Annotated in this window: 109 protein-coding genes, 3 tRNA genes and 1 other RNA gene (2 of these 113 only partly in view); 42 read left to right on the top strand and 71 right to left on the bottom strand. The window is 65.7% G+C overall.

Going from position 1 to position 111,614, the window contains the following annotated elements; genetic code table 11:
- The 3 genes from BSY238_RS04890 to pqqA form a co-directional block, all read right to left on the bottom strand.
- Window positions 1-1,658, bottom strand: the 5' portion of a protein-coding gene (locus BSY238_RS04890; RefSeq protein WP_069038151.1) for a SulP family inorganic anion transporter. Its footprint begins 109 nt before the window's first position; the window shows 1,658 of its 1,767 coding nt (coding positions 1-1,658); its start codon is at window positions 1,656-1,658; its stop codon lies off the left edge, out of view.
- Complete coding sequence (locus tag BSY238_RS04885) at window positions 1,655-2,524, bottom strand: MBL fold metallo-hydrolase (RefSeq protein ID WP_069038150.1); 870 nt, start codon at window positions 2,522-2,524, stop codon at window positions 1,655-1,657. The genes BSY238_RS04890 and BSY238_RS04885 overlap by 4 nt, the downstream gene beginning before the upstream one ends.
- A gap of 145 nt (window positions 2,525-2,669) precedes the next feature.
- Complete coding sequence (pqqA, locus tag BSY238_RS18955) at window positions 2,670-2,744, bottom strand: pyrroloquinoline quinone precursor peptide PqqA (protein ID WP_083224124.1); 75 nt, start codon at window positions 2,742-2,744, stop codon at window positions 2,670-2,672.
- 211 nt (window positions 2,745-2,955) lie between these two features.
- On the opposite strand from pqqA, the gene BSY238_RS04875 reads away from it, so the two are divergent.
- On the top strand, window positions 2,956-4,491 hold the full coding sequence (locus BSY238_RS04875) for a malonate--CoA ligase (RefSeq protein ID WP_069038149.1): 1,536 nt from the start codon (window positions 2,956-2,958) through the stop codon (window positions 4,489-4,491).
- Window positions 4,488-4,709 (top strand): cysteine-rich CWC family protein, encoded by a 222-nt coding sequence (locus BSY238_RS04870; protein WP_069038148.1) that lies wholly within the window; start codon window positions 4,488-4,490, stop codon window positions 4,707-4,709. Before BSY238_RS04875 ends, BSY238_RS04870 begins: the two co-directional genes overlap by 4 nt.
- Window positions 4,710-4,718: 9 nt before the next feature.
- On the opposite strand, the gene lptA is transcribed toward BSY238_RS04870, so the two are convergent.
- Genes lptA through BSY238_RS04850 form a run of 4 tightly spaced genes read right to left on the bottom strand, consistent with a single transcriptional unit; the run spans window position 4,719 to window position 7,403 of the window.
- Window positions 4,719-5,312, bottom strand: coding sequence for a lipopolysaccharide transport periplasmic protein LptA (gene lptA / locus BSY238_RS04865; RefSeq protein WP_069038147.1), 594 nt, complete (start codon window positions 5,310-5,312; stop codon window positions 4,719-4,721).
- The gene (gene lptC, locus BSY238_RS04860) at window positions 5,309-5,884 is read right to left on the bottom strand and encodes an LPS export ABC transporter periplasmic protein LptC (RefSeq protein WP_069038146.1); all 576 of its coding nucleotides are present in this window, start codon (window positions 5,882-5,884) and stop codon (window positions 5,309-5,311) included. The genes lptA and lptC overlap by 4 nt, the downstream gene beginning before the upstream one ends.
- Window positions 5,881-6,411 (bottom strand): KdsC family phosphatase, encoded by a 531-nt coding sequence (locus BSY238_RS04855; protein ID WP_069038145.1) that lies wholly within the window; start codon window positions 6,409-6,411, stop codon window positions 5,881-5,883. The genes lptC and BSY238_RS04855 overlap by 4 nt, the downstream gene beginning before the upstream one ends.
- Window positions 6,412-6,413: 2 nt before the next feature.
- Window positions 6,414-7,403, bottom strand: a complete 990-nt coding sequence (locus tag BSY238_RS04850; protein WP_069038144.1) for a KpsF/GutQ family sugar-phosphate isomerase — start codon at window positions 7,401-7,403, stop codon at window positions 6,414-6,416.
- 152 nt (window positions 7,404-7,555) lie between these two features.
- Here BSY238_RS04850 and BSY238_RS04845 point away from each other — a divergent pair, with 152 nt between their 5' ends.
- A complete protein-coding gene (locus tag BSY238_RS04845) occupies window positions 7,556-9,526 on the top strand; it encodes a monovalent cation:proton antiporter family protein (RefSeq protein ID WP_069038143.1) in 1,971 nt (656 codons plus the stop codon).
- A 24-nt stretch (window positions 9,527-9,550) separates the two neighbouring features.
- Here BSY238_RS04845 and BSY238_RS04840 read toward each other — a convergent pair whose 3' ends face one another.
- Complete coding sequence (locus BSY238_RS04840; protein ID WP_069038142.1) at window positions 9,551-10,243, bottom strand: prepilin-type N-terminal cleavage/methylation domain-containing protein; 693 nt, start codon at window positions 10,241-10,243, stop codon at window positions 9,551-9,553.
- Between the two features lie 245 nt (window positions 10,244-10,488).
- On the opposite strand from BSY238_RS04840, the gene BSY238_RS04835 reads away from it, so the two are divergent.
- The gene (locus BSY238_RS04835) at window positions 10,489-12,225 is read left to right on the top strand and encodes an ATP-binding protein (RefSeq protein WP_069038141.1); all 1,737 of its coding nucleotides are present in this window, start codon (window positions 10,489-10,491) and stop codon (window positions 12,223-12,225) included.
- Window positions 12,226-12,390: 165 nt separating this feature from the next.
- Here the strand turns inward: BSY238_RS04835 and BSY238_RS19005 are convergent, their stop codons facing one another.
- From BSY238_RS19005 to BSY238_RS04805, 6 genes are all read right to left on the bottom strand, one after another.
- On the bottom strand, window positions 12,391-13,413 hold the full coding sequence (locus BSY238_RS19005) for a DUF1499 domain-containing protein (RefSeq protein ID WP_083223924.1): 1,023 nt from the start codon (window positions 13,411-13,413) through the stop codon (window positions 12,391-12,393).
- The gene (locus tag BSY238_RS04825) at window positions 13,414-13,824 is read right to left on the bottom strand and encodes a DsrE family protein (RefSeq protein ID WP_069038140.1); all 411 of its coding nucleotides are present in this window, start codon (window positions 13,822-13,824) and stop codon (window positions 13,414-13,416) included.
- A gap of 243 nt (window positions 13,825-14,067) precedes the next feature.
- Window positions 14,068-14,664 (bottom strand): bacteriochlorophyll 4-vinyl reductase, encoded by a 597-nt coding sequence (bchJ, locus tag BSY238_RS04820; RefSeq protein WP_069038139.1) that lies wholly within the window; start codon window positions 14,662-14,664, stop codon window positions 14,068-14,070.
- Window positions 14,665-14,677: 13 nt separating this feature from the next.
- Window positions 14,678-16,384, bottom strand: coding sequence for a magnesium-protoporphyrin IX monomethyl ester anaerobic oxidative cyclase (gene bchE, locus BSY238_RS04815; protein WP_083223923.1), 1,707 nt, complete (start codon window positions 16,382-16,384; stop codon window positions 14,678-14,680).
- Between the two features lie 392 nt (window positions 16,385-16,776).
- Window positions 16,777-17,070, bottom strand: a complete 294-nt coding sequence (locus BSY238_RS04810; RefSeq protein ID WP_069038138.1) for a type II toxin-antitoxin system RelE/ParE family toxin — start codon at window positions 17,068-17,070, stop codon at window positions 16,777-16,779.
- Window position 17,071: 1 nt separating this feature from the next.
- A complete protein-coding gene (locus BSY238_RS04805; protein WP_069038137.1) occupies window positions 17,072-17,356 on the bottom strand; it encodes a ribbon-helix-helix protein, CopG family in 285 nt (94 codons plus the stop codon).
- An 824-nt stretch (window positions 17,357-18,180) separates the two neighbouring features.
- Here BSY238_RS04805 and BSY238_RS04795 point away from each other — a divergent pair.
- Window positions 18,181-18,930, top strand: coding sequence for an OST-HTH/LOTUS domain-containing protein (locus BSY238_RS04795; RefSeq protein WP_069040458.1), 750 nt, complete (start codon window positions 18,181-18,183; stop codon window positions 18,928-18,930).
- A gap of 227 nt (window positions 18,931-19,157) precedes the next feature.
- On the opposite strand, the gene BSY238_RS04790 is transcribed toward BSY238_RS04795, so the two are convergent.
- From BSY238_RS04790 to BSY238_RS04760, 8 genes are all read right to left on the bottom strand, one after another.
- Complete coding sequence (locus BSY238_RS04790) at window positions 19,158-20,174, bottom strand: hypothetical protein (RefSeq protein WP_069038135.1); 1,017 nt, start codon at window positions 20,172-20,174, stop codon at window positions 19,158-19,160.
- 84 nt (window positions 20,175-20,258) lie between these two features.
- Window positions 20,259-23,576, bottom strand: coding sequence for a DEAD/DEAH box helicase (locus BSY238_RS04785; RefSeq protein WP_069038134.1), 3,318 nt, complete (start codon window positions 23,574-23,576; stop codon window positions 20,259-20,261).
- A 91-nt stretch (window positions 23,577-23,667) separates the two neighbouring features.
- The gene (locus BSY238_RS17970) at window positions 23,668-23,892 is read right to left on the bottom strand and encodes a zf-HC2 domain-containing protein (RefSeq protein ID WP_223300269.1); all 225 of its coding nucleotides are present in this window, start codon (window positions 23,890-23,892) and stop codon (window positions 23,668-23,670) included.
- The gene (locus BSY238_RS17965) at window positions 23,889-24,206 is read right to left on the bottom strand and encodes a sigma factor-like helix-turn-helix DNA-binding protein (protein WP_190295054.1); all 318 of its coding nucleotides are present in this window, start codon (window positions 24,204-24,206) and stop codon (window positions 23,889-23,891) included. Before BSY238_RS17965 ends, BSY238_RS17970 begins: the two co-directional genes overlap by 4 nt.
- Window positions 24,184-24,459 (bottom strand): sigma-70 family RNA polymerase sigma factor, encoded by a 276-nt coding sequence (locus tag BSY238_RS17960; protein WP_083223922.1) that lies wholly within the window; start codon window positions 24,457-24,459, stop codon window positions 24,184-24,186. Before BSY238_RS17960 ends, BSY238_RS17965 begins: the two co-directional genes overlap by 23 nt.
- 89 nt (window positions 24,460-24,548) lie before the next feature.
- Entirely contained in the window at window positions 24,549-25,532 is a 984-nt protein-coding gene (locus BSY238_RS04770) for a catalase (RefSeq protein ID WP_069038132.1), read from the bottom strand.
- A 77-nt stretch (window positions 25,533-25,609) separates the two neighbouring features.
- Entirely contained in the window at window positions 25,610-26,359 is a 750-nt protein-coding gene (locus BSY238_RS04765) for a DUF3379 family protein (protein WP_069038131.1), read from the bottom strand.
- Window positions 26,356-26,874 carry a sigma-70 family RNA polymerase sigma factor gene (locus tag BSY238_RS04760; protein ID WP_069038130.1) on the bottom strand — a complete coding sequence of 173 codons (519 nt, stop codon included), beginning with the start codon at window positions 26,872-26,874 and terminating at the stop codon, window positions 26,356-26,358. The genes BSY238_RS04765 and BSY238_RS04760 overlap by 4 nt, the downstream gene beginning before the upstream one ends.
- Window positions 26,875-27,305: 431 nt before the next feature.
- Here BSY238_RS04760 and crcB point away from each other — a divergent pair, with 431 nt between their 5' ends.
- The 3 genes from crcB to BSY238_RS04745 all read left to right on the top strand — a co-directional run bounded on the left by crcB (window position 27,306) and on the right by BSY238_RS04745 (window position 32,668).
- Window positions 27,306-27,683, top strand: a complete 378-nt coding sequence (crcB, locus tag BSY238_RS04755) for a fluoride efflux transporter CrcB (protein WP_069038129.1) — start codon at window positions 27,306-27,308, stop codon at window positions 27,681-27,683.
- A gap of 216 nt (window positions 27,684-27,899) precedes the next feature.
- Window positions 27,900-32,030, top strand: coding sequence for an ATP-dependent RNA helicase HrpA (hrpA, locus tag BSY238_RS04750; RefSeq protein WP_069038128.1), 4,131 nt, complete (start codon window positions 27,900-27,902; stop codon window positions 32,028-32,030).
- 200 nt (window positions 32,031-32,230) lie between these two features.
- On the top strand, window positions 32,231-32,668 hold the full coding sequence (locus BSY238_RS04745) for a nuclear transport factor 2 family protein (RefSeq protein ID WP_069038127.1): 438 nt from the start codon (window positions 32,231-32,233) through the stop codon (window positions 32,666-32,668).
- Between the two features lie 29 nt (window positions 32,669-32,697).
- On the opposite strand, the gene BSY238_RS04740 is transcribed toward BSY238_RS04745, so the two are convergent.
- From BSY238_RS04740 to BSY238_RS04725, 4 genes are all read right to left on the bottom strand, one after another.
- Window positions 32,698-33,348 (bottom strand): BON domain-containing protein, encoded by a 651-nt coding sequence (locus BSY238_RS04740; protein ID WP_069040457.1) that lies wholly within the window; start codon window positions 33,346-33,348, stop codon window positions 32,698-32,700.
- On the bottom strand, window positions 33,348-33,938 hold the full coding sequence (locus tag BSY238_RS04735; RefSeq protein ID WP_069038126.1) for a phosphoheptose isomerase: 591 nt from the start codon (window positions 33,936-33,938) through the stop codon (window positions 33,348-33,350). Before BSY238_RS04735 ends, BSY238_RS04740 begins: the two co-directional genes overlap by 1 nt.
- 86 nt (window positions 33,939-34,024) lie before the next feature.
- Complete coding sequence (locus tag BSY238_RS04730; RefSeq protein WP_069038125.1) at window positions 34,025-34,411, bottom strand: HIRAN domain-containing protein; 387 nt, start codon at window positions 34,409-34,411, stop codon at window positions 34,025-34,027.
- Window positions 34,395-34,757 (bottom strand): YraN family protein, encoded by a 363-nt coding sequence (locus BSY238_RS04725; RefSeq protein WP_069038124.1) that lies wholly within the window; start codon window positions 34,755-34,757, stop codon window positions 34,395-34,397. Before BSY238_RS04725 ends, BSY238_RS04730 begins: the two co-directional genes overlap by 17 nt.
- Window positions 34,758-34,876: 119 nt before the next feature.
- Between BSY238_RS04725 and rsmI the strand changes: the two genes are divergently transcribed.
- From rsmI to BSY238_RS04705, 4 genes are all read left to right on the top strand, one after another.
- A complete protein-coding gene (gene rsmI, locus BSY238_RS04720) occupies window positions 34,877-35,722 on the top strand; it encodes a 16S rRNA (cytidine(1402)-2'-O)-methyltransferase (protein ID WP_069040456.1) in 846 nt (281 codons plus the stop codon).
- A 361-nt stretch (window positions 35,723-36,083) separates the two neighbouring features.
- Window positions 36,084-37,139, top strand: a complete 1,056-nt coding sequence (gene pyrC, locus BSY238_RS04715) for a dihydroorotase (RefSeq protein ID WP_069038123.1) — start codon at window positions 36,084-36,086, stop codon at window positions 37,137-37,139.
- 12 nt (window positions 37,140-37,151) lie between these two features.
- On the top strand, window positions 37,152-37,577 hold the full coding sequence (locus BSY238_RS04710) for a hypothetical protein (protein WP_069040455.1): 426 nt from the start codon (window positions 37,152-37,154) through the stop codon (window positions 37,575-37,577).
- Window positions 37,578-37,618: 41 nt separating this feature from the next.
- On the top strand, window positions 37,619-38,377 hold the full coding sequence (locus BSY238_RS04705) for a DUF3025 domain-containing protein (RefSeq protein ID WP_223300268.1): 759 nt from the start codon (window positions 37,619-37,621) through the stop codon (window positions 38,375-38,377).
- 48 nt (window positions 38,378-38,425) lie between these two features.
- Here BSY238_RS04705 and secA read toward each other — a convergent pair whose 3' ends face one another.
- Complete coding sequence (gene secA / locus BSY238_RS04700) at window positions 38,426-41,164, bottom strand: preprotein translocase subunit SecA (RefSeq protein ID WP_069038122.1); 2,739 nt, start codon at window positions 41,162-41,164, stop codon at window positions 38,426-38,428.
- Window positions 41,165-41,293: 129 nt separating this feature from the next.
- Entirely contained in the window at window positions 41,294-42,262 is a 969-nt protein-coding gene (locus tag BSY238_RS04695; protein ID WP_069038121.1) for a M23 family metallopeptidase, read from the bottom strand.
- 22 nt (window positions 42,263-42,284) lie between these two features.
- On the opposite strand from BSY238_RS04695, the gene BSY238_RS04690 reads away from it, so the two are divergent.
- Entirely contained in the window at window positions 42,285-42,713 is a 429-nt protein-coding gene (locus BSY238_RS04690; RefSeq protein WP_069038120.1) for a DciA family protein, read from the top strand.
- Window positions 42,714-42,734: 21 nt separating this feature from the next.
- Here BSY238_RS04690 and BSY238_RS04685 read toward each other — a convergent pair whose 3' ends face one another.
- From BSY238_RS04685 to rnpB, 18 genes are all read right to left on the bottom strand, one after another.
- A complete protein-coding gene (locus BSY238_RS04685; protein WP_069038119.1) occupies window positions 42,735-42,917 on the bottom strand; it encodes a hypothetical protein in 183 nt (60 codons plus the stop codon).
- A 9-nt stretch (window positions 42,918-42,926) separates the two neighbouring features.
- Entirely contained in the window at window positions 42,927-43,871 is a 945-nt protein-coding gene (gene lpxC / locus BSY238_RS04680) for a UDP-3-O-acyl-N-acetylglucosamine deacetylase (protein ID WP_069038118.1), read from the bottom strand.
- Window positions 43,872-43,986: 115 nt separating this feature from the next.
- Window positions 43,987-45,147, bottom strand: a complete 1,161-nt coding sequence (ftsZ, locus tag BSY238_RS04675) for a cell division protein FtsZ (protein WP_069038117.1) — start codon at window positions 45,145-45,147, stop codon at window positions 43,987-43,989.
- Window positions 45,148-45,305: 158 nt separating this feature from the next.
- Complete coding sequence (gene ftsA / locus BSY238_RS04670) at window positions 45,306-46,535, bottom strand: cell division protein FtsA (protein ID WP_069038116.1); 1,230 nt, start codon at window positions 46,533-46,535, stop codon at window positions 45,306-45,308.
- Window positions 46,532-47,332: a cell division protein FtsQ/DivIB gene (locus BSY238_RS04665; protein ID WP_069038115.1), complete on the bottom strand. Its 801-nt coding sequence runs from the start codon at window positions 47,330-47,332 to the stop codon at window positions 46,532-46,534. Before BSY238_RS04665 ends, ftsA begins: the two co-directional genes overlap by 4 nt.
- Window positions 47,325-48,251, bottom strand: a complete 927-nt coding sequence (locus BSY238_RS04660) for a D-alanine--D-alanine ligase (protein ID WP_069038114.1) — start codon at window positions 48,249-48,251, stop codon at window positions 47,325-47,327. The genes BSY238_RS04665 and BSY238_RS04660 overlap by 8 nt, the downstream gene beginning before the upstream one ends.
- Window positions 48,248-49,648, bottom strand: a complete 1,401-nt coding sequence (gene murC, locus BSY238_RS04655) for a UDP-N-acetylmuramate--L-alanine ligase (RefSeq protein ID WP_069038113.1) — start codon at window positions 49,646-49,648, stop codon at window positions 48,248-48,250. Before murC ends, BSY238_RS04660 begins: the two co-directional genes overlap by 4 nt.
- Window positions 49,645-50,718 carry an undecaprenyldiphospho-muramoylpentapeptide beta-N-acetylglucosaminyltransferase gene (gene murG, locus BSY238_RS04650; RefSeq protein ID WP_069038112.1) on the bottom strand — a complete coding sequence of 358 codons (1,074 nt, stop codon included), beginning with the start codon at window positions 50,716-50,718 and terminating at the stop codon, window positions 49,645-49,647. Before murG ends, murC begins: the two co-directional genes overlap by 4 nt.
- Entirely contained in the window at window positions 50,715-51,878 is a 1,164-nt protein-coding gene (ftsW, locus tag BSY238_RS04645; protein ID WP_069038111.1) for a putative lipid II flippase FtsW, read from the bottom strand. The genes murG and ftsW overlap by 4 nt, the downstream gene beginning before the upstream one ends.
- Window positions 51,875-53,269: a UDP-N-acetylmuramoyl-L-alanine--D-glutamate ligase gene (gene murD, locus BSY238_RS04640; RefSeq protein ID WP_069038110.1), complete on the bottom strand. Its 1,395-nt coding sequence runs from the start codon at window positions 53,267-53,269 to the stop codon at window positions 51,875-51,877. Before murD ends, ftsW begins: the two co-directional genes overlap by 4 nt.
- Entirely contained in the window at window positions 53,269-54,357 is a 1,089-nt protein-coding gene (mraY, locus tag BSY238_RS04635; protein WP_069038109.1) for a phospho-N-acetylmuramoyl-pentapeptide-transferase, read from the bottom strand. Before mraY ends, murD begins: the two co-directional genes overlap by 1 nt.
- Window positions 54,347-55,741, bottom strand: coding sequence for a UDP-N-acetylmuramoyl-tripeptide--D-alanyl-D-alanine ligase (locus BSY238_RS04630; RefSeq protein ID WP_069038108.1), 1,395 nt, complete (start codon window positions 55,739-55,741; stop codon window positions 54,347-54,349). Before BSY238_RS04630 ends, mraY begins: the two co-directional genes overlap by 11 nt.
- The gene (locus tag BSY238_RS04625; protein WP_223300267.1) at window positions 55,738-57,222 is read right to left on the bottom strand and encodes a UDP-N-acetylmuramoyl-L-alanyl-D-glutamate--2,6-diaminopimelate ligase; all 1,485 of its coding nucleotides are present in this window, start codon (window positions 57,220-57,222) and stop codon (window positions 55,738-55,740) included. The genes BSY238_RS04630 and BSY238_RS04625 overlap by 4 nt, the downstream gene beginning before the upstream one ends.
- Before the next feature lie 8 nt (window positions 57,223-57,230).
- Complete coding sequence (locus tag BSY238_RS04620) at window positions 57,231-59,003, bottom strand: peptidoglycan D,D-transpeptidase FtsI family protein (RefSeq protein ID WP_069038106.1); 1,773 nt, start codon at window positions 59,001-59,003, stop codon at window positions 57,231-57,233.
- On the bottom strand, window positions 59,000-59,275 hold the full coding sequence (ftsL, locus tag BSY238_RS04615) for a cell division protein FtsL (protein ID WP_069038105.1): 276 nt from the start codon (window positions 59,273-59,275) through the stop codon (window positions 59,000-59,002). Before ftsL ends, BSY238_RS04620 begins: the two co-directional genes overlap by 4 nt.
- Window position 59,276: 1 nt before the next feature.
- On the bottom strand, window positions 59,277-60,191 hold the full coding sequence (gene rsmH, locus BSY238_RS04610; RefSeq protein WP_069038104.1) for a 16S rRNA (cytosine(1402)-N(4))-methyltransferase RsmH: 915 nt from the start codon (window positions 60,189-60,191) through the stop codon (window positions 59,277-59,279).
- 1 nt (window position 60,192) lies between these two features.
- On the bottom strand, window positions 60,193-60,645 hold the full coding sequence (mraZ, locus tag BSY238_RS04605; RefSeq protein WP_069038103.1) for a division/cell wall cluster transcriptional repressor MraZ: 453 nt from the start codon (window positions 60,643-60,645) through the stop codon (window positions 60,193-60,195).
- Window positions 60,646-61,102: 457 nt separating this feature from the next.
- Window positions 61,103-61,505: RNase P RNA component class A (gene rnpB / locus BSY238_RS04600), an RNA gene on the bottom strand.
- Window positions 61,506-61,628: 123 nt separating this feature from the next.
- Between rnpB and BSY238_RS04595 the strand changes: the two genes are divergently transcribed.
- The 3 genes from BSY238_RS04595 to BSY238_RS04585 all read left to right on the top strand — a co-directional run bounded on the left by BSY238_RS04595 (window position 61,629) and on the right by BSY238_RS04585 (window position 66,829).
- Window positions 61,629-63,947 (top strand): sensor histidine kinase, encoded by a 2,319-nt coding sequence (locus tag BSY238_RS04595; RefSeq protein WP_069038102.1) that lies wholly within the window; start codon window positions 61,629-61,631, stop codon window positions 63,945-63,947.
- A 90-nt stretch (window positions 63,948-64,037) separates the two neighbouring features.
- A complete protein-coding gene (locus tag BSY238_RS04590) occupies window positions 64,038-65,042 on the top strand; it encodes an SPFH domain-containing protein (RefSeq protein ID WP_069038101.1) in 1,005 nt (334 codons plus the stop codon).
- A gap of 140 nt (window positions 65,043-65,182) precedes the next feature.
- The gene (locus BSY238_RS04585; RefSeq protein WP_069038100.1) at window positions 65,183-66,829 is read left to right on the top strand and encodes an NAD(P)/FAD-dependent oxidoreductase; all 1,647 of its coding nucleotides are present in this window, start codon (window positions 65,183-65,185) and stop codon (window positions 66,827-66,829) included.
- Between the two features lie 34 nt (window positions 66,830-66,863).
- Here the strand turns inward: BSY238_RS04585 and BSY238_RS04580 are convergent, their stop codons facing one another.
- Genes BSY238_RS04580 through BSY238_RS04565 form a run of 4 tightly spaced genes read right to left on the bottom strand, consistent with a single transcriptional unit; the run spans window position 66,864 to window position 69,456 of the window.
- On the bottom strand, window positions 66,864-67,823 hold the full coding sequence (locus BSY238_RS04580) for a hydrolase (protein WP_069038099.1): 960 nt from the start codon (window positions 67,821-67,823) through the stop codon (window positions 66,864-66,866).
- Window positions 67,824-67,861: 38 nt separating this feature from the next.
- Complete coding sequence (locus tag BSY238_RS04575) at window positions 67,862-68,293, bottom strand: nuclear transport factor 2 family protein (protein ID WP_069038098.1); 432 nt, start codon at window positions 68,291-68,293, stop codon at window positions 67,862-67,864.
- Window positions 68,294-68,304: 11 nt separating this feature from the next.
- The gene (locus BSY238_RS04570; protein ID WP_069038097.1) at window positions 68,305-68,517 is read right to left on the bottom strand and encodes a zinc-finger domain-containing protein; all 213 of its coding nucleotides are present in this window, start codon (window positions 68,515-68,517) and stop codon (window positions 68,305-68,307) included.
- A gap of 18 nt (window positions 68,518-68,535) precedes the next feature.
- Complete coding sequence (locus BSY238_RS04565; protein WP_069038096.1) at window positions 68,536-69,456, bottom strand: branched-chain amino acid transaminase; 921 nt, start codon at window positions 69,454-69,456, stop codon at window positions 68,536-68,538.
- A gap of 96 nt (window positions 69,457-69,552) precedes the next feature.
- Here BSY238_RS04565 and BSY238_RS04560 point away from each other — a divergent pair, with 96 nt between their 5' ends.
- The 3 genes from BSY238_RS04560 to mnmA are packed head-to-tail and all read left to right on the top strand — an operon-like array spanning window position 69,553 to window position 71,709.
- Window positions 69,553-70,008: an NUDIX hydrolase gene (locus tag BSY238_RS04560; RefSeq protein WP_069038095.1), complete on the top strand. Its 456-nt coding sequence runs from the start codon at window positions 69,553-69,555 to the stop codon at window positions 70,006-70,008.
- Window positions 70,008-70,586 carry a hypothetical protein gene (locus BSY238_RS04555; RefSeq protein WP_069038094.1) on the top strand — a complete coding sequence of 193 codons (579 nt, stop codon included), beginning with the start codon at window positions 70,008-70,010 and terminating at the stop codon, window positions 70,584-70,586. Before BSY238_RS04560 ends, BSY238_RS04555 begins: the two co-directional genes overlap by 1 nt.
- A complete protein-coding gene (mnmA, locus tag BSY238_RS04550) occupies window positions 70,573-71,709 on the top strand; it encodes a tRNA 2-thiouridine(34) synthase MnmA (protein WP_069038093.1) in 1,137 nt (378 codons plus the stop codon). The genes BSY238_RS04555 and mnmA overlap by 14 nt, the downstream gene beginning before the upstream one ends.
- A 16-nt stretch (window positions 71,710-71,725) precedes the next feature.
- Here the strand turns inward: mnmA and BSY238_RS04545 are convergent, their stop codons facing one another.
- Window positions 71,726-72,334 carry a glutathione S-transferase gene (locus BSY238_RS04545; RefSeq protein WP_069040453.1) on the bottom strand — a complete coding sequence of 203 codons (609 nt, stop codon included), beginning with the start codon at window positions 72,332-72,334 and terminating at the stop codon, window positions 71,726-71,728.
- A gap of 150 nt (window positions 72,335-72,484) precedes the next feature.
- Here BSY238_RS04545 and purB point away from each other — a divergent pair, with 150 nt between their 5' ends.
- Both purB and BSY238_RS04535 read left to right on the top strand, forming a co-directional pair.
- Window positions 72,485-73,852, top strand: coding sequence for an adenylosuccinate lyase (gene purB / locus BSY238_RS04540; RefSeq protein ID WP_069038092.1), 1,368 nt, complete (start codon window positions 72,485-72,487; stop codon window positions 73,850-73,852).
- A gap of 9 nt (window positions 73,853-73,861) precedes the next feature.
- Window positions 73,862-74,182, top strand: a complete 321-nt coding sequence (locus BSY238_RS04535; protein WP_069038091.1) for a DUF2322 family protein — start codon at window positions 73,862-73,864, stop codon at window positions 74,180-74,182.
- Between the two features lie 252 nt (window positions 74,183-74,434).
- On the opposite strand, the gene secF is transcribed toward BSY238_RS04535, so the two are convergent.
- The 5 genes from secF to queA all read right to left on the bottom strand — a co-directional run bounded on the left by secF (window position 74,435) and on the right by queA (window position 79,881).
- Window positions 74,435-75,373, bottom strand: coding sequence for a protein translocase subunit SecF (gene secF / locus BSY238_RS04530; protein WP_069038090.1), 939 nt, complete (start codon window positions 75,371-75,373; stop codon window positions 74,435-74,437).
- A gap of 27 nt (window positions 75,374-75,400) precedes the next feature.
- Window positions 75,401-77,251 carry a protein translocase subunit SecD gene (gene secD / locus BSY238_RS04525; RefSeq protein WP_069038089.1) on the bottom strand — a complete coding sequence of 617 codons (1,851 nt, stop codon included), beginning with the start codon at window positions 77,249-77,251 and terminating at the stop codon, window positions 75,401-75,403.
- Between the two features lie 72 nt (window positions 77,252-77,323).
- Window positions 77,324-77,650: a preprotein translocase subunit YajC gene (yajC, locus tag BSY238_RS04520; protein ID WP_069038088.1), complete on the bottom strand. Its 327-nt coding sequence runs from the start codon at window positions 77,648-77,650 to the stop codon at window positions 77,324-77,326.
- Window positions 77,651-77,729: 79 nt separating this feature from the next.
- Window positions 77,730-78,839: a tRNA guanosine(34) transglycosylase Tgt gene (gene tgt / locus BSY238_RS04515; protein ID WP_069038087.1), complete on the bottom strand. Its 1,110-nt coding sequence runs from the start codon at window positions 78,837-78,839 to the stop codon at window positions 77,730-77,732.
- The gene (queA, locus tag BSY238_RS04510; RefSeq protein ID WP_069040452.1) at window positions 78,829-79,881 is read right to left on the bottom strand and encodes a tRNA preQ1(34) S-adenosylmethionine ribosyltransferase-isomerase QueA; all 1,053 of its coding nucleotides are present in this window, start codon (window positions 79,879-79,881) and stop codon (window positions 78,829-78,831) included. Before queA ends, tgt begins: the two co-directional genes overlap by 11 nt.
- A 104-nt stretch (window positions 79,882-79,985) precedes the next feature.
- Here queA and BSY238_RS04505 point away from each other — a divergent pair.
- The 8 genes from BSY238_RS04505 to BSY238_RS04470 all read left to right on the top strand — a co-directional run bounded on the left by BSY238_RS04505 (window position 79,986) and on the right by BSY238_RS04470 (window position 86,413).
- Window positions 79,986-80,070, top strand: a tRNA-Leu gene (locus BSY238_RS04505).
- 48 nt (window positions 80,071-80,118) lie between these two features.
- Window positions 80,119-81,051: a bifunctional riboflavin kinase/FAD synthetase gene (locus tag BSY238_RS04500; protein ID WP_069038086.1), complete on the top strand. Its 933-nt coding sequence runs from the start codon at window positions 80,119-80,121 to the stop codon at window positions 81,049-81,051.
- Between the two features lie 9 nt (window positions 81,052-81,060).
- Window positions 81,061-83,898, top strand: coding sequence for an isoleucine--tRNA ligase (ileS, locus tag BSY238_RS04495; protein WP_069038085.1), 2,838 nt, complete (start codon window positions 81,061-81,063; stop codon window positions 83,896-83,898).
- Window positions 83,899-83,903: 5 nt separating this feature from the next.
- On the top strand, window positions 83,904-84,398 hold the full coding sequence (lspA, locus tag BSY238_RS04490; protein WP_069038084.1) for a signal peptidase II: 495 nt from the start codon (window positions 83,904-83,906) through the stop codon (window positions 84,396-84,398).
- Entirely contained in the window at window positions 84,395-84,835 is a 441-nt protein-coding gene (locus tag BSY238_RS04485) for an FKBP-type peptidyl-prolyl cis-trans isomerase (RefSeq protein ID WP_069038083.1), read from the top strand. The genes lspA and BSY238_RS04485 overlap by 4 nt, the downstream gene beginning before the upstream one ends.
- 10 nt (window positions 84,836-84,845) lie before the next feature.
- On the top strand, window positions 84,846-85,772 hold the full coding sequence (gene ispH, locus BSY238_RS04480; protein WP_069038082.1) for a 4-hydroxy-3-methylbut-2-enyl diphosphate reductase: 927 nt from the start codon (window positions 84,846-84,848) through the stop codon (window positions 85,770-85,772).
- Window positions 85,773-85,821: 49 nt separating this feature from the next.
- Window positions 85,822-86,247 (top strand): Fur family transcriptional regulator, encoded by a 426-nt coding sequence (locus BSY238_RS04475; RefSeq protein WP_069038081.1) that lies wholly within the window; start codon window positions 85,822-85,824, stop codon window positions 86,245-86,247.
- A gap of 90 nt (window positions 86,248-86,337) precedes the next feature.
- Window positions 86,338-86,413, top strand: a tRNA-Thr gene (locus tag BSY238_RS04470).
- 208 nt (window positions 86,414-86,621) lie between these two features.
- Here the strand turns inward: BSY238_RS04470 and BSY238_RS04465 are convergent.
- The gene (locus tag BSY238_RS04465; RefSeq protein WP_223300266.1) at window positions 86,622-87,059 is read right to left on the bottom strand and encodes a hypothetical protein; all 438 of its coding nucleotides are present in this window, start codon (window positions 87,057-87,059) and stop codon (window positions 86,622-86,624) included.
- 405 nt (window positions 87,060-87,464) lie between these two features.
- Here BSY238_RS04465 and pepN point away from each other — a divergent pair, with 405 nt between their 5' ends.
- On the top strand, window positions 87,465-90,113 hold the full coding sequence (pepN, locus tag BSY238_RS04460; protein ID WP_069038079.1) for an aminopeptidase N: 2,649 nt from the start codon (window positions 87,465-87,467) through the stop codon (window positions 90,111-90,113).
- 84 nt (window positions 90,114-90,197) lie between these two features.
- Here the strand turns inward: pepN and BSY238_RS04455 are convergent, their stop codons facing one another.
- From BSY238_RS04455 to pcnB, 7 genes are all read right to left on the bottom strand, one after another.
- A complete protein-coding gene (locus BSY238_RS04455; RefSeq protein WP_069038078.1) occupies window positions 90,198-91,076 on the bottom strand; it encodes a LysR family transcriptional regulator in 879 nt (292 codons plus the stop codon).
- Window positions 91,077-91,178: 102 nt separating this feature from the next.
- Window positions 91,179-91,562: an aspartate 1-decarboxylase gene (gene panD / locus BSY238_RS04450; RefSeq protein ID WP_069040451.1), complete on the bottom strand. Its 384-nt coding sequence runs from the start codon at window positions 91,560-91,562 to the stop codon at window positions 91,179-91,181.
- A gap of 103 nt (window positions 91,563-91,665) precedes the next feature.
- Complete coding sequence (panC, locus tag BSY238_RS04445) at window positions 91,666-92,505, bottom strand: pantoate--beta-alanine ligase (protein WP_069038077.1); 840 nt, start codon at window positions 92,503-92,505, stop codon at window positions 91,666-91,668.
- A 31-nt stretch (window positions 92,506-92,536) separates the two neighbouring features.
- Entirely contained in the window at window positions 92,537-93,373 is an 837-nt protein-coding gene (gene panB, locus BSY238_RS04440) for a 3-methyl-2-oxobutanoate hydroxymethyltransferase (protein ID WP_069038076.1), read from the bottom strand.
- On the bottom strand, window positions 93,370-94,008 hold the full coding sequence (locus tag BSY238_RS04435) for a deoxynucleoside kinase (protein WP_069038075.1): 639 nt from the start codon (window positions 94,006-94,008) through the stop codon (window positions 93,370-93,372). The genes panB and BSY238_RS04435 overlap by 4 nt, the downstream gene beginning before the upstream one ends.
- A 29-nt stretch (window positions 94,009-94,037) precedes the next feature.
- Window positions 94,038-94,391, bottom strand: coding sequence for a DMT family protein (locus BSY238_RS04430; protein ID WP_190295053.1), 354 nt, complete (start codon window positions 94,389-94,391; stop codon window positions 94,038-94,040).
- The gene (gene pcnB / locus BSY238_RS04425) at window positions 94,388-95,731 is read right to left on the bottom strand and encodes a polynucleotide adenylyltransferase PcnB (RefSeq protein ID WP_069038074.1); all 1,344 of its coding nucleotides are present in this window, start codon (window positions 95,729-95,731) and stop codon (window positions 94,388-94,390) included. Before pcnB ends, BSY238_RS04430 begins: the two co-directional genes overlap by 4 nt.
- A gap of 131 nt (window positions 95,732-95,862) precedes the next feature.
- Between pcnB and BSY238_RS04420 the strand changes: the two genes are divergently transcribed.
- The 7 genes from BSY238_RS04420 (at window position 95,863) to BSY238_RS04390 (ending at window position 103,133) form a co-directional block, all read left to right on the top strand.
- On the top strand, window positions 95,863-96,225 hold the full coding sequence (locus BSY238_RS04420; RefSeq protein ID WP_069038073.1) for a DUF2946 family protein: 363 nt from the start codon (window positions 95,863-95,865) through the stop codon (window positions 96,223-96,225).
- A gap of 102 nt (window positions 96,226-96,327) precedes the next feature.
- Entirely contained in the window at window positions 96,328-98,427 is a 2,100-nt protein-coding gene (locus tag BSY238_RS04415; RefSeq protein ID WP_150123881.1) for a TonB-dependent receptor family protein, read from the top strand.
- Between the two features lies 1 nt (window position 98,428).
- Window positions 98,429-98,953 carry a YcnI family copper-binding membrane protein gene (locus tag BSY238_RS04410; RefSeq protein WP_069038072.1) on the top strand — a complete coding sequence of 175 codons (525 nt, stop codon included), beginning with the start codon at window positions 98,429-98,431 and terminating at the stop codon, window positions 98,951-98,953.
- A gap of 4 nt (window positions 98,954-98,957) precedes the next feature.
- The gene (locus BSY238_RS04405; protein WP_069038071.1) at window positions 98,958-99,332 is read left to right on the top strand and encodes a DUF2946 family protein; all 375 of its coding nucleotides are present in this window, start codon (window positions 98,958-98,960) and stop codon (window positions 99,330-99,332) included.
- A gap of 122 nt (window positions 99,333-99,454) precedes the next feature.
- Window positions 99,455-100,312 (top strand): FxDxF family PEP-CTERM protein, encoded by an 858-nt coding sequence (locus BSY238_RS04400; protein WP_069038070.1) that lies wholly within the window; start codon window positions 99,455-99,457, stop codon window positions 100,310-100,312.
- An 81-nt stretch (window positions 100,313-100,393) separates the two neighbouring features.
- Window positions 100,394-101,062: a PEP-CTERM sorting domain-containing protein gene (locus tag BSY238_RS04395; protein ID WP_069038069.1), complete on the top strand. Its 669-nt coding sequence runs from the start codon at window positions 100,394-100,396 to the stop codon at window positions 101,060-101,062.
- 55 nt (window positions 101,063-101,117) lie between these two features.
- On the top strand, window positions 101,118-103,133 hold the full coding sequence (locus tag BSY238_RS04390) for a TonB-dependent receptor domain-containing protein (protein WP_069038068.1): 2,016 nt from the start codon (window positions 101,118-101,120) through the stop codon (window positions 103,131-103,133).
- Between the two features lie 7 nt (window positions 103,134-103,140).
- Here the strand turns inward: BSY238_RS04390 and BSY238_RS04385 are convergent, their stop codons facing one another.
- The 3 genes from BSY238_RS04385 to BSY238_RS17955 form a co-directional block, all read right to left on the bottom strand.
- Window positions 103,141-103,542 (bottom strand): response regulator, encoded by a 402-nt coding sequence (locus BSY238_RS04385; protein WP_223300265.1) that lies wholly within the window; start codon window positions 103,540-103,542, stop codon window positions 103,141-103,143.
- Window positions 103,543-103,633: 91 nt separating this feature from the next.
- Window positions 103,634-104,272, bottom strand: a complete 639-nt coding sequence (locus BSY238_RS04380; RefSeq protein ID WP_069038066.1) for a response regulator — start codon at window positions 104,270-104,272, stop codon at window positions 103,634-103,636.
- A 39-nt stretch (window positions 104,273-104,311) separates the two neighbouring features.
- The gene (locus BSY238_RS17955) at window positions 104,312-104,473 is read right to left on the bottom strand and encodes a DUF1328 domain-containing protein (protein WP_083223920.1); all 162 of its coding nucleotides are present in this window, start codon (window positions 104,471-104,473) and stop codon (window positions 104,312-104,314) included.
- Window positions 104,474-104,595: 122 nt separating this feature from the next.
- Between BSY238_RS17955 and BSY238_RS04375 the strand changes: the two genes are divergently transcribed.
- Window positions 104,596-106,065 (top strand): sensor histidine kinase, encoded by a 1,470-nt coding sequence (locus tag BSY238_RS04375; protein WP_069038065.1) that lies wholly within the window; start codon window positions 104,596-104,598, stop codon window positions 106,063-106,065.
- Between the two features lie 12 nt (window positions 106,066-106,077).
- Here BSY238_RS04375 and proB read toward each other — a convergent pair whose 3' ends face one another.
- The 4 genes from proB to rplU form a co-directional block, all read right to left on the bottom strand.
- Window positions 106,078-107,193 (bottom strand): glutamate 5-kinase, encoded by a 1,116-nt coding sequence (gene proB / locus BSY238_RS04370; RefSeq protein ID WP_069038064.1) that lies wholly within the window; start codon window positions 107,191-107,193, stop codon window positions 106,078-106,080.
- Window positions 107,177-108,268, bottom strand: coding sequence for an Obg family GTPase CgtA (gene cgtA, locus BSY238_RS04365; protein WP_069038063.1), 1,092 nt, complete (start codon window positions 108,266-108,268; stop codon window positions 107,177-107,179). The genes proB and cgtA overlap by 17 nt, the downstream gene beginning before the upstream one ends.
- A 132-nt stretch (window positions 108,269-108,400) precedes the next feature.
- On the bottom strand, window positions 108,401-108,664 hold the full coding sequence (gene rpmA, locus BSY238_RS04360; RefSeq protein WP_069038062.1) for a 50S ribosomal protein L27: 264 nt from the start codon (window positions 108,662-108,664) through the stop codon (window positions 108,401-108,403).
- A gap of 50 nt (window positions 108,665-108,714) precedes the next feature.
- Complete coding sequence (gene rplU, locus BSY238_RS04355; protein WP_069038061.1) at window positions 108,715-109,026, bottom strand: 50S ribosomal protein L21; 312 nt, start codon at window positions 109,024-109,026, stop codon at window positions 108,715-108,717.
- A 181-nt stretch (window positions 109,027-109,207) separates the two neighbouring features.
- Between rplU and BSY238_RS04350 the strand changes: the two genes are divergently transcribed.
- From BSY238_RS04350 to BSY238_RS04335, 4 genes are all read left to right on the top strand, one after another.
- Window positions 109,208-110,137, top strand: a complete 930-nt coding sequence (locus tag BSY238_RS04350) for a polyprenyl synthetase family protein (RefSeq protein WP_069040448.1) — start codon at window positions 109,208-109,210, stop codon at window positions 110,135-110,137.
- Window positions 110,138-110,206: 69 nt separating this feature from the next.
- Window positions 110,207-110,283: transfer RNA gene (locus tag BSY238_RS04345), tRNA-Pro, on the top strand.
- A gap of 238 nt (window positions 110,284-110,521) precedes the next feature.
- A complete protein-coding gene (locus BSY238_RS04340; protein WP_069038060.1) occupies window positions 110,522-110,764 on the top strand; it encodes a PP0621 family protein in 243 nt (80 codons plus the stop codon).
- Window positions 110,736-111,614 carry the 5' portion of a sensor histidine kinase gene (locus BSY238_RS04335; protein WP_223300264.1) on the top strand. It continues 753 nt past the right edge of the window, so 879 of the gene's 1,632 nt are visible here — the first part of the coding sequence; it begins with the start codon at window positions 110,736-110,738; its stop codon lies beyond the right edge, outside the window. Before BSY238_RS04340 ends, BSY238_RS04335 begins: the two co-directional genes overlap by 29 nt.

The following is a 111,614-nucleotide window of genomic DNA, read 5'->3' as shown; positions in this document are numbered from 1 at the left end:
TTGTCCATCACCGGACCCTTCACCTCCGACAGGTGCAGCAGCACGCCCATGTCGCGCAGCCGGTGCGCCACGCTTTCCAGCATTTCGAGCGCGCTGGCGTCGATGTCATTCACCGCCGAACACTGAAGCACCACGTGCTGCGCGGCAGGCTGGGCAGCGACCAGCGCGAGCATGCGGTCCTCGACCTGGCGCGCATTCATGAAATTGAGACCTTCGTCCACCCGCAGTCCGATCAGCGCAGGATCGGTTTCGACCCGATGACGATCGACATTCCGGTAGTGCTCGGTACCCGGCACGCGCCCGACCACCGCCATGTGCGGCCGGCTGGCGTGCCACAGCAGTGTGAGCAGTGTCAGCAGCACGCCGGCGCCGACTCCGGTTTCGACGCCAGCGAGCAGGGTGACACCCAGCGTGGTCACCACCGCCGCGAAATCGGTGCGCGAACTGCGCCAGGTGCGGCGCAGCGTGTCGGTGTCGACGAGCGTCATGATGGCCACTACGATGGTCGCCGCCAGCGTGGCCTGCGGCAGATAGTGCAGCAGTGGCGTCAGCGCCAGCGCGGCAAGCGCGATGCCGATTGCGGTGAAGGCGCCGGCGGCCGGGGTCGCGGCGCCGGCGTCGAAATTCACCACCGAGCGCGAAAAGCCGCCGGTCACCGGGTAGCCGCCGGTGAAGGCGGCTGCGAGGTTGGACGCGCCGAGACCGACCAGTTCCTGATCCGGTTCGATGCGCAGCCGGCGTTTGGCGGCGAAGGTCTGCGCCACCGATACCGATTCCACGAAGCCGATGATGCTGATCAGCAGTGCCGGCAGCAGCAGTTGCGACAGCAGCGCGGGGTCGAAGGAGGGCAGGGTCAGCGGCGGCAGTCCGGCCGGAATGTCGCCCACCTTGCGCACGCCGATCTGGTCGAGGCGCAAGGCCCACACCAGCGCGGTGCTGCCGAGCACGGCAACCACCGGCCCGGCCTTGGCGCAGGTGTCGGCCGCACGCGCGGACAGGCCGAGCCGGATCAGCAGCAGCGGCTTGAGCCGGCTGCGCGTCCAGTAGAGGAAGATCAGCACGCCGGCGCCCAGTGCTGCGGTGGGCAGGTGGGTGTCGGGCAGGTTGGCGATCAGGCCGGGCAGCAGATCGGGCAGCGTGTCGCCGCTGGCCTGTATGCCGAGCAGGTGCTTGAGCTGGCTCAGCGCGATCAGCAGCGACGACGCGGTGACGAAGCCGGATACGACCGGGTGACTGAGGAAGCTGGCCAGAAAGCCCAGCCGGAGCGCGCCCATCACGGTGAGCATGACACCGGACACGAAGGCCAGCGTCAGCGCAGCCTGCAGTCGTGCCGCCTCATCCACCAGGCCGAGCGAACCGACCGCAGCGGCGGTCATCAGCGACACGACGGCCACCGGTCCGACCGACAGCGCGTGGCTGCTGCCGAACAGTGCGTAGGCGAACAGCGGCGCAATGCTGGCATACAGCCCGACCTGTGGCGGCAGCCCGGCCAGCTGGGCGTAGGCCAGGCTCTGCGGAATCAGCATCAGCGTGACGATGAGCGCGGCAAGCAGGTCGGCGCCAAAGGTCGGACGGTCATAGCGCGGTGCCCAGCCGAGCACCGGCAGCCAGCGCGCCCACGCGCCGGCAGTCGTGACCGGGTGCGTCGCGCGGCTCACAGCGCGTTGAGCGGAATCTTCAGGTAACGCATGCCGTTGTCTTCCGGCTCGGGCAGGTGGCCGGCCCGCATGTTGACCTGCACCGATGGCAGGATCAGCACCGGCATGTCGAGCGTGGCGTCGCGCGCGGTGCGCATGGCGACGAAATCGTCTTCGGCGATGCCGTCATGCACGTGGATGTTGTGCACGCGCTGCTCCTCGACCGTACTTTCCCACGCGGGGGCGCGGCCGCCCGGCGGGTAGTCGTGGCACATGAACAGGCGCGTCTGCGGTGGCAGCGACAGCAAGCGGCGCACCGAGCGGTACAGCGTGCGCGCGTCGCCGCCCGGGAAGTCGCAGCGCGCGGTGCCGTAGTCGGGCATGAACAGCGTATCGCCGACGAACACCGCGTCCTCGATCACATAGCTCATGCAGGCGGGCGTGTGACCCGGCGTGTGCAGCGCGCGCGCGGTCAGCGAGCCGATCGTGAAGCTGTCGCCGTCCGCGAACAGCCGGTCGAACTGGCGGCCGTCGCGCGCGAAATCGTCGCCTGCGTTGAACAGGCTGCCGAACACCTTCTGCACGGTGACGATGTGGGAACCGATGCCCAGCTGTCCGCCGAGCTGTGCGCGCAGATGCGGCGCTGCCGACAGATGGTCGGCATGCACATGGGTTTCCAGTATCCAGTCGAGCCGCGCGCCAAGTTCGCGCACCCGCGCGATCAGCCGGTCGGCCGACTGTGTCGAGGTGCGGCCGGCCTTGGGATCGTAGTCGAGCACGCTGTCGACGATGGCGCACGCCTGTGTGCTGCGGTCGAGCACGATGTAGCTCACCGTGCTGGTTGCCTCATCGAAGAAGGCTTCGATCTGCATCGAACTGCTGGACATGAATGCTCCCGTGAATCGGATGGGAGCACCTTATATCGCTTGCTACGCCGCGTCAGTAACTGCAGTCACCTTCGTATGCGGCGTCACCCATGAAAAACGGCGGGAGTGCCCGCCGTTTTTTTCCCTGCCTGTACTGCCGCGCCATTCAGCGGTTGGCGATGTACATCGTGATTTCAAAGCCAAAACGCAGGTCGGTCGCCTTCGGGGTTTGCCAGTTCATTTCAGTCTCCTTGGTGTGTACTGCGTACTGCATCAGGTCTTTCGCGCTGCAGCGGCGTCTGCCGTGCATGGATTGAATGATGGACGCAGCCGCCTCGGCGCACCTGAGGATGCGCACGAAAGAAGGCCCATGATTTTCATGATCGCGGCCGATTGACGCTGCCACCGGCCGGCCGCCATACTCCGCGCGCAAAATAACGGACAACCCGAACATGACGCAGGAAAACCTGTTCTGCGCGCTGCGCGCAGCCTTTCCGGACGATGTCGATGCAGTCGCCATCGAAACCGCCGACACGCCCGATACGCTGTACTACACTTGGCGCGATCTTGAACGCGGCACGGCCATGCTGGCCAACCTGATCGATTCGCTCGCGCTGCCGCCGGAAAGCCGCATCGCGGTGCAGACGGAAAAGAGCGTCGAGGCGCTGATGCTCTACCTCGCCGTGCTGCGCGCCGGCCACATCTACCTGCCGCTGAACACCGCCTATCAGGCGGGCGAGGTCGAATATTTCATCGGCAACGCGGAGCCGGCGGTCGTCGTATGCACCGAGAAGAATGTCAGATGGGTGAGCGATCTCGCCGCGCGTCTGGGTACGCCATATGTGTTCACGCTGGAAGACGACCGCAGCGGCAGCCTGCTCGACGCCGCCGCACCGCACAGCGACCGCCACACGCCGGCGCTGCGCGCTGCCGACGATCTGGCGGCGATCCTGTACACCAGCGGCACGACCGGCCGCAGCAAGGGCGCCATGCTGACGCACGGCAACCTGCTGTCGAACGCTCAGGTGCTGAAAGACGTGTGGGGCTGGCAGCCGGGCGATGTGCTGCTGCACGCGCTGCCGATCTTCCACGTGCATGGGCTGTTCGTCGCCTCGCACGGCGCGCTGCTCAATGGCAGCCGCATGATCTGGTTCAGCCGTTTCGATCCGCGCGCGGTGGCGGCGCGCCTGCCCGAAGCCACGGTCTTCATGGGCGTGCCGACGCTGTACGTGCGCCTGCTGGCCGAACCGGGCTTCACGAAGGACACCTGCCGCAGCATGCGGCTGTTCATCAGCGGTTCGGCGCCACTGCTGATCGAAACCTTCCGCGAATTCCGGCAGCGCACCGGCCACACGATACTGGAGCGTTACGGCATGAGCGAAACCGCGATGCTCACGTCCAACCCCTACCGGCCGGAAGATCAGCGCCGCGGCGGTACGGTCGGGCCGGCGCTCCCGGGCGTCAGCCTGCGGGTGCGCGACGACCGCGGGCAATCGCTGCCGACGGGCGACATCGGTGGCATCGAAGTGCGCGGGCCGAATGTGTTCAAGGGCTACTGGCGCATGCCGGAAAAGACCGCCGCCGAATTCACCGCCGACGGCTGGTTCATGACCGGGGACGTCGGCCATCTGAGTGCCGATGGCTACGTGACCATCGTCGGCCGCAGCAAGGACCTGATCATCAGCGGTGGCTACAACGTGTATCCGGCCGAAATCGAGAGCGTCATCAACGACATGCCGGGCGTGGCCGAATCGGCGGTGGTCGGTGTGCCGCACGCGGATTTCGGCGAGGCGGTGGTCGCCATCGTGGTCGCCAAGCCGGGTATGGCGCTCGACGCGGCCGCGATGACGGCACGGCTGAAGGCGCAGATCGCCAACTTCAAGGTGCCCAAGCGGCTGTTCATCGTGTCGGAGCTGCCGCGCAACACGATGGGCAAGGTGCAGAAGAACCTGCTGCGCGACGCGCACCGCGCGCTGTTCGCCGCATGAACGCGCCGGTCGCCGATCCACCCGACCGCTGCCCGCGCTGTGGTGGCCGCTTCACCTGCGGCGCAGCCGGGCCGGTGCCCTGCGACTGCTTCACCCTGAAGATCGACGCCGACATGCTGGCGGATCTGCGCGAACGCAATGTTGGTTGCCTGTGTCTGGCCTGTCTGCGCGAGTTGACGGAAACACGGACGAACACGCAGACGTCCGGGCCCGCCTGACGCACGGCCTCAGGGCTTGGGTGCCGCCTCGGGCGTCGCGGCCGGTGCCCCCGCCGGTGCGCTCTTGGGCTGGATGATGGCGCGCACCCGCTTCGACTGGTCGCCGCCTGACGGTACCGCCTTGGCGTCGGCCGAGTTGGTGACCGTGTAGTTTTCGCTGATCGAGTTGTATTCGATGTACTGGCCGCGCACCTCGTCGCCGCCGCTCTTCACGTGGGCGCGCACGTAGAAGCGGGTGATTTCGGTCTTGGCGTCATGCTCGATGCGCTCCGCCTCGCCTTCCATCCACAGGTCCTGACCGTCGCGCTTCTGCCGGAAGCGCGCCAGACCGTTTTCGCCGCCGGTGGCCACGCCCTTCTGGTAGCCGGTGGCATCCTGCGTCACCACGACCTTGTTGGCCTTGATGGTCAGCGTGCCCTGCGTAAACACCACATTGCCTTCGAAATTGTGGGTTTTCGTGCGGTCATCCACCGTCACCTTGTCGGCTTCCAGATTGACCGGCTTGTCGCGGTCGGCACGTTCGGCGCGAGCGGTGGCGGGCAGGCCGGCTGCCAGCAGCAGGGCCAGGGTGGTCAATGCGGCAGTGATCTGACGCGAAATCATGGGCGGCGGGCTCTTTCTATGGTGGCTTTGACGCGCGATTCGAGTACGTAGTTTTCCTTGATGCGGTCAGCGACCATGCCAACGCCGGTCGCCACCGACTTGCCCTGCGTCATGCGCACCGGCTGATCGGTGCGCGCGATTTCCTCTTCCGGATAGACATACAGCAGGCTGGTCGCCAGCGTCATTTCGGCCCGGCCCGGACTGGCTTCCCGCAGCACGCGCACATTGTCGCGCAGGATGGCTTCCTTGCCATCCTTGGTCAGCAGCGCGCGTTCGGAGCTGATGTGGGTCGGCGCCAGCTTGCCTTCGTAGCGCAGCGTCGGGTGGTCGAGTTCGGCCGAGTCGTCGTCCGGGTAGTGACGCATCTGCCGGGCGGTCAGGGTGTGCTGGATCGCACCGGTTTCGTCGTAGCGGTACAGCGTGAAATTGTCGATGATCACATCGGGGTCGTGGCGCAGGCTGCCGCTCGACGGCTTGTCTTCGATGCGCGTCGTGCGCTCCAGCCAGATCGTCATGCCGGCGAGCGCGATCAGGATGAGCAGCGGCAGCGCCTGCTGGATGCGTCGGTTCAACGCAGACAGTCCTGCAGCAGCGCGTCGAGCGCGCCGCGTGCGTCGAGCAGGTATTCGCACACCTCGCGCACCGCGCCGCGGCCGCCGTCGGCCTCGGCGATCCAGCGCGCGTGCTGGAGCACGAAGAAGTGGGCGTTGGCCGGCGCCGCCGAAAAACCGCAGGCGCGCATCACCGGCAGGTCGACGATGTCGTCGCCCATGTAGCCGCAGTGCTCCAGCGCAATGCCGCGCTCGGCCGCCAGTTCGCGCATCGCGTCGCGCTTGTTCTCGACGCCGAGCAGTGCGGTGGTGATGCCGAGATTGGCCGCGCGGTGCCGCACCGCCGCCGACGAACGGCCGGAAATGATGACGATTTCGACGCCGGCGCCAGCCAGCATCTTCAGGCCGTGTCCGTCCAGCGTGTTGAAGCCCTTCATCAGGTCGCCGTCCGGGCCGAACCAGATCGTGCCGTCGGTCATGACGCCATCGACGTCGAAACCCATCAGGCGGATCTGGCCCGCCAACGTGCGAACTGCAGTGCTGTCCATGTTCAGATCACCTTGGCCTGCATCAGGTCGTGCATGCTCAGCGCGCCGGCCAGTGCGCCATGTTCGTCGGTCACCAGCAGCTGGTTGACCCGGTTGCGTTCCATCACCTCGGCCGCTTCGGCGGCCAGCTTCGCCTCGCTGATCGAGCGCGGCTGACGACTCATCACGTCGGCCACCGGTACCGTGCGCACGTCGCCCAGGCGGTCGATCGCGCGTCGCAGGTCGCCGTCGGTGAACACTCCGGCCACGCCACCGGCTTCGTCCAGCACCACTGTCATGCCCATGCCGCCACGCGTCACCTGCAGCAGCGCTTCGGTCACCGTGCTGTCGACCCCCACCGTCGGTACGTCGGCGCGCGCGCGCATCACGTCGCGCACATGGGTCAGCAGGCGGCGGCCAAGTGCACCGCCCGGGTGGCTGCGTGCGAAGTCGTCCTCGCGGAAGCCGCGCGCGTCGAGCAGCGCGACCGCCAGCGCGTCGCCGAGCGCCAGCGCGCAGGTGGTGCTGGCGGTCGGGGCAAGATTCAGCGAACAGGCTTCGGTCGCAACGCCGGCGTCCAGATGCACGTCAGCCAGCCGTGCCAGCGTCGAATCCGGCTTGCCGGTCATTGCAATCGTGCGGCCACCCTGCCGGCGCACCAGTGGCACCACCGCCAGCAGCTCGGCGGTTTCGCCGGAATTGGACAGCGCGATCAGCACATCGTCGCGATGGATCATGCCCAGGTCGCCGTGCAGTGCTTCGGCGGCATGGACGAAATAGGCCGGCGTGCCGGTGCTGGCCATCGTCGCGGCGATCTTGCGCGCGATGTGGCCGGACTTGCCCAGACCGCTGACGATGACGCGGCCGGTGCTGTCGAGCACCAGCCGAACCGCGGCGGCGAAGTCGTCGCCCAGGCGATCGGACAGCGCGTCGATTGCACGGGCCTCGATGTCGAGCACGCGACGGGCTGCGGCGACGATGTGTTCGGTGACGGGCGGGGGACTGTGTGTCATGCGTCTGGCGGGGGAAGGCCCGGTTGATCCGGCAGGTGCCCGCAGCGCGGGCGTTCGGGTGGATCGGTTATGATCGAAGCGGATTATAACAACCTGCCCACGGCAGGCGGCCGGCCATCCGCTCATGGCCCTGCCGCCCCTTCTTGCCCACCATGTCCGCACTCGAGCTGGTCCTGCTGTTGCTCGCCGCTTCGGTGCTGGTGGTCGGTCTTTTCCGCAGCGTCGGCCTGCCGCCCATTCTCGGTTACCTGCTGGTCGGTGCGCTGGCCGGCCCGCACGCGCTGGCGTTCATTCCCGATACCGACGAGGCGCGACAGTTCGCCGAGTACGGCATCGTGTTCCTGATGTTTTCGATCGGGCTCGAATTCTCGCTGCCCAAGCTGTTTTCGATGAAGCGCGTGGTGTTCGGCCTGGGCGGCATGCAGGTCGCGCTGTCGGTGTTGGGCGTCATCACGTTCGCCTGGCTGTTCGGGCTGAGCATCAAGGGTGCGGTCGCCGTCGGCGCGGCGATCGCGATGTCGTCCACCGCGGTGCTGATCAAGCTGCTGGTCGAGCGGCTGGAACTTGATTCCGCGCACGGCCGGCAGGTGATCGGCGTGCTGCTGTTCCAGGATCTGGCTGTCGTGCCTTTCCTGGTGGTGATTCCTGTGCTGTCGCTTGGCGCCGAGGAAAGCATGGAAGCGCTGGCGCTGGCCGGCGTGAAGGCGGCGGTGGCGCTGACCCTCATCCTCTACCTGGGGCCACGCCTGATGCAGCGCTGGTTCTTCGTCGTGGCGCAGCGCAAGTCACCTGAACTGTTCATGCTCAATGTGCTGCTGGTGACGCTGGGCATGGCGTTCGCGACCGAGCACGCCGGGCTGTCGCTGGCGCTTGGCGCCTTCCTGGCCGGCATGCTGATTTCGGAAACCCAGTACCGCTATCAGGTGGAAGAGGACATCAAGCCGTTCCGCGACGTGCTGCTCGGCCTGTTCTTCGTCACCATCGGCATGAAGCTCAACCTCGCATTGGTGCTGTCCGAGCTGTTCTTCGTGCTGGTGACGGTGCTGTTCATCCTGATCGGAAAGTTCGTGGTGGCCGCGTCGGCGTCGCGCTTTTTCGGCTCGTCGCCCGGCACCGCGCTGCGCGTCGGGCTGTGGCTGTGCGCCGGCGGCGAATTCGGCTTCGTGCTGATGGCGCTGGCCGATTCGGCGAATCTGCTGCCCGACCGCATCCTGCAGATCGTGCTTGCCTCGCTGCTGCTGAGCCTGCTGACCGCGCCTTTTCTCGCGCACTACGCCGACCGCATCGTGCTGCGGCTGGTGCCGTCGGAATGGCTGATGCGCTCGATGCAGCTCACGTCGATCGCGGCGCAGTCGCTGGCCACGGACGGTCACGCCATCGTCTGCGGCTACGGCCGCAACGGTCAGTATCTGGGGCGCTTCCTGGAGAACGAGGGCATTTCATTCATCGCGCTCGACCTCGATCCGGAGCGGGTGCGCGAAGCCGCGGCGGCCGGCGAAACGGTGGTGTTCGGCGACGCCGGCAAGCGCGAAACGCTGATTGCGGCCGGGCTGACGCGGGCGTCCATCGTCGTCATCACGTTTGTCGACACCGAGGCGGCGCTGCGCGTGATCCACCTGGTCAATGAGCTGCATGCCGAAGTGCCGGTTGTCGTGCGCACCTTCGACGAGCGCGACTACGACAAGCTGTCGGCCGCCGGAGCCACCGAAGTGGTGCCGGAGTCGCTCGAATCGTCACTGATGCTGGCCACCCACGCGCTGGTGCTGCTGGGAATTCCGCTGCACCGCGTGCTCAAGCGCATCCGCCAGTTCCGCGGCGACCGCTACCACCTGTTGCGCGGGCTGTACCGTGGTGCCGAACATCTGGCGGAAGAGGCGGCGACCGATCAGCAGCACACGCGCCTGCATTCGGTGCCGCTGGCACCGGGCGCCTGGGCCATCGGACACCGCATCGATGAATTCCACTTCAACGACATCCGCGTCGAGGTGAGTGCGATCCGCCGGCGCGGTATCCGGGCGCTGGAGCCCAGTTCCGACCTGGCGTTCGAAAGCGGCGATGTGGTGGTGCTGCTGGGCGCGCCGGCCGAACTGGCTCAGGCCGAATCGCGCCTGCTCAAGGGCTGAGCGGCCATTCCTGCGAACCCGACGTCAGAACGCCACGCACACCGTGTAGCGATCGGCTGCGGTTTCGGCCGCGGCGTCGATGTTGGACGCGGTCGACGTCGCCGACGGCGTGCCATTGACGTCGATCATCGCGCGCACGTTGCCGGTGTTGGTGACGCCATCGTCCATGGTCGAATCGACTTGACGCGCGAGGCGGGCGGTGATGCCGGACGAACAGATGAAGAAGGCGCCGGTCATCGGCCGCGAATCCGGACCGCTGCCGGTGGCCGGCGTGATCGGCGAGGTGCTGGTGATGCCGATGGTGCCGTTGTCCGCGTTGCGCGGCAGGTAGGCCGGGTCGCTTTCGACGGTCGGGCCGGTCAGCAGGTTGGCCAGGCGCAGGTGCTGCCACACCAGACGCGATTCATCGGTCGCGGTGGTCGAGTTCCAGTTGCCGCCGATGCGGCCATTGCCCTGGGTTTCTGGCGAGCCCGGCGTGGTGGCCAGCGTGCCCGCGACGTGCTGCACCACGGCCGGATCGTCGCCCGGCATGAAGCGGAAGCGGTCCTGGTAGGCGTACACGGCGGTCGACATCGTGCGGAAGTCATTCACCAGGCTTTTTGCCTTGGCGCTGTTGATCAGTTCCTGCCCCTTGAGCACGCCGCCCAGCAGCAGACCGATAATGACGAGCACGATGGCGATTTCGACCAGCGTGAACCCTTGTTGATTGGCTTTCATGTGAATCCTCCGTATGCGTCCCGACGATGCAGATTCCGTGCCCGATCGGACGATACCGGGAGTGTTTCCTTGATTGTGCTGATTTGGAAACGATTTTTTTCATTGGCAACGGTGAACGACCGTTCACAACCCGGTTGTTCCGGTGCAAACGGCGTGCAACCTGACCGAATCCGGTCAGTCCTGTCACGATTCGGTCACCTTTCGCGGCGGCGCGCCACGACCGATGAAAGCAGGGCGACACCGTGATGCGACGTCCTGCCGTGCCGCGCCGCATGCGCGTAATGTGGCTGACGCGGGCCCAGCCTTGGCTGCTGCTCGGCGTGCTGACCAGCCTGCATCTGCTGCTGTGGCTGGATGACGACCTGCTGTTCGGCCGTGCGCTGCTGCTGCCCCACCTCGGCCTGCTGCTGCTGTGGCAACCCCTGCTGCGCGCGCAGTCCCGCATCGAATGGCCGGTGCTGGCGGCGCTGTGCGCGCTGGTCGGCGTGTTCCTGTGGTTCTACGGGCCGCTGGCGCTCAGCCTGTGGCTGCTGCTGCTGGCCGGTCTGGTCGGCGGCAAGGTGTTCTTTTCGCGTTCGCGCGGGCCGCGCATCTACTACCTCGGCGCACTGGCCTACCTGATCACGGCGCTGCTGACCATCGCACTGCCGCGGGCGCTGCCGCCCGGCCTGCCGGTGCCGTCCGGCATCGATGCGCTCGGGCTGTGGCTGGCGCCGCTGGCCTTGACCGTCATGCTGCTGGTGCCCGGTCGCGAGCGGGCCGACCGCGATCGCGAAGTACTTGACTTCGTGTCTGGCACCTTCGTGCTGTTGCTGCTCGCGGTACTCGTGCTGGGCACGCTGGCGGCGATGCAGCTGGCCGGTGTCGATTACCTGCGCGCGCTGCTCGCCACGCTGGGCGTGCTGGCCACCGCATTGATGGTGATGGGCTGGGCGTGGAATCCGCGCGCCGGCTTCGGCGGCGTCAGCGTCGCCTTCACCCGCTACGTGCTGTCGCTGGCGCTGCCCTATGAGCGCTGGCTGGAAAGTCTGGCGTCGTTGTCGCAGGAAGAAAGCCGGCCGGAGGAATTCGTCGCCCGCGCGGCCAACCGACTGCTCGCGCTGCCGCTGATCAGCGGCGGAGAGTGGCGCACCCGCAGCGGTGCGAACACGATGCCACCGCGCCGCTTCGGCGAGGTCGCCGCGCACCGGCAGGACTTCGAACACCCGCTGCTCGACCTGACGCTGTACACCGCGCGCCCGCTGTCCGGTGGTCTGCTGTGGCACTTCAACCTGCTGGTGCAGCTGCTCGGCCAGTTCTACCAGGCCCAATTGCGTACCGAAGAACTGCGCCGTCTGTCTTACCTTTCGGCCATCCACGACACCGGCGCTCGGCTGACGCACGACGTGAAGAATCTGCTGCAGTCGCTCAACACCCTGTGTTTCGCCGCCCGCGAAGCCACTGACCCGGACAGTGCCGCCCGCGCCAACGCGCTGCTGGCGCGCCAGCTGCCGGTCATCAGCGCACGCCTCGAAGCCACGCTCGACAAGCTGCGCCGCCCGCAGCCGGTGGATGGCGAATGGACGCCGGCCCCCGAATGGCTGCAGGCCACCGCGGCGCACTTCGTCGGGCAGGGCGTGACGGTCGAAGGCATGACCGAACCCGACCAGCTGTTGCCCGGTGCGCTGTACACGACGGTGGCCGAAAATCTGGTCGGCAACGCGCTGCAGAAGCGGCTGGCCGAACCCGACATCACCATCGTGCTCCGCCTCGGCGGTGACCGGCTGTCGGTCGAAGACAGCGGCAGCGCCATCGCCGACGATCTGGCCGACACCCTGCTGCAGGCGCCGGTCGGCTCCGCCAGCGGTCTGGGTGTCGGTCTGTACCAGTCGGCACTGCTCGCCCGCGCCAGCGGCTTCCGCCTGCAGCTCGATCACAACCGCGAAGGCTGCGTCCGCTTCGTGCTGGCGCCGGAAGCGGAAAGCAAGTCCGCCGCGGCCTGAAGGGCGGGGCTGCGGGAGCGGCGATGGTTTTGTGGGAGCGGCGGCCTCGCCGCGATCGGCGCGTTGATCAACGATCATCGCGGCATTAATCGCGGCGAGGCCGCCGCTCCCACAGGCCGCCGCTCCCACAGCGACAGTTCCCTCGGGGACAGCTCCCGAGGGCGCCTACTTCGCGTCGGCGAAGTCCTTCGCCAACGCTTCCATGCGCGAGCGGTTCACGCCGAAATCGGAGTACCCCGTGCGCGCACCGGAGCGGTAGTGAATGACCGATGCACCGGCGTCGATGGCGAACTCTGCGGCATCGACGAAGCGGAAAATGCGCGAGCGGAATTCGGCGGCGATGAAGCCGGGCTCTTCGCGGGTGATGGTGGCGCGAGGCTGGGCGAGGATGACCTGCTTCAGGCGCGCCTGCGCGGCGGCGGCGTCGCCGCTGAAGGGAATCGGCGCCATCTTCGCCGCGCTGTCCGACTGGGTCGACACGCAGTTCGGCGAGTCGGGGCAGGGGGTCAGCATGCGCGGGGCGGCATCGGCGGCGAGGGCGGTGGCGGCGCAGGCAGCGAGGGCCAGCGCGGTGTCGCGGGTTTTCATGGTGTGCTCCTTGAGCCACGCCAGTACGTCGGCGGCATTGCGATCGGGCGGAAACACCGGGTAGAACACCTTGAGGATGCGTGCGTCGTCGGTGATCAGCGTGAGCCGCCGGTACAGCTCCAGACCGGCCGCGGTGAAGGTGGGCAGGCGCAGCGCTGCCTTCAGCTGCAGGCCGTCGTCGCTCAGCAGCGGAAAGGGCAGCAGCAGGCGCGCCGCAGCTTCCTGCTGGTAGTGGCCGCTCTGGCTGCTCAGCCCGAACACGCCGGCGCCCAGCGCAGCCAGCTCGGCATGGTGGTCGCGGAAGGCGCACGACTGCGGCGTGCAGCCGCGTGCGCCGGGTATCGCGTCCCAGCCGTCGGGCAGCGGCGAATCCGGCCGGCCGGTCATCGGATACACATAGATCACGTGCAGGCCGCGCAGCGCCGCGAGATCGGTCGTGCCGCCGTCGGTGCGCGGCAGCGTCAGCGCGGGCAGACGCATCCCTTCGAGATGGGCGGCCGCACCGTCGTCGAGCGGCACCGGCAGGTCGTCGGGCAGGGTGGTCAGCGATGTCGCCGTATATATATGCAGTGCATGCTTCGCGTGCTTGCCCTGCAGCACCTACCAGGTCAGCGTGCGCGTGTTGTCGCGGAACAGCGCTTCGCCGACCCGCTCGGGGTCGTCGAGCTGCATGCCCTGCATCAGACTGGCTTCGGTCACGCCGTAGTGGCGCATGCACACGCGGCACACCAGTACCACGGCGCCTTTGCCCATCAGTTCGCGCAGCAGCTTCTGCTGATTGACGAAATTGCGCAGGTTGGTGCTGCTGCCCATGCGCACGGCCTGATCGTTCAGCAGCACGGTCAGTGCGTGGCCGCGCTCCAGCTGGTTCTTCGCGAAGATGAGCCCGGTTTCCGAGCGCTGCGAATTGTCGGTGGTCAGGTTCAGGAACAGCGACGGGCGATCCGCCGCCTGCGCCGCGGCGCAGACGATGAGTGCGAAAAAGGCGGTCAGGGCGGACCTGAGTGACATGCGGGTTTCCTTCCGGGACGTTGCAGAAAAGGGAAATGGTGACGGCGGCGACATGATGGCACGTCGGTGCGCCGTGCCTGAAGACACGCATCTTTGCACAGGAGGCATATCTGTTTCGAACGTCCCGGGCGCCGGGCGTTCAGTGCCGCTACCCGATCCGACCCTTGATCAACCCGGCTCGTGCCCCGTCCCGAACGTGATTCGGAGCCCACTTTCGCCGACGCATGCGGCGCGCGGACGCGTCTACCAGTCGATCTCGAACACGCAGGCGGCGGCGCCCATCGCTTCGCAGGCGGTTTCGCGCACCCGCGCGCGCGGATGCACCAGCACCCGGAAAAGGTGCTCGAAGGTGGCGGCGTAGTAGTCGCAGGCGGGCCCGTCAAGCACCACGCCGCGGCAAAGCGGGTTGTCCTGCAGCGTCAGCACAACCGGCCGGCCGGCGCGCGCGCTGAAGTGGCCGCTGCCGGCGAAGGTCCAGGCGTGGCGCCGGATCGCCGCCAGCAACACGCGCGCAGCGAGCGCCGCCGGCAGCCGGTGCAGCAGCGCCTGCACCGGGCGCGGAATGCGCCGGGCCAGCAGGTAGTCGGCGGTGCGCCGACCGGCATCGCGCGCCACCGCACGCGCGTCGGCCGGGCCGACACTGTCGCGCAGCACGCGGTGCAGGCGCATCACTTCGGCTTCGTCCACCATCGATTGCGGCGGCTGCCCCAGATAGCGCAGCAGGCCGGCCCGGCCGAAGATCAGCGCCGTGAATGCCTCGCCGTTGCGCTGCTGCAGGGCTTCGGCCACGCGGGTGATGGCGTTCGGACCGATACGGGTCGATGCATGTGTCGCACTCATGGTCGACGGCCGCTCAGACGGTGCTGGCTTGGGCCGCTTCGATCGCCGCCGCGGTGCGGGCCGCGTGGGCGGCCAGCGCGCGATCGGCTTCTTCGTCGCTCAGCTGGTCGTGCCCGCCGCCGCACGCGGCGATGGCGGCTGCGGCCAGTTCCTCGCCCTTCTTGCGGCGCATTTCGATCTTCGGGCCGTGCATGGTGACCCAGCCTTCGTCGGCGGCGGCAATCGCTGCGCCGTCCGGTCGCGCATGCACGCGCTCGTCGGCGAAGGCGAAGTCCACCTTCTTCTTGCTCTGCGGGCCCCAGTAGCCGACCCGGCCGAGATCGTAGAACTTGCGTTCGAAGCCGCTCTTCAGGAAGGCCTTCAGGCAGCCCAGCAGGTATTTGCGCCGCTGCTTGTCCTTTTCCCACGGGTACTGGAAGAAGGTCTTGTTCATGAAGAAGCGACGGTAGTTGTTCATCACCCGGTCGAGCAGCTCGGCGCGGTCCATGGCGTCAGGCTTCATGATCGGGGTGACGAAGTTGTACTTTTCGTAGTCGAACACCTCGACCTTGTCGCCCAGCTCCTGGAACAGATCCGAGAACGGCCACGGCGTGTACATCGCCCAGTTGGCCATGTCGGGGTTCCAGTCGCGCGCCATGCGGTAGGTTTCTTCCAGCGTTTCGGCGGTTTCGTTTTCCAGGCCGACGATGAACTGCGCCTCGGTCACGATGCCGGCTTCGCGCAGCAGCGCGATCGCCTTCTTGTTCTGCGCGATCGTCGTTTCCTTGTTGAAGCGGTCGAGCTTCAGCTGTGCCGCCGCCTCGGTGCCCAGGCTCACGTGCACCAGACCGGCCCGGCGGAACAGCGGCAGCAGCTTCTCATCGCGCAGGATGTCGGTCACGCGCGTGTTGATGCCCCACAGCACGCCCAGGTCGCGTTCGATCAGTTCTTCGCAGAACTGGATGAATTTCTTGCGGTGGATCGTCGGTTCCTCGTCCGCCAGGATGAAGAAGCCGATGCCGTGGTTCTTCACCAGGTCCTCGATCTCGTCGACCACCTTCTTCGGATCGCGGATGCGGTAGTCACGCCAGAACTTCCACTGGCTGCAGAAACTGCACGTGAAGGGGCAGCCGCGCGCGAAGTTCGGGATCGCCACGCGCACGCCCATCGGAATGTAGATGTATTTGTCCCACTCAAGAATGCCCCAGTCCGGCGTGATGCGGTCCAGGTCCTGGATCGGCGGCTCGGCCGGCGTGGCCACCACCTGCGCATCGGCGTCGAGAAACGCCACGCCGCGCACGCTCACCGGGTCGCGCGCCCACTGGCCGTCATCGACCGCGCGCACCAGGTTCAGGAACACCTGCTCGCCTTCGCCGCGCACCACGCAATCGATCCACGGCGCTTCCTTCAGCACCTGCGGATACATGAAGGTGCCGTGAATGCCGCCCAGCACCGTCACCACCGACGGCTTGAGGTCCTTGGCCAGCTTCAGCAGTTCTTCCGCCTTGTAGATCGACGGCGTGATCGCCGTGCAGCCGACGATGTCCGGATCCAGCTCGATCAGCCGCGCCTGCACCTGATCGTCCGTCAGGTGATGCGTCATCGCGTCGATGAAGGTCACGTCATCGTAGCCGCCGGCCTTCAGGTAGCCGGTGAGGTAGGCGACCCAGGCCGGCGGCCAGTTGCCCGCAATTTCGGCGCCGCCGGAGTGGTAGTTTGGGTGGATCAGGACGATGCGCATGACGGGTGCCCTCGTGACGTAAAGTGTCACGCAAAGCGTACAACTCAGATGTCCGTAAAAATTGACACAAGACAAGCTTTGCTCGGACAACCTACCGGCGCAGCAGCGCCCGGGGCTGGACGCCAGCCGCCAGCGCCCGGAGATGCGCCCACGCCGCCCCCTGCGCGTCGCTCAGCGGCGCAACGGCGATGCCCGCGTATTTCGCGTTAAGCTCCGCGCCGTCGCCGCCTCCGACCGCCGCTTGTGCGGCGAGGATTCGATGTAGAGCAGGTGGGGAATGTGAGGGAATCTCCGGTGGAAGCCCCGGTGCATCTGGCATCAACCGGGCAGGCCGGCAACGCCGTCGATGTGCGTCCGAGGCGCGCTGCTGCTGGCGGCCGGTCTGGAAGGCGTCATTCCCGATAGCCGGCCTCGCGCTGGCTTCGGATGGCCAGCACAAAAACGGTATCGATCTCCTGCACGTAACGGTAAAGCGCCACATAGCCCCGGGCGTCCCGACCGATCACGAGTTCGCGCAGGTCGCCTGCTGTCGGGCGACCTATCATCGGATTGCTTTCGAGTACATCGAGGCCGGCGACGATTTCAAGAAGTCGCGTGTCAGGCGATCGAACCTCGAACGCGGCAAGGTGGGCAAGAATGCGCGAAAAATCCTGCACAAGCTCGGGCGCCAGCTCTATGGCAGACATTTCAGCGCGCCATCTTGCGCGGCGTCGGCAGGGGAATGGGTTCGTCGGCGATGTGGGCCATCAGAAAGCCGCGCATGTCCTGCCACGGAATCGTTTCACCGGAGGCAACGATGCGTGCGTAGCGCGCCTGCGCCTCGTGGGCGAAGTCGGCGCGCTGTTCCTCACGGGCGGTCTTCTCGGCAATCGCGTCGAGAATGAAAGCGTGGGTCGTGCTGCCTGCCCGTTCAGCGGCCGCCGCAACGCGACCTTTCAGTTCTTCCGGCAGACGAATGGTTGTGGTGGACACGGCACGTGCCTCGAAGCGGGAAAAGCGAAATGTAGCACGCGAGTGCTACAGGCCGGAGGCGGGGAAAGTCGCATCTGGAAGACCCGGGGCAGCCGTACCTGGAAAAGTACGCAAGGACACGGGTCCACCCGCGATCTTTCGCAATGATCAGGTCGGTAATGTTGCCGCTCACCGCCCCCCGCAAGCGAACAACTTGCCGACACACTTGATGCGCCAGAGGATCAGGGCGACTAGCGCGACGGACACCCCGACCGAAAGCGCGAGCGGTGAGAGCGCAGCTCCGCGCCATAGGTAGGGGAAGCAGAAATGGATGGCCCGAGTAATCGGAAGCGCCCCCACGATGCCGGAGCGGGCCAGTTGTTCCACACGGAAGAATATGGAGCTGACCCTCTTCAATGTGTTTCCGGCGTCAGCATCACACCGGGTGAGTTGCCTTCTCGCTCTGGCCGCATTGCCTGCTCGGAGATCTACAGGTTGGAGAATCACCGATGAAGTTCCCGGTCAGCGGGGGACTTTTTGACTTTCCCTTGGAAGCGGATTCGCCAGCGCGACCGCTGGGCTATTTTTTCCGGTAAGAGAAAGTTCGCACAAAACGAAACTAAAGGTTGTGCTAATAGACGCTCGGATGTCAAAGTTTTATTCGTCGTCCATACCCAATTACAATTATTCCTATTACTTCCGAACGGGCAATTGCCGGTACGGTGAAACCCGCGTTGACAGGCTTGCCGATTCAACCCATAGATGAAGAGCTGCAGACGTTGCAACATGACGTACAGCGAATGCTGGGCCGTTGCCTCTTGCGTTTGCAGCAGTACGAACAACTCATGAAGGCCGTCGTCGCCCACCATGAGATCTCCGCGTCAGGATCACCCCTCGAATCGAATCAGGCGCGGCGCATTGCGGATGCCGCAAGCAAGACCTTGGGCAACTTGGTTGGCACACTACTCGGAACGTATGTCACCCGCAGCGAGCACGAAGAGGCCGTCGAACCGGATGCGCCGGACAACATCATCTCGCTCAAGATAAAGATGAGTCTGCAAATGTCGGCGGAGGATTACGACCGGACGCAGAACGATCTGAAGGAATTGGTACGGCTGCGGAACAACTTGGTGCACCATTTCATCGACCAGCACGACCTGTGGAATCTGGCCGGATGCCGTGGTGCGCAAGAGTCCTTGGCGGCGGCATACAGTCGTATCGATCAATACTTTGAGCAACTGCGAGGCTGGGCGGAGCACATGGATCAGACCCGTCGCCTTGCGGCGGAGTTTGCTCAGTCTGATGCCGTCATCAATCTGATGCTCAAAGGCATAGCGCCCGATGGTCTGGTGGATTGGCCCACTGCAGGAATTGTTTGCGCATTGCGTGAGGCTGCTGACGAGTTGGCTGTCGAAGAGTGGACGCCCGTCGCCACCGCTGGACGATGGATCGCAGAAAGGTATCCCGAGCAACTGCCAGCCAAATATGGGTGCAGCAGCTGGCGGCAGGTCATACACGAATCCCGCCTTTTCGATCTTCGTTACCGTGAAACGAATGGCCAGCGCGCCGCTTGGTACCGAGTCAAAAAAATATAGCGCCAAAACCGCGCACGCCCGCTAATGAATAGCCCAAGGCTTGCCAGACGTTCCCGAGCCTCTGAAGTACTGCTTTTCAAACTCTACCGGCAAAGCTCATTGCTGGAACCATGCCGACTTCACATTGAAGAACATGTCGTTGTAGTCGAATACGTCGGCACATAAAATTGAAGTGTGACCCCTATTCGCTTCCCCGGAGATGCGCCCACGCCGCCCCTGCGCGTCGCTCAAAAATTGGGGTCTGATCCCTTTTCTTTTCTCTCGCCCGATATTCCTCTCTTCGTGACAGGCTGACCCGACATGGCGTCTTCGATCCAGACGGCCGAGCTGTCCTTCTCGAGGTTGCCCTTCACGATGTACACCTTGTCGGCCTCGGGCGTGAAGTCGAGTTCTGCCTCGACTGACCGGAAATTACCTGACATCCGCGAAGCGATTTCGTGAATGGGGGCGCCGGTTGCGTGCGTACCGACAACGACCACCTTTAGCGGCTTCACCGGAACCAGTCGGGACGGGAACTGGGGTGAAAGGCGGAATCCTTGCCCCGAACTTGCTCGTCGAGACTCGCCAGCCGCTGTGTTGGACACGCGGTTGCCATCAACCGAAGCCAGGTAGAAGAGCCGGCCCTTGCTGGCGTCTTCGATTTCGCCTGAATCGATGACCGTCGCCATCGCGACATTACTGAGCGTTAGCTGCAGTTCGCCCAATCGGCTGCCCGGAATGGATGCCGAGTGCCCGGGGTCGCCGTGAACGATGAGGGGGCCTGGCACTTCCTCGGTACCGTGAACAATCACGTAACGTGATCGTTCCGGTACAGCCACACGCCCCTCGAACTTTGCACGTCGGTTCTCCATGCGGCCCGAGGCGCGAGTTTCGATGATGTTGCGGTCAGCATCCAGAAAGGTAAAGACCGGCACCAGTACCTTCAACTGGTAGATCATGATGCTGCCGTGTGGTGTCGATACGTAGTCGAGATAGCGCCTCGACGGATCATCGGGCAGCGAGAATGATGAAAATCTTCGAGGACTCCCGTCGACCAGATAGGTCGGCGATGCGGCATCGATCCGGACTGTCGCGGTGTTGCCGATCACAAGGTCGGTGAAATGCATCGCGTCCCTTGTTACGGTTTGCAGATCGGTCCGTGCCTCGCGGTCATTTTCTTCAATGACAGTGGTTGCACAACCTGCCAGCAACAAGAGTGATATCAATCCCCCTGCGAGCGTCCGCAGACGCATGGCCATCTTCATTCTTCGAGCTCCACGACTGATGATCTAAATTGGAACGGGGTTTTATGAAAATTGGGGTCTGACCCCTTTTTTTACTCCCTTTTTTTACTCCGCCAGCGGCTCAAACAGCGCCGCCAGATCCGTCTCCCCGAATTTCTCCAGCGCCGCCTCGTCGTTGCCGAGGATGCCTTCGGCCAGGGCGGCCTTCTTTTCCTGCAGGGCGACGATGCGTTCTTCTATGCTGCCGGCGACGATGAGCTTGTAGACGAACACCGGCTTGTCCTGGCCGATGCGGTGGGCGCGGTCGCTGGCCTGGTTTTCGGCGGCGGGGTTCCACCAGGGGTCGTAGTGGATGACGGTGTCGGCGTGGGTGAGGTTGAGGCCGACGCCGCCGGCCTTCAGGCTGATCAGGAATACCGGCACCGTGCCTTCCTGGAAGCGGCGCACGACGGCTTCGCGGTGGGTGGTGTCGCCGGTCAGCATGACCGAGCCGATGCCGGCGTCGTCCAGTTCGGTCTTGATCAGGTCGAGCATGGCGGTGAATTGCGAAAACACCAGCACCTTGCGGCCTTCGGCCAGCAGGTTTTCCAGCATGTCCATCAGGAGGTCGAGCTTGGCGCGTTCCTTCACGCGCAGCGCGGCGTCGGTCTTCAGCAGGCGCGGGTCGCAGCACACCTGACGCAGCTTGAGCAGGGCGTCGAGGATGACGATGCGGCTGCGCGCGAAGCCGCGGCTGGCGACTTCTTCGCGCACCCGCTTGTCCATCGCCACGCGCACGGTTTCGTACAGGTCGCGCTGGCGGCCGGTCAGTTCGACCGTGCGCAGCACTTCGGTCTTGGGCGGCAGTTCCTTCGCGACGTCGTCCTTGCGCCGGCGCAGGATGAAGGGCGCGACGCGCCGCGCCAGCAGTTCGCGTCGGATGAGGTCGCCGTGCTTTTCGATCGGCGTGCGCCAGCTGCGCGTGAAATCCTTCGATTCGCCGAGAAAGCCGGGCAGCAGGAAGTCGAACTGCGCCCACAGCTCACCCAGATGGTTTTCCATCGGCGTGCCGGTGAGGCACAGCCGGTGGCGCGCGCGCAGCAGGCGCACCGCCCTGGCGGCCTGGCTGCCGGTGTTCTTCACCGTCTGCGCCTCGTCGAGGATGAGCAGGTGGTAATCGTGCGCGGCCAGCTTTTCATGGTCGCGCCACAGCAGCGGGTAGGTGGTGAGGCACACGTCGTACTGCGGGATCCGGTCGAACAGCGTGCTGCGGTCGGCGCCGTGCAGCTTGAGCACACTCAGCTGCGGTGCGAAGCGCTCGGCTTCGCGCTGCCAGTTGAACACCAGCGAAGTCGGCAGCACGACCAGCGCCGGGCGGTCGAGCCGGCCGGCGAGCTTTTCGGTCAGCAGGTGGGCCAGTGCCTGGGCGGTCTTGCCCAGCCCCATGTCGTCGGCCAGGATGCCGCCCAGATCGTGCGCCCGCAGATGCTGCAGCCAGGCCAGCCCTTCGCGCTGGTAGGGGCGAAGTTCGATGCCGAAACCCGCCGGCTCGGCGACCGGCGCGATGCCCTTCATGCCGCGCAGCCGCTCGACCCACTGCTCCAGCGACTGGAAGCCGGCGCGCGTCCACTTCGCATCGAGCGCCTCGGTCAGGCGCGGGGCGTCCATGCGCGACACGCGCAGCGCGCCGTCGGTCGGGCTGTCGAACAGATCGACCAGGGTGCGCGCCAGCGGCTTGATGCGCCCGGCCGGCACCACGATGCGCTCGCCTTCCGGCGTACTGAGTTCGGTCGCGTCTTCGTCGCGCATGCGGTCGAGCGCGACCGGGTCCAGCCAGCGGCCGTCGCGCTTGAACAGCGCGTACAGCAGCGGCGCCAGATCGAGCCGGCGGCCGCCGACGTCGATGCCGAGCGACAGTTCGAGCCAGCCGTTTTCGTTTTCGTCGAGTTCGGCGTACCAGTCATCGACCACCAGCACGCGGTGGCGGAAGTCGGGCGGGCAGTCGATCTGCCAGCCGGCGCGGGTCAGCACACCGGCTTCGGCGGAGAAGAAACGCGCCCAGGCGGCTTCGCTTTCCAGCCCGAGTGAACCGACCGGCAGCGGGTCGAACATCTGCAGCCAGCGCGCCTGCAGCGGCGCGAAACCGACCTCGCTCAGCAGCGCGAGTGCGCGGCCTTCGGCCGCGAGGTCGCGCCTGACGCGCACCGCGCGCCCGCTGGGCAGGGTCGCGAGATCGGACGAATCGGTGGCGGCGAAGCGCGCCTGCCCGTAGTGCAGCGAAACGGTGGCGAGGTCGTACAGCGTGTGGCCGAGCGCCTTGTCGTAGCGGCGATGCGGCTTCACATGCCACACGGCGAGGCTCTGCAGCTGCAGCACCGGGCGCAGTGGCTCGGTCAGCAGCGGCAGGTTGGCGGCGTCGCGACCGAGCGGCGACGGCAGCGCGGGCGCCACTTCGGCCAGCGCACCGGCGATCAGCGGCAGTTCGGCCGGCGACAGCAGCGGCAGTTCCAGCACCGCCATCAGCGCGGCGCGGTCCGGGTGCAGCACCTCGCCGGCCTGACCTCGGGCGGCGTCGACATACCAGGGCGGTTCGGTCGGCAGCACCGTGTCGGCCGGCGGCGTGCAGGCGAGCAGGGCGCGCACGCCGAGCTTTTCGGTCTGCCATTCGAGCTGGCCGGGGCGCGGCTCGCCGGCCGCCAGCAGATGGGCGGTGCCCTCGGCGCCACTGTCCAGCACATAGGTGCGGCCGGTTTCGAGCGCGCTGCGCAGCACGCCCAGGCCGTCGCTGCCACGCAGTTCGAACGGAACGAAGGTGCTGCTGTGGCGCTTGCGGATGGCGTCGCGCAGCACGCGGAACACCGGCAGATCGCTTTCGTGCACGAAAGAGGGCGGCTTGAGCAGCGCCTGTTCGTAGTTGAACCAGGGCTGGCCGTCGCCGCTGAAGGCGCCGTCGCGCGTCAGGCGTGCCTTGAGCAGCCGGAACTCGGGCGCCTGCGCGCCGCGCAGCGCAACCAGAAAGATGATGGCGTCGCGCACCGGGTTGCTGCGCTTCTTCGTTTCGCTGCTGTTGTCCCGGGCCAGGCGCTGGCCGAGGGTTTGCGCCCAGCGCAGGATTTCGGCGCGCGGCTTTTCGATCAGTTCGCCCTGCTGTTTGGCGGCCAGCAGCAGGCCGACCGCATGCTTGCAGCGGTTGCCGACCGGGCAACTGCAGCGCGACGCCACTTCAAGCGTGCGTTCGCCGAAGTATTCGCGCCGTTCCAGTCGCACCGACACCTGATACGGCTGCGGCCGCGAGCCGCGCACCAGCGCGCGCAGCGTCGGGCCATTGACCTCGATGTCGCCCACCCGCGACACATAGCCCGCACCGCGCACGATGGTCTCTTCCGAGAACAGCTCGCCGAGCATGCGGTCGTCGAGCTGCGAAAGCAGGCGGGTCAGTTCCATTGCGAAGCGCGGTGCAGGACAAAAGGGACGCGGGATTGTAAACCCTGCGTCTGTCACTGCCGTGACGACACGCGAGCCGCCGCGCCGGCTGCTAGCGGCGGTCGCCCTGCGGGTTGCGCGCAAGCAGCAGATCGACGCGGGCGAACAGATCGGCGAACTGCTGCGCGGCGATGCGACAGTGCGGGCACTGCGCGACATGCGTTTCGAGCTGCGCCGTTTCCGTGCCGTCGAGCGGCCGGTCACGCATCTGCGACACGAGGCGGGTGCTGTCGCGGCAGCTTATGCCGCCGGCCGGTGCACTGGCAGCGCTGCTCACGGACAGCTCCAGCCGCGGCTGACGCAATCGCGCAGGCGCATTCGGGCTCGATAGAGCAGCACCCGCAAGTGACCTTCGGTCAGCCCGAGCTGTGTCGCGATCTCGCCGAAGTCGAGATCCAGGAATTCGCGCATCAGGAATACGCGGGCGGTGTTGGCAGGCAACCGCTGCATGCACAGTTCGATCAGTTCGAGCAGTTCGCGGTGCGCCAGCGACGCTTCCGGGCAACTGTCATTGAGCACGGCGGGTTGCCAGCAGCCATCCGTCGTGAAGTGGTCATCGAACTCGGCCTCAATCGTCAGGCAGCACGTCATCGGGATCGAGACGGACGTAGCGCACGCGCCGGCGGATGGCATCGACGATCTTGTGCCGCAGGATGCCGACCAGCCAGGCGCGCAAAGGCACCTCGCCGGAGAAACCGTTCAAGCCGGTGAGTGCCGCTGCGAAGGTATCCTGAACCACATCGTCGGCATCTTCGCGCGACCCCAGCTGCAGTGCGGCAAGGTTGAGCAGGAAGCGTCGGTGTTCCGCCAGCGTGTCGGCGAGCGGCTGGGACAGCGCGTTCATGGGCTGGCAGTATGCATGATCCGTGCTGTCCTGCCGGCAAGCGGCGCCGGCAGGACAGCCGGACGCTGCGCCCGGCACGGCTGCTGCGATCAAGGCTGCGCCCGGCGGGTGCTGGACACCCCGTAGGCCGCGGCACGTACGCGAAGAATCGGGTCGTTGGACGGCTCGATTCCCGTCGGGAGACGGGTTGGTACGTACACGTTATCGTTGCAGTCCTGACCGCTGTAGCGATCGATCGACAGCCGGCCGAGACGCACCTTGGCCGGCCCGTTCGACCATGTCACCGTTGAATCGGTGAGCGAATCGCCGCTGCCGGCTGGTTGCGCGTAAAGGTCCAGATCGACGCTGCCGCTGCCGAGACGGCTGCGGAATTCCATTTCTAGAAAATCGTCCGGCAGCGATTTCTCTTCGGCCTCGCTCAGATGGCGGGTGCCCGATACCGGTTCGAACTGCAGCCGCGCCCAGGTCGAGCGGCCGTCGGCCGCCACGAACCTGAAGGCATGATTGGAAAAGTAGGGCGTGCTGGCATACGAGGCGGGCGCTGCGTGCGCCGCCAGCAGCGACGGCTGCCTTGTGCCTTCCGGATACTGTTCGTTGTGGGCCTTGATGCGGGCAGGGTCCGGTTTCTTCGTGGCCGGATCCGCCACGCGCGCCTTCAGGAAGCTCACGAAGGAAGCCGGTGTAGCGGCGAAGAACACGGGTTCGGAAATGAAAACCATGTCCCAGCCTTCATCGGGCCCCGACAGCCTTACCGCGATGCCTCGTGCCGAGCGACTTTTGTCGGAAATGCGCGGATTGCCACCGCCGATAGAGAAGCGAACTTCGGCCGGCACCTGCATCGCGGACAGCAGCCGGGTGTTTGCAAAACCCTCTGCAGCCGGTGCGGGCGTGAAGGTGCCCCGTGCGCAGAAGCCTTTCGCGTGCGAGCCCCGTGCACCGGCATGCTTGCCGAAGACGCCGTTGAGCGCATCGACCATGTCGACCGGGGCTGGCTCGGCTGCCAGCAGTGGCGTTGCGGCGAAGCAGGCGAGGAACAGCCCGGCGACGGAAAAGGGCAGGCGTTTTTGTTTCATGGCGACTCCGTTCGAATGAGGAAGGGGATGCGAAGGCACGGAGCCCTCGTCATCAAGTCGCGCGAAACGTCGTTTCGTTACAGTCTTTTCGGATCGTCCTGATTACCGCCGTGCGCGGTGATCACCTGCCAGCTCACGTGCCGGTGCAGCATGCCGGCCGCGGCGCGGGCCTGTTCCTCGTCGCCGGCCACCACGGCAAACATGCCCTGGCCGCCCGGCTCGACATGCACGCCCATGCCGCCGTAAGAGGCGGTCAGCACGCGCGCCTTCTTTGCCGTGTTCTGCGGCAGCAGCAGCAGGGTGGCCGGGCCCTTGTCGGTGTCGAACACGATGTGCCAGCCGGTGCCGCCGGGCACCGGGCACAGCTTCACGTAGCGCACCGACGACAGCGGCACCCGCACTTCGGCGCCGAAGCTTTCGAACACCTGTGCCACCTTTTCCGGTTCGATCAGCCGCGTGCTCATCAGCGCCTGCGGCTCGTGCATCACGTGATCGACCGCCAGCGCGATGCGGTCGCGGTCGGGCGCGGCGTGCCAGTACTGCGCGCCCATGCCCACGCTCAGCACCAGACTGGCCGCCAGCGCCCACAACTTGAACGGCGTGCGCGTCTGGCTGCGGCCGGCCACGATGATGCGTTCGGCCAGACCGTCGGGCACGTCGATGCTCACTGCCTGCTGCAGCGCGCGCTCCTGCGCATTGACCCGGCGCGAAAAGCTCTGGCAGCCGGCGCAGGCGATCAGGTGTTCTTCCGCAGCTTCGGTCAGACGGCGCGGATCGGCCATCTTTTCGCGCCGGAAGTCGATGCAGTTGAAGCCGTCGGCGCTCATGATTCGGCCCTCCGGCTGGCGGTGCCCGGTTGGGCGGTGAGCGTGCTGCGCAGCGCCTGCCGGGCGCGGGTCAGGCGGGTCATGATGGCGCCTTCGGTGGTATCGAGCATGGTGGCGATCTCGGCACATGAAAATCCGCCCAGTGCCTGCAGCACCAGCGGTTCGCGCAAGGTCAGCGGCAGGCTGCCCAGCAGGTTTTCCATTTCAAACAGTTCCATCGGTTCGTGATCGGCGGCGATCTGCAGGTCTTCCAGCTCGACATCGACGTAATCGAACTGCTTCCGTTCGTACAGCCGCGCGTGCTCGCGCCGCACGATGGTGATCAGCCAGCTTTTCGTGGAGTTGGAATCCTTGATGTCGTCCCACGCCTTCCAGGCGCGGACAAAGGTTTCCTGCACCAGGTCTTCGGCTACGAACTTGTCGCGGCACAGCCACCAGGCGAACCGGTAAAGGTCAGGACTGAAGGCGCGCACCGCCTGTTCGAAGCTCTTGCGTTTGCTGAATCCGAGTATCACGACGTCGTCCGGGGATGAGCTGACAAACCTACAGACCTTTGCAAGGTGTGCAACCTTACATCGCGTTTCAGGCGGCGTGGCTATCCCTGGAGCGCCCGGGTCGGGGGGCGGCCCCTCTGGGAACGGCCCCGGTGGGAGCAGGACATTCGGGGAGCATGCCCTGTGAGAGCAGTATCTATGGGAGCGGCGGCCTGTGGGACAGGCACCCTGTGGGAGCGGCGGCCTCGCCGCGATACGCACGCTGCAAGGCGACCATCGCTGCGCTATCGCGGCGAGGCCGCCGCTCCCACAAAACCGGCGCCGCTCGCACACAGGTCGGCACTGCTCGCAGCCCGCAAGGCCGGCAGGCCATGCAGGGCCAGCCGTCGATGGCTCCTGCAGGGACTTGCCTGTCTCTACAATGGTGCCTTTGTTGATTCCGGCTGCGCGACATGCAGAACTTTCTTGCCGTAGGCGGTGGTGCGGCGCTCGGTGCCTGGCTGCGCTGGGGGCTGGGCCTGACGCTGAATCCGCTGTTCGCCGGTTTTCCGCTCGGCACCTGGGTGGCCAACATGGTCGGCGGGTTGCTGATGGGCGTGGCGCTGGCGGTGTTCCAGGCGGTGCCGGATGTGCCGCAGCACGTGAAACTTCTTTGTACAACGGGGTTTCTCGGCGGGCTGACCACCTTTTCGAGCTTTTCCGGCGAGGTGTTTTCGCTGTTCCAGCGCGGCGACACGATGTGGGCCTTCGTCGCCGTGGCGGCGCACGTGATCGGTTCTCTGGCCATGACTGCGCTCGGCTGGTGGATGTGGAAGAACGTGGTGGGGTAGCCGCGCTGCGGGTGGTCGTAGGGGATGGGCATGTAGAGGGTGGCAGGCCGCTGTTGGGCATCGCTGCGCTCACCCCAACATCCGCCCCCAGCCGCCGCCCCGTTCGTTGAAGTCAGCGCAGCGATTCCCAACCCCACCGATCCGGACCGCCCGCCCGGTGCGCCTTTCAACGACAATGTCGCCCTTTCCGCCGCAGGCGGATCGCCGTCCCGCTTCATGACTTTGCTGCGCCCCGATCTGAACGCCCTCCTCGAAAGCTGCATGAGCCGCGATGCGGCGGCGATCGGCCGCGCGCTGCGCGATCTGCCGCCGGGGCAGCGTGCGCCGGACAAGTGGCCGGCGAAGCTGGCCGAGCGCGTTGCGGCTTCGCAGGCGAAGGTCGCTGCGCGCCGGGCGTCGGCGCCGAAGATCGAGTACCCGGAAGAGCTGCCGGTGTCGGCGCGGCGTGACGAGATCGCAGCCGCGCTCGCTGCGCATCAGGTCATCATCGTGTGCGGCGAGACCGGCTCCGGCAAGACGACCCAGCTGCCCAAGCTGTGCCTCGAACTGGGCCGTGGCGCGCGGGGGCTGATCGGCCATACGCAGCCGCGCCGCATCGCGGCGCGCGCCACCGCCGACCGCGTGGCGAAGGAGCTGAACGTGTCGCTCGGGCGCGAAGTGGGTTTCGCGATCCGCTTCACCGACCGTACGTCGGAAGACAGCCGTATCAAGCTGATGACCGACGGCATCCTGCTCGCCGAGACGCAGCGCGACCGTTGGCTGGCCGCCTACGACACGCTGATCATCGACGAGGCGCACGAGCGCAGCCTGAACATCGACTTCCTGCTCGGCTATCTGCGCGAGGTGCTGCCGCGCCGGCCCGATCTGAAGGTGATCGTCACCTCGGCCACGCTGGACGCCGAACGCTTCGCCAACCACTTCGCGCAGGGCGACACGCCGGCGCCGGTGATCGAGGTCAGCGGCCGGCTGTACCCGATCGAAATGCGCTGGCGGCCGTTCGAGGCGCAGAAGGATCGCGACCTGTATGACGCGGTATGCGACGCTGTCGACGAAGCCTTTTCGACCGGCCCGGGCGACGTGCTGGTGTTCATGCCGGGCGAGCGGGAAATCCGCGAAGGCACCGAGGCGCTGCGCAAGCACCACACGCGGCTGGCCGGCGTAAAGCCGGAAGTGCTGGCGCTGTATGCGCGCCAGTCGGCGCAGGAACAGGCGCGCGTGTTCCAGGGCTCGAACGGCCGGCGCGTCATTCTCGCCACCAATGTGGCGGAAACCTCGCTCACCGTGCCGGGCATCCGCTACGTCATCGACACCGGTCTGGCGCGCGTGAAGCGCTACAGCTACCGCAACAAGGTCGAACAGCTGCAGGTCGAGCCGATCGCGCAGTCGGCGGCCAAGCAGCGCGCCGGACGCTGCGGCCGGGTGTCCAGCGGCATCTGCTTCCGGCTGTACGACGAAGAGGACTTCAATCAGCGGCCGGCGCACACCGACCCGGAAATCCTGCGCTCGTCGCTGGCCGGCGTCATCCTGCGCATGAAGTCGCTCAGTCTGGCTGACGTCGAGGAATTCCCGTTCATCGACCGCCCGGCGCCGCGCGCCATCGCCGACGGCTATCAGCTGCTGCAGGAGCTGGGCGCGGTGGACGAAGCGCGCGACCTGACGCCACTCGGCCGCGAGCTGGCCAAGCTGCCGGTCGACCCGCGCGTGGCGCGGATGATTCTGGCGGCGCGCGATCACGGTGCCCTGAAGGAAGTGCTGGTCATCACGGCCGGCCTGTCGGTGCAGGACCCGCGCGACCGGCCGGAAGAACGGGCCGGCGCCGCCGATCAGGCGCATGCGAAGTTCGCCGACGAACGCAGCGAATTCCTGTGGTACCTGAAGGCCTGGGCAGCCTTCGACGAGGTGTGGCATCACCAGTCGCAGGCCAAGCAGCGCGAGTGGTGCCGCGCCAATTTCCTGAACTGGATGCGCATGCGCGAGTGGCGCGATGTGCACACCCAGCTGCACACGCTGTGTGCCGAACACGACTGGAAGGAGAACGAACGGCCGGCCGAATTCGACGCGCTGCACCGCGCGCTGCTGACCGGCCTGCTCGGCAACCTCGGGCTGCGCATAGAGGACGCGCGCGCCGGCGAGCCGCCATATCTGGGCGCACGCGGCATCAAGTTCTGGCCGCATCCGGGCTCGGCGCTGGCCAAGAAGGGCGGCAAGTGGATCATGACGGCCGAACTGGTCGAAACGACGCGGCTGTTCGCGCGCTGCATCGCGCGCATCGAACCGGAGTGGGTGGAGGAGGTGGGCGCCCATCTGCTGCGCCGCTCGACCTATGAGCCGCACTGGTCGAAAAGCCGCGGCGAGACGGTGGCGTGGGAGCGCGGCGTCATCCACGGCATCACGCTGTATGCCAAACGGGCGGTGCAGTACGGCAAGACCGACCCGGTGCTGGCGCGCGAACTGCTGATCCGCGAAGGGCTGGTCAATGGCGATGTGACCGATATCGCGCTTAAGCAGATGAAATTCCTGCAGCACAACCTCGACCTGATCGCGCAGATCGAGCGGCTGGAAGAGAAGCAGCGGCGGCAGGACCTGCTGGTGGACGAATCGTTGATCCACGCCTTCTACGATTCCATCGTGCCGGCCGACGTGATCGATCTGCGCGGTTTCGAACGCTGGCGGCGCGACGCCGAACGCGAAAGCCCGAAGCTGCTGTATCTGACGCGCGAACAGCTGATGCGCCATGAAGCGGCCGGTGTCAGCAGCGAGCGCTTCCCGGCGAAGATGGATCTGCTGGGTCAGCGCCTGAAGCTCGAGTACCGGCACGAGCCGAATGCCGCCGACGACGGCGTCACACTGACCGTGCCGCTGACGCTGCTGAACCAGATTCCGGCGGCCAGGCTCGACTGGCTGGTGCCCGGCCTGATCGAAGAGAAGGTGCTGCAGCTGGCCAAGACCATTCCGCCGAAGCTGCGCCACCGGCTGCAGCCGGTGGCCGGTTTCGTCGCCGACTTCATCGCGCAGGAACACGACTTGGCCGAACCGCTGGTGAAGGCGCTGGCGCGCGCGATCGAACTGAAGGTGAGCCTGAAGCTGCCGTCCGATGCCATCCGCGCGGAAAACCTGCCGGCGCATCTGATGATGAATGTGCGCGTGGTCGACGAGCACGGCCGGGTGCTCGGCCAGTCGCGCAATCTGGCCGAACTGCGCACCCGGCTGAAGGACGAGGTGGCACGTCGCTTCGAGTCGGCACGCATCGCGCTGCCGCCGGCCGCGCCTGTGACGGAGGCGGCGCGAGCGCCGGCCAGCGCGTCTGCCGTAGCGCACGACGAAGCGGTGGCCGCGAAGGGCGCGACGGCGCGCGGCAGCATGGCCGACGCGCTGTCTGCTCTGGGCGCGCGCGACGTGGTGGCGAAGGCGCCGGTGCCGCAGCCGACGAGAAAGGGGCGACCGGCAGCCGAACCGGCCGCCCCGGCGGTCGCCGAGCAGACTGCCGGCGACGAACGCTACCGCGCGTGGACCTTCGGGCCGCTGCCCGAACTGATGGAAGTCGAAGTGGCCGGTCGCCGGGTGATCGGTTTTCCGGCACTGCAGGACGAAGGCGAGTCGGTCAGCCTGCGCGTGCTCGACACGCCGGAGGCTGCGCTCGAAGTACATCGACGCGGTCTGCGTCGCCTGTTTGCGCTCGAGCTGCGCGATCAGGTGAAGTACATCGAAAAGAGTCTGCCCGGCCTGCGCGACATGGCGATGCAGTTCATGAACCTGGGCAGCGAGCCGGAACTGCGCGCCCAGCTGGTGGCCGCGACGATGGACCGCTGCTGCATGATGGAACCGTGGCCGCAGGATGCTGCGAGCTTTGCCGCGCGCCGCGACGAAGCCCGGCCGCGCATTTCGCTGGTGGCGCAGGAAATCGGCCGCCTCGCAGGCAGCGTGCTGACCGAATATGCCGCGCTGAGCAAGAAGCTGGTCGCGCTGAAGGCGCATCCGGATGCCGGCGCCGACATGCGCGCCCAGCTCGACGCACTGGTCGGCAAGTTCTTCATCGAACGCACGCCTTTCGAGCGGCTGACCCACTACCCGCGATATCTGAAGGCGATCGCCCTGCGCATCGACAAGCTGCGCACCGACCCGGAGCGCGATGCCCGTGCGCTGGCCGACTGGCAGTCACTGGCCACGCTGTGGGACCGCGAGCGCATTGCGCGCGCCCGTGCCGGCGTGGCCGATCCGTTCATCGATGAATTCCGCTGGCTGCTCGAAGAGCTGCGTGTGAACCTGTTCGCCCAGGAACTGCGTACCCCGGTGCCCGTCTCGGTCAAGCGGCTGCAGAAGATATGGGAGTCGCGTGCACGGGCGTGATGGCTTGCCGAGCGGCGGCTGTGGGAGCGGCGGCCTCGCCGCGATCGTGCAGCGACCGTCGTTGTGCGGAGAGCCTATCGCGGCGAGGCCGCCGCTCCCGCAGCCGCCCCTTCCTAGAACGCCGCCCACCCCCACAAATGCACCCCATGGTCACTCTCTGCAAGAATGGCTGATGGGAAAGATTCCGGAGATGACGCGACATGTCCGCTGACACCGACCTGCGCCTGCGCGCGCTGATCACGGCGTTCGAATCCTTGACGCCCGACACCGTGGCCGTGCTCGCAGCGCTGTATGCGGCCGATGCGACCTTCCGCGATCCGTTCAACGACGTGCGCGGGCGGGCCGCGGTGGCACGCATTTTCAGCCACATGTTCGAGCAGGTCGGCTCGCCGCGCTTCGAGGTGCACTCGGCGATGAGCGAAGGCGATGCGGCCTGGCTGGACTGGACGATGCACTTCACGATGCGCGGGCAGGCGCTGCAGATCGTGGGTGCGACGCGGCTGCGCTTCGACGACGCAGGGTGCGTCGTCGAACATCGCGATTACTGGGATGCCGCGCAGGAGCTGTATGAAAAACTGCCGGTGATCGGCGGCGCGATGCGCTGGCTGCGCCGCAGGCTCGCGGTACCGGGCCTCTGACGACGCCCGGCGACCGCTACTGCTGCACCTTACTTGCGGGCGCCTGCCTGATCCAGCCGGCGTGCTTCTTCCGGGCTGACGATTTCGAAGATCGCGACCACCTTTGCGACACCACCAGTGGCGGCGGCGACCTGCTTGGCGGCGTTCGCTTCGGCTTCGGTCAGCAGGCCCATCAGATAGACCTTGCTGCCTTCAGTCACCACCTTGACGTGGTTGGCCGACACGCGCTGCGAATCGAGAATGCGCGCTTTCACCTTCGAGGTGATGACCGCGTCGCTCGAACGCTGGGTCAGCGACGACACGCCGGCGATTTCGGTCTCGTTGCTGATGCCGCGCACATTCGGCACGCCACCCGCGATGGCTTCGGCTTCGGCGCGCGTGGCGTCGTCGGCCACCTGGCCGGTCAGCAGCACATTGCGGTTGTAGCTGGTGACGCTGACGTTGGCGCGGCTGCCGAGCTTTTCGCGCAGGCGCGAGCTGGTGCGCAGTTCGATGCCTTCGTCCTCGACCTGGGTGCCGCTGGTGCGTCGGTCGAGCGCCGACAGCACGGCGCCGCCGGCACCGGCCGCGACGAACGGGAAACAGCCCTGGAGCATCGGTACGCAGGCCGCGACAAGTGCGGCAATCAGCAGCGGCCGCACAAGCGTCGCGCGGGGGGTCTTGATCGGTGTGTGGGTCATCATTCGGTTCCTAGAAGCATGCAGTCGATGCCATCGCACAGGCAATGCAGGGTGAGCAGGTGAACTTCCTGGATGCGCGCCGTGCGTTCGGCCGGCACGCAGAGGTGGATGTCGCGTTCGGTGAGCATTTCGGCGATGCGTCCGCCACCGCGGCCGGTCAGTGCCACGACGTGCATTTCGCGCTCGTGCGCGGCGCGGATGGCCTCGATCACGTTGCCCGAATTGCCCGAGGTGGACAGTGCCAGCAGCACGTCATTCGGCTGGCCCAGCGCACGTACCTGTTTGGCGAACACCTGCTCGTAGCCGTAGTCGTTGGCGATGGCGGTCAGGATGGAGGTGTCGACAGTAAGCGCGATCGCGGCCAGCTCGGGTCGTTCGCGTTCATAGCGGCCAACCAGTTCGGCCGCGAAATGCTGCGCGTCGGCCGCCGACCCGCCGTTGCCGCAGGCCAGAATCTTGCCGGTGGCCATCAGGCTGGACACCATCAGTTCAATGGCATCGCCAATCGGTGCCGCCAGCAATTCGACCGACGAAAGCTTGGTTTGCGCGCTGTCGAAGAAATGCTCGGAAATGCGTGAAACCAGGTTCATGAGGACACGGGGCAGGGTGAAGCGCCGAGTTTACCAACATCCCCCGTGTTACCCCGTTTTCTTACAGCCCGAAACGAAGCCGCTCTTCATTGCGCGGGTGCGAGTTCGACATAGACGTCGATGCGCACACGCCGCCACGGGTCCGGGTCGTCGGTCAGCCGGCCGATGCGCGCACTCAGCCGCTGTCCGGCATCCATTTCGGCGGCCGCCTCGAAATTGGCGGCGCGCGGCAGATAGCCCAGCATGTGGCCGCGCCACAACACGCGGATGGCGCGCCGGTCATGGCGGTTGCCGGGTTCGCGTTCCAGCGTCAGCGTATCGCCTTCGCGCAGACCCGGACGCACCGCGTGCAGCTGGTGGAACTGTGCGCCGGCCAGTGGCGAGCGCTGCGCCAGCAGGCGCAGGCTCTGGGCGCATGACACGTCTGCGGCGAGCGCGGCGAGCAGCGCCAGTGCGCTACAGGCCGAACGCATCGCGTATCCATTCGATCTGCCTGCCGTCCAGCCCCGACAGCGCCACCACATCGAAGCGTGCCGGTCGCTGGCGCGCACGCCGGCCCTGTTCGGCCAGATAGTGCTGCGCGGCGCGGATCAGCCGCGCCTGCTTGGTCGGGCCGACGCTGGCGGCTGCGCCGCCGAAGCGCGCATCGCGACGCAGGCGCACTTCGACGAACACGAGGCTGTCGCCGTGTTCGCAGACCAGATCGAGTTCGCCATCCGGCCAGCGCAGGTTGCGGCCGATCACCCGCAGGCCGTGCGCTTCGAGGTGGCGCGCAGCCAGCGCCTCGGCCGCTGCGCCGTGCGCGGCGCGCAGCGTCATGCCGGCTTGTGGCGGACCGCTGCCACGCTCAGAATGGCGGCCCGCCTGCAGGAAAGCACCCGATGACCGATGCCGTGACGCCCCATGATGACCTTGCGCGAGAATTTACGACATCGGCATTGTATGTCGTCGGCACGCCGATCGGCCATCTGGGCGAGCTGTCGGCGCGCGCCATCGCGGCCCTGCGTGCGGCCGACCTGATCGCCTGCGAGGACACGCGGGAAACGTCGCGCCTCGCCCGACATCTCGGGCTGACCGCGCAGCTGGTGGCGGTGCATGAACACAACGAGCGCAGCGGCGCCGAGCGCCTGATTGCCGCGCTGCGCGATGGCCGTCGCGTGGCGCTGGTGTCCGATGCCGGCACGCCGGCGGTGTCCGACCCCGGCGCGCGGGTGGTGCGCGCGGTGCAGGACGCCGGCTTTCGCGTGGTACCGATCAGCGGACCGAGTGCCGCCGTGGTGGCGCTGTCGGCCAGCGGTCTGCTCGACGCACAGTTCCGCTTCGTCGGTTTCCTGCCGGTCAAGTCGGCGGCGCGCCGCAAGGTGCTGGAATCGCTGCGCGAACAGGACTGCGTGCTGGTGTTCTACGAAGCGCCTCATCGCATCGTCGAATGCGTAGACGATATCGCCGCGGTGATCCAGCCGGAACGCGAACTGGTGATCGCCCGCGAGCTGACCAAGCTGTTCGAGCAGATCGTGCGCCTGCCGGTCTCGGAAGCGGTCGCGTGGCTCGCGGCAGATCCGAACCGTCAGCGCGGCGAATTCGTGCTGCTGCTCGCGGCAGCGCAGCTGGAAGAAGGGCTGGACGCCGCGGCGCGTCGCACGCTCGAGCTGCTGCTCGACGAACTGCCACCGAGTCGCGCCGTGAAGGTGGCGCAGGCCATCACCGGCGCATCGCGCAAGCTGCTGTACGACCACGCGATGGCGCACGCTACGGATGCGCCGCAGGACGAGGATGCGGGATAATCGCGCGATCAATCCGTGGTCCGACCTGTGGGGGCAGCGGCCTGTGGGGGCAGCGCCCTGTGGGAGCGGCGGCCCCGCCGCGATCGTGCCGCGACCGTCGTTGTGCGGAGTGCGTATCGCGGCGAGGCCGCCGCTCCCACAGGTGAATGACCCACAGGTGAATGACCCACAGGTGAATGACCCACAGGTGAATGACCCACAGGTGAATGACCCACAGGTGAATGACCCACAGGTGAATGACCCACAGGTGAATGACCCACAGGTGAATGACCCGCCGATTTTGCTTCCGCGGGCACGGCAAGCCGGCACGACATACTGACCGCGTAGCGCGACCCGCATCGCAGAAAGAACAGGAACGCTCTTGAACAGACTGACGCTCACCCGCCCCGACGACTGGCATCTGCACCTGCGCGACGGTGCCGCGCTCGCTGCGGTACTGCCCGATACTGCGCGCCGTTTCGGGCGCGCCATCGTCATGCCCAACCTGCGTCCGCCGGTCACCACGGTGGCGCTGGCGGCGGCCTACCGCGACCGCATCATGGCGGCGCACGCTGCCACGCCCGGTCTGCCGCCGTTCGAGCCGCTGATGGTGCTGTACCTGACCGACAACACGCCGGCCGACGAAATCGATCGCGCCTGCGACAGCGGCTTCGTCAAGGCGGTGAAGCTCTACCCGGCGGGTGCCACCACCAATTCCGATTCCGGCGTGACCGACGTGGCGCGCTGCGACGCCGCGCTGGCGCGCATGGCCGAGCGCGGCCTGCCGCTGTTGATCCATGGCGAGGTGACCGACGCCGAGGTGGACGTGTTCGATCGCGAGGCGGTGTTCATCGAGCGCGTGCTGCGCCCGCTGCTGGCCCGCCACCCGACGCTGCGCGTGGTGTTCGAACACATCACGACGAAGGACGCGGCGGAGTTCGTGGCCGCGGCCGGCGACAACATGGCCGCCACCATCACGGCTCATCATCTGCTGATGAATCGAAATGCGATCTTTGCCGGCGGCGTGCGGCCGCATCACTACTGCCTGCCGGTATTGAAGCGCGAGGTGCATCGCGTTGCGCTGGTCGCCGCCGCGACATCCGGCAACCGGCGCTTCTTTCTCGGCACCGATTCGGCGCCGCACGCGAAAGGCACGAAGGAGACGGCGTGTGGCTGCGCCGGCTGCTACACGTCGCACGCCGGCATCGAACTGTATGCCGAGGCGTTCGATTCGGTCGGGGCGCTGGACCGGCTGGAGGCCTTTGCCAGCTTCAACGGCCCGGACTGGTACGGTCTGCCGCGCAATACCTCGCGCATCACGCTGCTGCGCGAGTCGTGGCAGGTCAAGGTGGAGCAGGAATTTGCCGATGGTGATGTGCTGGTGCCGTTGCGCGCGGGAGAGCGCGTCGCCTGGCGCATCGAACCTGATAAAGGTTGAATGAGTGACCCCATGACACGACTGACCTTGCTGATGCTGCCGCTCGCCGCCCTGCTGGCAGGATGCGATATCGAGAACGCCGCCTTCATGATCGAGAACAAGGATCACGCCCTGACGCTCAATCGTGAGAAGCCCTATTTCTGGAGTGGCGAATACAAGCTGGCCATCATCGTGTCGCGCATGCCGACCTGCCAGCGCCGTTACGTGATGAAACCGGCGCGATTGACCGCCGCCAATGTCAGCGTGTTCGACGGTGGCGAGCCGAATCGCTACCTGCTGCGACAGGGCAGCCGCTGGTATGCCGTGAACACCACCGACTGCGCGTTCGCAGTGGTCGAAAAGCCGGCTGCAGTACCGGAGGCGATCGGCGTGTTCCGCCGCAAGGATGACGTGCTCACCTTCGTCAAGAGCACGACGGCCGAGGCGGAGCAGCGCTGAGCCTTCCTGCTGGGTGGCCGGGCGGTCCGCTGCATGCCGGCGTGCGACCACTGCTGGATGCGCTGCTGCCCGATCTGACGGCACCCGCCGCCGCCTGGCTGGACGCGCAGGCAGAACGCGTCGGCCGCCCGCGAACAGGCACCGGACATGCGCTGACGTTCTGCGCATCGCCACCCGACGATCAGCCCTACGAATCGAGAATCGCCGGCAGCGGCTGCGTGTCGACGCGCGATCACAACTGGCATGACACCTTCAACGCGCTGGTGTGGCTGACTTTTCCGCTGACGAAGGCGGCGATGAACCAGTGCCATGCCGGGCATCTCCTGCATGCGGCAGACCGGGCAGGGACGCGCGGACCGGTGCGCGATGCGCTGACCCAGTTCGATGAGGACGGGCTGGTGCTGGTGTCGGACGACTGCAGCCTGCTCGACGCCATCCGTCATCACCGCTGGCGCGAGGCGATGTTCGAGCGCCGGGGCGCTCTGGAGGCTGCCCGCTTGTTCGTGATCGGTCATGCGCTGCTGGACAAGGCGCGTGCGCCGCACGTCGGGCTGTGCGCCCGCGCGTATCTGGTGAGCAGCAGGCAGCTGGGTGCGGTGGCAGCCGACGTGTCCGCTGCACGGGTCGATGCCTGGCTGGCCCGCCAGATCGATGAGGGCTCGTGGCCCCGTTCGCCGCGCGACCTGCAGCCGCTGCCGGTGCTCGGTCTGCCGGGCATGACGGCGGACAACACCTGCGCCGCGTACTTCGACGATACGCGCCAGTTCAGGCCCGCACCACGCGGGCGGGCTGCACCATGAAAAAGGGCGACCCGTCGGGTCGCCCTGTTGATTTCCGCTCGTCGTCGTTCAGACCAGCTTGCCGTGGCACTGCTTGTACTTCTTGCCCGATCCGCAGTGGCAGGGGTCGTTGCGACCGATCTTCGGACCGGCTGTCGCCGGCGTCGCCGCTGCGTTGCCACCGGCTGGCGGCGCCATCGGATCGACACCTTCGCCGGCCAGCGACGGATCGAACTCGGCATGCGTATAGCGCACGTTCTCGAGATCGGGTGCCACCGGTTCGCTTTCCTGGATCTGCTCCGGTGAGCGGATCTCGACATTCATCAGTACGCGCGTCACGTCGGCGCGCACCGAATCGAGCAGGCCTTCGAACAGCTCGAATGCTTCGCGCTTGTATTCCTGCTTCGGGTTCTTCTGTGCATAGCCGCGCAGATGGATGCCCTGACGCAGGTGGTCGAGTGCGGCGAGGTGTTCGCGCCAGTGACTGTCCAGGCTTTGCAGCATCACGTTGTGCTCGAACTGGCCGAACGATTCCGCGCCGACCAGCGCGACCTTCACCGCGTACAGGTCGTCCGACATTGCGGTGATGCGCTTGAGCAGGTCGTCATCGGCCAGATTCGGTTCGGCAGCCAGCCAGTCGGCCAGCGGCGCGTCGATGCGGTACTCGGACAGGAAGGCCGACGTGGCACCCGGCAGGTCCCATTGCTCTTCGACCGTCTCCGCCGGCAGGTACTGGCGGAAAGTGGCTTCGAGCACGCTGTGGCGCATGGCGGTGATCGTTTCGGCGATGTTGCCGGTTTCCAGCAGCGCGTTGCGCTGTTCGTAGATGACGCGGCGCTGGTCATTGGCCACGTCGTCGTACTCGAGCAGCTGCTTGCGGATGTCGAAGTTGCGCTGTTCGACCTTGCGCTGTGCGGACTCCAGCGAGCGGTTGACCATGGCATGTTCGATCGCCTCGCCTTCCGGCATCTTCAACCGGATCATGATGGCGTTCAGGCGCTCGCCGCCGAAGATGCGCATCAGCGAATCTTCCAGCGACAGGTAGAAGCGTGACGAACCCGGGTCGCCCTGGCGACCGGATCGGCCGCGCAGCTGGTTGTCGATGCGGCGCGACTCGTGGCGCTCGGTGCCGATGATGTGCAGGCCGCCGGCCGAAATGACCTTCTGGTGCAGCGCAGTCCATTCGGTGCGCAGCTTTTCGATGCGCGCCGCACGGTCGGCCTCGTCGATGCTGCTGTCCGCCCGCAGCGCCTGGATCGATTTCTCGACGTTGCCGCCGAGCACGATGTCGGTACCGCGACCCGCCATGTTGGTCGCGATCGTGATCACGCCCGGACTGCCGGCCTGCGCAATGATTTCCGCTTCGCGTTCGTGCTGTTTCGCGTTCAGCACCTGGTGCGGCAGATTGTCCTTCTTCAGCAGGCCGGACAGCAGTTCCGAACTTTCGATCGAGGTCGTACCGACCAGCACCGGCTGGCCACGCTCGTGGCAATCCTTGATGTCGGCGATCACGGCTGCATACTTCTCCGGCGCCGTGCGATACACCAGATCGTTCATGTCCTTGCGGATCATCGGACGATGGGTCGGAATCACGACCGTTTCCAGGCCGTAGATCTGATGGAATTCGTAGGCTTCGGTGTCTGCCGTTCCGGTCATGCCGGCCAGCTTGCCGTACATGCGGAAGTAGTTCTGGAAAGTGATCGACGCCAGTGTCTGGTTCTCGGACTGGATCTGTACGCCTTCCTTCGCTTCGACCGCCTGGTGCAGACCGTCCGACCAGCGGCGGCCCGGCATCAGGCGGCCGGTGAATTCGTCGACGATGATGATTTCGCCGTTCTGCACCACGTACTGCTGATCCCGGAAGTACAGGTTGTGCGCGCGCAGGCTGGCGTACAGGAAGTGCACCAGCGTGATGTTGGCCGGCTCGTACAGGCTCCTGCCGGCTTCGAGCAGGCCCTCGCTGCTGAGGATTTCCTCGGCATGCTCGTGACCGGCTTCGGTCAGCAGCACCGTATGGGCCTTTTCGTCGACCCAGTAGTCGCCCGGACCATCTTCCTTTTCGCAACGTGTGAGCCGCGGTGCCACGACATTGAGGCGCAGGTATAGGTCGGTATGGTCGTCGGCCTGTCCGGAAATGATCAGCGGTGTGCGCGCCTCGTCGATCAGGATGGAGTCGACCTCGTCGACGATGGCGTAGTTGAGGCCGCGCTGGACGCGTTCATCCAACGAATACACCATGTTGTCGCGCAGGTAGTCGAAACCGAATTCGTTGTTCGTGCCGTAGGTGATGTCGGACGCGTAGGCAACACGCTTCTTGTCGGTCTGCATGCGCGACAGGTTCACGCCTGTAGTCATGCCCAGAAAACCGTACAGGCGTCCCATCATTTCGGCGTCGCGGCTGGCGAGGTAATCATTCACCGTCACGACATGCACGCCCTTGCCGGATAGCGCATTCAGATATACCGCCAGCGTCGCGGTCAGCGTCTTGCCTTCACCGGTTCGCATTTCCGCGATGCGGCCACTGTGCAGCATGATGCCGCCCAGCAACTGGACGTCGAAATGGCGCAGGCCCAGCACGCGCTTGCTCGCCTCGCGCACGACTGCAAAAGCTTCCGGCAGGATGTCGTCGAGCGTCTTGCCGTCGGCGAGCTGCTGCCTGAGGCTGGCGGTCTTGCCCGCCAGTGCTTCGTCGCTCAAGGCCGACAATTCGGATTCGAGTGCATTGATCCGATTGACGACCGAGCGGAACTTGCGCAGCAACCGATCGTTGCGGCTGCCGAAAATCTTGGTGAACAGGGAAGCAATCATCGAAGACTGGGGCCCGTTTCGGGCAAACCGAAGGCGGAAAAGGGTGCGATTCTAGCATGCGGCCGCGCGGCCTCCAGCCGGGGCTGCTGTACGTGCACACGCGGGGGAGGCGGGCGCCGGAGGGCGCGCTCAGTGCTTGTGGCTGCCTGCTTTAGCCTGCTGCAGACCGGCTGGCTGGGCTTTGCGCGCCAGCTCCAGGAAGCGGTTAGGGTTCTGTGCCACATCCTTCACCCGGACCTCGAAATGCAGGTGCGGACCGGTGGAGCGCCCGGTGCTGCCGACTTCCGCGATCTTCTGCCCGCGCTTGACGATCATGCCGGCGCTGACCGTGAGCTTGCTCGCATGTGCGTAGCGCGTGCTCAGGTCGCGTCCATGGTCGATTTCGACCATGTTGCCGTACTGCGGATGATAGGACGCGGAAGTGACCACGCCGGCCGCGGCGGCGATGATGGGCGTACCCACGTCCGCAACGAAATCGACACCTTCATGCATGGCGCGCGAACCATTGAAGGGATCGATGCGCCAGCCGAAGCCCGACGCGTTCCAGGCACCGCCGATCACCGGCAGCGTGGAAGGCACGAGGGACAGGCTGGCCTGGTCGAGCAGCAGTTCGGACTCGATCACCCCGAGGTAGTCGTCCTGCTGCGACAGCAGGTCGGCAAAGTGCTTCATCTGTGCTTCGAGTTCGATCGCGGACAGCGCATTTTCATTCACCAGCGGACCGCCCTGGCCTGGGGGGGGCGAAGTGCGCACCGGCTCCGGCGCCTTGACGCCGGCGAACTTCGCAAGTCGCGAACCTAGCGTATCGAGCTGGATCAGCTGGGCCTGCATCTGTCCCAGCTTGACTGCCATGGTGTTCAGGTTTTCGCGCACGAACTGTTCGCTGCGCTGGATTTCCTCGTTGCGGGCGGTCGCGATCATGTCGTCGATCAGCGGCAGCTTCCATTCGCTGGCGTGCTTCAGGGTGATGAAGGAGAAGGCCGACGCGAGGGAAAACACCAGCACCGTGAAGGCAACAAGCGCGCTGGCGAGGTGCCAGGGCTGGACCGTAATGGCCTTTGCTGTTGTCAGGCGACTGGAAACAAGAATAATCTGCACGCTCGCTCCCGAGTTCTTGTCTATGTCAGCCCGCCGTCTGCACGATCACCTTACAACGCAGGACAGCCTGGCTCAACTTGCCCTGCACGCCAGAACCATCGGCCGCGTGCAACGGGCTTATGAAAAATTCCTGCCACCGGAACTGGCGAACATCAGCCGTGTGTTGAACGTGAAGCAGGGAGTGGTGGTGGTCAGCGCGCCCTCGGGTGCCGTCGCCAATCGACTCAGGCAAGTGTTACCGAGCGTACTGACAGCCGTCCGGGAAAGTTGCAGCGAGGTTACCGAAGTCAGGGTCAAGGTGCAAGCCCATGAAGGACAACAGCTTCCGGCATGCGCACCCCGTCGCGAGGTCAGCCTGCAGGCGCGCGCAAGGCTTGCCGAAGGCAGTGCCGGACTCGCAGCGGACAGCGAGTTGCGCCGCGCATTGCAGAAGCTGATCGATCGCAGCTGATGCTGCGGGCGATCGCATCCGCTAGATGACCAGAACGCGTTCCAGCACGAACAGCGCACCGATCAGCAGCGCCGCGATGATCGAGTACTTCAGCAGCAGCCCGGCCAGTGTCAGATAGCGCCTGTTGCGCGTGATGACATAGGTGATGAAGCAGGCGGCGACCGAAATGATCAGCAGGATGCCGATCAGGCGCAGGATGAGCACCGGCGGGCCTCAGGCGAAGGCCGGCAGGGACGGCCCGTTGTCCGGCAGCGGCATGAACTGGTTCGACACTGCAGCGGGGGCAGGGCGCGAGGCAGCGAAATCCGCCCATTCCCAGGCGTCCTGACGCGCCAGCAGTGCATGCAGCAACTGGTTGTTCAACGCATGGCCCGACTTGTGTGCGCTGAAGGCCGCCAGCAGCGGATGGCCGATGATGTACAGGTCGCCGATCGCGTCGAGTACCTTGTGCTTGACGAACTCGTCCGCATAGCGCAGGCCGTCGCTGTTCAATACACGGTACTCGTCCATCACGATGGCATTGTCGAGACTGCCGCCCTGTGCGAGCCCGTTCTGGCGCAGGTATTCGACTTCGTGCATGAAGCCGAAGGTGCGCGCGCGCGCCACGTCGTTGACATACGACTGATGGGCGAAGTCGATCTTGACCTTCGTGCCGGTACGTTCGATCGCCGGATGCCGGAACTCGATCGAAAATTCGAGGCTGAACCCTTCATAGGGTTCGAGCTTCGCCCACTTGTCGCCATCCTTGACTTCGATGGTGTCGAGCACGCGGATGAATTTCTTCGGTGCGGCCTGCTCGACCACGCCGGCCTGCTGGATCAGATAGACGAAGGTGGATGCCGAACCATCCATGATGGGCAACTCGGATGCGTCGACATCGACGAACACATTGTCTACGCCGAGCCCGGCGAGCGCCGACATCAGGTGCTCCACGGTCGATATCGTCGCGCCGCCGCTGCTCAGGCAGGACGCGAGGCGTGTGTCACCCACGGCGCGTGCATCGGCGCGTATTTCAACCGGCGGTTCGAGGTCGGTGCGGCGAAAGACGATGCCCGTGTCGACGGGCGCCGGACGCAGGTCGAGATTCACCTTCAATCCCGAATGCAGACCTACGCCTGTCGCGTGGCTGATTGAACGGATCGTGCGTTGCCTGATCATGGCGGGTGGGGAAGACCGGTTCGAAAACCGGATTTTATCCCAGCTCGGTGTAATAACCGTGTAACACGACGTTTCCGGGCTGCAGCAAGGCTGCGCCCGGGCTGAAGTCGTCGGATCAGTCTGCCTGCTTGCGCAGGAAGGCCGGAATGTCGAGCGTTTCGACACCATTGGCGCGCATCGCCTCGACGGCGCTGGATGCCGTGCGGCCGCCGCGTCCGCGCATCACTGCCGGGATGTCGAGATGCGAGTAGTCGGTGCCGTTGCCGGACGCCATGGCCATGTCGTCGGTGCCGGTGCGGATGATGGTCATCGGCGGCTTGCTGCTGATCGCGCGCGGTGCGCCGAGCCCGGTCGCCACGACGGTGACGCGCAGGCGGTCATCCATCGTTTCGTCGAACACGGTACCGAAGATCACGTGGGCACCCTCGGCCGCGAAGGCGCGCACGGTTTCCATCGCGTCCTTCACTTCCTTCATCTTCAGCGAACGGCTGGCGGTGATGTTGACCAGAACGCCGCGCGCTCCCGACAACTCGACGCCTTCGAGCAGCGGGCTGGCGACGGCCTGTTCGGCCGCGATGCGTGCGCGGTCCATGCCGGCCGCTTCGGCCGAACCCATCATGGCGCGACCCATTTCACCCATCACGGTGCGCACGTCCTGGAAGTCGACGTTCACCAGGCCTGGTATGTTGATGATTTCGGCGATGCCGCCAACCGCGTTGCGCAGCACGTTGTCGGCCGCCTTGAAGCCGTCTTCGAGGCTGGCATCTTCGCCGAGCACTTCCATCAGCTTTTCGTTCAGTACGACTATCAGCGAATCGACGCTCTTCGCCAGTTCTTCGATGCCGGTTTCGGCCGCACGCATGCGGTTCTCGTAATCGAAGGGCTTGGTCACGACGGCGACCGTCAGGATGCCCATTTCCTTGGCGACTTCGGCCACGATGGGTGCCGCGCCGGTGCCCGTGCCGCCGCCCATGCCGGCCGTGATGAAGACCATTTCGGCGCCACGCAACTGGTCGGCGATGTATTCGCGGTATTCGTCGGCCGCGCTGCGGCCCACTTCCGGCTTGGCACCCGCGCCACGGCCGTTCTTTCCGAGCTGAATCTTGATCGGGGCGAGGCTGCGGTTCAGCGCCATGCCGTCGGTGTTGGCGGCAATGAATTCAACACCATTCACACCTTCGCGGATCATGTGATCGACCGCATTGCCGCCAGCTCCGCCGACGCCGATGACCTTGATCACTGCCCCCACGGGTTCCTTGTCGAGAATCTCGAACATACCGCCTCCTGTCTATACAAAGATGCCTCTAAGCCCGAGGGCTCGCGAGCAGCGAAAAGCCGAATACCTGTGGTGAACCACTACATTTAGTGATTTTTCGCAAGTATACGACTAAACTTAGTGCAACGCATGACGTAGATGCCGTTTGAGTCGCATTTTCAGAAATTTCTTTCGAACCATGAGCGCATGTTCGCCAGCACCTGGCGGACGTTGCGGCCGTCGCGTGCAACCTGCCCGCGGCGGCGCTGTGCAGCCCCTTCCATGACCAGCCCGATCGCCGTCGCGTAGCGCGGATGGCGCACCACGTCGGCGAGGTTTCCGCTGTACTCGGGCACCCCGATGCGAGCCGGCAGGTGGAACACGTCTTCGGCCAGATCCGCCATGCCGCGCATGGTCGCGCTGCCGCCGGTCAGCACGATGCCGGATGACAGCAATTCCTCGTAGCCGCTGCGCCGCAGCTCGGCCTGCACCAGTTCGAACAGCTCGGATACGCGCGGCTCGATCACGTCGGCCAGCGCCTGGCGCGACATGCGGCGCGGGCCGCGGTCGCCGATGCCCGGCACTTCGATCATGTCTTCCGCGTCGGCCAGTGCAGACATCGCAACGCCGAAGTGCAGCTTGATGTCTTCGGCTTCGGCCGTCGGCGTGCGCATTGCCATCGCGATGTCATTGGTGATCTGGTCGCCGGCGATCGGAATCACCGCCGTGTGGCGGATCGCGCCCTGCGTGAAGATGGCGATGTCGGTGGTGCCGCCGCCGATGTCGACCAGGCACACGCCCAGATCCTTTTCGTCGTCCGACAGCGTGGCCTGGCTCGAAGCCAGCGGCTGCAGCACCAAGTCCACCACTTCAAGGCCGCAGCGGCGCACGCACTTGATGATGTTCTGCGCCGCCGACACCGCGCCGGTGACGATGTGCACGCGCACTTCGAGCCGCTTGCCGCTCATGCCGATCGGCTCGCGCACGCCGTCCTGGCCGTCGATGATGAATTCCTGCGTCAGCGTGTGCAGGATTTCCTGATCGGCCGGTATCGGCATCGCGCGCGCGGTTTCGACCACCCGCTCCAGGTCCAGCCGGGTCACTTCCTTGTCCTTGATCGCCACGACGCCATTCGAATTGAAGCTGCGGATGTGGCTGCCTGCGATGCCGGTGAACACCTCGCGCACCTTGCATTCGGCCATCAGCTCGACTTCCTGGATGACGCGCGAAATCGAATCCACGGTGGCTTCGATATTGACCACGACACCCTTCTTCAGGCCCTGCGATTCCTGTGAGGCAAGGCCGAGTATGTCGAGTCGGCCATCGGCGCCCAGCTGGGCGATGACGGCCGTGATCTTCGACGTGCCGATGTCGAGTCCGACGATGAGGTCCTTGCTGTCTCGTGTCATGGTCTTTCCTGGGTGGCTGTGCTGCCGGTACGTATCGCGTAGCCGTTGGGGTAACGCAGGTCGGCGTATAGGATTTTCTGGGCGCCTTCGCGCGACACGGCCGGCTGGGTCGTGACATAGCGCGTCAGGCGCGCGGAGATCGGCGTCTTGTCGTCGTCGCGACCCAGTTCGATGCGCGAGCCGTCGTCGAGCAGCAGCTGCCAGGCTTCGCGGCGGGTCAGGGCCATCTTGTCGATCCGGCGCTGCAGCGGCGACAGCGTTGCGCTCCATTCGAGGTGCCGCTGCAGCATCTTCGATGCCTGTTCGTCCGGGCCAATGAACAGTGGCAGCGTGCGGTCGTGATCTGCGGCGAACAGCTCGCCCTGCGTATTCACCATGCGTGCCGGCGCGTTGTCCGGCACCCACCAGCGCGCGACCGCCCGGTGCTCTTCGAGCTCGACCTCGATGAAGCCGGGCCATATGCGCCGCACCGCAGCGTTGCGCACCCAGGGCAGCTGTTCGAAAACCTCGCGCGCGCGCTCGATGTCGGTGGTCAGGAAATTGCCATTCACTGCGCGCCGCGCAGCGTCCTCGATCTGGGCGGTCGTCAGGTGATCGGGCGCACGGTCCAGCATGACGGCCTGCAGCGGCAGCAGCGGCAGGCGCGTGACGCCCAGCACCAGCGCGTAGATCAGTGCCGCACCGGCCAGCAGCAGGATGCAGTCGGCAATCATTGTGAGCGCGCGCGGACTTTCCCACAGCCCGCCCTCATCGGCCGGACCGCCGGGTTTGCGGCGTGCGGGAGCTTTGCTAGCCAAGGCGTGCCGACTCCAGGATGCGCAGGCACAGTTCGCCGAATTCGATGCCGACCGCCCGCGCAGCCATCGGCACCAGCGAATGCGAGGTCATGCCGGGCGAGGTGTTGATTTCGAGCAGCCAGGGCTTGCCGTCCTGTCCCAGCATCAGATCCGCACGACCCCAGCCGCGGCAGTCGATCAGCCGCGCGGCGCGCATCACCAGTGCCTGTATCTCGTGTTCGACGTCCTCGCTCAGTCCGCTCGGGCAGTGGTACTTCACTTCATCGGTGAAGTATTTGTTCTGGTAGTCGTAGTTGCCGCGCGGCGCCTCGATGCGGATCAGTGGCAGCGCCATTTCGCCGAGGAAGGGTGCGGTCAGTTCCTGGCCCGAGATGAACTGTTCGGCCAGTACCAGCGGATCGCAGCGGGCGGCGGTTTCGTAGGCGGCGGGCAGATCTTCGACCGTGTTCACGCGGGTCGCGCCGACGCTCGAACCTTCGCGCGCCGGCTTGACGAACAGCGGCAATCCCAACTCCGATGCCACGGCCGCAAAGTCGCTGCCGGCGTGCAATAACTTGTAGCGCGGCGTGGGCAGGCCGGCCGACAGCCACACCATCTTGGTGCGCCACTTGTCCATGCCGATGGCCGATGCCATCACGCCGCTGCCGGTGTAGGGAATGCCGAGGCATTCGAGCGCGCCCTGGATGGTGCCGTCCTCGCCGCCACGGCCGTGCAGCGCGATGAATGCGCGTTCGAAGCCATCGCGCTTCAGTTCCCACAGATCGCGTTCGGCCGGGTCGAAGGCGTGCGCATCCACGCCCTGCTCGCACAGTGCCGCGAGCACCGCGCTGCCGGACATGATGGAAATCTCGCGTTCGGCGGAGCGTCCGCCGAACAGCACGGCGACCTTGCCGAAAGACTGTGGAGTGGGGGTACTCATGTGCGGTCCTGATCCTGTGCAAATTTCGAGGGCAGCTGCCCGATTGAGCCGGCGCCCATGCCGACCACGACATCGCCGTCGCGCACCGTATCGAGCAGCGTCTGCGGCAGTTCGGCGATGTCCTCGACGAACACCGGCTCGACCTTGCCGGCGACGCGCAGTGCGCGCGCCAGTGCGCGGCCGTCGGCAGCGACGATGGGGGCTTCACCTGCGGCGTACACCTCGGTCAGGACCACCGCGTCGGCACCCGACAACACGCGCACGAAGTCCTCGAAGCAGTCGCGGGTGCGTGTGTAGCGGTGCGGCTGGAAGGCCAGCACGATGCGCCGGCCGGGGTAGGCGCCGCGCGCCGCGTCCAGTGTTGCGGCCATTTCGACCGGGTGATGGCCGTAGTCATCGACCAGCGTGAAGTGGCCGCCGGCCGGCAGTGCGATTTCACCGTGCCGCGTGAAGCGCCGGCCCACGCCCTTGAACTCCGACAACGCGCGTGCGATGGCGTCATCCGGCACGCCGACTTCGTTCGCCACGGCGATTGCCGCGAGGGCGTTGCGCACGTTGTGCAGGCCGGGCAGGTTCAGTTCGACCGGGATGCGCGTCGTCGTGCCATTGACACGCACCGCGTCGAACAGCATCCGCGTGCCGTCTGCGCGCACGTTCTCCGCGCGTACCTGGGCGGCCGGATCGAGGCCGTAGCGGATGATCTGCTTGGGCACCTGCGGCATGATTTCGCGCACGTTCGCGTCGTCCATGCACAGCACCGCCACGCCATAGAAGGGCAGCCGGTTCAGAAAATCGACGAAGGCCTGTTTCAGTTTCGAGAAGTCGTGGCCATAGGTGTCCATGTGATCGGCATCGATGTTGGTGACCACCGACACCACCGGGGACAGGAACAGGAAGGACGCATCCGACTCGTCGGCTTCGGCGACCAGGAATTCGCCGGTGCCCAGCCGGGCGTTGGCGCCGGCCGAATTGAGGCGGCCGCCGATGACGAAGGTCGGATCGAGTCCGCCTTCTGCCAGACAGCTCGCGATCAGCGATGTGGTGGTGGTCTTGCCGTGCGTGCCGGCGACCGCAACGCCCTGCTTGATGCGCATCAGCTCGGCCAGCATCTGCGCGCGCGGCACCACCGGAATATGCCGTTCGCGCGCGCTGACCACCTCGGGGTTGTCGGCGCTGACCGCGGTCGAGGTGACCACCGCGTCCGCGCCGGCGATGTTGTGCGCCGCATGGCCCTGCACCACCCGGGCACCCAGACTGGCCAGCCGGCGCGTCACCGCGTTGTCGGCCAGATCCGAGCCGCTGACGACATAGCCCTGGTTGAGCAGCACTTCGGCGATGCCGCTCATGCCGGAGCCGCCGATGCCGATGAAATGGATGTGATTGATCTTGTGTTTCATGTGAGGTCCTTGCGCGCGATGGCGGCGCAGATGTCGGCGACTTCGGCTGCGGCGCCGGGGCGCGCCAGCGCTCGGGCGCGTTGCGCCATGTCGAGCAGTCGCGCGCGATCAAGCGAGCCGAGCAGGGCGGCCAGCGATGTCGCGTCGAGTTCGGGCTGCGGCAGCAGCAGCGCAGCGCCTGCGTCGGCGAGGAAGCGGGCGTTGCCGGTCTGGTGGTCATCCACCGCGTGCGGGAAGGGCACGAGCACCGACGCGACGCCGGCGGCAGCGAGTTCGGCCACGGTCAATGCGCCGGCCCGACAGATGACCAGGTCGGCGTTGGCGTAGGCGGCGGCCATGTCCTGAATGAAGGGCGCGAGCGTACCGGTCACGCCCGCCTTTTCGTACGCGGCTTCGAGCGCAGGCATGTTCTTTTCGCCCGCCTGATGCACGACCTGCGGTCGCGCAGCTTCGGGCAACAGCGCCAGCGCCTGCGGCACGGCGTCGTTCAGCGCCTGTGCCCCCAGACTGCCGCCGACGACCAGCAGGTTCAGCGGACCGTGGCGCCTGGCGAACCTCACGGCCGGGTCGGGCAGGGCGGCGATGTCCGCACGCACCGGATTTCCGGTCCATTCGGCGCCGGACAGCGCCTTCGGAAAACCTGCGAGCACGCGGTCGGCCACTTTCGCGAGTACGCGATTGGCCAGCCCGGCGACTGAATTCTGTTCGTGCAGCACGAGCGGCGTACCGCGCAGCGCGGCCATCATGCCGCCGGGGAAGGTGACGTACCCGCCGAGGCCCAGCACGACCTGCGGCCTGACCCGCCCGAGCACGCCGAGCGCCTGCCAGAAGCCGCGCAGCAGATTGAGCGGCAGCAAAAGCTTGCGCAGCACGCCCTTGCCGCGCAGTGCGCTGAAGCGGATCGACTGCAGTTCGTAGCCGCGCGGCGGCACGATGCGGCCTTCCATGCCGTCTGCGTTGCCCAGCCACACGACGTGCCAGCCGCGGCTGCGCAATTCGTCCGCCACCGCCAGACCGGGGTAGATGTGACCGCCGGTACCGCCCGCCATGATGAGCGCCGTGCTGCTCATCGCCGGTTCTCCCAGTCGATGCGCAACAGGATGGCCAGCGCGATGCAATTGACCAGGATGCCCGAGCCGCCGTAGCTCATCAGCGGCAACGTGAGGCCCTTGGTCGGCAGGATGCCGACGTTCACGCCCATGTTGATGAAGGCCTGCACACCGAACCAGATGCCCACGCCCTGGGCGACCAGTCCCGCGTAGGCGCGTTCGAGCAGCAGCGCCCGCCGGCCGATGGCGAACGCGCGATGCACCACCAGGGCGAACAGCGCGATCACCGTGGCCACGCCGACGAGCCCCAGTTCCTCGCCGATCACCGCCAGCAGGAAGTCGGTGTGCGCCTCGGGCAGGTAGAACAGTTTCTCGACGCTGCCGCCCAGCCCGACGCCGAACCACTCGCCGCGGCCGAAGGCGATCAGCGAGTGCGTCAGCTGATAACCCTTGCCCAGCGGGTCGTTGTTGAACGGATCGAGGAAGGCGATGAAGCGCCCCCAGCGCAGTTCGTTGAAGCGGATCAGCGTCGCGAAGCCGATGATCGCCACCAGTCCGAGCGAAAAGAACAGCTTGCCGTTGATGCCGCCGAGGAAAAGCATGCCGAAGGCGATCAGCACGATGACCACGAAGGCGCCGTAGTCGGGCTCGGCGACCAGCAGCGCGCCGACCAGCAGGATGACCAGCGCCATCGGCACGAAGGCGCGCCGGAACGAGCCCATCTCGGGCAGCCGGCGCACGATGTAGCTGGCGGCATACAGCACGGTGAACAGCTTCACCAGCTCGGACGGCTGGATATTCACCGGGCCGAGATTGATCCAGCGGCGCGAGTTGTTCACCACACTGCCGATGCCGGGGATCAGTACCAGCACCAGCAGCACGATGCCGCCGAGAAACAGCCACATGGACCACGCCTGCCAGGTGCGCACCGGTACCTGAAAGGCCATCAGTGCTGCCACGCCGCCGATGGCGAGGAACACCGCCTGGCGGATCAGGAAGAAGTCCGACCGGTTGCCGGTGAAGCGGCTGCTGTCGGCGACCGCGATCGACGCCGAATACACCATGACGAGACCGATCAGCAGCAGCGCGACCGCCGGCCACAGCAGCCAGGGGTCGAGTTCGGCCGGCCGCGGGCCGCTGCCCGGCAGACGGGGCCCATCGAGGCGCATGCTGCCGCTCATGAGTGCACTCCCTGCTGTGTGGCGAGGCGGCGCGCTTCGGCGATGAACACCTCGGCGCGGTGCGCGTAGTGGCGGAACATGTCGAGGCTGGCGCAGGCCGGCGACAGCAGCACCGCATCGCCCGGCTGAGCGGCCTCGAAGGCGGCGCGGGTGGCCTCCTCCAGCGAGCCGAAAGTGCAGTGCGCCACGCCATGTGCGGCCAGCACCGACGAGATGGCCGCCGCGTCGCGGCCGATCAGCGCGCAGAACCTTGCGTGACGCGCGCATGCCGGCCCGAGCGGCGCGAAGTCCTGACCCTTGCCGTCGCCGCCGAGAATGATGTTCAGCGGCCGGCCCAGTCCTTCGATCGCAGCGACCGTGGCGCCGACATTGGTGCCCTTGGAATCGTCGATGAAGTGGATGCCGTCGATGTCCAGCACGGTCTCGACGCGGTGCGGCAGTCCGGCGAAAGCCTTCAGCGCCGCGATGCAGCAGTCTTGCGGGAGGCCGATCGCCTCGCACAGCGCAAGCGCGGCCAGTGCGTTGTGAGCGTTGTGGCGACCGGCAAGCTTCATGTCTTCAAGCGCCAGCAGTGACTGCGTGCCGCGCACCAGCCAAAGCCCACCGTCGACTTCGGTCAGTCCGTAGTCGCTGCCCGACGGCACGCCATCGCCGAAGCGGAGCGACTGCACGCCCGTGCGTTGCATCGCGCCGACATGACTGTCATCGCGGTTCAGCACCTGCACCGTGTGCGCGCCGAAAATGCGTGCCTTGGCCGCTGCGTAGGCCGCCATACCACCCGGGTGACGATCGAGGTGGTCCTGCGTAACGTTCAGTACGGTGGCCGCGTCGGCATCCAGCGTGTCGGTGGTTTCGAGCTGGAAGCTCGACAGCTCGAGCACCCACGCGTCGGGCATGACGCCCTCGTCCAGCACGCGCATCAGTGCGTCGAGCGCCGCCGGGGAAATGTTGCCGGCCACCTCCGTGCGCAGGCCGCAGGCGCGGCACAGCGCGCCGGTCAGCGCGGTGGTGGTCGTCTTGCCATTGGTGCCGGTGATTGCGATCACCTTGGTGCGTTCGCGCCAGCCCAGCTCGCGCAGCGCGCGCGCGAACAGCTCGATCTCGCCCACCACCTCGATGCCGCGGCGCTTTGCTTCCACTACCAGCGGTTCGTGCGGTGCCAGTCCGGGGGACAGCGCGAGCAGCGCGATGCCATCGAGCAGGCTGTCATCGAACGGACCGCAGCGCAGTTCCGCGCCCGGGAGGTCGCGTGCCAGCGCATCCATGCCCGGTGGCGCCGCACGGTTGTCGGCCACGCGCAGCACGGCGCCCTGACGCCCGCACCAGCGCGCCATGGCCAGCCCGGATTCACCGAGGCCGAGCACGAGGACGTGGGTTCCCGAAAGTTTCATCAGCGCAGCTTCAGCGTCGACAGACCGAACAGCACGAGCATCAATGTGATGATCCAGAAGCGCACGACCACCTGCGTTTCCTTCCATCCGCCCAGTTCGTAATGGTGGTGCAGCGGCGCCATGCGAAAGATGCGCTTGCCGCCCGACCACTTGAAGTACAGCACCTGGATCATCACCGACAGCGTTTCGGCGACGAACAGGCCGCCCATGATGAACAGCACGATTTCCTGCCGCACGACCACGGCCACGGTGCCGAGTGCGGCACCCAGCGCCAGTGCGCCGACGTCGCCCATGAACACTTCCGCCGGATAGGCGTTGAACCACAGGAAGCCGAGACCGGCGCCGCACAGCGCGCCGCAGAAGATCGCCAGTTCGCCCGCGCCCGGGATGAAGGGCACGCCGAGGTAGCGCGAAAACACCGCGTTGCCGGCGACGTAGGCGAAGATGGCCAGCGCGCCGCTGACCATGACGGCCGGCATCGTGGCCAGCCCGTCGAGGCCGTCGGTCAGATTCACCGCGTGGCTCGTGCCGACGATGACGAAATAGGTCAGCACCATGAAGCCGAAGGCGCCCAGCGGATAGGCGACCGACTTGAAGAACGGCACGATCAGGTCGAGTTGGGCCGGTACCTGCGGCGTCAGCCCGAGGTAGACCGCGGCACCGGCGGCGAAGATGGACGACCAGAAGAACTTGGCGCGCGCCGACAGCCCCTTGGGATTGCGATGCACCACCTTGCGCCAGTCATCCACCCAGCCCACGGCGCCGAAGCCCAGCGTGACGATGAGCACCACCCAGATGTAGCGGTTCGACAGGTCGGCCCACAGCAGCGTCGTCAGGCCGAGCGAAATCAGGATGAGTGCGCCGCCCATGGTGGGCGTGCCGGCCTTGGTCAGGTGCGATTTCGGCCCGTCGTCGCGTACCGACTGACCGATCTTGTATTCGGTCAGCTTGCGGATGAGCAGCGGACCGAAAGTCCAGCAGATCGCCAGCGAGGTCATCATGGCCAGCACCGCGCGCAACGTGATGTAGTTGAACACGTTGAAGGCGCGGATGTCCTGGGCCAGCCAGCGGGTCAGTTCAAGCAGCATGGGGATCCTGTCCGGAAGTGTCGGCGAGCGCTTCGGCGATGCGCTCCATGCGCATGAAGCGCGAGCCTTTCACCAGCACCGTCGTGGTGGCATCGAGTTGCGGGCGCAGCGCCGCAGCGATGGCGGCGTGATCGGTGTAGTGCAGGGCGCCCGGACCGAAGGCGGCGACGGCGTCGATACTGGCTTCACCCAGCGCATGCAGCGCATGGATGCCGTGCTCGCGCGCGTAGGCGCCCGCTTCGCGATGGAAAGCCGGACCCTGGTTGCCGACTTCACCCATGTCGCCCAGCACGAGGACGCGCCGGCCGGTGGCCGTGGCGAGCACGTCGATGGCGGCGCGCACCGAATCCGGATTCGCGTTGTAGCTGTCGTCGATGACGGTGCTGCCGGACGCACCCGCCTTGACCTGCTGGCGGCCCTTGACGCCTTCGAAGTGGTTCAGCGCCCACACCACGGCCGCCATGTCGGCGCCGGCGGCGAGGCTGGCGGTGGCGGCGCACAGCGCGTTGCGCGCGTTGTGCAGGCCGGGCACGCGCAGCATGATCTGCGCCGTGCCGAATACGCCATGCAGGTCGAGCCGGTAACCAAGTCCGGCGGGCGTCGCAGTGGCGCCGACGTCGGCGTCCGGCGAAAGACCGAATCGCAGCGTGTGACGCCCTGTATTGCGGCCAGCCCAGTAATCGGCGAATTCGTCATCGGCGTTGATGACGGCGACGCCATCGGCGCCGAGCGCGTCGAACACGTCGCCGTTTTCGCTTGCCACTTCGGCGACGCTGTTCATGAATTCGAGGTGTTCGCGCTGGGCATTGTTCACCAGTGCGACAGTCGGCTTCGCGATGCCGGCCAGCCAGGCGATTTCGCCCGGGTGGTTCATGCCCATTTCGATCACGGCCAGCCGGTGCGTGTCGCGCAGGCCGAACAGCATCAGCGGGACGCCGATGTCGTTGTTCAGGTTGCCGCGCGTCGCCAGCACCGAGCCGGTCGGCCAGCCGACGCTCAGCGCGTGCGCGCGCAGGATGGCAGCAATCATTTCCTTCACCGTCGTCTTGCCGTTGCTGCCTGTGACGCCGATCAGCGGCAGCTTGAAGCGGCTGCGCCAGGCGCGCGCGATGTCGCCCAGCGCGACGCGCGTGTCGCTCACTTGGATCAGCGTGCCGCCCTCATGCGGGCAGTCGTTCGCGATCACGACTGCGGCAGCGCCTGCCGTCTGCACGTCGGCGATGAAATCATGCGCGTCGAAGCGCTCGCCGCGCAGCGCGACGAACAGGTCTCCCGTGGCCACGCTGCGGCTGTCGGTCGAAAAGCCGCCCAGTGCGACGTCCGGCCCGATCAGCGTACCGGCACAGGCTCGAGCCACGTCCGATGCGGTCCATAACGCAATCATGCGGACACTCCCCAGGTTGCGAGCGCGGCATGTGCCTGTTCGATGTCCGACCATGGCGTGCGCCGGCCGTTGCGTTCCTGGTAGCTTTCATGACCTTTTCCGGCCAGCAGCACGACATCGGCCGCGACTGCTTCGGCGACGGCCTGCCGGATCGCTTGTGCGCGGTCGGCGATGCGATGGACGCGCCGGCCTTCAACCGTGCCGCGGGCAATGTCATCGAGGATGGCGTCCGGATCTTCGCCGCGCGGATTGTCCGAGGTCAGCCACACCTGATGCGCCTGTTCGCACGCCACGGTACCCATCAGCGGTCGCTTGCCGGCATCACGCTCGCCGCCACAGCCGAAGATGCATACCAGCTTGCCGCCGCGGGCTGCGGCGACCGGCTGCAACGCGATCAAGGCCTGTTCGAGCGCGTCCGGCGTGTGCGCATAGTCGACCACGACCAGCGGCGCGCCCTGACCGCCGATGCCCTGCATGCGCCCGGGGGGCGGCGTCAGACCGGCGAGTGCGTGCGCCGCGTCATTCAGCGACACGCCGGCATGCAGCAGGCTGCCGGCCACCGCCATCAGGTTCTGTACGTTGAAACGCCCGATCAGCGCGGTGCTGATGTGTGCCGAATGCTGGTCCAGGCCATGCACGAGGTCGAACGACACGCCGTGCGACAACTCGGCATTGCGCGCGCGCAGTCCGGTCGTGCCCGCCGGCGGCGCGTGGTCGAAGGCGCAGGTCGTCACGTCGAACTGCCCGGCGCATTGCTGCGCCAGCGTGCGACCGAAGGCGTCATCGGTATTGATCACTGCGGCCTGCAGTCCGGGCCGGGCGAACAGCGCAGCCTTGGCGTCGGCGTAGTGCTGCATGTCGTGGTGGTAGTCCAGATGGTCGCGCGTCAGATTGGTGAATACCGCGGTATGCAGTCGTACGCCGTCGATGCGATGCTGGTGCAGGCCGATCGACGAAACCTCCATCGCGCAGGCGGTGGCGCCGGCGCGCCGCAGGTCGGCCAGGGTCTGATGCACGCTCACCACGTCGGGCGTGGTGTTGGCGGACTCGGTCAGTCGGCCCGGCAGGCCGTTGCCCAGGGTGCCGATGACGCCGCATTCGCGACCGAGTGCGTGCAGCGCCTGAGCAATCCACTGGCTGACCGAAGTCTTGCCATTGGTGCCGGTGATGCCGATCACGTGCAGATGCGCCGACGGCTGATCGAGCAGCGCATCGGCGAGCGCGCCGGCATGGCGGTGCAGGTCTTCGATGCCGATCACCGGCACCTGCGGGTTCGTGGTGGTGATGGGGGTGGTGCCGGCTTCGCAGAGCACGGCGGCTGCGCCGCGTTCGATCGCGGCGTCGATGAAGCGACGGCCGTCGGTGCGCTCGCCGGGCAGCGCGAAAAAGATGTCGCCGGGCGCGATGTGGCGCGAGTCGGCGCGCAGCGTCCGCGGCTCGACACCATGCGCCGCCAGTGCTGCGCGAACCTGTGCGATCACGGCCGCGCTCACGGGACGCCCTTCACCGGCACGCTGACACGCGCCATCTGCAGCGGCGGCATGGCGGCGTCCGGCGCCACGCCGGTTGTGCGCAAGGTGGCGTTCATGATGTCGGAGAACACCGGCGCGGCAACCTGGCCGCCGTAGTGCATGCCATTCGAGGGCTCGTCGATCATCACCGCGACGATGTAGCGCGGGTCGGAAACCGGCGCGAAGCCGACGAACGACGCGATGTACTTGTTCGCGTAGGTGCCGCCTTCGAGCTTGTGCGCGGTACCCGTCTTGCCGGCCACCCGGTAGCCCGGAATCTGCGCCTTCGGTGCGGTGCCACCCGGGCCAGCGGCCAGTTCGAGCATGCGACGCACTTCGCGCGCGGTCTGTGCCGAAAAAACCTGCAGGCCGTTGATCGGCGGCGTGTCGACGCGGGTCAGCGACAGCGGAATCAGATCGCCGTCGCGGGCAAACACAATATAGGCGCGCGCCATCTGCATCAGCGTGACCGACATGCCGTGACCGTAGGACATGGTCGCCTGTTCGACCGGCTTCCAGCCGGCCGGGTTGCGCAGGCGACCGGCGGCTTCGCCTGGAAAGCCCAGCTTGAGCGGGCTGCCGAAGCCGACCTGGTCATAGACGCGCCACATTTCCGCCGGCGTGAACTGCGCGGCAATCTTGGCCACGCCCACGTTCGACGATTTCTGGATCACCTCGGCCACGCTCAGCACGCCGTGCGGATGTGCGTCGCCGATGGCATAGCGGCCGAAGTGCAGCTTGCCGGTGCAATCGACCGGCGTTTCGAAACTGTAGCGTCCGGCGTCCAGCGCCATGGCGGCGACGAAGGGCTTGATCGTCGAGCCCGGTTCGTAGGTGTCGGTGAAGGCGCGGTTGCGCAGCGGCGGGCCGGACAGCTGGGCGCGGTTGTTCGGGTTGTAGGTCGGCCAGTTGGCCAGCGCCAGCACCTCGCCGGTACGCGAGTCGAGTACCACGGCGCTGCCGGCCCGCGCCTTGTGTTCGGCCACCGCCTGCTTCAGGCGGCTGTGGGCAAGAAACTGCAGCCGGGTGTCGATGGACAGACGCACATCTCCCCCGTCGCGCGGCGGTTTGAGCGTTTCGACGTCCTCGACGACGTTGCGGCGCGCATCCGTGATGACGCGGCGCGAACCTTCCTGCCCGGTCAGCGGACGGTTCATCGCCAGTTCGATGCCTTCGAGGCCCTTGTCGTCCATGCCGGTGAAGCCGACGACGTGCGCGCTGACTTCGCCATGCGGATAGTAGCGGCGGTACTCCGGCTCGGCACGGATGCCCGGCAGCTTCAGGGCGAGGATGCGCTCGGCGACGTCGGGCGCGACCTGACGCTTCAGGTAACCGCGACCCCGCTGCTCGGGAATCTTGCGCGCGACCTCGCGATGGTCCATGTCGAGCAGGTCGGCCAACTGGCGGATCTGAGCAGCCGACAGCTTTTCCGCACCGATGTCGCGCGGATTGGCTCTGGCCTTTGCTTCGGTACGGCTCGGACGCGCCTCGGCGACGATCGCCGACACCTGGGTGCTCATCGCCAGCACCTGTTCATTGCGGTCGAGCACGCGACCACGCGATGCCGGCGTCGGCAGCACCTTCGAGAAGCGCTCTTCGCCCTTGCGCTGGTAGAACTCGTTGTCGATCGCCTGCAGCCAGAAGGCGCGCACGAACAGACCGCCGAACAGCACCATCATGACGATCAGCATGGCGCGAGCGCGCCAGGCCGGCAGCAGTTCGGCCAGCAGCGGATTGTGCGCGAGCTTCATTGCGCGGCCTCCGGACTGTCGAGCACGATGACCTGATTGCGAGCCGGTGCGCGCATTTTCAGCTTTGTTTCCGCGAGGTCGGAAATGCGCGCGTGAGCGGCCAGCGTGCCCTGTTCGATCTGCAGTTGCCCCCACTCGGTTTCCAGCATGCGCATGCGCTGGTGCTCGCGTTCGAGCTGCGTGTGCAGGCTGCGCGAGCGATGTTGTGCGGACACCAGTGAAATGGCGCTGGCAAGCAGCAGCAGGATCAGGACGACATGAAGGCGCAGCACGTCAGGCCACCTTCTCGGCCACGCGCAGCGTGGCACTGCGCGCGCGCGGGTTCGCCGCCACTTCTTCGCTGCGGGCGCGGATGCGTGCGATCAGGGTCATCGTCGGCCGGGGCAGCTGGTCGGCGCGCAGCGGCAGGCCGCGCGGCGGCTGCGGCGGATTGGCCTGATCGGCCATGAAGCGCTTGACGATGCGGTCTTCCAGCGAATGGAAGCAGATCACCGCCAGCCGGCCGGCGGGCTTCAGCACAGCGAGCGCCTGCGGCAGCACTAGCGAAAGCTCTTCAAGCTCCTTATTGATGAAAATCCGTAGAGCTTGAAAGCTCCGCGTCGCCGGATGCTGGCCCGCCTCCCGCGTACGGACAGCGGACGCCACGATCTGGGCAAGCTGGTATGTGGTGTCGACAGGCCGCTCGCTCCGAGCAGCAACAATCGCCTTTGCAATCGCTGAAGCAAACCGTTCTTCGCCATAGTCCCTGATGACCTCCCTGATGTCTGCTTCGTCTGCCCGCGCCAACCACTGCGCCACTGTTTCGCCCCGGCTGGTGTCCATGCGCATGTCCAGCGGTGCGTCCTGCCTGAAACTCATGCCCCGTTCCGCGTCGTCGAGCTGCGGCGATGAAACGCCGATGTCCAGCAGCACGCCGTCGACCGCGGTCACGCCGAGCTCGTCCAGCACGTCGGCCAGTTCGGCGAAGCGCGCATGCACCAGCGTGAAGCGTTCATCGGTGATGGCCTGCCCGGCTGCGATGGCGCTCGGGTCGCGATCAAGTGCGATCAGCCGGCCGTTCGCGCCCAGCCGGGCGAGCAGGCCGCGGCTGTGGCCGCCACGACCGAAAGTGCCGTCGACGTAGACGCCGTCGGGGCGCACCGCCAGCGCATCGAGTGCTTCGGTGAGCAGTACCGGGATGTGCGCCATGTCAGAACCTGAAGTTGCCGACGACGTCGGGTGGCAGTTCCGCCGCCTGTTCGCGCTCGTCGCGCGCCCGGGCCTCTTCGTTCCAGCGTGCCTCGTCCCAGATTTCGAAGCGGTTGCCGCGGCCCACCAGCATCACGCTCTTGTTCAGGCCGACGCGTTCGCGCAGGTCGCTGCACAGCAGAACCCGGCCGGCGCGATCGATGGTTTCGTTGCGCGCATTGGCCGTGAAGCTGCGCTTGAAATCGTCGCTGGCCTGGTCGAGATCGGGTATGACCTCGAGGCGGCTCATCAGGGCCACGAATTCAGGCTCGGGATAGAGCAGTACGAACTCGCGGGTACGCGCCGTCATCACGACCTCGCCGCCGCACAGATCCAACAGCTTCTTGCGCGGACGAGCGGGGACGACAAGCCGGTGCTTGTCGTCCATCGTGAGCCGGGTTGTCCCGTAGAACATTCGTATGCCCGAGAAGGTGAATCGAATACTGTGGATATATACAGTTGATTGCAGGGTGATTCGGGAATGCGGCCTGGCCGGCGATTCCCCGTATTCCCACTTTCAATCCACTATATATCCAATATTGCTCCACTTTAGCTTTCGACTGCTCCAGGGTCAATAGACGGATGCAAGCAAAACTGTTGTCGCAACAATGACTTAGCGTGAATTTTTCACGCTGTTTCAGGTAAAAACCTTTTGTTTTTAATGGGATAGAAAATGAATTGAATGTGCTGGGTGAGAAGCTGCGTGCGGACGCGAACGCGGTGGGGCGAAGTGGGGCGGAAGTGGAGTGGAATACCGCGCCAGCCGATGCAAACCGGTGTGGGGGGACTGCCGCGAAGGGGCAGGGAATCGAGCGGGTAGAGGCGACCGGAATACGGCGGGTGGGGCAAAAAGCGGAATTGCGCCGGGAGGGAGTGGAAGTCCGCCTGTAAGCCGGGTTCTGTTGTGCGCGAACGCACCGGCAACCATTCATCTGGGCGACGTGTTGCCACGTCGCTCGAGCAGCCTACCCGGAAGCGACGCGAGCCGCGTCATCGCTTCCCTATTTGGCCTTGCCCCGGATGGGGTTTTGCATGCCGTGCACGTTGCCGCGCACGCGGTGGGCTCTTACCCGGCGTTTCCGCCCGCCCGCAGGCGCACCATTTCAACCTTGCCTGATCCTTGCGGCCATCGGCGGTATGTTTTCTGTTCCACTTTCCGTCGCCTTGGGCCGCGCTTTCGCGCGGCTTGCTGCGCCCGGCCGTTAGCCGGCATCCTGCTCTGCGGGGCCCGGACTTTCCTCCGCGCTTGCGCGCCGCGGTTGCCCGGCGGACTTCCGGCGCGGATTCTACCCGTTCGTCGGCCGGGCGCCCGAAACATCGTCTGCAGCACTCAAGAACCCGTGTCGCCGGCCGTTCAGAGGGATCAGAACGTCTCGCCTGAAGGCCGTCTTCCCGCTCATGAACCTTTCGCTGCAGTCTGCCCGACATCTTGCCCGGTACTGGCTGGCCTACTTGCTGGCCGCGCTGGTGATCGGTCTGCTGGTGGCCGAACTGGCCGGTGCGACCGGACTCATGGGTGCGGGTCGCGTATCCCGCCTCGGTCTGGCGCCCCTGCTGGTACCTGTGCTGATCGTCTGTCTGGCGCTCTGGGCGGTCGGTGTGCGGCTCGATGCCGCGCGCCGCGAACTTGAACAACTGCACGTCGAACTGGAACGAGCGCACACGCTGGGCCGCACCGGCAACTGGTCATACGCGCACGGCGTGTTCGAATGGTCAGCCCGTGCGCGGCGAATACTCGGCATCGACGGCGACGCGCTGGCGTCCTTCGAACAGCTGCTCGCCCATGTTGCGGCAGACGATCGACTGCCGCTCGAGCGCGCCTTGCGCGCTGCGCAGGCCGGCGCGCATTACCGTACCGAGTTCTGCGTCAGCCACCCGGACGGCGAACGGCGCGTGCTGTTCGAAGGCCGCGTCGAATCCGCTGGCGCGAGGACGGCAGGCGGTGCGGTCACCGACATGCCGGTGCTGGCCGGCATCGTGCAGGACATGACCGACCGCTGGCGCATGGAGCGCGAACTTCACTGCGCGATGCGCTACCAGCGCGCGCTGCTCGACAATTTCCCTTTCATGGTGTGGCTGAAGGACCGCGACCTGCGCTTTCTGGCGGTCAACAAGCCGCTCGCGCTGGCCGGCGGTCTGAACGATCCGGACGAGGCCTGTGGTCTGCAGGATCACGACCTGTGGCCGACCGACTGCGCCGACGCCTACCGGGCCGACGATCTCGAAGTGCTCGACAGTCGCCAGCCACGCTGTTCGGAATCCTTCGTCGCCTCCGGTGCCGGATCGATCTGCCTCGAAGTGTGGAAGGCGCCGGTGCTGGACGAGAACGGAGAACTGCTGGGCACGGTGGGCTTTGCGCGCGACATCAGCGAGCGCAAGCGCAGCGAACAGGCGCTCGAGCGCAGCCGCGAGCAACTGGCAATGCTGGGTCGCCTGCAGGCGCGCTTCATCCGTGGTGAATCCGGTGAAGCGCTGTTCGCCGCCATGCTGGACATCCTGCTCGATCTGGCTGGCGCAAGCGACGGCTTCATCGCCGAAGTCATGCACGATCCGCGGTACGCACCGCAGGTGAATCTGCTGGCCTGCCGCGACAACGACTGGCTTGGGGCGCATCCCGAGCTGATCGATGAAGCCCTGACCGCCGATCGCAGTGATCAGGAATCCGGCGCCATCGTCGCCTTGGCTGCATTCGCTGACCCGCCGAGGCAACGGGTGTGCTTCGCGGTCATGAGTGACCGGCGGCTGGTCGGACTGGTCGGTCTCGAGCTCCCCCACGCTTTGCCCGAAGCGCGCCGGACCGGCGTGCAGGCAGCGATCAGCACGTTCGGCCTGATTCTGCAGGCGGGCATTCGCGACCGTGACCGGCAGCGCGCCGAGACCGAACTGAAGCGGCATCGCGACCGCCTGAGCGAATTGATCGAAGAGCAGCTGTCCGACAGCATGTCGGCGCGGCGCATGGCTGAGACCGCCAATCGCGCCAAGAGCCGCTTCCTGGCCAGCATGTCGCACGAACTGCGCACGCCCATCCACGCCATCCTCGCCTTTTCCCGTCTGGCCCTGCGTGACCGGCCGCCACTGGCCGACGTCACGCGCCGGCGCTTCGAGGTGATCCGCGAACACGGCGACCGGCTGCTTGCACTGGTCGATGATCTGCTCGACCTGTCGCGCCTGGAAGGCGGCGCGATAAAGCTGAACGCATCATGCTGCGACCTGGAATCGCTGGTGGCTGAGGCGATCGCGCAGATGCAGGCCGTGGCGGTGGAGCGCGGCGTGCGCATGAGAATGACGGGATGCGTCCCGCAGCGTCCGTTGCAGGCCGACGTGCAGCGGATGGCGCAGGTTCTGCGCACGCTGCTCGACAACGCGATCCGCTTTTCGCCACCGTCTGCCGAAGTGCTGCTTTCGATCGAACGGCACGATCACGAGGGTGCGGCGGGCGTGCTGCTGCGCGTGTCCGATCACGGGCCGGGCATCGCCGAAGAAGATCGCGAGCGCATCTTCGACCAGTTCGAGCAGGCGGCGCGCCTGCGCGGCTCCGAAGGCGGTACCGGGCTCGGACTCGCCATCTGTCGCGAGATCGTCAATCTGCACGGTGGTTGGATACGGGCGGCCGAGCGGGATGACTGCGGGGCCTGCATCGAAATCTGGCTGGCGACGCGCGAACCGGACGAGAATTCGACAGAACCGATGCAATTGGAAATGGAATCGGCAACTTGATACGACGACCCGGGACGCGCTACGGTACCGGGGCAGCAGCGCCAGAGTGCGCAGTGGCGGCACGGCAGGTTTTTCCTGAGAGGATGTGAAATGGGTATCGGCGACTTCATCAAGAAACAGTTCATCGACGTACTGCAGTGGCAGGAGGACGGCGATGGCACGCTGGCCTGGCGGCATCCGATGCAGGATGCCGAAATCCAGTACGGTGCGCAGCTGACGGTGCGCGAGTCGCAGGCGGCACTGTTCGTCAATGAGGGGCGCATCGCCGATGTGCTCGGTCCTGGTCGTCACGTGCTGAAGACCAGTACGCTGCCGGTGCTGACCTATCTGCAGAACTGGGACAAGCTGTTCGAATCGCCCTTCAAGAGTGATGTCTATTTCTTCAGCACCCGCCTTCAACTGGGCCGCAAGTGGGGCACGGCTCAACCGGTGACGGTGCGCGACAAGGATTTCGGCATGGTCAGGCTGCGCGCGTTCGGCGTGTATTCCTACCGCCTGGCCGACCCGAAGCAGTTCTTTGCTGAGATCAGTGGCACGCGCGACATCTATACGGTCGATGACCTTGAGATGCAGCTGCGCAACCTGATCGTGTCGGCCATGAGCAACACGCTTGGCGCCTCGGAATTGCCGTTCCTCGACATGGCGACCAACTTCGGGCTGCTGGGCGAACGCATGAAGGCGGCGATGGCGCCGGTGTTCGAACGCTATGGCGTTGCACTGGACAATTTCGCGGTCGAAAGCGTGTCGCTGCCGGAAGAACTGCAGAAGGCCTTCGATACCCGGGTATCGATGGGCATGGCCGGCAATCTGGCCGCCTTCACCCAGTATCAGACCGCCACGGCCATTCCGATGGCGGCACAGAACGAAGGCGGGCTGGCCGGCATCGGCGCCAGTCTGGGCGCCGGTCTGAGCATGGGGCAGGTGATGACCGAAGCGATGCGCAATGCGGCAGCGCCGGCAGTGCCCGCACCCGTGGCGGCTGACACGCCGGAAGCAAAGCTGGGCAAACTGAAAGCGCTGCTTGATGGAGGTTTGATCACCGAAGCCGACTACACCGCCGCCAAGGCGGAGCTCCTGAAGCAGATCACCGGCTGAACGCGGTGGCGCTGCGCTGCGGTGCGTCCCGAGTGGCGCACCGGCCTCGCACGGCCACCGATGTCGCGTATTGACGTCGCCCTGACGGTAGACTCGCGGGTCGAACGATAGACAACCCGGCGGCACCGCCCCAGTCCTGCATGTTGCGATTAACCGAAGTCAAGCTGCCACTCGATCACCCGGACGAGGCGTTGCGTTCTGCCGTGCTCGAGCGACTGCGCATCGCGCCCGACGAACTGCTGTCCTGTACGGTGTTCAAGCGCAGCTACGACGCGCGCAAGCGCTCGAACATCTTCCTGATCTATTCGCTCGACGTCGAGCTGGCGGATGAAGCCGCCGTGCTGGCGCGCCTGAAGGGCGTTCCTCACGTACACCCCGCACCCGACATGGACTACCGCTTCGTTGCCCGGGCGCCTGCCGGCCTGGCACAACGTCCGGTCATCATCGGCATGGGGCCGTGCGGCATTCTGGCCGCGCTGGTGCTCGCGCAGATGGGATTTCGCCCCATCGTGCTGGAGCGCGGCAAGGCGGTGCGCGAGCGCACGAAGGACACCTGGGGCCTGTGGCGCAAGCATGTGCTGGATCCGGAATCCAACGTTCAGTTCGGCGAAGGCGGCGCCGGCACCTTTTCCGACGGCAAGCTGTACAGCCAGGTCAAGGATCCGAAGCACTACGGGCGCAAGGTGCTGAAGGAATTCGTCAAGGCCGGTGCGCCGGAAGAAATCCTGTACGTCAGCAAGCCGCACATCGGTACCTTCCGGCTGGTCGGCATGGTCGAGAAGATGCGTGCCGAAATCGAGGCGCTGGGGGGTGAAATCCGCTTCAGGTCGCGCGTCGAGGACCTGATCATCGAAGACCGCAAGGTACGCGGCGTGATTTTGGCAGGCGGCGAGGTCATTGCCGCCGATCATGTCGTGCTGGCGGTGGGCCACAGCGCACGCGACACCTTCGAAATGCTCCACGAGCGCGGTGTCTATATGGAAGCGAAGCCGTTCTCGGTCGGTTTCCGCATCGAACACCCGCAGGCGCTGATCGACCGCGCTCGCTTCGGCGACTTCGCCGGGCACGAACTGCTGGGCGCGGCAGACTACAAGCTGGTGCACCACGCATCCAACGGTCGTTCGGTCTACAGTTTCTGCATGTGTCCGGGCGGCACCGTGGTCGCAGCCACCTCGGAACCCGGCCGCGTCGTCACCAATGGCATGAGCCAGTATTCGCGCAACGAGCGCAATGCCAACGCCGGCATCGTGGTCGGCATTTCGCCGGAAGATTATCCAGGCCACCCGCTGGCCGGCATCGCGTTCCAGCGCCAGTGGGAATCGCGCGCCTTCGAACTGGGTGGCGGCGACTACAGCGCGCCGGGTCAGCTGGTCGGCGATTTCATCGCCGCGCGGCCATCCACACAGCTCGGCGTGGTGACGCCGTCCTACACGCCGGGCGTGCGGCTCGGCGAACTCGATACGGCGTTGCCTGCGTACGCGATCACTGCCATCCGCGAGGCGCTGCCGGCGTTCGACCGGCAGATCAAGGGCTTCGCGATGCATGACGCGGTGCTGACCGGCGTGGAAACGCGCACGTCTTCGCCGATCCGCATCAAGCGTGATCCGGTGAGCTTCCAGAGCCTGAACACGGTCGGGCTGTATCCGGCCGGCGAAGGCGCGAGCTACGCCGGCGGCATCCTGTCGGCAGCGATCGACGGCATCGAGGTGGCGGAGGCAGTGGCGCTGAGCATGGCAGGCGGATCGCGCGTCAGCGGGAAAAGTCGCGGGTCGGTCGAACTTTCGTAAGCGCCTTCCGCGGCGGGCGCCGCAACGGATCCGGTCAGCGCCCGTGCTCGAAGAAGTGCAGCAGCCGTCGCGGCAGCCAGTCGAGATGACCTGTCGGCGCACCGCTCACATAGCCGACATGACCACCCTGTGCGGTGTATTCGGGCAGCACGTCGGACGACAGCATCTGCGGAGTGGCGAGCGACCAGGCGGGCACCATCGGGTCGTTCAGCGCCTGCAGCAGCAAAAGCGGTACGCGCACCTCGCGCAGCAGCGGGCGCGCCGAACAGCGCGTCCAGTAGTCGTCGGCATCGCGGAAGCCATGCAGCTGCGAGGTGACGGCGTCGTCGAACGCCTTGATCGACGCGCTGGCGGCGATCGCCGCGGCATCGAGCACACCCGGAAACAAGGCCGCCTTGTGCAGCGCACGCGGCTTCATCGTGCGCAGGAAATACTGCGTGTAGACGCGGTTGAAACCCTGGTCGAGCGCCCGTCCGGCGGCCCCCAGATCGACCGGTGCGCAGACCGACGCTGCACTGCGCAGCCAGCGCGATGCAGCGTGGCCATGCTCGCCCAGCCACTTGCACAGCACATTGCCGCCGAGCGACACGCCGACCGCATGCACCGGTTGCCCCTTCATGCGCGGCACGACACACGGCAGCAGCCAGTCCAGCTCGGCGCTGTCCCCCGAGTGATAGGCACGTACCAGCCGGTTCGGCTCGCCGGAGCAGCCGCGCGCATGCACCACCACCCCGTTCCAGCCGCGCGCGGCGACGGCACCCATCAAAGCCCGCGCGTAATGGCTTTCCGAGCTGCCTTCCAGCCCGTGCAGCAGCAGCACCAGCGGCTGCTGCGCACGCGGCGGCAACCAGTCCAGATCGATGAAGTCGCCGTCGGGCGTGTCGATGCGCTCGCGTGCCAGTGCCGGCAGCGGCGGCAGGATGAAGCGCGGCCAGATGGTTTGCGCGTGGCCGCCGGGCAGCCAGCGCGCGGGGCGAAAACGGGGCGGCGACACGCTTGGTGCGGGACTCGGTGCAGGACTCAGTGCAGGACTCAGTGCAGGATTTTCGGCGGGCCCGCCGTCTCCTGCGCAGCCGGGGCGGCGGACGCGTGGTGCAGCACCATGTGCCAGCCGAGCGGACCGCGCAGATAGACGTTGGTCACGATGAGCAGCGGACGAGACGCGCGGTCACCCGCGGCGCTGCACTGTTCGTTCAGGCTGTGGATGGACTGCAGGACACCCTGCATGATCTGCGCGTTGATCACCCGTACCTCGACCCGGGTACCGGCAAACACGCGCCGCCAGGCGTCGCGGACTTCTTCGTAGCCGCTGGCACGCGGGCAGCCGGCCAGCGCGCAGATGATGTCGTCCTCGTCGCCCCACACCGCCATCATGGCTTCGATGTCGCCCCGCGCGCGTGCTTCGTAAAAGGCCGCTTCGGCTTCCTGAGGCGTCGCGAAAAAGGCCTTGCGGGGCATTTCCATGGGCAATGGACTCAGTGGCCGGCGGGCGCCGGGCCGTTGTAGCGGTAGCGCGTACCGCAGTAAGGGCAGGCGGCCTCGCCTGTCTTGGTCACGTCGAGGAAAACACGCGGATGACGCGCCCATAGCGGTGCGCCGGGCAGCGGACAATGCAGCGGCAGATCGCTTGCACCCACTTCGACGTCGCGTGCGCGGTCGCGGCTGGAATCACTGACGGCTTGGTTCATGGCAGATGTGCTCCGGGTTCAGATCTTGGTCAGCCAGCGGTGGTACTCGGGCGCGCGGCCATTGACGATGTCGAAGAAGCGCGCCTGCAGCTTTTCGGTGACCGGGCCGCGCGTGCCGCTGCCGATGACGCGGTTGTCGAGTTCGCGGATCGGCGTCACTTCGGCGGCGGTGCCGGTGAAGAAAGCCTCATCGGCGGTGTAGACGTCGTCGCGCGTCAGCCGCTTGGACACCACCTGGTAGCCGAATTCGGCGGCGATCTCGATCACCGACGCGCGCGTGATGCCGACCAGTGCCGAGGCGATTTCCGGTTCGTAGATCTTGTTGTCCTTCACCAGGAAAAGGTTTTCGCCCGCGCCTTCAGCGACGAAGCCGTCGACGTCAAGCAGCAGCGCCTCGTCGTAGCCGAGGTCGGTCGCTTCCATGTTGGCGAGGATGGAATTGGCGTAGGTGCCCGAGTACTTGGCGCGGCACATCGACACATTGACGTGGTGGCGCGAAAAGGACGAGGTCTTGACCCGGATGCCCTTCTTCAGGCCGTCCTCGCCGAGGTAGGCGCCCCAGGGCCAGGCGGCGATCGACACATGCACCGAGGCGCCGCGCGTCGAAATGCCCATCTTTTCCGAGCCGAAGAAGGCGATCGGCCGGATGTAGCAGGATTCCAGCTTGTTGGCGCGCACCACTTCAAGCTGCGCTTCCATGATTTCCTCGCGGCTGTACGGCATCTTCATCATGTAGATGTGCGCCGAGTTGAACAGCCGGTCGGTGTGTTCCTTCAGGCGGTAGATCGCGGTACCGATTTCGGTGTTGTAGGCGCGCACACCCTCGAAGACGGCCAGACCATAGTGAAGCGAGTGGGTCAGTACGTGCGTGGTGGCCTCGCGCCAGGGCACCATCTTGCCGTCGTACCAGATAAAACCGTCGCGGTCGGCCATCGACATGAGAAACACTCCAGTGGATTGCGATAAGCGCGCGATTTTAGCTGATGCGCGCAGTGCGGCGACGGTCATCGCAGCCGCACGCGTTAAAATCAATGGATGAGCGAACGCATATGGAAGCCCAACGTCACGGTGGCCGCCCTGATGGAGTACCGGGGCCGCTTCCTGATGGTGGAAGAGGAAACGTCGAAGGGGCTGATGCTTAACCAGCCGGCCGGCCATCTGGAAGAGGGCGAGTCGCTGGTCGAGGCGTGCGCCCGCGAAGCGATGGAGGAAACCGCCCATCCCTTCGTGCCGCAGGCGCTGGTCGGTGTCTATCAATGGCGCCGACCTGATGGCGAAGTCACCTACCTGCGCTTTGCGTTTTCCGGTGAAAGCGGCGAGCAGATCGCCGGCCGCGCGCTGGACGACGGCATCGTGCGCGCCTTCTGGATGACGCCTGAAGAGATCGAAGCCAGTCGCGACCGCCATCGCAGCCCGCTCGTGTGGGCGTGCGTGCAGGACTGGCTGGCCGACGTGCGCCTGCCGCTGGCGGTCGTGCGGCACTTTTCCTGATGCGGCGAATGCTGGCGGGTGTGGCGCTGTGCAGTGCGCTGCAGGTTCAGGCGGCGCCGGGCGTGGCGCACGGCCTCGAACTCGACATCTGCTTCAACTATGGCTGCCTCGTCGTGCAGACGATCAGCCTTGCGCCCGAACAACGCGCCGTGCTGGTGGGTGAAATGCTCAAGGCAAACGATGCCGCCAGCGAACGCGAACAACTGGAATGGGTGATCGCGCGCATGTACCGCTGGGCGGGCGAGCAGTCGCCGATCGGCGCCGACCGTGCAGGCGATTACCTTGATCTGGGTGCCGACGGGCGCATGGACTGCATCGATCACGCGCACACCACCACCGTCATGCTCGAACTGCTGCAGGAAGCGGGTGCTCTGCGTCACCACCGGGTGCTGGAGATCGCGCGGCGCACCAGCTGGGTCATCATGCAGCACTTCACCGCGGTAATCGAAGACACCGAAAGCGGCCGTCGTTATGCGGTCGATACCTGGTTTCGCGACCACGGCGAACCGCCGGTCGTGATGGACATGGAATACTGGAAGGATGGGGGATATCCGGATGACTGGAATGCACGGCGCTGAAACAGCGGCCGAACCCGGTGAAACCGTGGTCGTCGGCATGTCGGGCGGCGTCGATTCGTCGGTATCGGCGCTGCTGCTCAAGCGCGCCGGCTACAAGGTGGTCGGCCTGTTCATGAAGAACTGGGAAGACGACGACACCGACGACTACTGTTCGACCCGGCAGGACCTGATCGACGCCGTGTCGGCGGCCGACGTGATCGGCATGGACCTCGAAGTGGTCAATTTCTCGGCCGAATACAAGGACCGCGTTTTTTCGAGCTTTCTGCGCGAATACCAGGCCGGCCGCACACCCAATCCGGATGTGCTGTGCAACGCTGAAATCAAGTTCAGCGCCTTTCTCGACCACGCGATACAGCTTGGCGCGAAGCGCATCGCCACCGGGCATTACGCCCAGGTGCGGGAGTTCCAGGGCCGCTTCCAGCTGCTCAAGGGTGAAGACGGCAACAAGGACCAGAGCTATTTCCTGCACCGGCTGAACCAGTCCCAGCTGTCGCGCACGCTGTTCCCGGTCGGTCACCTGCCCAAGCGGGACGTGCGCCGCATCGCGGCCGATGCGGGGCTGGCCAATGCCGGCAAGAAGGATTCGACCGGCATCTGTTTCGTCGGCGAGAGGCCGTTCCGCGAATTCCTGCAGCGTTACCTTCCGGTCACGCCGGGCGACATCCGCGATCTTGATACGGAGCGCGTCCTCGGCCGCCATGAAGGCCTGATGTATCACACGATAGGTCAGCGCAAGGGGCTGGGCATCGGCGGGCTCAAGGGCATGGCGGACGACGCCGGCGAACACGACGCGTGGTACGCGGTCCGCAAGGACATGGCGAACAACGTGCTGTACGTGGTGCGTGGCCATGACCACCCGGCGCTGCTGTCCGAACGGCTGGTGGCGGGTGACCTGTCATGGGTGTCAGGCGAGCTGCCGCACACGCACTGGGTGTATGCGGCCAAGACCCGCTACCGGCAGGCTGACGCACCATGCAGCATCGATGCAGTTGATGATGCACGCTGCGACATCGCGTTCGCCGAAGCGCAGTGGGCGGTGACGCCGGGCCAGAGTGTGGTGGTCTACGAAAGCCGGGTCTGTCTGGGCGGCGGTGTCATCATCGCTGCCGGCAACGCGGTCTGATCGGTTGGCGCCGGCCTTACTCGAACGGTACGGTTTCGGCGAGTGACGGACGCTGCATCAGCTTTTCCTGCAGCTTGGCCAGATTGGCGTGGCGCTCGCGCCAGTCCAGCTCCGGAAAGCGGAAGTCCAGATAGCCGAGCGCCGAACCCACCGCGATGTCGGCCAGAGAGATGCTGTTGCCGTGGCACCACGCGCCTTCGCCCAGATCGGCCGCCAGCGTGTTCAGCGCACGGTCGATCTTGCTGCGCTGGCGCGAAATCCAGCTCGCGTTCTGTTCGCTGACCATCCGGCGCACTTCCAGCACGATGGCCACCGCCGCATCGGTCATGCCGTCGGCCAGCGCTTCCCAGCGCTTGACCAGCGCACGTTCGCGGGCGGTTGACGGCAGCAGCTTGTTGTTCGGTGCCACGCCGTCGAGGTATTCGACGATCACGCGCGAATCGAACAGGCAGGTGTCGTCATCGAGCACCAGCACCGGAATCTTGCCCAGCGGGTTCACATCAGGGACGCCCGTGCCTTCGAGCCAGGGCGAATCGAGCACGAATTCGCAGTCGATCTTCTTTTCTGCAAGCACCACGCGCGCCTTGCGCACGTAAGGACTGGTGTAGGAACCGACGAGTTTCATGGACAGCACCGATGGAAGAGCAGCCGAGTATAGCGTCCGGGCCGTTCCCGCAAGGCGGGGCCATCATGCGGTGCATGATAAAATTCGCGCCGCGCTGCCCGGGCTGAACCGCTTCGTGGCCTTCCATCCCTTCCTTCCTGCAGGTCCTTCATGAGTGCCCACACCCTCACCGCGCTGTCGCCGCTGGACGGTCGCTACGCCGCCAAACTCGATCCCTTGCGAGGTCATTTCAGTGAATTCGGCCTGATCCGCAACCGCGTACGCGTTGAGATCGCGTGGTTGCGTGCTCTGGCCGCGGATGCGCAGATCGGCGAAGTCCCTGCATTCTCTCAGGCGACGCTGAACGAGCTTGACGCCGTCGTGCGTGATTTCAGCGTCGAGGACGCCGCCGCGATCAAGGCGATCGAGGCGCGTACCAATCACGACGTGAAGGCGATGGAGTACTGGCTGAAGGACCGGCTGGCGAACAATGCCGAAGTGACCGGCGTGTCCGAATTCATCCACTTCGCCTGTACATCGGAAGACATCAACAATGTGTCGCATGCGCTGATGCTCAACGAGGCGCGCATCGACACCCTGCTGCCGGCGTTCGACGGCGTGATCGCCTCGCTGCGCGCCATGGCGCATGAGTTCGCCGCGTTGCCGATGCTGTCGCGCACGCACGGCCAGCCTGCCAGCCCGACCACGCTGGGCAAGGAAATGGCGAACATCGCCGCCCGCCTGATGCGCGCCCGCGCGCGCGTCGCCGCGGTCAGCCTGACCGCCAAGTTCAATGGCGCGGTCGGCAATTACAACGCCCACCTGTCGGCCTATCCGGACGTTGACTGGTCGCAGTTCAACCGCGTGTTCATCGAATCGTTCGGGCTGGAATTCAACCCCTATACGATCCAGATCGAACCGCACGACGCGATGGCCGAACTGTTCGACGCCATGTCGCGCAGCAACACCATCCTGCTCGATGCGGCGCGCGACTTCTGGATGTACATCTCGCTCGGCTACTTCCGCCAGAAGCTCAAGGCCGGTGAAATCGGCAGTTCGACCATGCCGCACAAGGTGAATCCGATCGATTTCGAGAACGCGGAAGGCAATCTCGGGCTGGCCAACGCACTGTTGCGTCACCTGTCGGACAAGCTGCCGGTGTCGCGCATGCAGCGCGACCTGACCGACTCGACCGTGCTGCGCAATATGGGCGTGGCTTTCGGCTACACCGTGCTGGCGCTGGATTCGCTGTCGCGCGGGCTGGGCAAGCTGGTGGCCGAGCCGGATACGCTGGCTGCCGACCTCGACGGCTGCTGGGAAGTGCTGGCCGAGCCGGTGCAGACCGTGATGCGCCGCTACGGTGTGCCCAATCCCTACGAACAGCTGAAGGAACTGACGCGCGGCCGCGGCATCACGCGCGAGGCGCTGCAGGCCTTCATCGGTGGTCTCAACATTCCGGCGGCGGAGCGCGAACGCTTGCTGGCGATGACGCCCGCCAGCTACATCGGCGACGCGGCCCGTCTGGCTGCCGCCATCTGAGGACGCATCATGAGTTTTGCCGAAACCCTCAAAACCCTGCCCGGCGTGTCGCATCTGGCGGCACTGCAATTGATCGATGCTGCCGGGGAAGTGATCGCGACAATCGAGAACAAGCCCGGCCAGGCCGGGTCGCTGGCGGTGTACAACCACCTCGCCCAGTTGCATGGTGCCATCACGCCGGATGCATCGAAGCAGGGTCTGGATCTGTATGGCGAGCACACGCTCGACGCGCGCGCCAATCCGGGCAAGCACCCGAACATCGACCGGTTGATCGCGCTGGTCGAGAATGGTCAGACCTTGCGCGTCAAGCAGGTGTTCGCACAGCCCTGAGCGGCCGAATTCGGCGGGGTGGCACGGCGCCCCGACCGACGCGATACGCCGCTCGATACAGCGCGCCATGGCAGCGCCCGGGTGCAACCGCCCGTGCTCGGGTCGGTCGTTGGGCATCGCTGCGCTCACCCCAACCTACGGGGTGGGTCACGCAGCGATGCCCAACATGCTCGGGTCGAATCAGAGCAGCAGCATCCGAGCGCAGACCGGGTCATGCCCCCGACCGCGTTGGTCACGCGGCCGGCAGGCGATTCAGACGACCGCTTCGTCCTTGCGCTTCGGCGGCTTGATCAGCTGTTCGCGCTTGACGCCCAGCCACATCGCCAGCGGGCAGGCGACCAGCACCGACGAATAGATGCCGAAACAGATGCCGATGGTCAGCGCGACCGCGAAGTAGTGCAGCGCCTCACCCCCGAACAGCAGCATCGACAGCACCATCATCTGGGTTGAACCGTGCGTGATGATGGTGCGCGAGATCGTGCTCGTGATGGCGTTGTCCATGACTTCGGCAACCGTCAGCGTACGCTTGCGCGCATTGCGGAACACTTCGCGTACGCGGTCGAACACCACCACCGATTCGTTCACCGAGTAGCCGAGCACCGCCAGCACGGCGGCCAGCACCGGCAGCGAGAATTCCCACTGGAAGGCAGCGAAGAAGCCGAGGATGATCACCACGTCGTGCAGGTTGGCGATGATGGCCGATACGGCATAGCGCCATTCGAAGCGCATCGCCAAGTAGGCCATGATGCCGCAGATGACGAACATCAGCGCCAGCGCGCCGTCTTCGGCCAGTTCCTTGCCGATCTGCGGGCCGACGTATTCGACACGCCGCAGTTCGGGCTTCGGACCGTCGCCTGCGCTGAGCGTGGCGATCACCTGCTGGCTGACCTTGGCGGAATCGACGTCCTTGACCAGCGGCAGCCGTATCAGCACGTCACGTGCAGTGCCGAAGTTCTGTACCTGCGGTTCGCTGAAACCGCTGTCGGTCAGTGCCTTGCGCACGCCCTGCAGGTCGGCCGCTTCGCTGTAGGAAATTTCCATCAGGGTGCCGCCGGTGAATTCCACCGACAGATGCAGACCGCGCGTGGTCAGGAAGAACACGGCGAGCAGGAAGGTGACGAACGAAATGACGTTGAACACCAGCGCCTTGCGCATGAAGGGGATGTCGCGCCGGATGCGGAAGAATTCCATGACTGTTCAGATTTCCTTGGTGGCGGCTCAGAGGTTGGCGCCTGGTTTCCAGACAGTGCCGATCGACACTTTTTCGAGCTTGCGGGCGCGTCCGTACACCATGTTGACGATGGCGCGCGACACGACCACGGCGCTGAACATCGAAGTCAGGATGCCCAGACAGTGCACGACGGCAAAGCCGCGCACCGGACCTGACCCGAACACGAGCAGCGCGATGCCGGCGATCAGCGTCGTGATGTTCGAATCGAGAATGGTTGCCCAGGCACGTTCGTAGCCGGCAGCGATCGCCGCCTGCGGCGTGACACCGTTGCGCAGCTCTTCGCGGATGCGCTCGTTGATCAGCACGTTGGCGTCGATCGCCATGCCCAGCGTCAGCGCGATGGCGGCGATGCCCGGCAGCGTCAGCGTGGCCTGCAGCAGCGACAGCAGCGCAATCAGGAACAGCAGGTTGGCCGCCAGCGCAGTGGTCGAAATGAAGCCGAATACCGCGTAATAGAAGATCATGAACACGGCGATCGCCACGAAGCCCCACAGCGTCGAATCGAAACCCTTTTCGATGTTCTCGGCGCCGAGCGAAGGGCCGATGACCCGTTCCTCGATGATTTCCATCGGTGCCGCCAGCGCGCCCGAGCGGATCAGGATGGCCAGCGTGTTGGTTTCCTGTGGCGAAAACTGGCCGGTGATCTGGAAGCGGTCGCCGAATTCGCCCTGGATGGTGGCAACCGAAATCGCCTCGCCGCGGCCCTTTTCGAACAACAGGATGACCATCAGCTTCTTCAGGTTTTCACGCGTGACCGTGCGCATGATGCGGCCGCCGGTTGCGTCGAGCTTCACCGCCACGGCCGGGCGGTTCGAATCGTCGAACGAGGCCTGGGCGGTTTCGAAGCGCTCGCCGGTCAGGATGACCTGCTTCTTCACCGGCACATTCGAAACACCGCCGCTGCGCGAGTTCTCCGGATAGACCTCGAGGCCTTCCATGTTGCCGCTGGTCATCGCTTCCTGATCGACCAGACGAACCTCCAGCGTGGCGGTGCGGCCGATCAGGTCCTTCGCCTTGGCCACGTCCTGCACGCCGGGCAACTGCACGACGATGCGGTCGGCACCCTGCTGCTGGATGATGGGTTCGGCCACGCCCAGTTCGTTCACGCGCTTCTGCAGCGTCAGGATGTTCTGCTTGATGGCCGATTCGCGCAGGTCTGTCTCGGCCAGTTCGCTCATGCGACCCGTGTACAGGTAGTCGGCACCGGATTGCCCCTGAGTCCACACCATTTCGGGCAGCGCCTTCTCGGCTGCGCTGCGCGCGGCATCGCGACCGGCGGCGTCGCGGAAGCGCAGAACGATGGTGCTGCCTTCGCGCGAAATGCCACCGTGGCGGATGTTCTTTTCGCGCAGCTGGGTGCGCAGGTCGGATGACATCGAGTCGAGCCGCTTGATGGTTGCGCCCTGCATGTCGACCTGCAGCAGGAAGTGCACGCCACCGCGCAGGTCGAGGCCGAGATACATCGGCAGTGCGCCGAAGGAACGCAACCAGTCTGGTGACTTCGACAGCAGGTTCAGCGCCACCACGTACTTGCCGTCAAGCGGATCCGGGTTGAGTGCCTTTTCGAGCACGTCGCGCGTCTTGAGCTGTGTGTCGGTATCGGCCAGACGCACGCGCACACCGGTGGTGTCGAGCGTCAGGCCTGTGTGAGCGATGGCGGCGTCCTTCAGCGTCGATTCGACCTGAGTCATCAGGGCAGCGTCGATCTGCACACCGGTGCGCGCGGTCGATACCTGCACGGCCGGCGCCTCGCCAAAGAAGTTCGGCAGGGTGTAGATCAGGCCAAGTATCAGCGCCACGATCACCAGCGCGTTTTTCCAGATCGGATAACGGTTCATTGCGGAGTCTGAATGAGGAGTGGAAGGCCGGCGCTGCTGCCGCCGGCCGAAGCCGGGCGGATCAGCGCGGAATCAGAGTGCCTTCAGCGTGCCCTTGGGCAGCACCGTGGCGATCGCCTGCCGCTGCACGGCGACTTCGACGTTCGGTGCCAGCTCGACGCTGATGAAGCTGTCACCGACCTTGGTGATGCGGCCGGCCATGCCGCCCTGGGTCACGACTTCGTCGCCCTTGGTCAGCGCTTCGATCAGCGCCTTGTGTTCCTTCGCGCGCTTCATCTGCGGGCGGATCATCAGGAACCACAGGACGACGAACATCAGCAGGATGGGCAGCAGTCCCATCAGGCCACCGGTGGGGTCGGCGGCGCCTGCGGCCTGAGCGTAAGCGGGGGAAATGAACACGTTGGACTCCGTTTGCGCGATTGGTAAAGCGCGCGAGTATATCAGCCGGGCCCGGGCCGTCCCGGGCCGACAGATTTGCTCACACTCCGCGCTGCCGGTCGGCGAGGAAGGCGGCCGACCAGGGCGCGTATCGGCCGGTTTCGATCGCTTCGCGCGCCTCGCGTGTGAACTGCTGGTAGAAGTGCAGGTTGTGCAGCGTATTCAGCCGTGCGCCCAGCATTTCGTTGCAGCGGTGCAGATGGTGCAGGTAGGCGCGTGTGTAGTGGGCGCATGTGTGGCACTCGCAGGAGGGATCGACCGGGCCGGTGTCGTCCTTGTAGCGCGCGTTCTTCAGCTTGATGTCGCCGTAGCGGGTAAACAGCCAGCCGTTGCGCGCATTGCGCGTGGGCATGACGCAGTCGAACATGTCGATGCCGTGCGCGATCGCATTGATCAGGTCTTCCGGCGTGCCCACGCCCATCAGGTAGTGTGGTGCATTCTCGGGCAGTCTCGGCGCCGTGTGCGCGAGGATGCGCTGCATGTCGTCCTTGGGCTCGCCGACCGACAGGCCGCCGATGGCGTAGCCGTCGAAGCCGATGCCGGTCAGCGCGGCCAGCGACTCGTCGCGCAGTGATTCGTGCATGCCGCCCTGGACGATGCCGAACAGCGCATTCGCGTTGCCCAGCGCGTCGTGCGCGTCGCGCGATCGCTGCGCCCAGCGCAGGCTGAGCCGCATCGACGTCGCCGCCTGCTCCAGATCGGCCGGGTAGGGCGTGCATTCGTCGAAAATCATCACCACGTCGGAATTCAGGTCGTGCTGGATGCGCATCGACTCTTCCGGCGTCAGCAGCAGCTTGTCGCCGTTGATCGGACTGGAGAAGCGCACGCCGTCTTCACTGATCTTGCGCAGTGCGTCGAGCGAAAACACCTGGAAGCCACCCGAATCGGTCAGTATCGGTCGGTCCCAGCCCATGAAGCGGTGCAGCCCGCCATGCTTGCGGATCACCTCGGTACCGGGTCGCAGCCACAGGTGAAAGGTGTTGCCGAGCACGATTTTCGCGCCCATGTCCTTCAGTTCCGCCGGGTCCATGCCCTTGACCGTGCCGTAGGTGCCGACCGGCATGAACACGGGTGTGTCGACCGTGCCGTGGGCGAGGGTCAGGCGGCCGCGTCGGGCAAGGCCGTCGCGCGCGAGCAGATCAAACTTCATCGTGGTCCTTCATGCGCGCCGGAATGAACATCGCGTCACCGTAGCTGAAGAAGCGGTAGCGCTGCGCCACCGCGTGCGCATAGGCGGCGCGCACGCGCTGCTGCCCGGCCAGTGCCGACACCAGCATCAGCAAGGTGGACTTCGGCAGGTGAAAATTGGTCAGCAGGCCATCGATCACCCGGAAATCGTAGCCCGGCGTGATGAACAGCCGCGTATCACCCTGGCAGGCGGCGAGCGGGTCGGGTGCGCAGGTGGCCGCCGCGGATTCGAGGCAGCGCAGGCTGGTGGTGCCGACCGCGATCACGCGTCCGCCACTGGCTTTCGTGTCGGCGATGGCCTGTGCGGTGTCGACCGGCAGCTGGAACTGTTCGCTGTGCATGCGGTGTTCCGCCAGATTGTCGGTGCGCACCGGCTGGAAGGTGCCGGCGCCGACGTGCAGCGTGACGTGCGCCTGTCGCACGCCGCGCGCGGCGACGGCCTCAAGCAGCGCGTCGTCGAAATGCAAACCCGCAGTGGGGGCGGCGACGGAACCGGTCTGCCGAGCGTAAACCGTTTGATAGCGTTGTTCGTCCGCATCGGCGGCGGCGCGCTCGATGTAGGGCGGCAACGGCAGTCGCCCGTGACGTTCCAGCAGTGCGGCCAGCGGCGCGGCATCCGTGCTGCGCAGCCGGAAGAATTCGCCGTCGCGTCCGAGCACCTCGAAATCGAAGGCGTCTTCCATGCGCAGCCGGCTGCCGGCGCGCGGCGTCTTGCTGGCGCGGACCTGCGCCAGCGCCTCGTGCTCGCCGGTCAGTCGTTCGATCAGCACTTCGATGCGGCCGCCGCTGCTCTTGGTTCCGTACAGCCGGGCATGCATCACGCGGGTGTCGTTGAACACCAGCAGGTCATCCGGCTCCAGCCACTGGGGCAGCGCGCGGATGCTGCTGTCGGTCAGCGACGTCGTCCCGACGACCAGCAGGCGGCTGGCGCTGCGCTCGGGCAGCGGGGCCTGGGCGATCAGGTCGTCGGGCAGGTCGTAATCGAAGTCGGACAGGGTAAGCACGGAATGCGGCACAGGGTCGGCCTGAAAGGCAAAGCCCGCGATTGTAGCGTCCGTCAGGCTTGCGCAGCGACCGGCCCGACACGCATAATCCGCCGCTCTTCCCTGCCGGGATGGCGGAATCGGTAGACGCAGCGGATTCAAAATCCGCCGCCGCAAGGTGTGGGGGTTCGAGTCCCCCTCCCGGCACCAACAAGCGCCAAGCTATAATCGCGCGATTTTTCGGGCGCTTTTCAATCCGTGCAGGTCTTTCGCGCAATCCCTTCTGCGGCCGATGCGCCGGTCGTCCTGACCATCGGTAACTTCGACGGCGTGCATCTGGGCCATCAGGCCCTGCTCGCCCAACTCGTCACGCGCGCGCGCGAAGATCGCCTGCCTGCAGCGGTGATGACCTTCGAGCCGCATCCGCGCGAGTTCTTCACGCACGAGCGACGGCCGACCCGGCTGACCAGCCTGCGCGAGAAACTCGAGCTTTTTGCCGAAGCGGGGGTGGACAGGGTGTACGTGTGTCGCTTCAATGCGCGGTTTGCGGCACTGAGCGCGCAGGCCTTCATCGACGACCTGCTGGTGCGCGGTCTTGGCGTGCGTCACCTGATCATCGGCGACGATTTCCGTTTCGGACGGGGTCGTGAAGGTGACTTCGAGCGCTTGCGCTCGGCCGGCGAGCAGCACGGATTTTCACTGGCGACCATGGCCACGGTATCGGTCGATGGCGAGCGGGCGTCCAGTTCCGCCGTGCGCGGGGCGCTGGAATACGGTGATCTGGCGCGTGCCGAAGCACTGCTCGGACGCCCTTACGAGATCAGCGGACGCGTCGAGCACGGGCAGAAGATCGGTCGCCAACTCGGTTTTCCGACCGCGAACGTGCAGATCAGGCAGCGTTCGTTGCCGCTGTCCGGGATTTTCGCGGTCACCGTGACCGGCGCCGGTCTGCTGGGTGCGCAGGGCGCGGCCAGCGTCGGCGTGCGGCCGACCATCGCCGACGGCCTGCGGCCGACCTGCGAGGTTCACCTGCTGGACCGCACGGTCGACCTGTATGACCGACGCGTGTCGGTGCGCTTCCGGCACAAGATGCGTGACGAGATGCGCTATGAAGGACTGGATGCACTGCGCGAGGCAATCGCGAAGGACGTGGCCGATATCCGCCACTGGTTTGCTGTACATACTCTCTGAAGGCTGAACATGGCTGACTATCGCTCGACGCTGAACCTCCCCGACACGCCGTTTCCGATGCGCGGCGACCTGCCGAAACGCGAGCCTGGCTGGGTGAAGCAGTGGCAGGACAGCAAGCTGTATCAGCGCATCCGCAAGCAGTCGGCCGGCCGGCCGCAGTTCGTGCTGCACGACGGCCCGCCGTACGCCAATGGCGACATCCACCTCGGCCATGCGGTCAACAAGATACTGAAGGACATCATCGTCCGCTCGATGACGCTGCACGGCTTCGACGCGTCCTACATACCGGGCTGGGACTGCCATGGTCTGCCGATCGAACACCAGATCGAGAAGGCGCACGGCAAGTCGTTGCCGCCGGCCGAGGTGCGCAAGCTGGCGCGCGCATACGCCGCCGAGCAGGTCGAACTGCAGAAGAAGGGCTTCGTGCGTCTCGGCGTACTGGCCGACTGGGATCGCCCCTACCGCACGATGGATTTCCATAACGAGGCGGGCGAAATCCGCGCGCTGAAGGAAATGGTCAAGAAGGGCTGGGTGTACCGTGGCCTGAAGCCGGTGAACTGGTGTTTCGACTGCGGCTCGGCGCTGGCTGAAGCCGAAGTCGAATACCAGGACAAGGGCAGCCCGGCGGTCGATGTGGGGTTCCAGATCGCCGACGCCTGCCGTCAGATGCTGGCGGATGCGTTCGGACTCGACGCGCTGCCGGCCGGCACGGTGCAGGCCGTGATCTGGACCACCACGCCGTGGACGATTCCGGCCAATCAGGCGCTGAATGTGAATGGCGAGCACACCTATGCACTGGTGCGCACCGCGAACGGTCACGTGATCGTCGCGCGCGATCTGGTCGACAGCTGTCTGGCGCGCTTCAAGCTTGAAGGCGAGGTGGTCGCCACCGCGCCGGGTACGGCACTGGCGGATCTGCTGTTCCAGCATCCGTTCTACGTGCGCGACGTGCCGGTGCTGACTGCCAGCTATGTCGGGCTCGATGCGGGTACCGGCATCGTGCACTGCGCGCCGGCCTACGGTGTCGAAGACTTCCAGACCTGGACGGCACATGGTCTGGCGACCACCGAGGTGTTCGGCCCGGTGCAGGCCAACGGCGTCTATATCGATGCCTTGCCGCTGTTCGGCGGCATGCACATCTGGAAAGCCAATCCGGTCATCGTCGACACGATCGCCAAGGCGGGTGCGCTGCTGTCGCACGAGCAGATCACGCACAGCTACATGCACTGTTGGCGCCACAAGACGCCGGTCATCTACCGCGCGACGGCGCAGTTCTTCGTCGGCATGGACATCCGTCAGCCGGAGTCGTACACGCTGCGTGAATGCGCCGCGGCGGCGGTTGAAGCGACGGCTTTCTATCCGGAGTGGGGCAAGGAACGTCTGGCGGCGATGATCGCCAAGCGCCCGGACTGGTGCATTTCGCGCCAGCGCAACTGGGGGGTGCCGATTCCGTTCTTCCTGCACAAGGAAACCGGCCAGTTGCACCCGGATACGCCCGACCTGATGGAACAGGTGGCGCTGCGCGTCGAGCGCGATGGCCTCGACGCCTGGTTCAATCTCGATCCGGCCGAACTGCTGGGCGACGACGCGGCGCAGTACGACAAGCTGACTGACACGCTCGACGTGTGGTTCGATTCCGGCACCACGCACTGGCACGTGCTCCGAGGCTCGCACCAGGACGGCCGGCGCGGCGATGGCGGCCCGGTTGCCGACCTGTATCTCGAAGGCTCCGACCAGCACCGCGGCTGGTTCCAGTCGTCGCTGCTCACCGGATGTGCGCTGGATGGTCACGCGCCGTATCGTGCGCTGCTGACGCACGGCTTCACGGTCGATGCCAGCGGCCACAAGATGAGCAAGTCGGCCGGCAACGGCATCGAGCCGCAGGAAGTCGGCGACAAGCTGGGCGTGGAAATTCTGCGGCTTTGGCTCGCATCCGCCGATTACTCGGGCGAATTGTCGATCTCGAAGGAAATCCTCGACCGCGTGGTGGAAACCTATCGCCGGCTGCGCAATACCGTGCGCTTCCTGCTGGCCAACATCGCCGACTACGATCCGGTTGCGCACAAGCTGCCGGTGGCGAAGTGGCTGACCATCGACCGCTACGCACTGGCGCTGACGCGCGACCTGCAGGAACGCGTCGGCAACGATTACCTCGCCTTCGAATTCCACAAGATCGTGCAGGCGCTGCAGCACTTCGCGTCGGAAGATCTCGGCGGCTTCTACCTCGACATCCTGAAGGACCGGCTTTATACGACAGCACCCGGCTCGCTCGCCCGCCGCTCGGCCCAGGGCGCGCTGTGGCACATCACGCAGACGCTGGTGCGCCTGATGGCGCCGATCATGCCTTTCACGGCGGAGGAAATCTGGACCGTGCTGGCCGAAGCGGGCAAGAACGGCCCGTATGCGGCCAACCTCGACAGCGTCATGCTGACCACCTGGAATGCGCTGCCGATGCAGGCCGACGAAGCTGCTCTGCTGGAAAGCTGGGGGCGCATCCGCACGTTGCGGGCCGAATCGGCGCGAGTACTCGAAACGCTGCGTGCCGAAGGCGCCATCGGTTCGTCGCTGCAGGCCGAAGTCGAAGTGCGCGCAGCCGGTACGACTTACGACGATCTTGCGGCACTGGGCGACGATCTGCGCTTCGTGCTCATCACCTCCGGGGCGACGCTGGTCAAGGTCGATTCGGACGCGGAGCAGGGCGTCAGTGCGGTGGCAAGCGCGCAGGTCAAGTGCGCGCGCTGCTGGCATTATCGCGCCGATGTCGGCAGCAACCCCGAGCACCCCGAACTGTGCGGCCGTTGCGACAGCAATCTGCATGGCGAGGGTGAAACGCGCAGCCACGCCTGACCACCATGACTGTGCGCTTCGCCGGCTGGCTGGCCGTCGCCCTGGTGGTCGTGGGTGCGGACCAGCTGACCAAATACCTGATCACCGGATGGTTGTCCTACGGCCAGAGCTGGTCCGTGACGTCCTACTTCGATCTGGTGCTGGTGTACAACCCGGGCGCCGCATTCAGTTTTCTGGCAGACCATTCGGGCTGGCAGCGCTGGTTCTTCATCGTGCTGACGTCGGCCGTGTCCACCTGGCTCATCGTGCTGATGCGCCGCCATGTCACTCAAACCGTTCTGCCGCTGGGGCTTGCGTTGATCCTCGGGGGCGCCATCGGCAACCTGATCGACCGCGTGGTGCTGGGAGCGGTCGTCGATTTTCTGTATTTTCATGCCGGGAGCCACGGCTTTCCGGCGTTCAACGTGGCCGATTCGGCCATTACTGCGGGTGTCGTGCTGATGCTGATCGATCAGTTCTGGCTGGTGTCGCGCGCCGCCCGTGCGGAGAAGCAAGCATGAGTGACAAGATCAAGCCGGACAGCCTGGTGACCCTGCATTACCGCATGGCCGTGCCGGAAACCGAAAGGGCCGTGGTACGGGTCAGCACCTTCGATTCCCGGCCTGCGACGCTGCAGCTGGGACGGGGTGAGCTGGCGCCCGCGCTCGAAATCTGTCTCGTCGGCCTGGCGGTCGGCGATCGCGAGGTGTTCGAACTGGAAGCCGGCGAAGTGTTCGGTGACCACAGGGAAGATCTGGTCGAGCGCTTTGCCCGCGCCGACCTGCCGGACGATGTCGAACTGGCGGTGAATTCCATCGTCGAATTCCTGGGTGAAGACGGCAACAAGTTTCCCGGCCTGGTGAAGGAAGTGGATGACAAGTCGGCGCTGATCGATTTCAATCATCCGCTGGCAGGGCGGGCCGTAAGCTTCGAGGTCCAGATCATCGGCATCCTCTGACGGAGGAAACATGGAAATACTGCTGGCCAATCCGCGCGGTTTCTGTGCCGGCGTCGAGCGGGCGATCGCCATCGTCGAGCGGGCGCTCGAGCAGTACGGTGCGCCGATCTATGTGCGGCACGAGGTGGTGCACAACAAGTTCGTCGTCGACAGCCTGCGCGCCAAGGGTGCGATCTTCATCGACGACCTCGAACTGGTGCCCGAGGGCGCCACGCTGATCTTCAGCGCGCACGGTGTGCCGCAGGCGGTGCGCCACGACGCGTCGTCGCGTGGCCTGCGCGTGTTCGACGCAACCTGCCCGCTGGTGACCAAGGTGCACGTCGAAGTGGCCAAGATGCGCGATGCCGGCCGTGAAATCGTCATGATCGGGCACAAGGGACATCCGGAAGTCGAAGGAACGATGGGGCAGACGGACGGTGGCATGTATCTGGTCGAAACCGTTGCCGACGTCGCCTTGCTGACCGTCAGGGATGCCGGCAAGCTTGCCTATGTCACGCAGACCACATTGTCGGTGGACGACGCCGAAGTCATCGTGGAGGCGCTGCGGACGCGCTTCCCGGACATCGTCGGTCCGAAGCGCGACGACATCTGCTACGCGACGCAGAACCGGCAGGATGCGGTCAAATTCATGGCGCCACGCAGCGATCTGGTGCTGGTGGTGGGCTCACCGAACAGTTCCAACTCGAACCGCTTGCGCGAGGTGGCGCAACAGTTCGGCGTGCCGGCCTATCTGATCGACAACGCGACGCAGATCGATCCGGTCTGGCTGTCCGGTCGCAAACGCGTTGGCGTGACCGCTGGGGCGTCGGCACCGGAAGTGCTGGTCGATGAAGTGGTGGCACGGCTGCGCGAACTCGGCGCCGGCTCGGTGCGCATGCTCGAAGGCGCGCCGGAAAACGTCAACTTCCCGCTTCCGAAGGAACTGGTGCAGGGGTGACAGACCCGTTGATTGGCGCGGACGGGCCCGCTTACATATACTGGGAATCATGAAAACCACGTTGAACCGCGAACAAACGATAGATCTGCTGCGCAAGCACGGCGTCAATCTGACGCAGCCCCGTGTGGATATCGCCTGCGTACTGTTCTCCCGCATGGAGCACCTGTCGGCTGACCAGATTCTGGGCATGGTGAATGAAACTTCTCCGTCGGCCTCGAAGGCAACGGTCTACAACACGCTGAAGCTGCTGCGTGATTCCGGACTGATCCGCGAGGTCATTGTCGACCCGACCAAGGTGTTCTTCGATCCGAACACCGAGCCGCATCATCACCTGTATGACGTCGTGACCGGCTGCCTGACCGACATTCCGCAGCACGTGCTGCGCGTCGATGGCATGCCGTCGCTGCCGCCGGGCATGGTCGCCGATGGCATGGACATCGTCGTCCGCATGCGTCCTTCAGCTGCTGCAGTGTGACCGCACCATCGATCCGTGCATTCTTCCGCGTTGCGTGCAGGTTCTCATTGATTTGAGCCGTGCCAACGGCTAACATGCGCGCTCTTTTTCGCCGCTGTAGCTCAGTTGGTAGAGCAGCGCATTCGTAATGCGAAGGTCGCCAGTTCGATTCCGGCCAGCGGCACCAGTAGATTCAGGCAGACAGGCCAGTTCCCGGGAACTGGCCTTTTTGTTTTGGGGTACGGGAACGCGCGGCAAACGCGCCGAACCGCAACATCAGGTGGTCGTCTTCATCGAAACCAAGAAAAAAGGTGGTCGCGGCTTTTTGCCACGACCACCTTTTTTCTGACCTTGCATGGGGTGCGACCGGAAAGTCGCGGAATGCCGTTCCGGTGTCAGGCGCTGACGCTGAACTCTTCGCGGATCGGGGGGGGGCCGGAGATCGGCTGATTGTTGCTGCGGACGGATGCCGTCACGTAGTGCATCGGCGCAATTTCATGGCGGAACAGATAGGACAGCACGCGACCTGAATTCCAGCTGTCGGGCAGCGCGATCAGTACGGAATGCGCGGCATCGACATCAAGCGCGTTGTTCACCAGCCAGGCGCCGATCTGTTCGCGCAGCAGGAAGCGGGTTTTCAGCGGGCTGGTCGCCAGCGTCATGCCCGGTGTCTCGGCCAGGCGGATGGCGAGCGAGCGAGCGAGCGGAATCCAGTCGGCTTCGACGCGTTGTCCGTGGCAGGCTGCCAGCGCTGCATGTTCGCGCTTGAGCACTTCGCACAACAGGGCAGCAAGCTCGCCGGCGGTCCAGTTGCGCAGACCCGCTGCGGCCACGGGCTGACCGTTGGCTCCGATCTCGGCGTGGCGTGACGCATTGGCCGAAAATCTCGGCCATGCCGCATGTTCCCGTGCGGAGCGCGAAGTCGGATCATCACGCTGTTGGCGCGACGCCGGAGCTCCCTCATTCAAAATTGCACCCATGGCATACCTTTTGAGTTGTTGGTTCGATGGTAATGCTGCGATGTGTCATTCTTCAGAACTTAGGTCACCCGGACTAAGGGTTAACCCGGCCTGCAGATAGAGCGCCAAATACCCTGTCTGCTCCCTTTTCCCGTTCGCAGGATCTTCGTCACAGCCGCATGCAGACTGACTTTGCCGAGATGTGCAATCGTTGCGAACCCTTGTTCAAGGCAGCGTTCGAATGGCTGCCCCTGATGTTATCGACACGGAAGTTAACAAATGAAGAACTCTTTTTCGCGCGCCATCCACCTGCGTGACTACAGCGCGCCTGCCTGGTGGGTGGATACCATCGACCTTGATGTGTCGATCGCCGACGATGGCGACACGACGGTTGGCGCAGTCATGCTTGTGCGGCGCAACGAAAATGCAGCCCGGGCCGATCTGGAGCTGGATGGCGAAGCGCTCGAGCTGATTGACGTCCGCGTTGACGATGACACGCTGGACAACCCCGCCAGTCGGCTGAAGGACGGCCGGCTCGTGCTGGCCGGACTGCCGGACAACTGCCGGCTGACCACAAGGGTGCGCATCCGGCCGGATGTCAACACGACGCTGTCCGGCTTGTTCCGTTCGAAGGACGGCTACTTCACGCAGTGCGAGGCCGAAGGCTTCCGCCGCATCACGTTTTTCCCGGATCGGCCAGACGTGATGTCGCGCTACACGGTCACCCTGCACGCCAGCCGCGAACGTTTCCCCGATCTGCTTGCCAACGGCAACCTGGAAGCCAGCGGTGACGAAGCCGGCGGCCGTCACTGGGCGCGCTGGGTCGATCCGTTTCCCAAGCCGTGCTACCTGTTCGCCATGGTCGCCGCGAAGCTCGACCGGCTCGACGATCGCTACACGACCGCCTCCGGGCGCGAAGTCGATCTGGCGATCTACGTCGAACCGGGCAAGCTCGATCAGTGCGATTTCGCGATGCACGCGCTGAAGAAGTCGATGCGCTGGGACGAAGAGCGTTTCGGCCTCGAACTGGATCTCGACCGCTACATGATCGTCGCCGTGGGCGATTTCAACATGGGCGCGATGGAAAACAAGGGCTTGAACATCTTCAACACGAAGTACGTGCTGGCGCGGCCCGACATCGCCACCGATGTCGATTACATGAACATCGACCGCGTGGTCGCGCACGAGTACTTCCACAACTGGACCGGCAACCGCGTCACCTGCCGTGACTGGTTCCAGCTGTCGCTGAAGGAAGGCCTGACCGTGTTCCGCGACCAGGAGTACGGCTCGGACATGTATTCGCGTGCCGTGCAGCGCATCCAGGAGGTTCGCGGCCTGCGCGCAGCGCAGTTCCCGGAGGACGCCGGTCCGATGGCTCACCCGGTGCGTCCGGCCAGTTACGAGGAAATCAACAACTTCTACACTGCCACGGTCTACGAGAAGGGCGCCGAGGTGGTGCGCATGATCCACACCCTGCTGGGCGAAGACGGTTTCCAGCGTGGCATGAAGCTGTACTTCGAGCGCCATGACGGGCAGGCGGTCACCTGCGACGCCTTCGCGTCAGCCATGCAGGACGCGAGCGGCGTCGATCTGTCCCGATTCCGTCGCTGGTACGAGCAGGCCGGCACGCCGACGCTGAAGGCCGCAGCCGACTTCGACGTCGCATCCGGCCGCTATCGGCTCACGCTGACGCAGGACAATCCGCCGACCGCCTACGAGAAGCGTCTGGCGCAGGAAGGCATTTCACTCGAGCGCGGCCCGCTGCACATTCCGGTTGCCGTTGGCCTGCTGTCGTCCGATGGCCGCGAAATCCTGCCGACCACGGTGCTGTCCCTGACCGAAACCTCGCAGACCTTCGACTTCGATCTTTCGGGGCATTGCCTGACGCAAGCACCGCTACCGTCGCTGCTGCGCAATTTTTCGGCACCGGTGACGCTGCTGTTCGACTGCCCGGACAGTGCGCTGGCAACCTTGATGGCGCACGACCGCGACGAATTCAACCGCTGGGAGGCGGGCCAGCGGCTGGCCACGAGGCTCATGCTCGCCGGCGTGGCGACCTTGCAGGCGGGCGGAACGCCCGAAGTGCCGACCGTGTTCATCGATGCCTTCACCGAGACCCTTGGCAAGGCAGCGCAAGACCCGGCCTTCGCCGCCGAGGCGTTGGCACTGCCGTCGGAGATCTGGCTCGGCGACCAGATGACGGTGATCGATCCGGATGCCGCGCACCGGGTACGTCGGATTTTCCGGCGCACGCTGGCGCAGGCCTTGCGCCCGCAGTTCGAGGCGCTGCTCGAATCGCTTGCCGTGACCGGCCCCTACCTGCCGGACGCTGCCGCGATGGGTCGGCGTGCGCTGCGCAATCTTGCGCTGGGCTATCTGATGGAACTGGACGACCCGGCGCTGCAATTGCGCGCGCTCTCGCAGTTCCGCGATGCGGACAACATGACCGACCAGTCGGCTGCGCTGACCCTGCTGGCGCACAGCGAAACGCCCTTGCGCGAGGTCGCGCTGGCCGAGTTCTACGCGCGCTGGAAGCACGAAGCCCTGGTGGTGGACAAGTGGCTGACGGTGCAGGCGACCTCGCCGGCGGTCGGCACGACGGCGCGCGTGCGAGAACTGATGGCGCACGAGGCATTCGACCTGAAGAATCCGAACAAGGTGTATGCGCTGGTGCGCACCTTCTGCGCCGCCAATCCGCTGCATTTCCATGCGGCGGACGGCTCGGGTTATACCTATGCGGCCGGTGTCATCCGAGAGCTCGATCCGGTGAACCCGCAGGTGGCCTCACGCGTGGCCCGCGCCTTCGACCGCTGGCGCCGCTTCGACGACGGTCGCCAGGCGCATGCCCGCGCCGCGCTGGAAAGCATCGCCGCGCAGCCGGGTCTGTCGTCGGATGTCGCCGAGGTCGTCAGCCGGGCTTTGGCTTGAGAGCAGTGGTGAGGTTCAAGGTACAAGTAACAGCCAAGCGCCGCCGCCAGCACCTTCGACCCTTGAACCTTGTACCTTGCCCTCTCAATCAGTGGCGATCATCGCCTCGAAGGCCAGCGCTGCCGGGCTGAGCGGCCGACGTGGCAGGCGCAATCGGTATAGCTGGCGGCTCAACTGAACGTCGGGCAGCGTCAAGGTGGCGACTTTTCCGAGCGCGATCTGGTCGGCCGAACTGACCCGCGGCACCATCGAAACGCCGCCGCCGGCCGCCACGGTCTGGATGACGGCTTCCGTACTGCCTGCTTCGATCAGCCGGGCGGGGCGTATGCCCAGCTTGTCCAGCCAGCGATTCACGACTTCGCGCGTACCCGAACCGGGTTCGCGCACCACCCAGGTTGCCTGCGACAGCGCTTCTATCGTGACCTCGCCGGCTTTGGCCAGCGCACCGTCGGGCGGTGCGACGATCAGCAGTGCCTCTTCGCGCCAGGGGCGTGATTCGATGCGCTCATCCTCGACCGGGCCTTCCACCAGCGCGATATCGACCTCGCAGGCGAGCAGGCTTTCGGCAATGGTCTGGGTATTGGCGCTGGTCAGGCTCAGCGACACCCCTGGATGCGCCTGGGCGAAGTCGGCCACATAGCCGGGCAACCAGTAGGCCGCGACGGTCATGCTGGCGCCGATGCGCAGGCGGCCGCGCTCCAGATCGGAATAGGCCTGGAGCGCTTCCAGCGCCTCGCGCTCCATCGCAAAGATGCCCACCGCGTACTCGAACAGCACCTGACCCGCTTCGGTCAGCGACACGACACGCGCGCCGCGCTCGATCAGCACCACGTCGAGTTGGTCTTCCAGCTCGCGCAGTGCCTTGGATACCGCCGGCTGGCTGACGCCCAGATGTTCCGCTGCGCGCGAAAAGCTGGTGTGCTCGCCGACAGCGTGGAAGATGCGCAGGAGGTGCAGGTTCATTGCGGGACAGTCGATGGGCAAGCCGGCATTGTTTCACATCGCCGCACGCGAAAAGACCCGCGTGGTGCGGGTCTCGGTGGGTGCATGCAGACCGGCGGCGGTTCAGCCAGCCATCTGTACCGGAATGTGACCGCGTTGGTTCACGATGCGGTTCTTGCCATCGACGTACACCAGCTTAGGTTCGAATCGGGCCAGCTCGACTTCGGTGTATTGCGCGAAACAGGCAATGATCAGCAGGTCGCCGGCGGCCGCCTTGCGGGCTGCCGCACCATTGACCGAAATGATGCCGGTACCGCGTTCCGCGCTGATCGCATAGGTCGAAAAGCGCTCGCCGTTGGTCACGTTGTAGATGTCGATCGCCTGATATTCGCGGATGTCCGCCGCGTCCAGCAGATTCTGGTCGATCGCACACGAACCTTCGTAGTGCAGTTCGGAATGGGTGGTCGTGACACGGTGCAGCTTGGACTGAAGCATGGTGCGTTGCATGGGCGCTCCTTCGATATCGCGCTGTTTCGACCACTGCACGTGCCGCAGCACGCACAACAGAGCGCTGCTGGAACACCACCGGCCTTGAGCGCGTCGTGGCGACCTACACTTCCAGATTGTCGATGAGGCGCGTCGTCCCGAGCAGGGCGGCGGCCACGATCACCAGACTGGATTCGTGAGCGGATGGCGATTGTAGGTCGGCTTGTCGTCGCACTGCAACATATTGTGGAGACCAGCCACGGGCCTCAAGAAACGCCGTGGTGTCATGTTCGATCCGCGCGAATTCGCGATCTCCTGCCCGCAGCGCATCACGCGCCGCGGATAACGCTTCGTACAGCTGTACCGATTGCGCGCGCTCGGCCGCGGACAAATAGCCGTTGCGCGACGACAGCGCCAGTCCGTCGTCGGCGCGCAGTGTTTCGCCGCCCACGATTTCGATCGGCAGCGCCAGCTGCTGCACCAATTGACGGATCACCATCAGCTGCTGGTAGTCCTTCTTGCCGAACACCGCCACCTGCGGCTGCACGATGTTGAACAGCTTTGCGACCACCGTGGCGACGCCGGTGAAGAAGCCCGGCCGGAACGCGCCTTCGAGCAGGTCGGCCAGCGCCGGGTCCGGCACGACGCGCAAGGTCTGCGGCTGCGGATACAGTTCGGCTTCGGATGGCGCGAATACGTGCGCCACGCCGGCTGCCTGCATGCGGGCGCAGTCGGCGTCCATGGTGCGCGGGTAGCGGTCGAAATCCTCGTGCGGGGCGAACTGCAGGCGATTGACGAACACGCTGGCCACGACCACATCGGCCAGCGTGGCGGCCTGTCGCATCAGCGAGGCGTGGCCCTCGTGCAGATTGCCCATCGTGGGCACGAAGGCGATGCGCGCGCCCTGCGCGCGCAACGGGTCAAGCGCGGCGCGCAGGCCCGCTATCGTGGGATGTATCTGCATGGTGGTGCGACGAGACGTAACGGAAAAGTGCTCAGTAGGCGTGCTCGGGACCAGGGAAACTGCGTTCCTTGACCGCGGCGATGTAACGGCCCAGTGCGTCCTGCACGTCGTCGGCACCCGGCATGAAATTGCGCACGAAGCGCGGACGCCGGCCGGGGAAAAGGCCGAGTACGTCATGCAGCACGAGCACCTGACCGTGGCAATCCAGCCCGGCGCCGATGCCGATCGTGATGAAGCGGCGCGCTGCCGTGACCTCCGTCGCCAGCCGGGCCGGCACCATTTCCATCACCAGCATCGAGGCGCCGGCGTCGTCGAGCAGCGCGGCGTCGGCCTTCAGTCGCTCGGCCGATTCTGCGGTCACGCCCTGCGCGCGGTAGCCGCCGAGCTGGTGCACCGACTGCGGCGTCAGTCCGAGGTGGGCGCATACCGGCACGCCGCGCTCGACCAGGAAGCGCACGGTGTCGACCATGTGCGCGCCGCCTTCCAGCTTCACCATCTGTGCACCGGCGGTGAGCAGCTTCACGGCATTGCGCATCGCCTGTTCGCGGCTTTCCTGATAGCTGCCGAACGGCATGTCGCCGATCAGGAAGGCGCGGCCCTCGACGTTGCGCAGCCCGCGTGCGACGCATCCCGTGTGGTAGGCCATCTCGTCGATGGTGACCGGCAGCGTCGTGTCATGGCCCTGCAGCACGTTGCCGAGCGAATCGCCGACCAGCAGCACGTCGGCACCGACGGCGTCGCACACCGCCGCAAAGGTCGAGTCGTAGCAGGTGAGCATTGCGATCGGTTCGCCGGCGGTGCGCATGCGGGCGAGCGTATTCAGCGTGACCGGGCGGCGGGCCGGGTCGGTATCGCGGACATAGGTCATGTGGCGTATCCGAAAAATTCGCGGAAGGAGCGCATCTGGGTCAGCCGTTCGACCAGCAGCGCAAAATCGTCGTCGTTGTCGACCGGATTGAGCTCTTCCGCGTTGACGATGAACAGCGGACTCGCATCGTACTGGTAGAAGAAGCGTGCGTAACGTTCCACCACGCGTGCCAGATAGCTTTCGCTGATGCGCCGCTCGGCGTCTACGCCGCGCCGGCGCACCCGTTCGGCCAGCGTATCGGCGTCGGCCTGCAGGTAGATGACCAGATCCGGTGCCGGCGCCTGCAGCTTCAGCGCGGTGAAGATCTGCCGGTACAGCGCGTATTCGTCATCGGTCAGATTCATCGACGCGAACAGCGGGTCCTTGTCGATCAGGAAGTCGGCCACGAGGCGGCCGGAAAACAGGTCGTCCTGCGCCACCTCGCGCAGCTGTTCCATGCGCTGGAAGAGGAAGAACAGCTGGGTCTGCAGCGCGTAGCGCTCCATGTTCTGGTAGAAGCGCCCGAGGAAAGGGTTTTCTTCCGGCTTCTCGAACAGGGTCGGCGCCTGCAGGTGTTCGGCGAGGCGCCGGGCGAGCGAGGTCTTGCCGACGCCGATCGGCCCTTCGACGACGATGTAGCGTGCTTTGTCCAGCATCGGTGCGGTATTCCGGTCGGAAGGTCGGGTCAGCGGAAGATGAAATACACCGCGCCCAGCATACACAGCGCGGCCCACAGGTAGTCAAGCTTGAACGGCTCGTGCATGTAGAAGATCGCGAACGGCACGAACACCGACAGCGTGATCACTTCCTGCATGATTTTCAGCTGGCCGAGCGTCAGCTGGGTGTGGCCGATGCGGTTGGCCGGCACCTGCAGCATGTACTCGAACAGCGCAATGCCCCATGAAAACAGGGCTGCATACCACCAGGGCCGATGATTCAGGTCGCGCAGGTGCGCGTACCAGGCGAAGGTCATGAAAATGTTCGACAGCACCAGCAGACCGCCGGTCTGCAACCAGACAGGCAACTGCGGCATCGTCATTCAGGCGCGACCTGGCTGATGCCGTTCGGCTTGCGACGTACCCGACGACGTTTCTTGACCGCTTCTTCCGGGCGCAGCATCGCTTCGCGGGCCGGGCCGTCGGCGTCGGCAAATGCGGTCCACCAGTCGGCCAGCTCCTGCGGCGCCTCGCCGGAGCCGGCGCGCAACAGCAGGAAGTCGTAGGCGGCGCGGTAGCGCGGCAGTTCGAGCAGACGGAAGGGCCGCTTTCCGGCGCGCGCGTCAAAGCGCGGCTGCAGCGACCAGATGTCCTTGATGTCGGTGGCGATGCGCCGCGTGATGGCAAGCTTTTCCGCCTGCTGGTCGAGCACCACGGTCATCGCCTCGAACATGGCCGGAATCGACGATTCGCCGGCGGCCTTGCGCTTTTCCCAGTCGGCCAGCACCTCGTGCCACAGCAGGGTGGCGAACAGGAAGCCGGGCGAGATCGATTTGCCTTCGCGCACCCGCTCGTCGGTGCGCTCCAGCGCCAGCATGACGAAGCGCTCGCCCATCGGCTGTTCGAGAATGACGTCGAGCAGCGGCAGCAGGCCGTGATGCAGACCGTCTTCGCGCAGCTGGCGCACACAGCGCACGGCGTGGCCGCTGGTGAGCAGCTTGAGCATTTCGTCGAACAGGCGTGCCGGCGGCACGTTCTCGAGCAGGCTGGCCATCGAGCGTATCGGTTCGCGCGCGTCCGGGTCGATGACCAGCCCGAGCTTGGCCGCGAGGCGCACCGCACGCAGCATGCGGATCGGGTCTTCGCGGTAGCGGCGCGGTGCTTCGCCGATCATGCGCAACGTCCTCTGCTTGAGGTCGGCCACGCCGTGGTGGAAGTCGATGACGGTTTCAGTCGCCGGGTCATAGTACAGCGCGTTCACAGTGAAATCGCGCCGCGCAGCATCTTCTTCCATGGTGCCGAACACGTTGTCGTGCAGGATGCGGCCGTGCTCGTCGGTCACCGCTTCGGAATCGCCGCGGAAGGTGGTCACCTCGATCGTGTCGCGGCCGAACATGACATGCACGATCTTGAAGCGGCGCCCGATCATGCGTGCCCGGCGGAACACCGCCGTCACCTGTTCCGGTGTCGCGCTGGTGGCGACGTCGAAGTCTTTCGGCACGATGCCGGCGATGAGGTCGCGTACCGCACCGCCCACCACATAGGCCTGATAGCCCTCGGCCTGCAACCCGTCACACACCCGGCGCGCGGCCGGCAGCAGTGCGTCGCGTGAGATGCCGTGCTGGGCAATCGGTATGCTGACCGGGCCGCTCGGCCGTGTCGCATTGGGGCGGGTGTGGTCTTCGGGGCGTCGGAATATCCGGCGCAGCAACTTTCGGATCATCAGTAGTGGGACTTTCTGGCGCGGCCCGGCGCCGGGCGCTTGGATAATCGACGCGCCATGTTAACGCAAGCCGACGCGCGTCAGTCCGCCGTGTTGCATGTCGATCGACAGGCGCGCTACCATCCGCGCCGATGCACACCACCCGATCCCATTTCCGCCTGACCCTGCTGATCGCGATATTCGCGGTCTGCGCGCAGGCACTGCTGCCGTCGCTGATGCGCTGGCAGCAGTCGGTCGACCCGACCGCGATGACGGAAATCTGCACCGTGTTCGGCGTACAGGTGCTGTCAAAGGACGGCATACCGCAGCCGGTCAAGCCGGGCCACTGCCCGTGGTGCATGGCGCAAACCGCTTTTGCGCTGCCGGCGCATGCATTTGATGCGGTGTTTGCGCGCCATGCCGAATCCGAGCCGCCACCGGCGCAGCTCGCGCCAGATTTTCCGACCTTCACGCCGCTTGCGGCGTCGCCGCGCGCGCCACCCCGGCACGCCTGATCCCCGCCTGATCTGCCGGTGACGCGCGGCCCTGCCGCCGTGCGCATCGCCATCCGACCTCGTCGCGCCCTTGTCGCGCGGCCGCATCACGGAACATCCTTCATGCAATCGACCTTCGTGGCCGCGATGCGCCTGTTCGCGCTTTCGCCCCTCGCCCTCGCCGTCAGCAGCCTTGCGATGGCGGCCGACACCACGGTTCAGCTGCCCGAGCAGCGCATCGAAGCTCGGCGCATCCTGTCCACGACACTTGCCGATCTCGAATCCGCCCGTGCCGCGATGGCGCTGACGCCGGGCGGCGCCTCGGTGATCGACGCCGAATCGTTTCGCGACGCCCGCGTGTCGACCTTGCAGGATGCGCTCGGCTACAGCGCGGGTGTGTTCGTGCAGCCGCGCTTCGGTTCGGAAGAATCGCGCCTGTCGATCCGCGGCTCCGGCCTGCAGCGCACCTTTCACCTGCGCGGCATCAAGCTGATGCAGGACGGCGTGCCGATCAATCAGGCCGATGGCGGGGGCGACTTCCAGGTGCTGGAGCCGCTCGCCACGCGCTACATCGAGGTGTGGCGCGGCGGCAATGCGCTGCAGTACGGCGCCAGCAGCCTGGGCGGGGCGATCAACTACGTGTCGCCCACCGGTCACGACGCACCCCGGCTGACCGTGCGCGCGGAAACCGGCGCCTTCGGCTATCTGCGCAGCCAGATCGCCACCGGCTTCGTCGCCGGAGACGTCGATGGCTATCTCAGCCTGTCCAGCTTCACGCAGGACGGCTTTCGCGACCATGCGCGCCAGGACACCCAGCGCGTCGTCGGCAATATCGGGCTGCGCATCGCGCCTTCGCTGGAAACGCGCTTCTTCATGCAGGCCGCGAAAAGTGATTCAGAACTGCCGGGCAATCTGACGCGTGCGCAGCTGCAGGCCAATCCGCGCCAGGCGGCGCTGACCAACATCACCGGCGACCAGAAGCGCGACATCGACCTGTGGCGCGTGTCGAACCGCACCGTGTGGCTGGCCGGTGAGGGCCTGCGCTTCGAACTGTCCGCCTACTACGTCGACAAGGACCTGTTCCACCCCATCTTCCAGGTGCTCGACCAGCGCAGCAAGGATTTCGGCGCCGAGCTGCGCGTGGTGTCCGAAGCGACGCTGGCCGGCTTGCCGCATCGTCTGGTTGCCGGCGTCGGCGCCGCGCGCGGCGACACCGACGACGATCGCTTTCTGAACGTCGCGGGCCGTCGTGGCGCACGCACCAACAAGCTCGACACCAGCGCGCGCAATCTCGAAAGCTACGTCGAAAGCCAGCTCACCTTTGCGCCGGCGTGGACCGCGGTGGTCGGCACGCAATACACGCATGCGCGCCGCAAGAGCCGTGACCTGTGTTTCGCCGGCGGGCCGCTGGCCTGCGCCGGCGGCGACGAAAGTTTCGCGCGCACTTTCGACGGCTGGAGCCCGAAACTCGGCGTGCGCCACGACGTTTCGCCCTCGATGCAGTTGTTCGCCAACGTGTCGCGCAGCTTCGAGCCACCCTCATTCGGCGAGCTGACCGGCGGGGCGACGGTGATCGACTCGCTGCGCGCACAGCGCGCAACCACCTGGGAAGCAGGCAGTCGCGGCGACTTTGCATGGGGGCGCTACGACTTCGCGCTCTACCACGCCCGGGTGACCGACGAATTGCTGGCCTACACGCTCAATCTGGGCGGCGCACCGGTCAGCACCACGCTGAACGTGCCGAAGACGATCCATCGCGGCGTCGAATTCGCGGCCGACGGCCGCTTCGGCGCCGGCTTCGAATGGCGCCAGGCGCTGCTGTACAACGACTTTCGCTTCGACAACGACCCGCTGTTCGGCGACAACCGGCTGCCCGGTGTGCCGCGCACGCTGTTCCGCGGCGAGCTGGGCTACCGCTTCCACGCGGCGCCCGGCGGTCCGCTGAAGATCGCCGCCAGCACCGAATGGTCGCCGCAGCGCTATGCGGTCGACATGGCCAATACCGAATTCGCCGACGACTACGCACTCTTCGGCCTGCGCATCCAGCAGCAGGTCGGCAAGCAGTTCTCGTGGTTCATCGAGGGGCGCAACCTGTCCGACCGCCGCTATGCCGCGAGCACCAGTGTCGTGCGCGACTTCAGCGCACTGGCAGCCGGGGCGCGCAATGTCTATCTGCCGGGCGACGGCCGCGCCGTCTATGCCGGCATCGAATGGAAAATGTGAAATGAATCGATATCTGAACTGCGTGGCGCTCGCGTTGCTCGGCCTGCCGGTCGTGGCGGCGGCGCATGTCGTGCTGGAGCAGCAGACGGCGCCGGCCGGCAGCTACTACAAGGGCACCTTCCGCGTCGGCCACGGCTGCGAAGGCTCGCCGACCACCGCCATCACGATACGTCTGCCCGAGCCGATGGCCAGCGTGAAGCCCATGGTGAAGCCGGGCTGGACCGTCGCCGTGCACACCGAAAGGCTGGCGCAGCCGCTGATGCACCACGGCAAACCGGTTGCTGAAGCGGTGGTTGAAGTCACCTGGACCGGTGGCCCGCTGGCCGATGCGCACTATGACGAATTCGCGCTGATGATGAAGCTGCCGGATGCGCCCGGACGACGCTGGTTCAAGGTGATGCAGCAGTGCGAGCGTGGCGCGAACGACTGGTCGCAGATTCCGGCCGAAGGTCAGGGCACACGCGATGTGAAAATGCCAGCGGCCGTTCTCGACCTGCTGCCGGCGGAATCCCGGCCGCATCACTGAACCCGTGAGCCGATACGCGCGCCCACCCCGCACCGCACGTCGGCTCAAGCTGGCGTGGGTGTTGCTGTGCGCGTTCGTCCTGCAGTTCGTCATGGCATCGCTGGGTGGCGCCGTTCGTGTCGCCACGCCATTCGACGAAATCTGCAGCGTGTCGGCAGCGGGTGCCGGCGACGTCCGGGGCGGCTCGGGCGACACGGTGCTGCATGGACAGCATTGCGCGCTGTGCGTCCCGGCCGGCGCGCTGCCGCCTCCACCGCTGCCATTTCCGCTCACCCAATCCGGTCAGTCCGACGCGCCTATCGTGCGCATCATCGATACCGGACACTGGATCGAAACCGGCGCGCACTGGCAGCCACGCGCGCCACCACTGCTCTCCTGATTCACCTGCCAAATCGTCCGGCACCGACCTCCGGCTACTGCCTGAGGATGGAGTCGTGCGCTTCCGCGCGCTGAAGGCTGCACGGCTCGGCGCGCCTGCACGTATCAAGGAGAGTACTTTTCATGAAGAACAGAATCATCGTGGCCGCACTCGCCGGCCTGTTTTCCGCTTCCGCCTTTGCCCATGTCAGCTACAGCACGCGTGACTTCCTCGCCAATGGCGTGCAGTCGGGCAATACCTGGACGCTGTCGAACCAGCGCGTCACGTCGGACTTCGGCTGGGCCGATGGTGCCGACGCCGACTGGGGTGACAGCCACCGTCTGCGCTGGGCGAAGTTCAGGCTGACCGAAACATCGGTCGTCACGCTGACGGTCAGCGCCGCGAGCTTCGACTACCTCAGCGGCGGCAACACGCTGACTGCCCTGGGTGACCTGATCCCGGGCTTTTCGCTGTACAGCGGGCTGGCACCTGCTGCTGCCTTCGAAGGCGGCGACCATCCTGACTATCTCGCCAATCATCCGGGCTTCCTGCCCACGCTCAATCCGAACTATCTGGGCGCCGGCATCACCGGAACGCGTGAAGGTGCCTTCAACGCGAGCGGGGATTTCTGGCTTGGCAACAAGCTGGCCGAAGTGGGCGCGGCCGGCTGGGCGGCCGCACGGCTGGGCTACATCGGACAGGCGGTGGATGGCGCCGGCGTCGACTTCAACGGTGACAAGGTGATCGACATCACCGGTGACGGCAGTGCAGACGGCACGGTCTCGGCCAGCTTCACGCTGGCCGCCGGCAGCTACAGCCTGATCGTGGGCGGCGCGCGCTATGCCAGCCCGTACATCGATTTCGATGCGGCTACGGCGCAGCGCGGCTTTTCTGCGGCGCTGTCCGTCAGCGCGGTGCCGGAGCCCGAAGGCTGGGCGCTGATGCTCGCCGGCCTCGGTCTGATCGGGCTGATCGCGCGCCGCCGCACCGCGCTGATCTGAGTGGATTCGCACTGCCGGTTCAAGCACGCGGATCGGGCTGACCGATCCGCCTCACACATTCGAACGAAAGGAATACCCATCATGAGAAATGCACTTTCACGCAGTTTCGTCGCCGGCATCGCAGCAGCCGCTGCACTCGCGCCCTCGGCCGCGAGTGCTCACGCCAGTTTTGAAGACCACGCCGTCACGGTCCAGTACGGCCTTGATCTCGGACTCGGCGCGGGCTTCCAGGCGCTGCAGACCTTCGTGGTCAGCGTTGGCGATGCCGTCGAAATACCGAAGATCATCCTCAATTCCGCAGGTACGTCATCGTGGAGCGTGGACATCTTCGACAGCGGTCTGGCATTCACCTACACCGGCAGCATCGACTTCATGAACTTCGGTTCGCCCGAGTTCATCGGCTTCCGTGTGTTCGACGCTGCCAACGTGCTCGAACCGATCGAATCGGCGACGATCAGCAATATCGGCTACGTCAGCGGCCAGAGCGGCAACCTGATCGAAGGCTTCGAACCGTCGCTGCATTTTTCGCATGACGAAAACAGTCTCTGGCTGAACCTGAACGAGTCGATGTATCACCATGTCGCGATGCCAGGCATGGGTGACCCGTTCCGCAACCAGATCCGCGTCGCCGTGGCTTTCGAACATGAAGTGAGCCCTCCGCCGGTACCGGAACCCCAGACCTGGGCGCTGCTGCTGGGCGGTCTCGGTCTGACGGCTGTCGCGGCGCGCCGGGCAGCCCGACGCAGCTGATGAAGAAGTCGCCCAACGGTACGCCAGTCGGTGTGCCCGCGGGCGGCCCATACCCATGAAATCCAACCTTTCCATCCGGGCACGCGGCCTGTGTCTGCTGCTGTGGACGAGCGCTGCCACCGCACAGACGGATGCGCCGACGGTCAGCATCACCGCCGCGCGCAGCGATGGCGCGTCCGACGCCGTGGTCGATCTGCGTGACATGCCGCGTTCGCACAGCGATGCGTCGGAGCTGCTGCGCGACATCACCGGCTTCAACATCAGCCGGGTCGGTGGCACGGCCGGCAGCGCTTTCCTGCGCGGACTGGGCGGAGCGCGCCTGCCCATCGTCGTGAACGATGCCGTTGCCGATGCCGCCTGCAATCACGGCATGGACCCGGCGACCTCCTATCTGCAGCCCGACAGCTATGACGTGCTGACCGTGGTCAAGGGACCGAATACCGTGCAGTTCGGCCCGGCGCTGTCCGGTCAGATACGTGTGCAGCGCCTGCCGCCCGAGCCCGCGCAGGGCAGCCGGCTGAGGGCGGCCGTCGGTCGCAGCGGCTTTGACCGGCTTGATCTGTCGGCCGAATACAGCTGGTCGGGCGAGCAGTTCTGGTTGCGGGCCGGTGCCGTACGCAACGATTCCGATGATTACCGCGATGGCGCGGGACGCCGCTTCCAGTCCTTCTACACGAGGTATTCGACAACGCTTGCTGCAGGCGTGCGGCTCGGCCCGGACACCGACATCGAAGTCGACATCGAAAATGGCGACGCGATCGCCGGCTTTCCGGCCTTCCACATGGACGGCACGCGCTTCAAGCGCTCGGTGTGGGGCGCGAAACTCACCCATCGCAGACCCGGTCGGACGCTGTCGGCGCTGGAGTTTTCGGTGCGCTGGCAGCACGTGAATCATTTGATGGACGATTACACCTATCGCCCGATCAAGCCAGTCGAACTGGTGCCCGGGTTTCTGGACCAGTTCCCCACGCTGCTGATGCGTCAGGACTACACCGGACGCACGGCCCGCCTGAGCGCACGCTTCGACCTCGATGCGGCCACCGATATGCTGGTGGGCGCCGATCTGCGCGACGACGAGCATGAAGGCGACAACTTCCGCACCACGCGTACCTGTTTTACCGGCACCGACAACTGTCCGCTGTCGACCGCGTCGCTGACGTCGTTCTACAGCCTCGACGCGCGCGCGCAGGGCGCGTTCGCCGAAGTGACCCATCGTCGCGACACCGTCACGATGCGCGCCGGCCTGCGCGTCGATCGCCTGCACACGCGGGCGGGCGAGTTGCGCAACTTTCTGGGTACCCAGCTGCTGCCGGGCAGTGGCGAGGAACGTACCGAGACGCTGCGCTCCGGCTTCTTGCGGCTGCAGTGGCAGATCGATCCGTCACTTGACGGCTTCATCGCCTTCGGTGTCGCACAGCGCGCCGCGTCGAATCTGGAGCGGGCAAGTTTCGCCGCCTTCCACATCGACGCCGAAACCAACCGCGAGATCAACGCGGGGCTGAGCTGGCGCGCCGGCGATACGCGCGTCGCGCTGAATGCCTTCCACAGCCGGATCGGCGATTTCATCCTCGCCGAACAGGGCATCACCGCACGCAATGTGGACGCGCGTCGCGTCGGTGCCGAGCTGGACGTGCGACTGCGCGTCGTCGGCGATCTGCACGCGGTGGGTTCCGTGGCATGGACGCGGGCCGACAACCTGACGCAGGATGTGCCGCTGGCCCAGACTTCGCCGGCGGAGATGCGACTCGGACTCGAATACCTGCGACCCACGTTCAGTGTGAGCGGCGGTGTCCGGCTGGTGCAGCGGCAGGACCGGGTGCATGCAGGCTTTGGCAATGCGCTAGGTACCGACCTCGGTGAAACACCGGGCTTTGCCACGATGCGCCTGATGACGAGCTGGCAGGCGACTCAGGGCGTCGTACTGAGTGCCGGCATAGACAATCTCTTCGACCGCAGTTACGCCGAACACATCAGCCGCACCGGCGGCTTTCAGCCGGCCGGGCTGGTGCTGACCGAAAGGGTGAATGAACCGGGGCGGCTCGCGTGGCTGCGCGCGCGCGTCGACTTCTGACCGGCCGTCAGCGCAGGGCTTCGAGCAGTTCGGCCACGCGGTCGAATTCGCTCGATTTGTCCAGGAAGTGATGGGCGCCGAGCGCCAGGCTGCGTGCGCGCATGGCGGGCGTGTTGCTGTTGGTGAGTACGACCGCGAGCACGTCGGGGTAGTGGCGCTTCAGATGCTGCAGCACGCCGAATCCGCTGCCTTCCCGCAGTTGCAGATCAACCACGGCGGCATCGAAGCTGTTGCTGTCGAGCGCGGCGATTGCTGCCGCTTCGGTGTCTACTTCGTCGCTCACGTTGATCCCCTCGCTGTCCTCAAGCAGGGCAACCAGATGCTTGCGGATGAGCGGAGAATCTTCGACCAGCAGCACCCGGATCGGGCGCTGCCGTGCGGCTTCGGTAGGAGAGCGGGGCCATTCCACGGCGGTGTCGTGCGTCAGGGGGCAAAGCCCGGGAGCGCGAGTTTCGCATGAATGCTCCCGGCTAACTGTAGGTCGGAGCCGACAGACGCGGTCACTCGATCAATCCATTCTTGAGCGCGTAATAGGTCAGTTCGGCATTGCTCTTCAGGTTCAACTTGGTCAGCAGACGGCTGCGGTAGGTGCTGACGCTCTTGACGCTGATGAACAGTTCTTCGGCGATTTCGGTGACCGACTTGCCGGTGGCCAGCTTGTGCAGCACCTGGAACTCGCGCTCCGACAGCTGCTGATGCGCCGGCGCGTCGTTGTCACCGTTGAGCCGCTGCGTCAGCAGGTCGGCCACGACATCGCTGACATAGCGCCGGCCGCGCAGCACAGTGCGGATGGCCGTCAGGATGTCTTCCACGTCGGCATCCTTGCGGATGTAGCCATTGGCACCCGCGCGCAGCATGTTCAGCGCGTATTGTTCTTCCGCATAGGCGCTGATGATGAGTACCGGCAGGTCGGCGCGGTGGGTACGCAGCAGGCGCAACGTATCCATGCCGTCGCGGTCGGGCATCGATATGTCGAGCAGCAGCACATCGAAGTCCTGCTGACGCAGCAATGTCAGCGTTTCCGCACTCGTCGCCGCTTCGGCGCAGACTTCAAGATCGGCTTCGCCATTGATGAGCTGGCGCAGACCGTTGCGGACGATCTGGTGATCGTCAGCGAGCAGGATGCGTCGTTTGTTCATGGTCGGTTTCCTTCAGTGGGTGCCGCAGGCCGCAGACGCTCAGCGTCTGAACAGCCCGAGTACGAAGGATGCCAGCGTAAGCGCCAGAAAGACGAAGAACAGTATTTTTGCTATACCCGCCGCACTGGCGGCAATACCACCGAAACCGAACAGGGCAGCAATGAGGGCAACGATGAAGAAGATAAGGGCATAGTGAAGCATGGCAGCCTCCTGGGTGAATGGATCACTTTTCTTGCCCGACGCCTGCGTCGGAACTCATGGGTTGACGATAGGGCGTCGCGGCGCCTGCAGCTGTCGTCCGCATCATCGGCCGGACGTCGGACATGTCTGACGCCGAACGTCCGGCCACAACCGGCTCGGCGCGGCGCCGCGTCATTACCGAAGGTCTGTCGCGCGCTGCGCGCAAGGCCGAATCGGCCACCGGTGGTGCCGAGCGGCTGACCGACAGCGTATTGATGCGGCTGGCGCGCTTTCGCTGGGGCGCCTTGCTGGTCGTCGCCATCGGCATCGCCTTCACGGTGATATCCGAAACCACCTTTCAGTCCATGCAGCGCGCACGCGAGGAAATCGATGCATCGCGTCTGTCGCTGGCCGCGCTGAACGATCTCGTGTTCGACAACGCGCATGTTGCGATGACCGAAGCCCGGTACATCGAGGAACCCTCCGCCGATCACCTGCAGCAGCACCTCATTGCGGCGCAGCGGCTGGCCAGTGCCGCAGACGAAGTGGTCGGCTGGGCAATGCGCCGCCGGATCGATCCGGAGCGCATTGCCCTGGTGCGCAGTGTCAGCGTGGCCGAAGCGGAAGAGCTCAAGCGCTTGCGCGAGCTGCCGGCCAACGCGAGTCCGGTCGAAGTGATGGATGTCTTCCTGCCGCAGGTCGTCGCACAGGAGCCGCTGCGTGAGGCGCTGGAACCGCTGGTGAAGACGGAGCGTGCCTATCTGGAGGAACAGATGGCGTTGCTGGGCGAGGAGATCGAGCATCAGCGCAGCGTGGCCATCGCGGTCGTCGCGATCGGCGTTCTGCTGCTCATCCTGCTGCTGCGCGCCTACTCGATGCGCAGTCAGGTCGAACTGGCCACGGCGAACCGGCTGCGCGAGGCGCGCGACGAGCTCGATGCGCTGGTGCGCGTGCGCACCGAGGAGCTTTCGGAACTGGCGAGCCACCTGCAGACCGAAGCCGAGCGACAGAAGTCGGCGCTGGCGCGCGAACTGCACGACGAGCTCGGCTCCATCCTGACGGCAAGCCGGATGGAAGCGTCGATGCTGCTGCGCCGCGCGCGCAAGCAGGGCAGCCCTGACGTCGATTCTCTGGCCCGCGTGTGCGACATCCTGGAGCAGGGTGTGCAGATCAAGCGGCGCGTCATCGAAGGTCTGGTGCCGACCGTGCTGACGCACCTGGGCCTGCTGCCGGCCCTCGAAGCACTGGCGGACGAAACCCGCGCGTCGGCGCCCTTCGAACTGGAGCTGCTGCTGCCGGACGCGCTCGAGCTCGACCGCGACCGCGGCATCGCGATCTATCGTGTGGTCCAGGAAGCGCTGACCAATATCCGCAAGCACGCGCAGGCCAATCGCGTGACGATCACGTTGTCGGTGGCCGATGGAAAGATCGCGCTGGACATTGTCGACGACGGTGTTGGCATCGCCACCGGCGCGCGCGGCAAGACCGGGTCGCATGGTCTGCTCGGCATGAAGTACCGCGCCGACGCGCTGGGCGGGAGTTTCCGCATCGGTCCCGCGCCGGGACGCGGCACGCAGTTGTGTCTCAGTCTGCCGCTTCCGGCCGGCGACTGACCCGCGCAGCGATCAGGCGAGCACCATGTTGTCGCGGTGGATCAGTTCTTCGGTGTCGATGTAGCCCAGTAGCGCTTCGATCTCCGACGAGGCGCGCCGGGCAATGCGACGCGTTTCCGACGCCGAATAGTTGATCAGCCCGCGCGCCAGCTCATTGCCCTGGGTATCGCGGCATGCCACGACGGCACCGCGCTCGAACTGACCCTGAACGTCGATCACGCCCACCGGCAGCAAGCTCTTGCCCTGGCGCAGCGCGCGCGCGGCGCCTTCGTCGAGGGTGACCGTGCCGACCATCTGCAGATGATCGGCCAGCCACTGCTTGCGTGCAGCCAGCGGCGAACTGCCGGCCTTAAGATACGACCCGAGCGCTTCGCCACGCACCAGCCGCAGCAGCACATCCGGTTCGCGGCCGCTGGCGATCACCGTATCGGCGCCGCTGCGTGCGGCACGCCGCGCCGCACGCACCTTGGTGATCATGCCGCCGCGCGAAATGCCGCTGCCGGCGCCACCGGCCATCGCCTCGAAACGCGCGTCGTCGGCATCGCCCTCGCTGATCAGCGTGGCGGCAGGGTCCTTGCGTGGGTCGGCCGTGTACAGGCCGTTCTGGTCGGTCAGGATGATCAGGCAGTCGGCTTCGGTCAGATTGGCGACCAGCGCGCCCAGCGTGTCGTTGTCACCGAACTTGATTTCTTCGTAGACGACGGTGTCGTTCTCGTTGATGACGGGCACCACGCCCAGTTCCATCAGCGTGGACAGCGTCGAACGGGCGTTCAGGTAGCGTGTGCGGTCGGCCAGATCTTCGTGCGTCAGCAGTACCTGCGCGCATACCAGACCGTAACCGGAGAAGGCCCCTTCATAGGCCTGCGCCAGGCCCATCTGGCCGACGGCGGCCGCGGCCTGCAATTCGTGCATCGCGTGCGGCCGTGTGGCCCAGCCGAGACGCTGCATGCCAGCAGCGATGGCGCCGGACGACACCAGAAGCACCTCGCGGCCATCGGCGCGCAATGCGGCGATCTGGCGCGCCCATTCCTGCAGTGCGCCGAGGTCGAGCCCGGCGCCGTTGTTCGTGACCAGCGCGCTGCCGACCTTGACGATCAGTCGTTTCGCTCGCTCAATTCGCGCTCTCATCGTCGCTCTCGTCGGCGGGTTCAGTGATGTCGCGATCGCGCACGTCAGGCTCCGGATCGGGCGGCGGGCGCGTCGCTTCGACGTGGTCCATCACGGCATAACACAGGCCGTCGCAGCCGATGCGCGTCAGTGCCGAAATGGTGAAGACGCGTTCGGCGCCGAAGGCGTCGACGAAAGCTTTCACGCGCGCTGCACGTTCGTCTTCGGGTATCAGGTCGATCTTGTTCAGCACCAGCCAGCGTGGCTTCTGGTACAGGGCGTCGTCGTAACGGCGGAGTTCCTCGACGATGGCGCGCGCGTCGTGCAGCGGGTCAGCCGCCTCGTCGAACGGTGCGATGTCGACCAGATGCAGCAGCAGGCGCGTGCGTTGCAGGTGGCGCAGAAACTGGTGCCCCAGGCCGGCGCCTTCGGCAGCGCCCTCGATCAGGCCTGGAATGTCGGCCAGCACGAAACTGCGCGACTCGTCGACCCGTACCACGCCAAGATTCGGTGCCAGCGTGGTGAAGGGGTAATCGGCCACCTTGGGCCGCGCCGCCGACACTGCGCGGATGAAGGTCGACTTGCCGGCGTTCGGCATGCCGAGCAGACCGACATCGGCCAGTACCTTCAACTCGAGTTTCAGTTCGCGCCGTTCGCCTTCTTCACCGGGCGTGGTCTGTTTGGGTGACCGGTTGGTGCTCGATTTGAAATGCAGATTGCCCAGACCGCCGCGACCGCCCTTGGCGATCAGCGCGCGCGCGCCGTCGCGGTCCAGGTCGGCGATGACTGCGCCGGTCGCCAGGTCGGTAATTGTCGTGCCGACCGGCATGCGCAGCTCGCGGTCTTCACCGCCGCGGCCGTAGCAATCGGCGCCACGACCATTGGCGCCGCTGTCGGCCTTGAACATGCGCGTGTAGCGGAAATCGATCAGCGTGTTCAGATTGCGATCGGCAATGGCCCAGATGCTGCCGCCGCGACCACCGTCACCGCCGTCGGGCCCGCCGAACGGAATGAATTTTTCGCGCCGGAACGAGGCAGAGCCATTTCCACCGTCACCGGCGATGACTTCTATCTTCGCTTCGTCAAAGAACTTCATTTCGCTTCACACCTGACTTGATCAATGCTGGATACAACGAGAACGCCGTCTCAGTGCCCTGCCGTGTCGTACCGGCGGCACAAACAAAAAGCCCTGCCTCGGGGGCAGGGCCTCGGTTCCGTAAAGCCTGAATCAGGCTGCAGCCGGAACGATGGTCACCACGCGACGGCGGGTTGCGCCCTTGATGGAGAACTGTACAACGCCCTCGATCTTCGCGAACAGCGTGTGATCCTTGCCCATGCCGACGTTGTCGCCGGGATGGAATTCGGTACCGCGCTGACGCACGATGATGCTGCCTGCCGAAATCAGCTGACCGCCGTAGCTCTTGACGCCAAGACGCTTCGACTCTGAATCGCGACCGTTACGCGTACTGCCGCCGCCTTTTTTGTGTGCCATTTCATGCTCTCCTGAATACGCTCAGTGCGGCCAACGCACTGTTAACACTCTCAGCCGTTGATGGCTTCGATGCGCAGCTCGGTGTAATTCTGACGATGCCCCTGATGCTTCTGGAAATGCTTGCGGCGGCGCATCTTGAAAATCGTCACCTTCTTGTGGCGCCCTTGTGTGAGCACCGTTGCACGAACGCTGGCACCGGCAACCAGGGGCGCACCGATCTTGACCGATTCGCCCTCGCCGACCATCAGAACCTGGTCGATCACGATTTCCGAGCCCACATCCGCAGGTATCTGTTCTACCTTGATTTTTTCGCCGCTGGCAACGCGATACTGCTTGCCACCGGTTTTTATGACCGCGTACATGTGTAACCCCAATAAGGTTTAAGGGAATCAACAAGTATATCCGAGCCCGGGCGTCGAAGTCAAAGGGGGGTGCATGCACGAACTTGACGGGCGGGCGTGCGCTGCTACCATCCGCGTTTTTCCGCGTCGGCCGTCTGCCTTGTCATCCCTGAACCGTTTCTACAGCCTGATCGCCGACGACATGAGCCAGCTCGACGTGGTCATCCGCGAGCGGCTGCATTCCGAAGTCGTGCTGGTGCGTCAGGTTGCCGAGTACATCATCGGTGCAGGCGGCAAGCGGATGCGTCCGGCGCTGGTTCTGCTGACATCAGGCGCCTGCGGCTACACCGGTGTGCATCGCACCGAACTGGCGGCGGTCGTCGAGTTCATTCACACGGCGACGCTGTTGCACGACGACGTGGTCGACGAATCCGAATTGCGCCGCGGTGCCAAGACCGCCAATGCGCTGTTCGGCAATGCCGCGTCGGTGCTGGTTGGCGATTTCCTGTACTCGCGCGCCTTCCAGATGATGGTGGGCGTGGGGAGCATGCGGGTGCAGGCGGTACTGGCCGAAGCCACCAATGTGATCGCCGAAGGCGAAGTGCTGCAGCTGCTCAACTGCCACGACGCCGACGTCGATGAGCAGCGCTACCTGCAGGTGATCCGCTACAAGACGGCCAAGCTGTTCGAGGCGGCCAGCCGGCTGGGCGCGTTGCTGGCAGGGGCGACGCCCGAAGTCGAAGAGCGTTTCGCGCGCTTCGGCATGCATCTGGGTACGGCGTTCCAGTTGATCGACGACGTGCTCGATTACTCCGGCGACGAACAATCCATCGGCAAGAATCTTGGCGACGATCTGGCGGAAGGCAAGCCCACGCTGCCATTGATCCACGTCATGAAGAACGGCACGCCGCCGCAGGTGGCCGCCGTGCGGCATGCGATCGAAGAGGGCGGGCGCGATGACTGGGCCGCCGTGCTCGAAGCGGTCGTAGCCAGCGGTGCGATCGATGCGGCACGCATTCACGCACGCGCCGAGGCAGCGCTCGCAAGCGCGGCGCTGCAGGGTTTGCCGTCCAACGAATACATGCAGAGTCTGTTTGATCTCGCAGCGTTTGCAGTTGAGCGAGAGTTCTAGCATAATGCGCGCCTCGTTGCCGCAGGGCGACGGAATAGCAGTGCTGCACGGGTTACCGGCCGTGCAGATCGGGGAATAGCTCAGCCTGGTAGAGCACTGCGTTCGGGACGCAGGGGCCGGAGGTTCGAATCCTCTTTCCCCGACCAAGAATCCCGCGAAAAAGCCACCTTCCGAGGTGGCTTTTTTGTTTTTCCCACAGCGACTTCGATATCAGCGTCCTCAAGGCGCAGGTCCCTGGCGAATCGTCGAGTCATCACACCGTGTCCGGCGACCCGCGGGGCTCGCGCAAATCGCGGCTGCGCCGTAAGCTTGGCGGGCGGTTCAGGCGACGCGGCAGTTGCGCGTTGCCGCGGCATCCGCCGAACCCGACCTTTTCGCGCAACGATGACCCGAATCCTCTTTTTTGCACTGCTGGCGCTGGTCGCCTGGCTGTGGTTCTTCAAGAAGACACGCAAACCCGATCCGGTCGAACGCAAGCCCGAAACCAAGGCAATCGAGCAGATCGTCCAGTGCGCGCACTGTGGCCTGCGCCTGCCCGAGGGCGAGGCGCTGGCGGCTGGCGAGCGACATTACTGTTCCATCGAACACCGGGACGCGCATGCGGATGCGCCCGACGACGGTCGCTGACACGGCGGCCGACGACGACAGCGTCAGTCTGTCGTCGCTGACGCCGCTGCGCTATTTCAGCCTTTACCGGCTGCTGATGACCTCGGTGCTGCTGGCCATAGTGCTCGGCTTCGCGGGCGACATCAGCTTCGGCCGCTACAACGAAGCGCTGTTCTCGCGCACGGCGCTCGCGTACTGGACTTTCGCGCTGGTGACGATGCTCGGCGCCGACCGCATGCTGCCGACATCCGGTGGTCGGCTCACGCTGGGCGTGATGGCCGACATCGTCTTTCTGACCCTGCTCACCTACGCCAGCGGCGGCGCGAGCAGCGGCCTGCCTTTCATGCACGTGGTCGTGCTCGCCTTCGCGGCGCTGGTCGGGCAGGGCAGGCTGGCCGTGTTCTACGCTGCGGTGGCCAGTCTCGCCATGCTGTTCGAGCAGTCGATACAGGCGATCACGACGGTCGATGACGCGACCACTTTCGTGCAGGTCGGCACCATCAGCATCGGCTTCTTCGCGACGGCGATTGCGGTGCGACTGCTGGCCCGTCGCGTCATCGCCAACGAGTTGCTGGCGCGAGAGCGCGGGCGCGATCTGGCCGAACAGATGCGGGTGAATGAGCGTGTCATCCGCGACATGGAAGACGGCGTGCTGGTGGTCGATCCCGATGGTCGCGTGAGGCAGGCCAATCCGCAGGCGCATCGCCTGCTCGACCCCGCAATGCCGCGTCCGGTCACGCTGGCCGACTTCTCGCCCGCGCTCGACGACCTGCTGTCCGGCATCGCGTCGGCCGATCGAGAACGGGTCATGGTGCTCGATCTGCCGGCGCGGCCGGCGGCCGTTCGCGTGCGTTGCGTGCCGGCCGGCGAG

Origin of the sequence: Methyloversatilis sp. RAC08 (assembly GCF_001713355.1) — a bacterium.
In the GTDB taxonomy this organism is placed as follows: Bacteria; Pseudomonadota; Gammaproteobacteria; order Burkholderiales; family Rhodocyclaceae; genus Methyloversatilis.
This window is presented reverse-complemented; position numbering and strand designations above follow the sequence as displayed.

Excerpts from the sequence above, each read along its gene's own strand:
- BSY238_RS04620 (WP_069038106.1), bottom strand. The coding sequence starts at position 59,003 with ATGAAGCTCGCGCACAATCCGCTGCTGGCCGAACTGCTGCCGGCCTGG.
- BSY238_RS04410 (WP_069038072.1), top strand. The coding sequence starts at position 98,429 with ATGAATCGATATCTGAACTGCGTGGCGCTCGCGTTGCTCGGCCTGCCG.
- BSY238_RS04390 (WP_069038068.1), top strand. The coding sequence starts at position 101,118 with ATGAAATCCAACCTTTCCATCCGGGCACGCGGCCTGTGTCTGCTGCTG.
- BSY238_RS04350 (WP_069040448.1), top strand. The coding sequence starts at position 109,208 with ATGAGCCAGCTCGACGTGGTCATCCGCGAGCGGCTGCATTCCGAAGTC.
- BSY238_RS17955 (WP_083223920.1), bottom strand. The coding sequence starts at position 104,473 with ATGCTTCACTATGCCCTTATCTTCTTCATCGTTGCCCTCATTGCTGCC.
- proB (WP_069038064.1), bottom strand. The coding sequence starts at position 107,193 with ATGAGAGCGCGAATTGAGCGAGCGAAACGACTGATCGTCAAGGTCGGC.
- BSY238_RS04575 (WP_069038098.1), bottom strand. The coding sequence starts at position 68,293 with ATGGAAATGCCCCGCAAGGCCTTTTTCGCGACGCCTCAGGAAGCCGAA.
- BSY238_RS04570 (WP_069038097.1), bottom strand. The coding sequence starts at position 68,517 with ATGAACCAAGCCGTCAGTGATTCCAGCCGCGACCGCGCACGCGACGTC.
- BSY238_RS04870 (WP_069038148.1), top strand. The coding sequence starts at position 4,488 with ATGAACGCGCCGGTCGCCGATCCACCCGACCGCTGCCCGCGCTGTGGT.
- BSY238_RS04560 (WP_069038095.1), top strand. The coding sequence starts at position 69,553 with ATGAGCGAACGCATATGGAAGCCCAACGTCACGGTGGCCGCCCTGATG.
- BSY238_RS04435 (WP_069038075.1), bottom strand. The coding sequence starts at position 94,008 with ATGCTGGACAAAGCACGCTACATCGTCGTCGAAGGGCCGATCGGCGTC.
- lspA (WP_069038084.1), top strand. The coding sequence starts at position 83,904 with ATGACTGTGCGCTTCGCCGGCTGGCTGGCCGTCGCCCTGGTGGTCGTG.
- rsmH (WP_069038104.1), bottom strand. The coding sequence starts at position 60,191 with ATGGCGCACATCCCGGTACTGCTCACCGAAGCACTCGATGCGCTGGCG.
- pepN (WP_069038079.1), top strand. The coding sequence starts at position 87,465 with ATGAAGAACTCTTTTTCGCGCGCCATCCACCTGCGTGACTACAGCGCG.
- mraZ (WP_069038103.1), bottom strand. The coding sequence starts at position 60,645 with ATGTTCTACGGGACAACCCGGCTCACGATGGACGACAAGCACCGGCTT.
- panB (WP_069038076.1), bottom strand. The coding sequence starts at position 93,373 with ATGACCTATGTCCGCGATACCGACCCGGCCCGCCGCCCGGTCACGCTG.
- BSY238_RS04845 (WP_069038143.1), top strand. The coding sequence starts at position 7,556 with ATGTCCGCACTCGAGCTGGTCCTGCTGTTGCTCGCCGCTTCGGTGCTG.
- BSY238_RS04420 (WP_069038073.1), top strand. The coding sequence starts at position 95,863 with ATGCACACCACCCGATCCCATTTCCGCCTGACCCTGCTGATCGCGATA.
- BSY238_RS04590 (WP_069038101.1), top strand. The coding sequence starts at position 64,038 with ATGGGTATCGGCGACTTCATCAAGAAACAGTTCATCGACGTACTGCAG.
- BSY238_RS04475 (WP_069038081.1), top strand. The coding sequence starts at position 85,822 with ATGAAAACCACGTTGAACCGCGAACAAACGATAGATCTGCTGCGCAAG.
- bchJ (WP_069038139.1), bottom strand. The coding sequence starts at position 14,664 with ATGAGTGCGACACATGCATCGACCCGTATCGGTCCGAACGCCATCACC.
- BSY238_RS04840 (WP_069038142.1), bottom strand. The coding sequence starts at position 10,243 with ATGAAAGCCAATCAACAAGGGTTCACGCTGGTCGAAATCGCCATCGTG.
- BSY238_RS04795 (WP_069040458.1), top strand. The coding sequence starts at position 18,181 with ATGAAGGCCGTCGTCGCCCACCATGAGATCTCCGCGTCAGGATCACCC.
- BSY238_RS04630 (WP_069038108.1), bottom strand. The coding sequence starts at position 55,741 with ATGATTGCGTTATGGACCGCATCGGACGTGGCTCGAGCCTGTGCCGGT.
- pcnB (WP_069038074.1), bottom strand. The coding sequence starts at position 95,731 with ATGATCCGAAAGTTGCTGCGCCGGATATTCCGACGCCCCGAAGACCAC.
- BSY238_RS04730 (WP_069038125.1), bottom strand. The coding sequence starts at position 34,411 with ATGCGTTCGGCCTGTAGCGCACTGGCGCTGCTCGCCGCGCTCGCCGCA.
- BSY238_RS04535 (WP_069038091.1), top strand. The coding sequence starts at position 73,862 with ATGAGTTTTGCCGAAACCCTCAAAACCCTGCCCGGCGTGTCGCATCTG.
- BSY238_RS04770 (WP_069038132.1), bottom strand. The coding sequence starts at position 25,532 with ATGAAACAAAAACGCCTGCCCTTTTCCGTCGCCGGGCTGTTCCTCGCC.
- BSY238_RS04430 (WP_190295053.1), bottom strand. The coding sequence starts at position 94,391 with ATGACGATGCCGCAGTTGCCTGTCTGGTTGCAGACCGGCGGTCTGCTG.
- BSY238_RS04415 (WP_150123881.1), top strand. The coding sequence starts at position 96,328 with ATGCAATCGACCTTCGTGGCCGCGATGCGCCTGTTCGCGCTTTCGCCC.
- secA (WP_069038122.1), bottom strand. The coding sequence starts at position 41,164 with ATGATTGCTTCCCTGTTCACCAAGATTTTCGGCAGCCGCAACGATCGG.
- BSY238_RS04790 (WP_069038135.1), bottom strand. The coding sequence starts at position 20,174 with ATGAAGATGGCCATGCGTCTGCGGACGCTCGCAGGGGGATTGATATCA.
- ileS (WP_069038085.1), top strand. The coding sequence starts at position 81,061 with ATGGCTGACTATCGCTCGACGCTGAACCTCCCCGACACGCCGTTTCCG.
- BSY238_RS04485 (WP_069038083.1), top strand. The coding sequence starts at position 84,395 with ATGAGTGACAAGATCAAGCCGGACAGCCTGGTGACCCTGCATTACCGC.
- secF (WP_069038090.1), bottom strand. The coding sequence starts at position 75,373 with ATGGAATTCTTCCGCATCCGGCGCGACATCCCCTTCATGCGCAAGGCG.
- BSY238_RS04765 (WP_069038131.1), bottom strand. The coding sequence starts at position 26,359 with ATGAGCGCCGACGGCTTCAACTGCATCGACTTCCGGCGCGAAAAGATG.
- secD (WP_069038089.1), bottom strand. The coding sequence starts at position 77,251 with ATGAACCGTTATCCGATCTGGAAAAACGCGCTGGTGATCGTGGCGCTG.
- BSY238_RS04855 (WP_069038145.1), bottom strand. The coding sequence starts at position 6,411 with ATGGACAGCACTGCAGTTCGCACGTTGGCGGGCCAGATCCGCCTGATG.
- bchE (WP_083223923.1), bottom strand. The coding sequence starts at position 16,384 with ATGCGCATCGTCCTGATCCACCCAAACTACCACTCCGGCGGCGCCGAA.
- ftsA (WP_069038116.1), bottom strand. The coding sequence starts at position 46,535 with ATGACACGAGACAGCAAGGACCTCATCGTCGGACTCGACATCGGCACG.
- BSY238_RS04660 (WP_069038114.1), bottom strand. The coding sequence starts at position 48,251 with ATGAGTACCCCCACTCCACAGTCTTTCGGCAAGGTCGCCGTGCTGTTC.
- BSY238_RS04745 (WP_069038127.1), top strand. The coding sequence starts at position 32,231 with ATGTCCGCTGACACCGACCTGCGCCTGCGCGCGCTGATCACGGCGTTC.
- BSY238_RS04375 (WP_069038065.1), top strand. The coding sequence starts at position 104,596 with ATGTCTGACGCCGAACGTCCGGCCACAACCGGCTCGGCGCGGCGCCGC.
- ftsW (WP_069038111.1), bottom strand. The coding sequence starts at position 51,878 with ATGAGCGGCAGCATGCGCCTCGATGGGCCCCGTCTGCCGGGCAGCGGC.
- BSY238_RS17965 (WP_190295054.1), bottom strand. The coding sequence starts at position 24,206 with ATGACGTGCTGCCTGACGATTGAGGCCGAGTTCGATGACCACTTCACG.
- tgt (WP_069038087.1), bottom strand. The coding sequence starts at position 78,839 with ATGAAGTTTGATCTGCTCGCGCGCGACGGCCTTGCCCGACGCGGCCGC.
- ftsZ (WP_069038117.1), bottom strand. The coding sequence starts at position 45,147 with ATGTTCGAGATTCTCGACAAGGAACCCGTGGGGGCAGTGATCAAGGTC.
- BSY238_RS04545 (WP_069040453.1), bottom strand. The coding sequence starts at position 72,334 with ATGAAACTCGTCGGTTCCTACACCAGTCCTTACGTGCGCAAGGCGCGC.
- murG (WP_069038112.1), bottom strand. The coding sequence starts at position 50,718 with ATGAGCAGCACGGCGCTCATCATGGCGGGCGGTACCGGCGGTCACATC.
- BSY238_RS04555 (WP_069038094.1), top strand. The coding sequence starts at position 70,008 with ATGCGGCGAATGCTGGCGGGTGTGGCGCTGTGCAGTGCGCTGCAGGTT.
- BSY238_RS04835 (WP_069038141.1), top strand. The coding sequence starts at position 10,489 with ATGCGACGTCCTGCCGTGCCGCGCCGCATGCGCGTAATGTGGCTGACG.
- BSY238_RS04785 (WP_069038134.1), bottom strand. The coding sequence starts at position 23,576 with ATGGAACTGACCCGCCTGCTTTCGCAGCTCGACGACCGCATGCTCGGC.
- purB (WP_069038092.1), top strand. The coding sequence starts at position 72,485 with ATGAGTGCCCACACCCTCACCGCGCTGTCGCCGCTGGACGGTCGCTAC.
- BSY238_RS04400 (WP_069038070.1), top strand. The coding sequence starts at position 99,455 with ATGAAGAACAGAATCATCGTGGCCGCACTCGCCGGCCTGTTTTCCGCT.
- BSY238_RS04595 (WP_069038102.1), top strand. The coding sequence starts at position 61,629 with ATGAACCTTTCGCTGCAGTCTGCCCGACATCTTGCCCGGTACTGGCTG.
- crcB (WP_069038129.1), top strand. The coding sequence starts at position 27,306 with ATGCAGAACTTTCTTGCCGTAGGCGGTGGTGCGGCGCTCGGTGCCTGG.
- BSY238_RS04885 (WP_069038150.1), bottom strand. The coding sequence starts at position 2,524 with ATGTCCAGCAGTTCGATGCAGATCGAAGCCTTCTTCGATGAGGCAACC.
- murC (WP_069038113.1), bottom strand. The coding sequence starts at position 49,648 with ATGAAACACAAGATCAATCACATCCATTTCATCGGCATCGGCGGCTCC.
- mnmA (WP_069038093.1), top strand. The coding sequence starts at position 70,573 with ATGCACGGCGCTGAAACAGCGGCCGAACCCGGTGAAACCGTGGTCGTC.
- lptA (WP_069038147.1), bottom strand. The coding sequence starts at position 5,312 with ATGATTTCGCGTCAGATCACTGCCGCATTGACCACCCTGGCCCTGCTG.
- BSY238_RS04340 (WP_069038060.1), top strand. The coding sequence starts at position 110,522 with ATGACCCGAATCCTCTTTTTTGCACTGCTGGCGCTGGTCGCCTGGCTG.
- lpxC (WP_069038118.1), bottom strand. The coding sequence starts at position 43,871 with ATGATCAGGCAACGCACGATCCGTTCAATCAGCCACGCGACAGGCGTA.
- BSY238_RS04725 (WP_069038124.1), bottom strand. The coding sequence starts at position 34,757 with ATGACGCTGCGCGCCGCGCACGGCGCAGCGGCCGAGGCGCTGGCTGCG.
- BSY238_RS04735 (WP_069038126.1), bottom strand. The coding sequence starts at position 33,938 with ATGAACCTGGTTTCACGCATTTCCGAGCATTTCTTCGACAGCGCGCAA.
- BSY238_RS04690 (WP_069038120.1), top strand. The coding sequence starts at position 42,285 with ATGTCAGCCCGCCGTCTGCACGATCACCTTACAACGCAGGACAGCCTG.
- BSY238_RS04710 (WP_069040455.1), top strand. The coding sequence starts at position 37,152 with ATGACACGACTGACCTTGCTGATGCTGCCGCTCGCCGCCCTGCTGGCA.
- panD (WP_069040451.1), bottom strand. The coding sequence starts at position 91,562 with ATGCAACGCACCATGCTTCAGTCCAAGCTGCACCGTGTCACGACCACC.
- rplU (WP_069038061.1), bottom strand. The coding sequence starts at position 109,026 with ATGTACGCGGTCATAAAAACCGGTGGCAAGCAGTATCGCGTTGCCAGC.
- rpmA (WP_069038062.1), bottom strand. The coding sequence starts at position 108,664 with ATGGCACACAAAAAAGGCGGCGGCAGTACGCGTAACGGTCGCGATTCA.
- BSY238_RS17960 (WP_083223922.1), bottom strand. The coding sequence starts at position 24,459 with ATGAACGCGCTGTCCCAGCCGCTCGCCGACACGCTGGCGGAACACCGA.
- cgtA (WP_069038063.1), bottom strand. The coding sequence starts at position 108,268 with ATGAAGTTCTTTGACGAAGCGAAGATAGAAGTCATCGCCGGTGACGGT.
- BSY238_RS04380 (WP_069038066.1), bottom strand. The coding sequence starts at position 104,272 with ATGAACAAACGACGCATCCTGCTCGCTGACGATCACCAGATCGTCCGC.
- mraY (WP_069038109.1), bottom strand. The coding sequence starts at position 54,357 with ATGCTGCTTGAACTGACCCGCTGGCTGGCCCAGGACATCCGCGCCTTC.
- murD (WP_069038110.1), bottom strand. The coding sequence starts at position 53,269 with ATGAAACTTTCGGGAACCCACGTCCTCGTGCTCGGCCTCGGTGAATCC.
- BSY238_RS04740 (WP_069040457.1), bottom strand. The coding sequence starts at position 33,348 with ATGACCCACACACCGATCAAGACCCCCCGCGCGACGCTTGTGCGGCCG.
- BSY238_RS04585 (WP_069038100.1), top strand. The coding sequence starts at position 65,183 with ATGTTGCGATTAACCGAAGTCAAGCTGCCACTCGATCACCCGGACGAG.
- BSY238_RS04875 (WP_069038149.1), top strand. The coding sequence starts at position 2,956 with ATGACGCAGGAAAACCTGTTCTGCGCGCTGCGCGCAGCCTTTCCGGAC.
- BSY238_RS04395 (WP_069038069.1), top strand. The coding sequence starts at position 100,394 with ATGAGAAATGCACTTTCACGCAGTTTCGTCGCCGGCATCGCAGCAGCC.
- BSY238_RS04850 (WP_069038144.1), bottom strand. The coding sequence starts at position 7,403 with ATGACACACAGTCCCCCGCCCGTCACCGAACACATCGTCGCCGCAGCC.
- BSY238_RS04565 (WP_069038096.1), bottom strand. The coding sequence starts at position 69,456 with ATGTCGATGGCCGACCGCGACGGTTTTATCTGGTACGACGGCAAGATG.
- BSY238_RS04825 (WP_069038140.1), bottom strand. The coding sequence starts at position 13,824 with ATGTCACTCAGGTCCGCCCTGACCGCCTTTTTCGCACTCATCGTCTGC.
- BSY238_RS04455 (WP_069038078.1), bottom strand. The coding sequence starts at position 91,076 with ATGAACCTGCACCTCCTGCGCATCTTCCACGCTGTCGGCGAGCACACC.
- hrpA (WP_069038128.1), top strand. The coding sequence starts at position 27,900 with ATGACTTTGCTGCGCCCCGATCTGAACGCCCTCCTCGAAAGCTGCATG.
- BSY238_RS04810 (WP_069038138.1), bottom strand. The coding sequence starts at position 17,070 with ATGTCTGCCATAGAGCTGGCGCCCGAGCTTGTGCAGGATTTTTCGCGC.
- ispH (WP_069038082.1), top strand. The coding sequence starts at position 84,846 with ATGGAAATACTGCTGGCCAATCCGCGCGGTTTCTGTGCCGGCGTCGAG.
- panC (WP_069038077.1), bottom strand. The coding sequence starts at position 92,505 with ATGCAGATACATCCCACGATAGCGGGCCTGCGCGCCGCGCTTGACCCG.